The sequence below is a fragment of the Phaeodactylibacter xiamenensis genome (assembly GCF_000759025.1).
GTDB classification, from domain to species: Bacteria; Bacteroidota; Bacteroidia; order Chitinophagales; family Saprospiraceae; genus Phaeodactylibacter; species Phaeodactylibacter xiamenensis.
The window spans coordinates 57672-173014 of the sequence record NZ_JPOS01000075.1; the positions used below are offsets into that span (position 1 = coordinate 57672).

Annotated in this window: 75 protein-coding genes and 1 pseudogene (1 of these 76 only partly in view); 33 read left to right on the plus strand and 43 right to left on the minus strand. The window is 53.0% G+C overall.

Annotation, left to right across the window (positions count from 1 at the left end; genetic code table 11):
- Positions 1 to 178 carry the 3' portion of a C40 family peptidase gene (locus IX84_RS18700; protein WP_044224191.1) on the plus strand. 674 nt of this gene lie to the left of the window's left edge, so only the last 178 of its 852 coding nucleotides appear in the window; the start codon falls outside the window, past its left edge; it ends in the stop codon at positions 176 to 178.
- 46 nt (positions 179 to 224) lie between these two features.
- On the opposite strand, the gene IX84_RS18705 is transcribed toward IX84_RS18700, so the two are convergent.
- Positions 225 to 1583, minus strand: a complete 1359-nt coding sequence (locus IX84_RS18705) for a pyridoxal-phosphate dependent enzyme (protein WP_044224194.1) — start codon at positions 1581 to 1583, stop codon at positions 225 to 227.
- 34 nt (positions 1584 to 1617) lie between these two features.
- Positions 1618 to 2523: a lytic transglycosylase gene (locus IX84_RS18710; RefSeq protein ID WP_044224196.1), complete on the minus strand. Its 906-nt coding sequence runs from the start codon at positions 2521 to 2523 to the stop codon at positions 1618 to 1620.
- A 62-nt stretch (positions 2524 to 2585) separates the two neighbouring features.
- Here IX84_RS18710 and kdsB point away from each other — a divergent pair, with 62 nt between their 5' ends.
- From kdsB to IX84_RS18725, 3 genes are read left to right on the plus strand one after another with little or no spacing between them, the layout of a single operon-like run.
- Positions 2586 to 3335: a 3-deoxy-manno-octulosonate cytidylyltransferase gene (kdsB, locus tag IX84_RS18715; protein WP_044224198.1), complete on the plus strand. Its 750-nt coding sequence runs from the start codon at positions 2586 to 2588 to the stop codon at positions 3333 to 3335.
- A 1-nt stretch (position 3336) separates the two neighbouring features.
- The gene (locus tag IX84_RS18720; RefSeq protein WP_044224200.1) at positions 3337 to 3585 is read left to right on the plus strand and encodes a hypothetical protein; all 249 of its coding nucleotides are present in this window, start codon (positions 3337 to 3339) and stop codon (positions 3583 to 3585) included.
- Positions 3582 to 4145: an NUDIX hydrolase gene (locus IX84_RS18725; protein ID WP_044224202.1), complete on the plus strand. Its 564-nt coding sequence runs from the start codon at positions 3582 to 3584 to the stop codon at positions 4143 to 4145. Before IX84_RS18720 ends, IX84_RS18725 begins: the two co-directional genes overlap by 4 nt.
- Here IX84_RS18725 and IX84_RS18730 read toward each other — a convergent pair.
- A complete protein-coding gene (locus IX84_RS18730) occupies positions 4126 to 4608 on the minus strand; it encodes a cytidine deaminase (RefSeq protein WP_044224204.1) in 483 nt (160 codons plus the stop codon). The two genes, IX84_RS18725 and IX84_RS18730, sit on opposite strands and share 20 nt — an antisense overlap.
- A 110-nt stretch (positions 4609 to 4718) precedes the next feature.
- On the opposite strand from IX84_RS18730, the gene IX84_RS18735 reads away from it, so the two are divergent.
- Positions 4719 to 6056, plus strand: a complete 1338-nt coding sequence (locus IX84_RS18735) for a saccharopine dehydrogenase C-terminal domain-containing protein (protein ID WP_044224206.1) — start codon at positions 4719 to 4721, stop codon at positions 6054 to 6056.
- A 6-nt stretch (positions 6057 to 6062) separates the two neighbouring features.
- The gene (locus IX84_RS18740; RefSeq protein WP_081968840.1) at positions 6063 to 7367 is read left to right on the plus strand and encodes a lipopolysaccharide biosynthesis protein; all 1305 of its coding nucleotides are present in this window, start codon (positions 6063 to 6065) and stop codon (positions 7365 to 7367) included.
- On the opposite strand, the gene queD is transcribed toward IX84_RS18740, so the two are convergent.
- A complete protein-coding gene (gene queD / locus IX84_RS18745; RefSeq protein WP_044224210.1) occupies positions 7356 to 7724 on the minus strand; it encodes a 6-carboxytetrahydropterin synthase QueD in 369 nt (122 codons plus the stop codon). The genes IX84_RS18740 and queD overlap by 12 nt on opposite strands.
- Before the next feature lie 227 nt (positions 7725 to 7951).
- Here queD and dnaK point away from each other — a divergent pair.
- A pseudogene (gene dnaK, locus IX84_RS18750) lies at positions 7952 to 9892 on the plus strand (molecular chaperone DnaK); the annotation flags it as partial.
- Positions 9893 to 9965: 73 nt separating this feature from the next.
- On the opposite strand, the gene IX84_RS18755 reads toward dnaK, so the two are convergent.
- A complete protein-coding gene (locus IX84_RS18755) occupies positions 9966 to 11087 on the minus strand; it encodes a PDZ domain-containing protein (RefSeq protein WP_044224214.1) in 1122 nt (373 codons plus the stop codon).
- Between the two features lie 139 nt (positions 11088 to 11226).
- Between IX84_RS18755 and IX84_RS18760 the strand changes: the two genes are divergently transcribed.
- The 4 genes from IX84_RS18760 to IX84_RS18775 all read left to right on the plus strand — a co-directional run bounded on the left by IX84_RS18760 (position 11227) and on the right by IX84_RS18775 (position 13674).
- Positions 11227 to 11823 carry a hypothetical protein gene (locus IX84_RS18760; protein WP_044224216.1) on the plus strand — a complete coding sequence of 199 codons (597 nt, stop codon included), beginning with the start codon at positions 11227 to 11229 and terminating at the stop codon, positions 11821 to 11823.
- A 272-nt stretch (positions 11824 to 12095) separates the two neighbouring features.
- Entirely contained in the window at positions 12096 to 12755 is a 660-nt protein-coding gene (locus IX84_RS18765) for a GOLPH3/VPS74 family protein (protein ID WP_044224218.1), read from the plus strand.
- Between the two features lie 74 nt (positions 12756 to 12829).
- Positions 12830 to 13030 (plus strand): hypothetical protein, encoded by a 201-nt coding sequence (locus IX84_RS18770; RefSeq protein ID WP_044224220.1) that lies wholly within the window; start codon positions 12830 to 12832, stop codon positions 13028 to 13030.
- A gap of 47 nt (positions 13031 to 13077) precedes the next feature.
- Positions 13078 to 13674, plus strand: a complete 597-nt coding sequence (locus tag IX84_RS18775; RefSeq protein ID WP_044224222.1) for an acyl carrier protein phosphodiesterase — start codon at positions 13078 to 13080, stop codon at positions 13672 to 13674.
- Here the strand turns inward: IX84_RS18775 and IX84_RS18780 are convergent.
- Complete coding sequence (locus tag IX84_RS18780; RefSeq protein WP_152605138.1) at positions 13637 to 14209, minus strand: hypothetical protein; 573 nt, start codon at positions 14207 to 14209, stop codon at positions 13637 to 13639. The two genes, IX84_RS18775 and IX84_RS18780, sit on opposite strands and share 38 nt — an antisense overlap.
- A gap of 140 nt (positions 14210 to 14349) precedes the next feature.
- Between IX84_RS18780 and IX84_RS18785 the strand changes: the two genes are divergently transcribed.
- The 6 genes from IX84_RS18785 (at position 14350) to IX84_RS18810 (ending at position 33556) form a co-directional block, all read left to right on the plus strand.
- Positions 14350 to 15786: a nicotinate phosphoribosyltransferase gene (locus IX84_RS18785; protein ID WP_044224225.1), complete on the plus strand. Its 1437-nt coding sequence runs from the start codon at positions 14350 to 14352 to the stop codon at positions 15784 to 15786.
- A gap of 58 nt (positions 15787 to 15844) precedes the next feature.
- A complete protein-coding gene (locus tag IX84_RS18790; RefSeq protein WP_044224228.1) occupies positions 15845 to 16822 on the plus strand; it encodes a DUF368 domain-containing protein in 978 nt (325 codons plus the stop codon).
- Between the two features lie 11 nt (positions 16823 to 16833).
- Complete coding sequence (locus tag IX84_RS18795) at positions 16834 to 17616, plus strand: shikimate dehydrogenase family protein (RefSeq protein WP_044224230.1); 783 nt, start codon at positions 16834 to 16836, stop codon at positions 17614 to 17616.
- Positions 17617 to 17665: 49 nt separating this feature from the next.
- Positions 17666 to 18919, plus strand: a complete 1254-nt coding sequence (locus IX84_RS18800) for a proline dehydrogenase family protein (protein WP_052516205.1) — start codon at positions 17666 to 17668, stop codon at positions 18917 to 18919.
- Between the two features lie 384 nt (positions 18920 to 19303).
- On the plus strand, positions 19304 to 26218 hold the full coding sequence (locus IX84_RS18805; RefSeq protein ID WP_044224231.1) for a T9SS type B sorting domain-containing protein: 6915 nt from the start codon (positions 19304 to 19306) through the stop codon (positions 26216 to 26218).
- A gap of 282 nt (positions 26219 to 26500) precedes the next feature.
- A complete protein-coding gene (locus tag IX84_RS18810; RefSeq protein ID WP_081968841.1) occupies positions 26501 to 33556 on the plus strand; it encodes an Ig-like domain-containing protein in 7056 nt (2351 codons plus the stop codon).
- 8 nt (positions 33557 to 33564) lie between these two features.
- On the opposite strand, the gene IX84_RS18815 is transcribed toward IX84_RS18810, so the two are convergent.
- The gene (locus IX84_RS18815; RefSeq protein ID WP_044224236.1) at positions 33565 to 35013 is read right to left on the minus strand and encodes a hypothetical protein; all 1449 of its coding nucleotides are present in this window, start codon (positions 35011 to 35013) and stop codon (positions 33565 to 33567) included.
- 208 nt (positions 35014 to 35221) lie between these two features.
- On the opposite strand from IX84_RS18815, the gene IX84_RS18820 reads away from it, so the two are divergent.
- Both IX84_RS18820 and IX84_RS18825 read left to right on the plus strand, forming a co-directional pair.
- Entirely contained in the window at positions 35222 to 40924 is a 5703-nt protein-coding gene (locus IX84_RS18820) for a T9SS type A sorting domain-containing protein (protein WP_044224238.1), read from the plus strand.
- Positions 40925 to 41105: 181 nt separating this feature from the next.
- Complete coding sequence (locus tag IX84_RS18825; protein ID WP_044224240.1) at positions 41106 to 41879, plus strand: SDR family oxidoreductase; 774 nt, start codon at positions 41106 to 41108, stop codon at positions 41877 to 41879.
- Here the strand turns inward: IX84_RS18825 and IX84_RS18830 are convergent.
- Complete coding sequence (locus IX84_RS18830) at positions 41876 to 42292, minus strand: OsmC family protein (RefSeq protein ID WP_044224242.1); 417 nt, start codon at positions 42290 to 42292, stop codon at positions 41876 to 41878. The two genes, IX84_RS18825 and IX84_RS18830, sit on opposite strands and share 4 nt — an antisense overlap.
- A 95-nt stretch (positions 42293 to 42387) precedes the next feature.
- Between IX84_RS18830 and IX84_RS18835 the strand changes: the two genes are divergently transcribed.
- Entirely contained in the window at positions 42388 to 43017 is a 630-nt protein-coding gene (locus tag IX84_RS18835) for a copper homeostasis protein CutC (protein ID WP_052516206.1), read from the plus strand.
- Between the two features lie 87 nt (positions 43018 to 43104).
- On the opposite strand, the gene IX84_RS18840 is transcribed toward IX84_RS18835, so the two are convergent.
- Entirely contained in the window at positions 43105 to 44619 is a 1515-nt protein-coding gene (locus tag IX84_RS18840) for a SusD/RagB family nutrient-binding outer membrane lipoprotein (protein WP_044224245.1), read from the minus strand.
- A 36-nt stretch (positions 44620 to 44655) separates the two neighbouring features.
- Positions 44656 to 47730: a SusC/RagA family TonB-linked outer membrane protein gene (locus IX84_RS18845; RefSeq protein ID WP_044224247.1), complete on the minus strand. Its 3075-nt coding sequence runs from the start codon at positions 47728 to 47730 to the stop codon at positions 44656 to 44658.
- Positions 47731 to 48219: 489 nt separating this feature from the next.
- Between IX84_RS18845 and IX84_RS18850 the strand changes: the two genes are divergently transcribed.
- Positions 48220 to 50115 (plus strand): FAD-dependent oxidoreductase, encoded by a 1896-nt coding sequence (locus IX84_RS18850; protein WP_152605139.1) that lies wholly within the window; start codon positions 48220 to 48222, stop codon positions 50113 to 50115.
- Between the two features lie 30 nt (positions 50116 to 50145).
- On the opposite strand, the gene IX84_RS18855 is transcribed toward IX84_RS18850, so the two are convergent.
- The gene (locus IX84_RS18855; protein ID WP_063978286.1) at positions 50146 to 51264 is read right to left on the minus strand and encodes a glycoside hydrolase family 10 protein; all 1119 of its coding nucleotides are present in this window, start codon (positions 51262 to 51264) and stop codon (positions 50146 to 50148) included.
- Between the two features lie 354 nt (positions 51265 to 51618).
- Between IX84_RS18855 and IX84_RS18865 the strand changes: the two genes are divergently transcribed.
- On the plus strand, positions 51619 to 52290 hold the full coding sequence (locus IX84_RS18865) for a hypothetical protein (RefSeq protein ID WP_044224250.1): 672 nt from the start codon (positions 51619 to 51621) through the stop codon (positions 52288 to 52290).
- A 449-nt stretch (positions 52291 to 52739) separates the two neighbouring features.
- Here IX84_RS18865 and IX84_RS18870 read toward each other — a convergent pair whose 3' ends face one another.
- From IX84_RS18870 to IX84_RS18905, 8 genes are all read right to left on the minus strand, one after another.
- Complete coding sequence (locus IX84_RS18870; protein ID WP_044224252.1) at positions 52740 to 53270, minus strand: RNA methyltransferase; 531 nt, start codon at positions 53268 to 53270, stop codon at positions 52740 to 52742.
- A 26-nt stretch (positions 53271 to 53296) separates the two neighbouring features.
- On the minus strand, positions 53297 to 54814 hold the full coding sequence (locus IX84_RS18875) for a T9SS C-terminal target domain-containing protein (RefSeq protein WP_044224254.1): 1518 nt from the start codon (positions 54812 to 54814) through the stop codon (positions 53297 to 53299).
- A gap of 25 nt (positions 54815 to 54839) precedes the next feature.
- The gene (locus tag IX84_RS18880; protein WP_044224256.1) at positions 54840 to 56234 is read right to left on the minus strand and encodes a tetratricopeptide repeat protein; all 1395 of its coding nucleotides are present in this window, start codon (positions 56232 to 56234) and stop codon (positions 54840 to 54842) included.
- Positions 56231 to 57574: a hypothetical protein gene (locus IX84_RS18885; RefSeq protein ID WP_044224258.1), complete on the minus strand. Its 1344-nt coding sequence runs from the start codon at positions 57572 to 57574 to the stop codon at positions 56231 to 56233. Before IX84_RS18885 ends, IX84_RS18880 begins: the two co-directional genes overlap by 4 nt.
- Positions 57575 to 57613: 39 nt before the next feature.
- On the minus strand, positions 57614 to 59047 hold the full coding sequence (locus IX84_RS18890; RefSeq protein ID WP_044224260.1) for a hypothetical protein: 1434 nt from the start codon (positions 59045 to 59047) through the stop codon (positions 57614 to 57616).
- Complete coding sequence (locus tag IX84_RS18895) at positions 59048 to 60670, minus strand: CTP synthase (RefSeq protein ID WP_044224261.1); 1623 nt, start codon at positions 60668 to 60670, stop codon at positions 59048 to 59050.
- A 162-nt stretch (positions 60671 to 60832) separates the two neighbouring features.
- Positions 60833 to 62998 carry a S46 family peptidase gene (locus tag IX84_RS18900; RefSeq protein WP_044224263.1) on the minus strand — a complete coding sequence of 722 codons (2166 nt, stop codon included), beginning with the start codon at positions 62996 to 62998 and terminating at the stop codon, positions 60833 to 60835.
- 18 nt (positions 62999 to 63016) lie between these two features.
- Positions 63017 to 65044 carry a Na+/H+ antiporter NhaC family protein gene (locus IX84_RS18905; RefSeq protein WP_044224265.1) on the minus strand — a complete coding sequence of 676 codons (2028 nt, stop codon included), beginning with the start codon at positions 65042 to 65044 and terminating at the stop codon, positions 63017 to 63019.
- 138 nt (positions 65045 to 65182) lie between these two features.
- Here IX84_RS18905 and IX84_RS18910 point away from each other — a divergent pair, with 138 nt between their 5' ends.
- A complete protein-coding gene (locus tag IX84_RS18910; protein ID WP_044224267.1) occupies positions 65183 to 67405 on the plus strand; it encodes a T9SS type A sorting domain-containing protein in 2223 nt (740 codons plus the stop codon).
- 10 nt (positions 67406 to 67415) lie between these two features.
- On the opposite strand, the gene IX84_RS18915 is transcribed toward IX84_RS18910, so the two are convergent.
- Complete coding sequence (locus IX84_RS18915) at positions 67416 to 68195, minus strand: tRNA pseudouridine synthase A (protein ID WP_044224269.1); 780 nt, start codon at positions 68193 to 68195, stop codon at positions 67416 to 67418.
- Positions 68196 to 68269: 74 nt separating this feature from the next.
- On the opposite strand from IX84_RS18915, the gene IX84_RS18920 reads away from it, so the two are divergent.
- Positions 68270 to 69514: a DNA/RNA non-specific endonuclease gene (locus tag IX84_RS18920; protein WP_044224271.1), complete on the plus strand. Its 1245-nt coding sequence runs from the start codon at positions 68270 to 68272 to the stop codon at positions 69512 to 69514.
- 1 nt (position 69515) lies between these two features.
- Here the strand turns inward: IX84_RS18920 and IX84_RS18925 are convergent, their stop codons facing one another.
- The 3 genes from IX84_RS18925 to IX84_RS18935 all read right to left on the minus strand — a co-directional run bounded on the left by IX84_RS18925 (position 69516) and on the right by IX84_RS18935 (position 74463).
- Positions 69516 to 69929 (minus strand): response regulator, encoded by a 414-nt coding sequence (locus IX84_RS18925; protein WP_044224273.1) that lies wholly within the window; start codon positions 69927 to 69929, stop codon positions 69516 to 69518.
- Positions 69910 to 73086: a PAS domain-containing protein gene (locus tag IX84_RS31215; protein ID WP_052516207.1), complete on the minus strand. Its 3177-nt coding sequence runs from the start codon at positions 73084 to 73086 to the stop codon at positions 69910 to 69912. Before IX84_RS31215 ends, IX84_RS18925 begins: the two co-directional genes overlap by 20 nt.
- Before the next feature lie 132 nt (positions 73087 to 73218).
- Positions 73219 to 74463, minus strand: coding sequence for a DEAD/DEAH box helicase (locus tag IX84_RS18935; protein ID WP_044224275.1), 1245 nt, complete (start codon positions 74461 to 74463; stop codon positions 73219 to 73221).
- Between the two features lie 163 nt (positions 74464 to 74626).
- Here IX84_RS18935 and IX84_RS18940 point away from each other — a divergent pair, with 163 nt between their 5' ends.
- Positions 74627 to 77797, plus strand: a complete 3171-nt coding sequence (locus IX84_RS18940) for a WD40/YVTN/BNR-like repeat-containing protein (RefSeq protein WP_044224390.1) — start codon at positions 74627 to 74629, stop codon at positions 77795 to 77797.
- A 104-nt stretch (positions 77798 to 77901) separates the two neighbouring features.
- Here the strand turns inward: IX84_RS18940 and IX84_RS31895 are convergent, their stop codons facing one another.
- From IX84_RS31895 to IX84_RS18965, 5 genes are all read right to left on the minus strand, one after another.
- Entirely contained in the window at positions 77902 to 78606 is a 705-nt protein-coding gene (locus IX84_RS31895) for a helix-hairpin-helix domain-containing protein (RefSeq protein WP_044224277.1), read from the minus strand.
- 579 nt (positions 78607 to 79185) lie between these two features.
- Positions 79186 to 79836, minus strand: coding sequence for a transposase (locus IX84_RS18950; protein ID WP_202965271.1), 651 nt, complete (start codon positions 79834 to 79836; stop codon positions 79186 to 79188).
- A gap of 82 nt (positions 79837 to 79918) precedes the next feature.
- Entirely contained in the window at positions 79919 to 80440 is a 522-nt protein-coding gene (locus IX84_RS31225; RefSeq protein ID WP_052516199.1) for a helix-turn-helix domain-containing protein, read from the minus strand.
- Positions 80441 to 80848: 408 nt separating this feature from the next.
- Positions 80849 to 82036: a C1 family peptidase gene (locus IX84_RS18960; RefSeq protein ID WP_044224278.1), complete on the minus strand. Its 1188-nt coding sequence runs from the start codon at positions 82034 to 82036 to the stop codon at positions 80849 to 80851.
- 100 nt (positions 82037 to 82136) lie between these two features.
- Complete coding sequence (locus IX84_RS18965) at positions 82137 to 82952, minus strand: hypothetical protein (RefSeq protein WP_152605140.1); 816 nt, start codon at positions 82950 to 82952, stop codon at positions 82137 to 82139.
- A 225-nt stretch (positions 82953 to 83177) separates the two neighbouring features.
- On the opposite strand from IX84_RS18965, the gene IX84_RS18970 reads away from it, so the two are divergent.
- A complete protein-coding gene (locus IX84_RS18970) occupies positions 83178 to 84683 on the plus strand; it encodes a vWA domain-containing protein (protein ID WP_052516208.1) in 1506 nt (501 codons plus the stop codon).
- Here IX84_RS18970 and IX84_RS18975 read toward each other — a convergent pair.
- Entirely contained in the window at positions 84680 to 86584 is a 1905-nt protein-coding gene (locus IX84_RS18975; protein WP_160213827.1) for a sensor histidine kinase, read from the minus strand. The two genes, IX84_RS18970 and IX84_RS18975, sit on opposite strands and share 4 nt — an antisense overlap.
- A 281-nt stretch (positions 86585 to 86865) precedes the next feature.
- Between IX84_RS18975 and IX84_RS18980 the strand changes: the two genes are divergently transcribed.
- Both IX84_RS18980 and IX84_RS18985 read left to right on the plus strand, forming a co-directional pair.
- On the plus strand, positions 86866 to 87129 hold the full coding sequence (locus IX84_RS18980) for a thioredoxin family protein (RefSeq protein WP_044224282.1): 264 nt from the start codon (positions 86866 to 86868) through the stop codon (positions 87127 to 87129).
- 47 nt (positions 87130 to 87176) lie between these two features.
- Positions 87177 to 87533, plus strand: coding sequence for a response regulator (locus tag IX84_RS18985; protein WP_044224284.1), 357 nt, complete (start codon positions 87177 to 87179; stop codon positions 87531 to 87533).
- Here IX84_RS18985 and IX84_RS18990 read toward each other — a convergent pair.
- On the minus strand, positions 87530 to 88000 hold the full coding sequence (locus IX84_RS18990) for a pyrophosphohydrolase domain-containing protein (RefSeq protein WP_044224286.1): 471 nt from the start codon (positions 87998 to 88000) through the stop codon (positions 87530 to 87532). The two genes, IX84_RS18985 and IX84_RS18990, sit on opposite strands and share 4 nt — an antisense overlap.
- Before the next feature lie 175 nt (positions 88001 to 88175).
- Here IX84_RS18990 and IX84_RS18995 point away from each other — a divergent pair, with 175 nt between their 5' ends.
- Complete coding sequence (locus IX84_RS18995; protein WP_044224288.1) at positions 88176 to 89579, plus strand: type III PLP-dependent enzyme domain-containing protein; 1404 nt, start codon at positions 88176 to 88178, stop codon at positions 89577 to 89579.
- A gap of 3 nt (positions 89580 to 89582) precedes the next feature.
- On the opposite strand, the gene IX84_RS19000 is transcribed toward IX84_RS18995, so the two are convergent.
- The 8 genes from IX84_RS19000 to uxuA all read right to left on the minus strand — a co-directional run bounded on the left by IX84_RS19000 (position 89583) and on the right by uxuA (position 98419).
- A complete protein-coding gene (locus IX84_RS19000; RefSeq protein ID WP_044224290.1) occupies positions 89583 to 91235 on the minus strand; it encodes a UxaA family hydrolase in 1653 nt (550 codons plus the stop codon).
- A 10-nt stretch (positions 91236 to 91245) separates the two neighbouring features.
- Positions 91246 to 92532: a TRAP transporter large permease gene (locus tag IX84_RS19005; protein WP_044224292.1), complete on the minus strand. Its 1287-nt coding sequence runs from the start codon at positions 92530 to 92532 to the stop codon at positions 91246 to 91248.
- A gap of 9 nt (positions 92533 to 92541) precedes the next feature.
- Complete coding sequence (locus IX84_RS19010; RefSeq protein ID WP_044224294.1) at positions 92542 to 93009, minus strand: TRAP transporter small permease; 468 nt, start codon at positions 93007 to 93009, stop codon at positions 92542 to 92544.
- Positions 93009 to 93989: a TRAP transporter substrate-binding protein gene (locus IX84_RS19015; protein ID WP_044224296.1), complete on the minus strand. Its 981-nt coding sequence runs from the start codon at positions 93987 to 93989 to the stop codon at positions 93009 to 93011. Before IX84_RS19015 ends, IX84_RS19010 begins: the two co-directional genes overlap by 1 nt.
- The gene (locus IX84_RS19020) at positions 93986 to 94663 is read right to left on the minus strand and encodes a bifunctional 4-hydroxy-2-oxoglutarate aldolase/2-dehydro-3-deoxy-phosphogluconate aldolase (RefSeq protein WP_044224297.1); all 678 of its coding nucleotides are present in this window, start codon (positions 94661 to 94663) and stop codon (positions 93986 to 93988) included. The genes IX84_RS19015 and IX84_RS19020 overlap by 4 nt, the downstream gene beginning before the upstream one ends.
- 101 nt (positions 94664 to 94764) lie before the next feature.
- Positions 94765 to 95802, minus strand: coding sequence for a sugar kinase (locus IX84_RS19025; protein ID WP_044224300.1), 1038 nt, complete (start codon positions 95800 to 95802; stop codon positions 94765 to 94767).
- Between the two features lie 14 nt (positions 95803 to 95816).
- The gene (gene uxaC, locus IX84_RS19030) at positions 95817 to 97241 is read right to left on the minus strand and encodes a glucuronate isomerase (protein WP_044224302.1); all 1425 of its coding nucleotides are present in this window, start codon (positions 97239 to 97241) and stop codon (positions 95817 to 95819) included.
- A gap of 5 nt (positions 97242 to 97246) precedes the next feature.
- The gene (gene uxuA / locus IX84_RS19035) at positions 97247 to 98419 is read right to left on the minus strand and encodes a mannonate dehydratase (protein ID WP_044224304.1); all 1173 of its coding nucleotides are present in this window, start codon (positions 98417 to 98419) and stop codon (positions 97247 to 97249) included.
- 275 nt (positions 98420 to 98694) lie between these two features.
- On the opposite strand from uxuA, the gene IX84_RS31230 reads away from it, so the two are divergent.
- Positions 98695 to 100371 (plus strand): methyltransferase domain-containing protein, encoded by a 1677-nt coding sequence (locus tag IX84_RS31230; RefSeq protein WP_052516209.1) that lies wholly within the window; start codon positions 98695 to 98697, stop codon positions 100369 to 100371.
- A gap of 3 nt (positions 100372 to 100374) precedes the next feature.
- Positions 100375 to 101322, plus strand: a complete 948-nt coding sequence (locus IX84_RS19045; RefSeq protein WP_044224306.1) for a hydrogen peroxide-inducible genes activator — start codon at positions 100375 to 100377, stop codon at positions 101320 to 101322.
- Position 101323: 1 nt separating this feature from the next.
- Here the strand turns inward: IX84_RS19045 and speD are convergent, their stop codons facing one another.
- Genes speD through IX84_RS19060 form a run of 3 tightly spaced genes read right to left on the minus strand, consistent with a single transcriptional unit; the run spans position 101324 to position 103464 of the window.
- Positions 101324 to 101698: an adenosylmethionine decarboxylase gene (gene speD, locus IX84_RS19050; protein WP_044224308.1), complete on the minus strand. Its 375-nt coding sequence runs from the start codon at positions 101696 to 101698 to the stop codon at positions 101324 to 101326.
- Between the two features lie 28 nt (positions 101699 to 101726).
- Entirely contained in the window at positions 101727 to 102923 is a 1197-nt protein-coding gene (locus IX84_RS19055; protein WP_052516210.1) for a glutathionylspermidine synthase family protein, read from the minus strand.
- Positions 102916 to 103464 (minus strand): hypothetical protein, encoded by a 549-nt coding sequence (locus tag IX84_RS19060; RefSeq protein ID WP_044224309.1) that lies wholly within the window; start codon positions 103462 to 103464, stop codon positions 102916 to 102918. The genes IX84_RS19055 and IX84_RS19060 overlap by 8 nt, the downstream gene beginning before the upstream one ends.
- Before the next feature lie 101 nt (positions 103465 to 103565).
- On the opposite strand from IX84_RS19060, the gene IX84_RS19065 reads away from it, so the two are divergent.
- Together IX84_RS19065 and IX84_RS19070 are read left to right on the plus strand one after the other, a co-directional pair.
- Positions 103566 to 105125: a polyamine aminopropyltransferase gene (locus tag IX84_RS19065; RefSeq protein WP_044224311.1), complete on the plus strand. Its 1560-nt coding sequence runs from the start codon at positions 103566 to 103568 to the stop codon at positions 105123 to 105125.
- Between the two features lie 2251 nt (positions 105126 to 107376).
- Positions 107377 to 110325 (plus strand): M12 family metallo-peptidase, encoded by a 2949-nt coding sequence (locus tag IX84_RS19070; protein WP_044224313.1) that lies wholly within the window; start codon positions 107377 to 107379, stop codon positions 110323 to 110325.
- A 635-nt stretch (positions 110326 to 110960) separates the two neighbouring features.
- On the opposite strand, the gene IX84_RS19075 is transcribed toward IX84_RS19070, so the two are convergent.
- Both IX84_RS19075 and IX84_RS19090 read right to left on the minus strand, forming a co-directional pair.
- On the minus strand, positions 110961 to 112331 hold the full coding sequence (locus IX84_RS19075; RefSeq protein WP_044224315.1) for a Gfo/Idh/MocA family protein: 1371 nt from the start codon (positions 112329 to 112331) through the stop codon (positions 110961 to 110963).
- A gap of 1249 nt (positions 112332 to 113580) precedes the next feature.
- Complete coding sequence (locus IX84_RS19090; RefSeq protein WP_044224318.1) at positions 113581 to 114771, minus strand: ATP-binding protein; 1191 nt, start codon at positions 114769 to 114771, stop codon at positions 113581 to 113583.
- Between the last annotated feature and the right edge of the window lie 572 nt (positions 114772 to 115343).

The following is a 115343-nucleotide window of genomic DNA, read 5'->3' on the forward strand; positions in this document are numbered from 1 at the left end:
CGCTTTCGGCAGTGTGCGTATTGACAAGATTGACCACTACGGTATCTACGACCGGTCTGAAAAACGATACACGCACCGCCTGCGCGTCGTCCGCAGAATGCTGAAGACGGAGGCCACTCCCAAGCAGGTGAAACGCCGGGTGAGCGGGCATATCCCCAATCAGGTGGAGCTCTTTTAGACGATGTTGGAGGACGCGCTCTAAAAACGAATCCCCCAAAACAGCCTTACACCGCCCGGATAATATCGTACTGCGTCAGAATGTGCAGGGTCCCCGCCTTGTCCTTCGCAATAACAGCCGGAATAGTCCGGTCTACATACTTGCTCAGCTGAGAAAAAGGCAGATCTTCCTCTACCAGTGGGAACGGAGCGCCCATGATGGCCGCAACGGTTTGCTCAGCGTGGTTCATGGGATTTTCCAATAAGTAGGACAAGACAGCAGTTTCCGTGATCGAGCCGACCATTTCACCTTCCCGCATGACTGGCAACTGAGAAATATCGTGGTCCTTCATCATTTTGAAGGCAGCCTGAACGGTATCCGTTTCGCTAAGGGTGATGAAACGGTCGTCATGCTTCATATTCAGCAAGTCGCGCACACAAAGTTCGCGCTCCAGGAAGCCCCGTTCCCGCATCCATTCATCATTATAGATTTTACCGACGTAGCGGCTTCCGTGATCGTGGATAACCACCACCACCACATCTTCGGGCGTAAGTTCATCCTTAAGCTGCAACAGTCCGGCAACAGCAGAACCTGCAGAATAGCCCAGCAGCAGGCCTTCTTCGCGGGCCAGGCGCCGGGCCATGAGAGCACCGTCCTTATCGGTCACCTTTTCGAAGCGGTCAATTACTTTGAAGTCCACATTCTCGGGGATAATATCTTCGCCTATGCCTTCTGTGATATAAGGGTAGATTTCCTTTTCGTCAAACTCGCCCGTCTCGTGGTACTTCTTAAAAACGGAGCCATAAGTGTCAATGCCCCAGATTTTAACATCCGGGTTTTGCTCCTTGAGGTAGCGCCCGGTGCCGGAAATGGTGCCGCCGGTGCCTACACCCACTACCATGTGAGTGATTTTACCATCGGTCTGTTTCCAGATTTCAGGGCCGGTGCTTTCGTAGTGAGCGGTGCGGTTGGACAGATTGTCATACTGATTGCACCAGTAGCTGTTAGGGATTTCCGTGCTCAGGCGGCGGGCTACGCTGTAGTAAGAACGAGGGTCATCGGCCTCTACATTAGTAGGGCAAACAATGACTTCGCCACCCACTGCGCGGAGGAGGTCTATTTTTTCCTTCGACTGCTTATCGGTGGTGGTGAAAATACATTTGTAGCCTTTGACTGCTGCCGCGAGGGCCAGGCCCATGCCCGTATTGCCGGAAGTACATTCAATGATGGTCCCTCCGGGTTTGATGTCCCCCCGGGCTTCTGCATCTTGTAGCATCTTCATCGCCATCCGGTCTTTGATAGAGTGTCCCGGATTGAAGGTCTCCACTTTCATCAGTACCGTTGCCGGGATGTCTTTAACGACTTTATGGAGCTTGACAAGCGGTGTATTTCCAATGGTATGCAGGATATTTTCGTAGTATTCCATGGGTTTTACTTGGTTTGCCGCAAAGGTATAAAATTCATCGATGGTATTTCACCTTCACGAAGAATCGGGGGTCGATGGCGCCCAGCAACTTTGCCACGAGGGGAGAGACGACCACGATCACATCATCCTTGTAAACCGTGTCGGGTATCCGGCCTACCACTTTAGCGTAAACGGTACGGCGGCTCATCGGGTTGTAGATGGACACCACCGATCCAATCTCTGCCTTTCGGTGCATCGCCATGAGGTCTGTTTCATCCTTCATGTCTTTTGGCCAGAAGGCTACCCCCTGATGCTCCCGCTCCCGTTCGCCCGCCATGTCATATTGAAAAAGCTTACGGTAGGCAGCGTTGCGTTTGCCCAGCTCCCCACCTGCGTAGGCACGGAGGCTGTCCGGAATGCCGTTGAGGCTCAGCCAGCCTACATGCAGGATTTGGTTACTTTTCAGGGTATGATCCAGCAAGCCATTGCGCATCATAATTTCCTCCATGGGGATATCAAAGTAGGATTTGGATATTTTATAGAGGGTATCGCCCTTGCGTACCACATAGTACACCGGTGCGAACCGGCCGGGTATGATGTCCTTCTCCTGATACTGTTCAATGGCCTGTTTGGGGATAGGGATACGGACCGGCATGCCCACCCGCATCGTCTGAGGGCTAAGCCCCGGGTTATGAAAATAGAGCTCCTCAAGGGAAAGCCCGTAAAATTTTGCCAGCGAAAACAACGTCTGCTTTGGCTCCAGGTAGTGGTTGAAGTATTTTTCATTAAACTGGCCCACCGACAGAAATATGGTATCTTTGGGGGTAAGGTAACTGAGGCTGTCCCCGGTAGCTTTGGCCAGCAGCGGCAGGCTCAGGAAAGCGCACAGCACAGTGGCTTTAATTATGAATGGGGCAAGGCCAGTCCCTGCCAGTATAGTCGCACTAGTCGTTTTCCTCATAGTTTAGGTTCCTGTTTGGGGTTCATGTTTTGCTGAACCAGAAGAGCAATATAAACAAATATATGAAATCAATTGCGGTGATTCCAGCCCGTTATGCAAGTACGCGTTTTCCCGGCAAACCTCTGGCTTTGCTGGGAGGCAAACCTGTGATACAGCATGTCTACGAACGGGCGCAAAAGGCCCGCCAAATCGATGAGGTATGCATCGCCACTGATGACGAGCGTATCCTGGAAGCTGCTGCACGGTTTGGGGGCAAAGCCGTCCTGACCGATGCCAGCCACCTTAGCGGGACCGACCGTTGTGCGGAAGTGGCCCTGCAATACCCGGAAGGTAGCCTGATTGTCAATATACAGGGAGATGAGCCGTTTATCGACCCGGCGCAGATCGATCTAGTGGTGGCACCGCTGATGGGCAATGATCCGGCAGATATCAGTACCCTTGTCGTCCGGCTCAGAGATGCGGAGGCCCTGCACAACCCCAACGTCGTGAAGGCGGTAAAGTCCGCTACCGGGCAGGCCTTGTATTTCAGCCGTTCGCCCATCCCCTACCTGAGGGGCGTACCCGCTGAACAATGGATGGAACAGGGTGTTTTTTTCAAGCATTTGGGCATTTACGGGTTTCAACGGTCTGTTTTGCTAGAGGTTGCCCAACTGCCACCCGGGCATTACGAACAAATGGAGTCGCTGGAACAACTCCGCTGGCTGGAAGCTGGCTATCGCATTCACATTGGCACTACCCGGACCGAAACAGTGGGCATAGACACCCCCGAAGACCTGGAAGCTGCCGAACGCCTTTGGAACGAAAGCAATTAATATGGATAAACAAAAATACTATCGCCGCTGGCTGCTCCGCGCGCCCATCGGATTGGTGCTCATTGGTTTTGGTGCCTGCCTGATTGCCGAAGCCGCTATGGACAAATATGATGGCGCTTCTACCTGGCATTGGGTAGCCTATGGGACACTGGCCCTGGTGGTCTTCAACAGCGGACTGAGCATCTTTGGCGATGCTATATTGCAGCGGGTAAGGTACGAGCGAGCCCTGGAAAAAGAGATGGAAGCATGAATTATTGCAGCCACTGTGGGTCTGACAGGCTAAGGTTTACCATTCCAAACGGAGATAACCGCCCACGCTATGTATGCGGCAGCTGCGGCCGTATTCACTACTCCAATCCCAAAATTGTAGCGGGCTGCCTGCCCATTTGGGAAGACAAAGTGCTTCTGGCAAAGCGCTCTATTGAGCCCCGCCTTGGCTACTGGAATGTTCCCAGCGGCTACATGGAAAATGGCGAAACGGTGGAAGAAGGCGCGCTGCGGGAAGTACGCGAAGAAGCCAGGGCGCAGGTGAAAATTACCGGCATGCACACCATATATAGTATACCCCACATCAATCAGGTGTATATGCACTTTCTGGGCGAGCTGCAGGGGCCAGATGCCTTTGGAGTGGGAGAGGAGAGCCTGGAGGTACGCTTATTTACCGAAGCGGAAATCCCCTGGGATGAAATCGCATTCACTTCTTCAATATTTAGTTTGCAACGCTACTTCGCCGATCGCAAACGGGGGCACCATCAGTTGCACTTAGGCCAGCTGGACTACCCCGGCTCTGCTACAAAAAATCGCGATTGAAACCCACGGGCAAAAGAGCCTGCCCGCTTTCCACCTCGTAAACCGTGCTATCGTCACCCTGCATAAGAATACGGATGGGCTGCTGTTGCCGGTCTTCCATTTCAGAGATAGCCTGCCGGCAGGAGCCACATGGGGCAGCGGGTTCCGGCACCGCTTTATTTTCGTTGCGTACACGGATCGCAATGACTTCCAGTTTTTGCTCCGGGTAGTTGAGGGAGGCGTTGCCCAAAGCCACCCGCTCGGCACACAGGCACATGGGATAAGCCGCGTTTTCCTGATTGGCACCCTGTACGATGGTCCCGTTGGATAGTTGTGCAGCGGCACCAACTTTAAAGTTAGAATAAGGAGCATAAGCCAAATCCATGGCCTGGCCTGCCGATTGCAGCAATGTCTGATCTGCTGCTGATAACTCATCAACACTATCGTAGATACGGATATTGGTTTCCAGCTTTCGAAGTCGCATAGCGTTATATACAATTTGGAATTTAGCGGCAGGACCCGCTTTACAGTTTCAGGCAAAGTTTTATCTTGCGCGAATCGGCAAATTACCTCAATAAACAGAAAAAACCAACCATGACTAATATATTGATCATCGGAGCCGGACGCTCTTCCAGTGCCTGTATCAATTATGTGCTTGGACAGGCACTGGAAAAAAACTGGTTTGTGACCGTTGCAGATGCAGACCCGCAGCTGGCTGAGGCGCGGGTAAAAGGGCACCCCAACGGCCGCCCCGCCTGGCTTGATGTTACCAAAGTAAATGACCGCCGCGACCTGATCGGGCGTGCCGATTTGGTGGTCTCTCTCCTGCCTGCCCACCTGCACCTTGAGGTGGCTCACGATTGCATTAAGCTCAAAAAACACCTCATTACAGCTTCTTATGTCTCCCAGGAACTCTACCGCCTTGGGGATGAAGCCCGCGACCGGGAGCTCATCTTCATGGGGGAAATGGGGCTGGACCCTGGCATCGATCATATGTCGGCCATGCGGCAAATTAATGAGATTAAGGAAAAGGGCGGGAAAATCACGGCTTTCCGGTCTTATACAGGAGGACTGATTGCGCCCGAAAGCGACAATAACCCCTGGCACTATAAATTTACATGGAACCCACGCAACGTAGTCCTCGCCGGGCAGGGTACTGCACAGTACCTGGAAAACGGCAAGTACAAGTACATTCCCTACAACCGCCTATTTAAGGAATACCGGGTGGTTGATATTCCCGGTATGGGCGAGTTCGAAGTTTACGCCAACCGTGATTCCCTGCTCTACCGTGAGGTTTACGGGCTTTCAGATATTCCCAACATCCTTCGGGGCACCATCCGCTACCGGGGGTTCTGTGATGCATGGAATGCCCTGGTGAAGATTGGGCTGACCGATGGTTCTTATCCCATTCTGGAAAGTGAGCAGGTGAGCTACCACGAACTGATGGAAGGCTATCTCAGCCCTCAGAATAAGTCAGGATCCGTGCGCGACCGTATTGCTGATCTGCTGAAGCTGGACCCCGATGATGAGGTTATGCAGAAGCTGGACTGGCTGGGGCTTTTCCGCAAGAAGAAAGTAGGGCTGGCTAACGCGACGCCGGCGCTGATTCTGGAAAACCTGCTCATGGAAAAGTGGAAGCTCGAACCCAGGGATAAGGACATGATTATCATGCAGCACGAGTTTGAATACGAGCTGGAGGGTAAAAAGAAAGAACTGATCTCCACTTTGGTAATGAAGGGGACGAATTCCAACGATACCGCCATGGCCAAACTGGTAGGATTGCCCCTGGGCATATTCGTTAAGCTGGTCATGGAAGGCCGTATTGAGTCCAAAGGCGTGAATATCCCGGTTATCCCTGAAGTATACGAGCCCGTATTGGATGAGCTGGAACAGTTCGGGGTGGTATTTAAGGATGAGGTCCGGGACCTCTAAGCCCGGATGTTGAAGGCGCTGTTCCAAATTGATAACGTAAGGGCTATGCAGGGCAATGCTTTGTCCCGGCAGGGCAGCGCCATCCTAATCTCTATTCTACTGGCCAAAACAGCATTGCCCAAGGAAAGCATTGGCTGGTACGAGCAGTTATTGTACCTGGGCTATGTGCTCACCTCTTTTTGGGTAACGGGGTTCATGCAGGCCCTGCTGTCCCGCTTCAGCAAAGTGGAAACAGGACAGCGGGCAGTTTTCCTAACCAATGTAGCCCTGATTTTCGGGAGTATCGGTGCTGCCCTGACGCTTGGCTTCTGGTGGGGGCGGCATTGGCTGGTACCGCTGCTGACTGGTCAGGCGGACCTGCCCTTTCTGTTTCCTTTCCTGCTGTTTCTCTGGCTCAACCTGGCAACCTTCCTGCTGGAAAATTTTTACCTGCTCTGGGACCGCCCCGGTGAGCTACTTTGGTTTGCCGGGCTGACCTATGCTGCACAAATCGCCGCGGTGGTTTATCCGGCATGGATGGGGTGGGGGCTGGGCCCGGCCATCTGGGCGCTGGCAGGGCTGGGCGGGTTGCGTTTCCTCTGGTTGTTGATCCGCCTGAGCCATCTGGGGCAATGGGGCTGGCAGAGGGAAGCGGTGAGGAGATGGTTGCTGTCCGCCTGGCCATTGGTCCTTTACGCAGCTGTGGGCACAATGAGTTTGGCATTCGACCCCTGGCTGGTCAATTACCATTTTGATGGCGACCCGGACATCTTCGCCATTTTTCGGTATGGGGCAAGGGAGTTGCCGCTCGCTATGGCGCTGGCTGCTGCCTTTGGGACGGCCATGCTGCCTGCCGTCTCCGCTAATTTGCAGGAAGCACTGCCCGTAATGCGCCGGAAGTCGCTAAGGCTTTACCACTTGCTCTTTCCCCTTACCCTGGCATTGATGCTAAGCAGCCCATACTGGTTTACCTGGGTGTTCAGTGCTGCATTTGAAGACAGCATTCCGGTATTCAATGCCTTTCTGCTAATCCTGGTTAGCCGGATGCTTTTCCCACGCACTGTGCTCATAGCCCTGGACGCCAACCGTGCGGTCTTCTACTTTTCGCTGGTGGAGCTGTTGCTGAATGTGGTGCTGGGCTTTTTGCTGGTGGTACCCTTCGGCCTTTTGGGCGTAGCCTGGGCAACCGTAATTGCTTACACTATAGATAAATTATTGCTTTGCCTTTACCTGTACTACCGCTTCGGTATTGCTCCGGCAGCTTATACACCGGTAGGTTGGTGGGGAAGCTATACCTTATTGTTAATCATTGGCTATGTACTAACCTTTTGAGTGTTCCCCTTCGTAAATTACCCCCGCCGTAGGTGTTTCCCAAAGTTCGATTTTGGCCAGTTGGGGCAGCTCGGGTTTGAGCTTTCGCCAAATCCAGGGCGCAATATTTTCCACAGTAGGGTTTTCCAGCCCTGGCACATCATTTAAGTACTGATGGTCGAGCAGGGGTTCTACCTTCTTCCAGGCTTTTTTTACCTCTCCGAAGTCCACCACCCAGCCCATTTCCGGGTCTGCTTCGCCTTCCAGAAAAAGTTTAAGCCGGTAGGTATGGCCGTGCAGGTTGCGGCATTTGTGCTCCTGCGGCACCTTAGGCAGAAAGTGGGCAGCATCGAAAGTGAATTCCTTGAAGATCAGCATACAGGTCGGATTTTAAAAGTTGCGCAAAGATAGGGCGGTCTCCGTCCCCGGCAGATGAGAATCGTCACTGCCATTTCCTGCCGTTTTGTCATTCTGTCAGTCCCCGCCGGGGCATAGCGGGAATACTTGTCAGTAAAAAGCCCATGATTTCAGCGAAAGTGTCAGGCAGCCCGGCTTGGCATGTAGCTTGATGTTACAAAGCCTGAAAACTAAAAGAACAAAATTCAAAAGCACATAATATGGGTAAAATTATTGGGATCGACTTAGGTACGACCAACTCTTGTGTGGCTGTGATGGAGGGTAACGAGCCCGTTGTCATTCCTAATGACGAAGGCCGGCGCACGACCCCCTCCGTAGTCGCATTCATGGATAATGGTGAGCGCAAAATTGGTGACCCGGCTAAGCGCCAGGCGATTACTAACCCACAGCGCACCATCTCTTCCATCAAGCGTTTCATGGGGCAACGGTATAGCGAGGTGGCAGGTGAAGTAGACCGCTCCTCTTATAAGGTTGTCAAAGGAGATAACGATACCATTCGTGTAGATATTGACGGACGGATGTACACCGCGCAGGAGATTTCAGCGATGGTACTTCAGAAGATGAAGAAAGTAGCTGAAGACTTCCTGGGTAGCGAAGTGACAGAAGCAGTCGTGACTGTTCCTGCTTACTTTAATGACTCTCAGCGTCAGGCAACCAAAGAAGCAGGTGAAATCGCCGGTCTTAAGGTTAGCCGTATCATTAACGAGCCTACTGCGGCTGCACTGGCTTATGGCCTGGACAAGCGCGATCAGGATGCCACGATCGCTGTATATGACCTCGGTGGTGGTACTTTCGATATTTCCATCCTGGAACTGGGCGAAGGCGTTTTCGAAGTGAAGTCTACCAATGGTGATACCCACCTTGGTGGTGATGACTTCGACCGCGTGATTATTGATCACCTGGCAGCTTCTTTCAAGGAGCAGGAAAATATCGACTTGCGCAAAGACCCTATGGCCCTGCAGCGCTTGAAAGATGCAGCAGAGAAAGCAAAAATTGAGCTTTCTTCTTCTTCCGAAACAGAAATTAACCTGCCTTATATTACGGCTGTGGATGGTGTGCCTAAGCACCTGGTGCTGAAGCTGACCCGCTCTAAGTTTGAGCAACTGGCAGATGAGCTTGTACAGCGTACCCTTGAGCCTTGTAAGAAAGCTTTGGATGATGCAGGTCTCAACAAGAGTGAAATCGACGAGGTTATCCTGGTCGGCGGATCCACCCGTATCCCACGCATTCAGCAGGCGGTCGAGGAATTCTTCGGCAAGAAGCCTAACAAAGGGGTGAACCCGGATGAGGTAGTCGCCATCGGTGCTTCCATTCAGGGTGGTGTACTTAGCGGTGATGTACAGGATGTACTCCTGCTTGACGTAACGCCGCTTTCACTGGGTATTGAAACCATGGGTGGTGTGTACGATGTGGTAATCGAATCCAACTCGACTATCCCAACCAAGAAGTCGAAAATCTATTCCACTGCCGCAGACAATCAGCCAAGTGTGGAAATCCACGTGCTACAGGGCGAGCGCCCAATGGCAAAGGACAACCGTACAGTAGGCCGCTTTATCCTGGACGGTATTCCACCGGCACCACGCGGCGTACCTCAGATTGAAGTGACCTTTGATATGGACGCCAACGGTATTTTAACGGTGGCTTCCAAAGACAAGGGTACCGGCAAAGAACAGTCTATCCGCATCGAAGCTTCCACCGGTCTTTCCCAGGAAGAGATCGCACGTATGAAAGCTGAAGCGGAAGCCAATGCCGACGAGGACAAAAAGGCGAAGGAGCGCATCGAAAAAATGAATGCTGCCGACAACCTGGCTTTCCAGACCGAAAAGCAGCTGAAGGAATACGGTGACAAACTGCCAGCCGATAAGAAAGAGAAAATCGAGAAAGCAGTAGCCGACGTTCGTGAAGCCCACAAAGCTGAAGATTTGGACCGCCTCGACGCAGCAACTGAAGCGCTGAATGCCGCATGGCAGGAAGCCAGTCAGGACATCTACAACGCCACTCAGCAGGCAGGCGGTGCCGAAGGCGCTACTGCTGATCAGGCACAAGGCAATGCCGGTGCTGATGCAGGTGGTGCGGATGATGTCACTGATGTAGAATTTGAAGAAGTAGACGAAGACAAGAAAAGCTAAGCTGTGACAGTCAACGTCTGAATGATAAGCAGGCTCGCTCCGGTTTCGGGGCGAGCCTGTGTTATTTGTAGCCTTATTGCAAAACGACTTTGCGGGTAAGCGAGCGCGGGCCTTGCCGGATCTCCAGGAAGTAAATTCCGCGGACGCCGTTCGCAATATCGATACGGTCGCTGAAAGTCCCTGTAAACTCGCCCAGCGTATTAAAATAAACAGTTTGCCCTGCCGGATTGTAAATGTATACCGCTGTCTCGCCCCGCTGCGGCAGCTCAAACTGTATATCGAAGATACCGGTATTGGGATTTGGGAAGATATTCAGGGCTTCAATGGCCAAATTACGAACTACCGGCTCCTGAACCTCTGCCGCTGAGGCGACCGTCTGACTAATGCCGGAAGGGGCATTCACCACAGAGATGGGAAGAACGGTCGCCTCCTGCCGCGTAACAGGCTGAAGCTCAACCTGAGGAACAGGCGGCAAATCATCTTCCTGAGGCTGAATGATTTCAGGTCCGTTAGGTCTGCTGTGGTTGCCGTGGGTAGCGGCCTGAGATTTAATGGGGCGGTTGCGGGTAAATATTTCCCCGTTGTGGTAAACAGACACTTGTATGGGGTCTCCGACCTTCCGCATGTCGATCATCGGGCTAAGGTCGTGCCAGTCCGCTACCGGGTTGCCATCAATGGCAGTAATGATGTCGCCGCGTTTCAGCCCCATAGCCTGAGCGGTAGAGTTATGCACTACGCTGACCGGCACACCGGCTACGCCCTCTGGAAGTTCATCATGAACCTGGCTGATGCCGAGAAAGGGATCTTCTGAATTTGGTTGGTGCGGCATATCCAAATCTCCACGCCGGCTCAAAAATAAGGTCCGGCTTAGTGCTTCGCCTTTACGGTAGAAACCAATATCGACTTTGTCGCCCGGTACAAAATCTTCGAGCAGGTCACTCAGGCCCTTTTGCTTACTGACGGTTTGTCCGTTAACAGCATAAACATAGTCCAGGGGCTGAAGCCCAGCCACCTGTGCCGGCGTCCCCGGGTAGAGTCGGTCAACGCGGCTGCCATAGGGTAGGGGGTAACCCAGTTTTTTCGCTTTTCCTAAGCTGATTTCGCTAGACTGAAAGCCAATCACGGGATCGTCATCGTTGTGGGCTAAGAGCTGAACTGAAATTAGTAAAGCCAAAAGAAGGGTAAGGTTTTTCATGAATCTTGTATTATCGGGTGAAAAAATTACCAGACTTACGATTCGATTGGTCGATTGGATTTTCGGTTGTATCTAATTTTGCTCAATCCGGGTGAGCATTCTGTCGACTTTCCTTGTTCAATGATAAAACCAAACCGTTATGTCTACACTTAAGCAACGCATGCAAGACCGCCTCAAAGAATGGCAATCCGACCTGGAGCAACTGCAGGTACAGTTCAATCTGGGCAAAAAAGAAGCCGCCGAGGAATTTGAAAAGCAGAAAACCCGCCTTCAGCACTGGCTGGAAGAGCAGCAAGCCGAAGTGAAAGAAGAGTTCGGGGAAGCCCGGGCAGAGCTAAAGGAAGAATATGACGAACTATTGGCGAAGCTCAAAAAATCAAAGACAGCCGCTGCTGAAAACCTTGCAGAACAACAGGCTGCCTTCGGCTCCACTTTAGATAACCTTCAGGCTAAAGCCAAAAAAGCAGCAGAAGAAGGCGAAGCCGGTTCGGCAGAAGCCGCAAGTTCGCTACAAGATCGCCTGATGCGGTTCCGGGCTCAGATGGATGTGCTGGCCGCCAATGCCAAATCAGAAGCCTCAGAAGAGTACGAGGAAGCCCGGGAAGAAGCCCAAAAGCGCATTGCTGAACTCAAAAAGAAAACTAACGAATGGCAGAGTGAAGCCAAGGAGGAATGGAAGGAATTTCAGGAAGATTTTGAGAAAGCATTCGGAAAATGGAAGAGCTACTTTAAATAGGATTCATCTATAGTTCTCCAAGGCAGGATTTGTGCAAAGTTGACGCAGGTATTTTTTTCGCTCGCAAGGCGAAAAACGCAGGCATAGCCTACACGAAGCGTGGGGATAAGGGGCCCCACGATGAAGTCGGCGAGGCTTTTCAACGCAGCGAGCGGAAAAAAGAGCAAGTCAAAATGCATTAATCTCGCCTTGGAGAACTATAAACAGGGCACTGGTCGGTAGAGTTTTCTGGCATCATCTGGTAAAGAAGCTTATATTCCCTCAAAAAAGATATGGACCTTTACCTGCACGAAGCCATTACACTGATTAGCCTGGACGACGAAAAAGGTAACTTTACGCACGCCGGGGGCTATATCAACTACGCCTTCGGCGCTGCTTTTATGATCGACCTCCTGCTCGAAGAGCGCATTAAAATTGAGGACGGCCGCGTTCATCTGCTTACCAATGCCATTACCGACAGCCGGGCCCTCAATAACCTCATCGAACGCATCGCAAAGCGCAAAAAGCCGGACCGGATTTCCAACTGGATACATATCTGCGTACAGCGCCTGGGCAAACTCCGTCAACTGACGGTAGACAAACTGGTGCAGGAAGGCGTACTGGAGAAAACCGAAGGCAAAGTGCTCTGGGTTTTTTCCGTAGACCGGTATCCAACCAAAGATGCAGCGCCTGAAAATGAACTGCGGCAGCGCCTAAAGGCATTAATGCTGGACGAAGCCACCGAGCCTGATAAAAAGGAACGCATGCTGCTGGTCATTATCCTGAAGTGTGAGCTTTATGCAGAGATGATTAAAGACAAAGCTCAGCGCAAAGCAGCCAAAGCCCGGATCGAGCAACTCACGGATGGCGAAAAAATGCAGGAAGAAGTTGGCAAGGCCGTTCAGGAAATGCTGACTGCAGTCATGATAACCACCACTGTGGCAACGATGTAAGTGCTCTTAACATTTTAGTAAAAAATATATGCAGTCCGGGCTGCGTTATCTCACCGTACCAAAACCCAATGGCTATGTATTACCAAAGTAAATCTATCCGTAGTGCCCGCGCCATCCGTTCCAAGGCGTTGTTGTTTACCCTCCTGTTCCACATCGCTCTGATTGGATACCTGACCTATGGCGCTGACCTGGCTCTTACCGAGCTGCTGCCTGAGGCGATGCTTGATTTTCTGGGCATGAACGCGCCCGAGACTCCGGACGTGCCCGTACCTTAAGTAAGGATGAGTCTGCAACTCTCCGGGTTCAGCAGCGTTATTAATTCATGAATTTTCTCGCCCACTTTTTTCTCTCCGGTAAAGACGACCACCTTATGGTGGGCAACTTTTTGGGGGACTACCTCAATAATGCGCAGGTGAGTCAATTACCGCCGGCAGTGCAAAGAGGCGTAGCCCTGCACCGTGCCATTGATTCCTACACCGATCAGCACCCCGAAGTGCTGAAGGGCGTACGGCGGATGTACGACCGCCACTCCAAGTATGCACCCGTTATCATTGATGTGTTTTACGATTATTTCCTTGCCCTGAACTGGTCCACCTACTCAGAGCAGCCGCTGTCTGACTTTATTTTGGATACCTACGCCTGCCTGAAGCGCCATCACCACCTCATGCCCGAGCCTGTTCACACCTACGTCCCCAAAATGATTGCGGACAACTGGCTCGAGACCTACGCTACTCACAATGGCATTGCCTACACCTTCAGGCGGATGAGCCACCGGGTGAGCCGCCCTGAGCTGCTCGCCGGTGCCCTTGATACCATGGTTAGCCACTTTCAGGAATTAAATACAGAGTTCAATGCCTTCTTTCCGGACGCTATCCGGCACGCTAAGGCTTTTGTGGAGCAGGCTGCTCCGCCTCAATAAGGACGAAGCTCTCGAAAAAGCGGTCGGTTGACCGGTTGAGGCTTCGGGTGGCAACGGTCGCTGTTTGTACCGAATAAAAACGCCGGCCTGCCACCAATGCCCAAGTCTTCAGCACGGCATTCCCGTCCAGATAATCGATCCTCCAGTATTGCCCGTTTGCATCTCCGAGGTTGCGCTCAGAATGGTAGATGAGGTCGCCGTTGATGGAAAAAGCGCCGGACTCCCGGGTCGTCTCAAAAAATTCTGCGAGCAATTCTGTGCTGTCCGCATGCAAACTGCCCTCCGGATAGTCACAGTAACTGACCATATACATCAGGTTCTCTGCCGATTTTTCCTCGGCCGGCGGCTGGTAGTAATAGGTATAGTAGGTCAGTGCCCCAACCGGTGTTTCCATCGTATCCACCGCCAGCTGCATGGTGCCGGGAGCCAGGACCCGGAAACGCCCCTCAAAGGATTTGACCTCTTCCCAGGTATCCGATTGAGCGAAACCCAGAGCGGAGAGCAAAAGTAGGGGGACAACAAATAAATTATTCATAGACAGCTTTTCTCTTCCGCATAAAAACCCGGAAAAATACCGTTGGGTTGGCTGAGCAGGTGCAGAAAATAAAAATTTTACTTGCATGTCAACCTTAAAGGACTTAACTTAGTTTTAAAATTAAACTAACTATTACTGACATGCCGAATACGCACCTCCGTCAACTTTACCGCGGCCCCTTTGGTCTGATGACCGACCTGTATCAGTTGACTATGGCCTACGGGTATTGGAAATCAGGGCTGCATAACCGGCAGGCGAACTTTCATCTCTTTTACCGGAAGCCACCGTTTCAGAATGGCTTTGCCATAAGTGCGGGCCTGGAGCTCGCTGTTGACTTTTTGCAGCAGTTCCGGTTTTCCGTAGCGGACATTCAGTATTTGGGTGGTTTGAAGGGGTCGACCGGCGCTCCTCTGTTCAATGAAGCCTTTCTCAACCACCTGCAGCGCATGGAGCTTGAACTAACGGTGCACGCCATGCCGGAAGGTACAGCGGCTTTTCCCAATCAGCCGATGCTGAGGGTGGAGGGGCCTATCCTGCAGTGCCAGTTGGTGGAAACCGGCCTGCTCACGCTGATCAATTTCTCCACCCTGCTGGCGACCAAAGCTGCCCGGATTGTGGATGCGGCGCAGGGCGACAGCGTACTGGAGTTTGGGATGCGCCGTTCTCAGGGGCTGGACGGTGCGATGACGGCGGCCCGGGCCACTTACATCGGTGGCGTGCACGCCACAAGTAACGTGATGGCGGGGCGCATCTACGGCATTCCCGTCAAGGGTACGTACGCCCACAGCTGGGTGATGGCTTACGAAGATGAACTGCTGGCTTTTCAGCAGTACGCCCAGACCTTACCCGGCAACTGCATTTTCCTGGTCGATACCTACGATACAGAAGCCGGGGTGCGCAATGCCATACGGGTAGGGCAGTGGCTGCGCGAACAAGGGTACGAAATGAATGGCATTCGCCTCGACTCCGGCGACCTGACCGCTCTGAGCCAGAAAGCCCGCCAAATGCTGGACGAAGCCGGTTTCAAAAATGCAGCGATTGTGGCCAGCAATGACCTGGACGAGTACCGAATTGCGCAATTGAAAAAAGAAGGCGCCAAAATTACCGTTTGGGGAGTTGGCACCCGCCTGGCAACCGGGCACGGAGACCCGGCTCTGGGCGGCGTTTACAAACTGGCAGGCATACAAAATGAGCATGGAGAGTGGGAAGACCGGATCAAGCGGTCCGAGGAAGCTGTAAAATCTTCTCATCCCGGCATTTTGCAGGTCTGGCGGTCCGAAAAAGAGGGTCAATATCAGGGGGATGTCCTCTATGATATCCGGCATGGATTCGAGGGGGCGCAGCTATGGGAGGAAAGCCAAAACCGCTACCTGACATTGGAAGCCACAAACGGGCAGGACCTTTTAGTCCCTGTCCTCGACCGTGGGCAATTGGTATACGATTTTCCCCGCCTTTCAGACATACGCACCTACGCAGCAGAGCAATGGCAGCAGTTTTCAGGCAGGGCATCCTACCCCTACGGATTAAGCACTGGTGTGCAGGAAGCAAAATCTGCTATGATCGCCACAGCGGAATAAAGAAGGCGCTGACCAGAAAAGGCCGGTTTTTTCAGATTGAATATTTAGCTTTGCTGCCATGAAAAACTGGACAGCAACAATCGGACTGGCACTCAAGGGCATGGCAATGGGCATGGCAGAAGTCATACCGGGCGTATCCGGCGGTACCATCGCTTTCATCACTGGTATTTACGAGCGCCTGCTTGAGACCATCAAACACATCCTGGGCCCTGAAGTCTGGCGCACTCTAGGCAGGGAAGGTTTGGCAGGTGCATGGAGCAAAGCCAACGGAGCCTTTCTGCTAACTTTACTGGGCGGTATGGTTTTCGGGATTGTAGTAGGCGTGTTTGGCATTACCCATCTGCTGGAAAATTATCCGATACAGCTTTGGGCTTTCTTTTTTGGGCTCATCATCGCCTCCGCCATTTACATTGGGCGGCAGGTAGGCGTTTGGAAGGCTACTGAAGTGGTCGGCCTGGTAGTCGGAACACTTGTCGCCTACATTATCACCATTGCCAGCCCTTCGGAAGGCAGTACCCATTTGGGGCTGGTATTTGTATCGGGTATGATTGCCATTTCAGCACTCATCCTGCCGGGTATTTCCGGCAGTTTCATCCTCCTGCTGATGGGGATGTACACCATTATTATACCGACTATTAAGGATGCGCTCAAAACGCTGGCGCCGGAGAGTCTTGTTGTCCTTGGTGTTTTCGGCGCAGGTTGCCTGTTGGGCCTGGCGACTTTCTCCCGGGTCTTGTCCTGGACATTCAAACACTACCACAACCTGACCCTGGCCGTCCTGACTGGCTTTATGCTGGGCTCCCTTAACAAAATCTGGCCCTGGCGCAAAGCTGTGCTTGGCCTTACCGAGGAGGGTGAAATGGTAGAGCTGCAGCCAGGCATGATGGTGGACAAAGTCATCAAAGAAGTCAACCTGATGCCGGGGCAGTACGCCTCAGAGGTTGGGCCTTCCTTCCTGGCAGGCGCGCTCCTTTGCATGGTGGCCGGTTTGGCGATTGTCTTCGCACTGGACCGGTTAGATAAGCGCGGGCTGTAAAAAAGTTTTTGATGAAGCCATTGAATGAATATGAGCGGCTGTTTGGATTGATCGGATATCCGCTTTCGCACTCTTTTTCCAAACAATACTTCTCGGAGAAGTTTGCCAAAGCCGATATCACTGACGCCTGCTACGAGCTGTTTCCCATCCGTAAAATCGAAGCCCTGCCGGAACTGTTGCAACAACACCCCAACCTGGTCGGGCTAAATGTGACCATCCCCTACAAGCAGGCCGTTTTGCCGTATCTGGACAAACTGTCAGAAGGGGCGGCCGCCGTTGGCGCTGTGAATACAATCCGTCGTAGCGGAGATCAGCTGGAGGGCTTTAATACCGATGTGGTGGGCTTTGAAACCTCCCTTTGCAGTTGGCTGGAAGCCACCCGGGGAAGCTGGTCCGGCCTGAGGGCCTTGGTGTTGGGGACCGGTGGGGCAGCCAAAGCGGTAGCCTTTGTTTTAGGCCGGCTGGAGATTCCGTTCAAAATGGTATCGCGCACACCTGGAAATCACCGGCTGAGCTACGAGCAGGTCACGCCCGAAATGATAGCCGCTCACGAACTCCTCATCAACACCACGCCGCTGGGTATGTCTCCCCATACTGCAGGCAAGCCCGAATTACCCTATCATGCGCTGGGCAGCAGTCATTATTTATACGATTTGGTCTATAATCCCGCCTCCACCGCATTTATGGAATTGGGGCTGAAGCAGGGGGCAAAAGCTATGAATGGCCTGCAAATGCTGCATGGGCAAGCCGAAGCGGCGTGGGCAATTTGGACCGAACGAGATATTAAAAAATGATAAATATAGCTTACCTTGGGATAGCCCTTAACCGGACCAAATTACATTCATGGAAAAGATAGGTAAACCTGTGAAGGATATAGAAAGAATGAAGAAAGCCGTTGATGAAGTCATCAATAGCAAGGAAGAACCCATTGTTGATTTTTCCAATACCGAGGTAGCCTTTGCAGGCAAAACCGATGAAGAGCTGCGCAAGTCTGCCTGGATTTTTGGCATGATGAACCGGCATTGGCTCGTTGGCATCGGTTCAAAACTGGGGCTGGCGGCTATTAGGATGCACCTGCCCTTTGTGGAAGGGATTGTCAAAAATACCATTTATGAGCAATTTTGCGGGGGCACTACGCTTTTGAACAGTCAGCCTTCCATCAGTAAACTTGCTCAACAAGGATGCCTGACTATCCTGGACTACGGGGCAGAGGCCAAGGATTCTGAAGAGGAGTACAATCAGACGATGAACGAAACCATCCGCGCTATTGAATTTGCTGCCAAAGCAGATCATGTACCCGTGGTGAGCACCAAGGTGACTGGCATGGCCCGTTTTGGGCTGCTCAAGCAAATACAGGAGGGAGAAGCCTTTACCAAAGAGACACGATCGGAGTATAAAAACATCCTGAAGCGTATCGATGCGATCTGTCATATCGCTGCTCAAAAGGACGTCAGTGTATTTTTTGATGCGGAGGAGTCCTGGATACAGGATCCGATCGACCACTTTGTCAATATGATGATGCGCCGTTATAACCGGGAAAAGCCAGTGGTGTACAATACCTTCCAAATGTACCGGAAGGACCGCCTGCAATACCTGATTAGCTCCTACAATCAGGCCGAACGCAATGGCTATATTTTGGGCGCGAAGCTGGTACGGGGGGCTTACATGGAAAAGGAAAGAGCCCGGGCAAGGGAGCATGGCTATGAATCTCCCATCCACCCCACAAAAGCCGCAACCGATGATGCGTACAACACCGGAGTGAAATTCTGTATTGACAATTACGAGCGTATTGCCTCCTGCAATGCTTCTCACAATGCTGAGAGCAATTTACTGCAGGCTGAGTTGATTCACCGTAAGGGCATTTCGCGCGATCATCCCCACCTGATGTTTTGCCAGCTCTACGGCATGAGCGACAACCTCACCTTCAACCTCGCTGCTGCCGGTTTTAAAGTAGGGAAGTATCTGCCCTATGGCCCGGTACGGGAAGTCGTACCTTATCTGATCCGCAGAGCCGAGGAGAATTCCTCCGTGACCGGTGATATGACCCGGGAACACCGCCTTGTTCATGAAGAAATGAAGCGCCGGGGGTTGTCTTAGTTTCTGTAAAGCAAATGTTTACAGAAGCAGAATAAAATTATATTTTAGTTTTATAACGATCAGGCAGCAATTCACCGGGCTCAGGTGTCTTGTATCAAAGCAGGAAAAGAGAATTATTCGGGCTGTTTTCCCAAATGATGGGATTACTGTTTAACTTTTTTTATATTTGTATCGTGTTCACCCCCCCGAATTAGTTGTCTTTATCTACCAGATACCTGGGTACAGCTCCCAACACAGCGTACTAAACAGGAACACAACCGCTTTCAGATCGATAAACAAGACACTTGCCTATTAGCCCCGGAAGAGTTATAATCCCATGATGCATAGCATTTTATAATTGCTGGCATCCATTGCTGGCTATTGCCGGAATGAAAAACTATATTGATGCGGTGTTGTAATCTCAAAAGCCGTCTGATCCTAACCCTGACCGTGCTGCCCCTTTGGATGATCGCGCAGAACGTCTCCGATTGCAGTGGTGCGATAGTGGTTTGTGGCGACCGAAATATTGACGTTCCGGACTCTCCGGGCGAGCTCAACGATTTTCAAAACTCCGATAACTCTATTGGGTGCCATGAGACTGGCGAGTCTTCCAGCGTATGGCTCTATTTTCGCTTTCGCAATGACATGCCACCGGGCAGCGATCTCCTTTTTACCATTTCTCCTTACGAAGGCGGTGATGTCGACTACGACTTCGCATTATTTGCTGCCGACACCCGCTGTGACAGCCTTGGAGAGCCCGACCGCTGTTCTTATGCCTGGTCGGTGGAGGAAACCCAGACTTTTCAGTGTGGTTTTTGTCCGTTTACAGGATTAGGCAATGGGGAAACCGACCTTTCAGAAGGGATCTTCTTTGACGAAACCGGTGCTATGGCCAATGGATATGTAGCGCCCATGGTTGTAGAGCCCGGGCAGGGCTTTTATCTCTACATCAATGAATTCTACGGGGTAGGTGGGGAGCAGTCTGAGTCAGACGGCTTCAGCATCTCCTTTTCCGGCCAGGCGGCAGATTATTTCGATTGCACGGCCAATCCCAACTGTGAATTACAGGTGGTGGCCCTTGATCAGGACACGGCGCTTTGTTCTGGTAATGTGCCATTTACCCTTAACAGTGAGGTGACTTACGCTACGGGCTTCGAAACGTATACCTGGATGGGTACCCCGGAAGCCCTGAGTTACCTTGATGACCCCACAAGCCCGACACCACAGGCTGTTTTCCCGGATAACTTTTCCGGCACCGTCGAATACATCCTTGAAGTCAGCTCCGATGGCTGTACCAATTCCGATACGATGACCCTAAGCATTGAGCCTTCTCCAACCATCATGGTTGGCTTTGAAGCCTTTTTCTGTGAAGGCTCGGATTTGACGCTGGACGCCGGGCCTGACTTTGCTTCTTATGAATGGTCCACTTCGGTCACCGATCCGGCTATTGTGGTGGATGAGCCCGGAACCTACACCGTAACCGTCACTGCACCGGGTAGCGGTTGTACCATCATCCGGGAAGTGGCCGTTACCGAAATCCCTACTCCTGCGCCCATCATTGACGGTGGTCCCTATCTGTGTGAAGGCACAACCGATACCCTGATTGTTCAGGGCAGTTACGATACTTACAGCTGGGTGGGGCTTTCAGCAGACAGCTTTCTGGTGATAGATCAGCCCGGTAATTACCTGTTGCGAGTGACGGACCCATTCGGTTGTCAGGGCGATACGACGCTAACCATCGAAGAAGTACCGGCTCAACAGCCACAGATTGCTTCCCCTCCTGGTCTGTGCCCGGACGGAAATGCCACCCTGGCACTTTCTGAATCCTGGGCCGCCTATCAATGGTCTGATGGCAGTATAGACAGCTTGCTGGTAGTGGATTCTACAGGCAACTATGCCGTGACCGTCACAGACACCTTTGGCTGTTCTTATTCCGCCGATACCGAACTGTTGGCTATTGATGCCCCTCTGCCCGAGGTGGATGGCGATACCGTATTCTGTGATGGAGGCAGCAGCTTACTGCTGACGGTGCAAAACTACGAAGGCTACCTCTGGTCTACCGGTGACACCACTAATACCATCACCGTAGAGGAAGGCGGTACCTATCTGGTCACCGTTACGGCGGCCAATGGCTGTACCGGCGTAGATTCCCTGCAGGTCACAGAGTACGATCCGCTTACATTGGATGTTGCCATCGTTAATGCCGAAAGCCTTTGCGCGGGAGATACCGTCTTTGCCTTCGTGGGCCAGGTGTATTCGAATTATGTTTGGAGTAGCGGTGCAACTGGCCCGGCTGTTGCTATTGCAGAAGCTGGTTCCTATAGCGTTACCGTCACGGATGACCGGGGCTGTACTGCTATTGATTCCATACAAGTTGAGGCATTTTTACCGCCGGTGCCTGAAATTTTTGGCCCGGTGGGGCTTTGCCCGGATGCTACCGGGGTGTTGAGTGTGGACCCCTACGTTTCAGTAGATTGGGGGGGGACCAATCAGGACTTTACCCTTCCCATAACAGCACCGGGTACCTACAGTGTGACTGTGGTGGACGGAAATGGCTGCACTGGGGCAGATACGCTGGATGTCGTTGCTTTTGCCGAGCCGGAACCGCAAATCGGCGGGGATACCAGCCTTTGTGAGGGCGGTGCCGTTAGTTTGTTTGTGGAAGGGCTGTACTCAAGCCTGTTCTGGAATGGTGGCAGCACAGACAGTACGCTGGTGGTGAATGCTCCGGGGAACTATAGCGTTACCGTAACTTCTCAGGAAGGCTGTACCGGCACTACGGATGCCATAGTGGCGCAATTTCCCAACCCTCAGCTCACGCTGGATGAAGAAGCCGTCTTTTGCGCCAACAGCTCGGTAGAGATCAGTGCCAATGGTACTTACTCAACTTACCACTGGAGTAACGGAGCCACAACCGCCACAACGGTTGTGGACAGTGCAGGTACCTATCAGCTTGAGGTGACTAACGAATTTGGATGTACCGCCACCGACGATATCCTGGTGCAGGAGGAAGCAGTCCCGGTGAGCGGGCTGGCCGGGCCTTACACCTTTTGCGAAAATGAAGACACCGAAATACAAGCCAATACCGGTTATGCTGATTACCAGTGGTCGGTGCCCGGTAACGGGCCTTCGGTCACAGTAGATGCCGCCGGGACTTACTACGTGACCATTACCGGAGCGAACAACTGTGTGGCTGTCGATTCTGCCGTGGCAGAAACCCTGCCTTTGCCGGTGCCCGAGATCCTGGGTGGGCCGAGCCTGTGTGTAGGTAGCAGCCTGGAGTTGTCTGCCAGCGCTATTTATGCGACTTACAGCTGGGAGGGTGCGGTCAATGCCCCAACCCTTGATGTATCCACGCCAGGCACCTATGGGCTAACGGTAACAGATGCTAACGGTTGCACAGGCACAACCAATACGGAAATTACAGAGGTGCCATTGCCGGAAGCCAACCTGCCCGACAGCGCAGCATTCTGCACGAATGGCAGCGTGGACCTGGAAGCAGCCCCCGGTTTCACCCAATACAGCTGGTCAACCGGGGATACCTCGGCTGTAATTGAAGCGACTACTCCCGGGCTTTATTACCTGACTGTTACGGATGCGAACAGTTGTCAGGACAGCTTCGCCGTTGCGGTGGCAGAAAACCCGTTACCGGATATCAATTTGCAGGGGCCTGTAACATTCTGTGAGGGCGACAGCATAACCCTGTCTGTTGCCCCCGCTGAGTACCCCTTTGTGACCTGGTCAACGGGAAGTGAGGAAGCAGATGCAATTATTACGGCTCCCGGCCTGTATCAGGTATCTGTTTTGGATTTGAATGGGTGTATCCGCGACTCCATATTCACCGTTGAGGAATTGGCCCTGCCAGCTATTGAAATTACCGGGCCGGATTTCGTTTGCGCTACGGACAGCGCCACGTTGCAGGCAACGCCGGGGCTGATGGACTATATCTGGTCCTCTGGTGCTGGGGGTTCCGAAATTATAGCAGATAGTACCGCCACCTATCTGGTCACTGCTACAGGGGATAATGGCTGTTCAAATACCGCTACTTTTGACTTTGAGGTTATTGATTTGCCAGAGGTGGCATTGCCTGATTCAGCCTGGTACTGCGAGGATGGCGCTGTGGTTATCGGGGTGCCTGCAGGGCCTGGTTTAGCCTACGAGTGGGCTACCGGAGAGACGGCATCAGAAATTGAAGTGGATGTGCCTGGCAGTTACATTTTAACAGCGACCACCCCTGAAGGCTGTACCACCCAATCCGCTATTATTGTTGAAGAAATACCCGAACCGGAGGCAGTCATTACAGGTGACCTCAGTGTATGCCCCGGAGAAGCGAACGCGCTGAGCGTAGCGGATAATGATTATACCTTTTTGTGGTCTACCGGGGATACGACCAGTCAGATTATGGTGACGGACCCACAGGCCTATATGGTTACAGTGACGGATGCTTTCGGATGCGTAAGTTCCGCAAATGCTATTGTCATTGCCTCTGTTGCTCCTGATGTGGAGATCACCGGTGCTGCACCGTTTTGCGAGCGCGATTCCATTTTCCTAAATGCGGGCGACCATACCAGCTATCAGTGGTCAGGAGGGGAGACGACATCGAGTATACCTGTCACCCAAAGCGGTAATTTTGCTGTGACGGTTACAAATACAGCAGGCTGCACAGCTGCTGATACCATACAAATCACAGCCTTTCCATTACCTGACCCCGAATTGCCTGTTTACCAGGCTGGCTGTGACGGGGAAAGCTTCCAGATTGAAGCTCAGGCAGGCTTTGAGTCTTACCTGTGGAGCAACGGAGAAGAAGACCTGAGTATTAATGTGCAATCTCCCGGCATTTACACCCTTGCGGTAACGGATGAGAATGGTTGTACTGCAATTGATACTGCTGAAGTTTTCATTCAGCCTACGCCCGATCTGGAATTGACGCCGGCACAAAACATCTGTCTGGGTAGTTCCACCACCATCTCTGTGGAAGGGGAGTGGGCAGCTGTACAATGGTCAAATGGGGCCACCACCAATGAAATTACAGTTAGTGAGCAGGGCGGCTATGGTGTGGTGGTTACGGACAGCCTCGGGTGCACCGCGAATGCAGTAACGGCGGTTTTTGTCTTTGTGGTCGACGCTCCAGAGATAGAGGGGGATACCGGGTTTTGCCCCGCGGGAGCAGCTGTGTTTGCTGCTGAAGAAGGTTATGCTTCCTATCAGTGGAGCAATGGGATGACGAGCCGGGAAATTTCGGTGACTGAGGAAGGAGTCTATGCTGTGACTGTACAGGATACTGTAGGGTGCATGAACTCCGCAGAATGGGAAATCAAGCCCTACGCCAATCCTGAAGTAGATATCTCCGGGCAAAGCGTACTGTGCGAGGGCACCTCCAATGAATTAAGCGTCACCACAGACGGTACTTTTCTGGATTGGTCTACAGGGGAAACTACGACGACCATTCAGGTGTCAGCGGAAGGGTTCTACACGGCCCGTGCCCAAAGTGATAATGAATGCATTGCCATAGATACTTTTGAAGTGGACCTGACCACTTTGCCCCTTGCCGATGCAGGAGAAAACGAAGCCATGGACTGTGATACGAGATCCGTCTTTATTGGGCCGGAAGTGGCTCCGCCTGATTTCCTGAGCTTCATGTGGACCGGTCCCGGTATAAATTCCGGCAACCAAAACAATCCTAATCCGGAGGTTTCCGAAATTGGTATGTATGGCCTGGTGGTCACCGATTTGCAAACCGGCTGTGTGTCTGAGCTCAGTGCGGTAGAAGTGACCGACAACAGCTACACACCCGCTGTGGCAGTAAGCGTGGAAGACACGCTCGACTGTAACACCCCTACGGTAACCCTGACGGGTTCAGGTTCTCAAAATGGGCCCACCACCGTTTATCAATGGCTGGACACCAATGGGGAGCCTGTTTCCGGTGCTACCAATCTGGTGTACGAAGCCAGCGCCGTCGGGGACTTCAGTTTGATGGTTACGGACACTGCAACCGGTTGTTTTGCCGTGGAAGCAGTCTCTGTACAGGGGGATTATGATATCCCAACAGTGGTCATCAACCCCAATGCGCCCGATTTGGACTGCAATACCACTTCTTCTTTGATACAAGCATCGGTGCATGCCGTTTACGGAGAGCCGATGCTGCAATGGTCCGAAGCGGTCCTTGGAGATATTCCCGGAGCAGATTTGCCTAATTATACCACAGTGGAGCCCGGGCACTTCTTTCTGACTGTTACGGATCCTGTTAACGGATGTTCTGCTACAGACTCTATCCAAATTACTATTGATACCCTGCCTCCTGTGGCGCTGATTGTGGCCCCTGAAGCCATTGATTGTATCAACGAAACGGTTATGCTGGACGGTTCTGGTTCCTCTGCGGGAGATCAGCTGACCTACAGCTGGTCCGGTCCGGAAAGCGGGCTCGCGAACGGGGTGTTGCAGCAAACCGTGGCTACGCCCGGAAACTATCAGTTGATCGTGCAAAACGCAGTAAACGGTTGTGCTGATACCGCTCAGGTCTGGGTTGCCGAAAACCCCAACACCCTTGCAGGGGCAGAAGTATCAGCTGTCAATCCCATCTGTTACGAAGACGAAAACGGGCAAATACAGGTCCTTTCCGTAACCGGAGGGGCCGGCCCTTATCTTTACAGCCTGAACGGGGGGGCGCTGTCGATGGAGCCCCGATACTCCGGTTTGGGCAGTGGTGCCTACGAATTGCTCATTCAGGATGTGGAGGGTTGTGAATATGAAACGACCATTCTATTGGAAGAAGGCAGCCTGCCACAGCTTCAATTGGGAGAAGATCAGGAAATCCGGCTCGGCGACGAGGTTTTCCTGAATGCATTAACCAACCTCCGGGATGGAGAATGGACATCCATCCTGTGGGAGCCACAGGATTCGGCTGCCTGCGACCAATGCCTTTCCTGGATAGACCAGCCAGAGAGTACCATCCGTTATTTTGCTACCATAACCGACACCGCTGGCTGTACAGCTACCGACAACCTGCTCGTTCGGGTGATCCGCGATTATCAGGTGTATATCCCAAATGCTTTTACCCCAAACGGAGATGGCAGTAATGATTTCTTCCTGATTTATGCAGGCAGCGATGTGGTTGAGGTGGAAAACTTTGAGATTTACAGCCGCTGGGGGGAAAAAGTTTTCCAAATGCAGGAGTTCCCGCCCAATGACCCGCAATATGGCTGGAATGGCGTCTTCAGGGGGCAGCCTATGAATATTGGCCATTTTACCTACTTTGCCCAAATACGTTTCGTAGATGGGGAGGTCCGCCTGTTTAAGGGAGGGGTTAACCTCGTACGTTAATCCTGGCACTTGCCAAAGGTTGCCTGAACGTAGAATGCCGTAAGTAGATGGGCCTGTTCCCACTCAGGTTGGGTTCTCTTTCTGCCTGATTCCGGTGCCCAGTCAGCCCCGTAATTGGTGACCGCCTTATGCAGCTTGCTCAAAAAATTGTACATTAGCCTGTCATTATTTGGCGCCTATTACCTATGCCCAATACGATCAATACCTACCCCGGGATATGCCAAATGAGTTATTGCAAAGCCTTGAGTAACCAACACTCCGGGCATTAACAGAACCCAATCTATGCTGAACAACTACTCGACTACTGCAGTTTGTCTAATTGCTATGCTTCTATCCGGTGCATGCCTCCTGTTGCCTGTTACCCCGGCTGTAGCTCAGTGCACAGACCCGAGCATAAGCCTGCCTGACGAAAATCAACCGGTAGCCAATCCATCGGTGTCCTACTGCGTCAACATTCCAATTAACCCTGCTATTACCGGTAACCCGATAGGCTTTTCTATGGAACTGGAACATACCTTTATCGGCGACTTGTCGATACGGGTAAATGCCTGCGGAGAAACTCTCATGCTGGTAACCCGCCCCGGTGGCGGCTCCTGCAATGCAGGTGCGCCCTTCGGGTCTTCAGCCAGTGTGAATGGGTACTTCACCTTTTCAGAAGGGGGCGGCCCTAACCCGGACAATGGGCTAGCGTTTGGGGGAGGAAACTATGGGCTCTCTACGGACCCTTGTAATGTCAATACGGTAAATACCTTTGCTCAACTGGCTGCTGCCTGTGGCAGTGGTCCGTATACAATTGAATTATGTATTACGGACCATGCCAACGTTGATGTGGGTTTTGCCGGTAGCATTGCTCCGATTTTTCCGGGGGTGCCCCCTACAGTTTGTGGTTGTACAGACCCGCTGGCCACCAATTATGACCCCACTGCCAATTTTGACGATGGCACCTGTATTTACCCTCCCGGCTGCGGCGATTTTTTCTATGATTCGGGTGGCCCGGGCGGTCAGTATTCCAATCAGGAAAATACAGTAACGACCATTTGTCCGGATATTCCCGGTGATCTGGTGGAGGTGACCTTTAATGTTTTTGACCTTGAAGGCCCTTTCGACGACCTGACCATCTATGATGGGCCCAACACCAGTTCTCCGATTATTGGAACTTTTAGCAACAACAGCCCAGGCACAGTGACCTCCAGCCACACCTCCGGATGCCTGACCTTCGTTTTTGACAGTGACTTTAGCGGTACCGGTAACGGATGGGCAGCATTTGTGGATTGTGTGCAGCCTTGTATCCCGCCACCCCCTCCAATAGTAACTCCGGTACAGGTGTGTCAGGGAGAGAGTGCTATGCTTTCGGCAGCAGCTTGCCCCGGAGGTACGATCCGCTGGTATACAAGCCCCACCGGTGGCAGCCCGATTGCTAGCGGGCCAGTCTATAATACCCCCGTACTCAATAACAATACTACCTATTATGTAGCCTGTGATATTGGGGATTGTGCTTCAGACCGTGCCGCCGTTCCTGTTACTGTGGTTCCTCCGGTTACGCCCTCCCTTATACCCATTGGCCCATTTTGCCAGGGTGCTCCCCCGCTGTTGTTGTCGAATGTGCAGGATGGCGTTCTGGGTACCTGGAGCGGGACCGGTGTCAATGCCGGGACTTTCACACCTTCCATAAACGGGATTTTTGCGCTGACTTTCACTCCTTCACCGGGGGAATGTGCCCTGCCTGCCGTACTGGTGGTGGAAGTACTTCAGAACCCCGTTCCCAATATAACAGGCCCGGATGCGATCTGTGATGGCAACCCTGAATTCCTGAGTGTGTCCGGCAACTTTGCCAGTTACCTCTGGAATACCAACGATGTCACTCAGACCATTCCAATATTCAGCCCGGGCACCTATTCCGTGACCGTCACGACTCAGCCTGGCAACTGTATTGGCGAATCTTCCTTCACGGTAGGCGAAAGCCCTGCTCCTGCGCCGACGATTAGCGGTGATCTTCAAATCTGTCCCGGTGAAAGCACCACACTAACAGCCAATGGCGGGTTTAGTAGTTATGAATGGTCCGACGGGACCACCGGCAACACTTTGAGTGTCAATACACCCGGGGGTGTGGAAGTGACGGTAACGGACGCTAATGGCTGTGAAGGCATAGCCGTTGCAACGGTATCTGAAATCAGTCTGCCTGACCCGCAGATATCCGGCCCCTCGATCTTGTGCCCCAATGTTGAAGGCGTTTTGGCCATTGCTAATGCCGCCGCTTATGATAGCTTTACCTGGTCGACCAATGACAATACCGGGCAAATTACCATTCCTGGCCCGGGTACCTACAGCGTTACGGTAGCCAATCAGGGATGCAGCACCACCTCGACTTTTACGGTTGCTGAAGATGCTGCCATCCCGCCTTCCATAACAGGCCCCCTCAGTTTCTGTGATGATGGCTCAACAACACTTTCAGTGAGCCCGGCTTACGATAGCTACAGCTGGTCTACCGGCGGCAGTGCCCAAACAGAGGAAGTTATCAGTGGAGGCAATGTGGGCGTTACGGTTACGGATGCCAACGGCTGTGTTGCCGAGACCAGCGCAACCGTGGTCGAAAACCCACTGCCGAACGTGCAAATCACCGGGGACGATGTTATTTGTGAGGAGGCGTTCGGAGTGCTGAATGTCGTTAATGGTTCTGCCTACACAGATATCATTTGGAGTAATACGGAAACAGACCCCACAATAGCTATTAGCAGTGCCGGAACCTACAGCGTTACCGCCACTGATCTGAATGGATGTACGGGTACTGCTACCTTTGAAGTCGAAGAGGTGGCCTTGCCGGATGCTTCCATTTCCGGTGTGACAAGCTATTGTACCGGTACCAGTACGACACTTACGGCAAGCCCGGCGGGCCTTTCGTATGAATGGTCCAATGGCGCCACTACTCAAACTGCTGAAATCACCACCCCCGGCACCGTTTTCGTGACGGTCACCAACGCCTCGGGCTGCCAGAGCGTGGCCTCGATTGGCGTTACGGAGGTTACAGAACTGTCTCCGGAAATTATCGGCCCCACCGAGTTTTGCGAAGGGGCGTCCATCTTTCTGGTCGGGCAGGGAGGCTTCGCAGCTTATGAGTGGTCTGATAATACACCCACTCAGGAATTGGAAGTAACAGCAGGGGGCACCTACACGCTCACGGTCACTGACGCAAACGGATGTACAGGGACGGCTTCCTATGTCGTTACTGAAAACCCATTGCCAGAGGTTCCCATCACAGGAGAACTGTCTTTCTGCGAAGGTACATCCACGAGCCTGAGCGGGCCGGCAGGCATGGCCGATTACGAATGGACCGGAAATGAATCCGGGCAAAGTTTAGATGTCACGGCTCCCGGCACATACAGCCTCATGGTCACGGACAACAACGGCTGCCAGAATACCGCTTCCGTGACGGTAACTGAAAATCCTCTGCCTGCGCCTGAAATCATCGGCGAACTGGCTTTCTGTGCAGACACATCAAGCGTGCTCGCCCTCTCAGAGGCTTACGAAAGTTACGAATGGTCAACCGGTAGTACGGCCCCTCTTGTTACAGTAGCGGACTCCGATGTGGTCTCCGTAACGGTTACCGATGCCAACGGTTGTGAAAACAGTACTTCGCAAACGGTCACTGCGCAGCCTTTACCAGAATTCAATATTACCGGAACCCTTACCTTCTGTGATGGGGAAGCCGTAGTGCTTGGGGTGGATAGCACCTTCGAGTCTTATCAGTGGAGTACCGGAGCCACAACAGATAGTACAACCGTATCTGAGCCCGGGGAAGTCAGCCTTACCGTTACTGATGCTAATGGTTGCAGCAGTACGAATGCTGTTAGCCTTACCGAAAACGCACTGCCCGAGCCCGAAATAACCGGTGAGAGCTTTTTCTGTGCAGGCGATAGTATTGCGCTCCAGGCCACTGCTGGCTTTGAGAGCTACTCTTGGAACGATGGGTCTGACAATAATTCTTTGATCGTATCCACACAAGGTCCGTCCACCGTTACCGTCACTGATGCCAACGGTTGTCAGGGTGAGGCTTCCTTTTTTGTGGATGAGATCAGCCTGCCTGTTCCCCAAATTAACGGAGTGCCTGCTTTTTGCCCGGGCGAATCCACCACGCTATCGGCTTCCTCAATATTCGCTTCCTATGCCTGGAGCACTGGGGATACGACCGGTACAACCGCAGTGGCTAACCCAGGCAATGTGACCCTGACCGTAACGAATGCTCAGGGGTGTGTGGGGACGACTACGATAGAAACCAGTGAATACGCCACCTCTATTCCTCAGATTGACGGAGCGCCCAACTTCTGCCCCGGCACTTCGACGACACTGACCGCAGAAGCAGGCTTCGAAAATTACCAGTGGAGCAATAATACCGGCACGCCCGAAGTGGAAGTTACAGCACCCGGTACGATTGAAGTCACCGTCACTGATGCCAACGGATGTATAACCTCCAATAGCATTGAGGTAGGGGTGTATTCGGTTTTGGCACCGGATATTCAGGGGCCAGCGGGTTTCTGCACCGATACAACGGCTACTTTGTCCGCAGGAGCAGGATATGCGGCGTATGCCTGGTCTACCGGCAGCAGCGCAGAAAGCATCACTATTGACAGCGGAGGCGTTTACCGGGTAACGGTAACCGATGTGAACGGCTGTATTAGCCAGGATAACTACCAGCTTTTGGAATACAATTTGCCCGCTGTAGCCATCGGAGGCTCTGCCTCTTTTTGCCCGGGCGGTTTTGCTACCCTGAATGCCGGAGCCGATTATGCCGCCTACGAATGGTCGACAGGCAGTAGTGCTTCCTCCATTGAAGTGGACCAGGAAGGACTGTATACCCTGACCGTTACCGATGACAACGGCTGCACCAATACCGCCAGCCTTCAGGTGTCGCAGCAGGAAGAATTAAGCCCGGTGATCTCGGGGCCATTGCAGTTTTGCCCGGGCACTGAGACTCAGCTTAGTGCCGGAGCCGGTTATACGGTCTACGAATGGCAGGACGGAGCGCAGACTTCGGGGATTACGGTTACGGAGCCTGGCTCTTATTCCGTTTACGTAGAAGATGCCTCAGGCTGCTCCGGTACCGCCAGTGTGGATGTCAGCCTCTTCCCGGAACCGGTGGTCAGTATTGATGCGCCCCAGGGCTTTTGCGTGGATGCGTCCACCACCCTTACCGCGAACGGAGCCAGCCTGTCTTCCTTTGAGTGGGAAGACGGGAGTTTTGACCCCGAGCGGACCGTCACCGAAGCCGGCACCTACACTGTATTTGCCACAGACGTTAATGGCTGTATGGATACGGCTTCCTATGACATCATTACCTTCCCCCTGCCCGATTTTGAGGTGGAAGGGACGCCTTACTTCTGCGCCGGATCAAGCACCGTGCTGCAAGCTTCGGAGCCTTTTGCCGCTTACGAATGGAATGGTAGTGCCGGAGATTCCACCCTGACCGTCAGCACTGCCGGCCTGTTTGTGCTGGAAGTGGTTGATACCAATGGCTGTCAGAACCAAGCCAGTTTGCAGGTGGAGGCTATCCCGCTACCCGTTGCTGATCCCGGTATGCCGGATACCCTGACCTGCACGGTCGAGTCCGTGGCCATAGGTGGCAACGGAACCAGTACGGGGCCGGCTTTTGTGTACGAGTGGACAGGGCCCGGCATCAATGCTCAAACCGCAGTAGTACCTTCTCCAACCGTCAGCACTGCTGGTACCTATGAATTAATTGTGACCGATACCATCCATGGGTGCGTATCTGAGCCCGGTCTGGCTGAGGTGCCGCTTTCCAATGACGTGCCCGTGGTCAGCCTGGCCGTAAATGATACGCTCGATTGTGCCACTACCAGTCTGGTCATTGACGGAAGTGCATCATCTTCCTGGCCGGCGCTGATCTATCAGTGGGAGGACCTGAGCGGCACCGTGCTGGCTACGAATACGGATCAGCTTCCTACCGAAGATCCGGGGTTCTACGTCCTGCTGCTGGAGGATTTGGAAACGGGCTGTGCGGAAAGAGACACAATACAGGTCATTCAGGATATCGAAACGCCAACATCGGAAGCTGGCCTCACTCAGCGGCTGGACTGCGCCATCACTAGTGTTTCGCTTAGTGCTGCCGGGTCAACGCAGGGCGAGGAGATTCAGTACACCTGGCAGAACGAAAACGGGTTTACTGTAGCCACTTCTGACTCCGTAATGGTCAATACACCGGGTACCTACACCCTGGTTGTTCTCAATACCCGCAACAGTTGCCAGAGTGAGGATGAGGTAGTCATTACCCAGGATATTGAAGCACCGGTAGCAGATGCCGGGCAGCCGCAGCAAATCGACTGCCTTAATCCCACCGCCACCCTGAACGGCACCGGGTCACAAACCGGGCCGGATATCACATATCAGTGGGCATTTGGTCAGCAAAGCAACTTAATCGGTGGCGATCTGAGCCTCTCAGTAGATACTGCTGGCCTGTACTTCCTGATCGTAACAAACGAAGACAATAATTGCCAAAGCGTAGCCACAGTAGAGGTTTCTGAAATCGCTGCTGCGCCCACCGCTCTGCTGACCACCGCTAATGGGCCTACCTGCTTCGGGCAGGGCAATGGCAGCATTCTCGTCAGTGGCGTGGAAGGTGGCACAAGCCCATACCTTTACAGCTTCAACGGGGAAGCCTTCGATCAGCAGGCTACATTTACCAATTTGGACGGAGGGGTTTACACCCTTATCGTTCAGGATGCGATTGGGTGTGAGTACGAGACGGAAGTAGTGCTGGAAGAAGGCAATGACCTCGATGTGGAAATCATTGAGCAGGATATCAACGGGCAAATCCAGGTTGGCCTTGGCGAGGAAGTGCGGCTTACGGCGGATGTCAATATCCCGGAGGACGAAATCACCCGTTACCTGTGGCAAGGGGCCGACAGCCTTTCCTGCTATGACTGCCCGGTAACCTTTGTTACTCCTTCAGCTTCCGGCTTGTACCAGGTGCAAATCACTGACCTGAATGGCTGCACCGCGACTGACCAGATACAGCTCATCCTGAATAAGCAGCGGCGGGTATACCTGCCCAACGTCTTTTCGCCCAACGGCGATGGCGCCAATGACATCTTCTTTGTGCAGACCGGACCGGAAGTGGTTAAGATTGAAGCCTTCGAAGTGTACAGCCGCTGGGGAGAGCCTGTCTTCACCGTTTTCAATGCTCCGCCGAACAATCCGGTCTACGGATGGGACGGACAATACCGGGGCGAGTTGCTGAACGGAGCGGTCTTCACCTGGTTTGCCAAGGTGGAGTATGTCGATGGCGTGGTGGAGCTGTTCCAGGGTGATGTGGTCCTGATGCGGTAATACGGTTTTCAGGGCTCCAGTTCAGCTATTTTTTGCTGCAGCCACGCCTTGTTGAAGACCGCCCCCGCCTCCCGGGTATCTTTCTGCAGGCGCTGCCATTCCTTGTGGTAGCGCCTGTTGTTGTAATAACCTTTATTTTCACGAAGGACCGCTGCCCGCCGCGTCAGTTTGAAGAGGTTGTAATACCCCTGCCGCCGCCCGTCTGCCATCAGCTTGTTGCGGACGAGGTATTGGCGGAAGGAGTCCACGAGTGCGTACAGCGCGCTGTATTCTTCAAGGTCGTAATAAGTCCGCAGCAGCAGAGCCTTAGCGCCAAGGCTGTACCTTAGGTCGCTGTATTCCACCCGGGTGAGTAATGCGAGGACCTTGTCGTACTCCTTTGCTGCATAATGATAGGAGGCCAGGTTAAACCGGTAGGCATTGTCCCGGGCACCTTCAGGCAGCAATTCGCGGTAGTCCTCGATAAAATGGTACACCCAATCCAGAGCGTTGAGGCGCAGAGCGGTGGTGACGATGTTTTTGTAATGCCATTCCGACAACTGCCCGTCCTCCAGCAAGAGCCCCCTGTCCAACTGCACCTGGTACAACTGGAAAATTTCCTGCAAAAACTTAGCCTCTCCAGTATTGATTTTTTGAATACAGTAATTCTGAAGGTAATTGTAAATATTTTTCAGCTCTTCGTCCGGGAGGTCTTCCTGTTGGCAGCTCAGGTGGTGTAGCACGCCGTAGTAGTAGTCCTCTCCGGCTTTGGTAATCATTTGATAAAGCTGGTAGTAAATATTGATGGCTGGTATGGACTGATATCTTTCCGGATCTTCTTCTACTTGTTGCAGCGCCACCGCAACCATAGCGTCCTGATAGGCGACCTTGAGTATCCGTTCCCGTACCGCCATTTCGCAGGCATCCCTCAGCTTTACCGACAAAAAATAGTGATTCAGGTAGAATTGCTTGTCCTGCAGGCTGCTGTCCCGGCGGCGTTCTGCAACGGTCGTGAAGAAGTAATCTGACTCTGTTGCCAGCTGAAACCGATGATAGTACCAGTCTGCATCGCGCTCCCGCTGTTGTGCGGCATTGGCTTCCGATTTGGAAAGGGCTTTCTCAAACCATCGAAGTTGCTGCCGTTGCCGGAGCTGCCCCAGCAAAAACGGGGTGCGGGCTTCAGGTTTTTCGAGGAAGCCCTCAATTTCCAGGAATAGTTCCAGCAGCCGTACGGTGTAGGTGAAAATAACTGCTAACTTAGGCTGATCGTGAGGCGTGCCCGGGAAGAGGGCCTGGAAAAGCTTTTCGCGCTCACATCGTTCCTCCGTGAAGTCAGGATAAGCCGCGCTGAGGTACTGTACGAGCAGGCGTACCCCATCGTGCTTATTATGGTAGGGTGATTCCGCAAATTCCCGGAAACGGGTCATCTCCCGCCGGGACAGGCTTTGGAGCAGCTGAATGAGTTTATGTTTATGCATGCACTAAAGATAAAAAATCCAAAAATGCATGGCTTTATTTTTGGGTTAATTGTTTGTTTTAAAAGGCTTTAGGGGTTGGATAAGTGAAATTTTGCAGATTAAAAAATCCAAAAAAAGACCAAAAATGTACTTGTTGCCCGGCAGGAGGTTTGTCATTTTTGTATTGTGATCGAATCCAATCAACGGACCTCAGCGAAACTCATTTAAGATGAACCGAATCCTTCAATCCATGAACGCAAAGTACTTTTACCTGCTACCGCTGCTGTTTAGCGCACTCAGCCTGCCTGCACAGCAGGCTTGTCTAGATTTTGAAGATTTCCCCGCAGGCCCTGCCTTTGGCCCGGTTTTAAACAATACGCCCGGCGATACACTCTTTGAACAAGACGGGCTGATCGCCATTGCCCGCAAAATTGAGTACCTCAATGGCAACACCGGCTTCGGCAATGCCGCCATTGAAGGGGCAAACGTGAACTGGCTGGACGGGAATTTCCTGTTCATGGGCAATAATGCCCTGGAGTTGCAATACCCGAACGGCGTGCAGCAAGTTTGCTTCGATTTCTTTGATGGGGGAGGAGAAGAGAATTTTTCTGTCAACGGCAGCGATGTGGCCGTGCTCACAGGCTTCCCGGATATTGCCGGTATGGACTTTCCGGGGGTAGAGGTCACCGTTACCCTCGACAGTAGCAGCAACAATACCTTCCTTTCTGCGGGGACCGTTTGTATTACCGGCGAGGTCTTTAGCCTGCTCGTGGGAGGGCAGGAATTTGGGGTGGACAATGTCTGCGCCACTCCTTTTGATAACCCGAATACCGGTGATTGCCTGGCGTTCGAAATGATGGATACCATGGGCTATGGTGCTCAGGCGGGGACGCCGCCCGGCACGATATTTTATACTGAATCTGATGTGGCAATGCGTCTCGCTCCTGTTCAAACCCTGTTCTGGAGCAGCGTGTACGGCGATTTGCGGGTCCGTCAGGCTGCTGACTTTCCGGATTTCACCCAAGCCTCCGGGCAGTTCCTCGAATTTGCCAGTATTAACTCCATCTACGATTTTACCGCCTACTCTGAGCTGGTGGAGCAGGTTACAGTCGATTACTACTATGCTCCCGATGGCGATGGGACCATCAATTTTGCGGCTAACGGTGCGGCCCTGCTGATTCAGTTTGTTCTGGAGCCCGGGTTTTATCCACTGGCTCCCGGCGTGACGCTGGAAGTGGTGCCTGACAACAACATCAACAGTTCCGGGCAACTGATTTTCGAGGGCAATGTCCAAAGCCTGCTCATTGGTGGCGTTTCCGGGCTGCATATTGATAATGTCTGCATTAATCCACCGCCGCCCTGCGCCCTTCAGGAGCTGATTGTTCAAGCCGGTGATTGTAATCCCAACGGTGTTTTTGAAGTCACCATTGATATTGAATACGATGGGCTGCCCACGGATACCCTTCAGTTGTTTACCAATGGCAACTACCAGCTGTATGCCGCAGGTGATTTTCCAATAACGCTAAGCCCGTTCATAGCCCCAACTGATGAAATCGAGTTCAAGGTCTCGGCTTTTGGTCAGCCTGATTGTTTTCTGACGAAGGTGCTGCCTGCACAAGATTGCGGCGCGGATTGCACGCTGGAAGGCATTGTGATGGAGGGCGGCGTTCAGTGTTTCCCCGGCGAAGATATTTACACGATCATCCTGGTTGTCGAAGGGGCGCAGGAGGGGGATACCCTGACCGTTTCAGCTCAGGAAACCAACTACCTGGAAACCCTGATCTACAATGGCCAGCAGTTGGTGCTTGATCTGCCAGTGCCCGCTGAGCAGTTTGAAGTCCTAAACATCTGTGATTTTAACGGAAACGCTGATTGCTGCAAGGAAATCAGCTACGATGTAGGCTGCGCAGACTGTGTTTTTGACCACCTCAGCATCGGCTTTCTACCCTGCGATGGGGACTCCCTCTTTTACTTCGAGCTCGGCTTTGACGCTCTTGGCAACCTCCCAAGTGAATCCTTTAAAGTAGAAACCTCCAACGGGTTCCTGGAAACCTATGCCTATGCCGACCTGCCCGTAACGGTAGGCCCGGTGCTGGGGTACGGTGAGCCCGTAACAGTTTGGGTGTACGACACCGAAGGTGACTGCGGGGCTTCCCAAACGATCATCACGCCGGACTGTGCAGATGGCTGTGTGCTGGAGGGATTCAATTTACTGGTCCCGGCTGCCGGGTGCAACAACGATGGCACCTACAACATCCCGATGACCATTGATAATGCTCAAAACGGTGATGTACTGCAAGTGACTTCCCTGGCGACCGGCTATTCAGAAACATTGACTTATGGTGAGCCCTCACCATTCACCTTACAGCTATCAGGCTGGCCCTCCCCCGGGTCTGGAACAGATAGCTTGTCGATTTGCTTTGCCAATCAGCCGGACTGCTGCGCCTATGTTGACTTTGAAGTGCCTTGTGACCCGGTAGACTGCGGTTTGGAAGCGGTAGTAGAGGTGATTGATTGTCAGCCCAATGGAGTGCTTACTTTTTCCGTGACCACTTCGAATGCCAACCCTAACGGCGGGCCATTCGTGATGATCAGAATCGGAAATACTTTCTCGTATGGCCTGGTGGGCGTCAACACTACTGTAGAGGTAGGGCCGTTCATTAATCCTGGTACCGATGAGATTATGGTTTTGGTCGAGCAATGGGCTAATCAGTCGCCCAATAGTGTTTTCTGTGAAGTCGAAGTGCCGGTAGACGTGAGCGGTTGCAACCCCGACTGTGATATTCCTGCTTTCAATGTCTTCGCGGAAGGCTGTACCGGCATTTTTGGCAGCTATTCAGCATTTATAGGCCTGGACGAAGCCGCGCTTGATGGAGCCCCTATAGATATTTATGTGAACGGAGACCTTCGCTGGAGCGAATACACCGGAGGAGACCTCAACCTTGATATTTGGGCCATCAACCCGGGAGACGTGCAGGATGTGATCTCCATTTGTTATACTGAAAACCCGGAGTGCTGTATTTCCAAAGGAGTGGATGCTATTCCCTGCTACTGCTCAGATATCCTGAATATTGTGGCAGAAGCTACGCCTTGTGACGGGGACAGCTACTATGTGGAGCTTGATTTAGTCGCCTCTGACTTTGGAGATATTTTTATTCTTGAAGTAGACGGTGCGTTTTACGGATCCTATACTTTTTCAGAATTGCCACTGACTATAGGGCCATTTGAAGGGAATGGAGCACCCCTGAACCTATTTGCTTATCCGGATGGGGATTGTGAGCCTGCGGAAACAATTATAGAAACCCCATTTTGCAATCCGGGATGCGACATCCAAGCCGTATTTGCCGATGCAACAGACTGTAATGACGACGGGGAATACAACCTTGTCCTCGACCTGGAATACAGCGGGGTGCCTACCAGTTTCGAAGTATCCATACCCGGGCTGGGCTACAGCGAGGTATACGGGCTCAACGACTTCCCGGTGACCATCCCGGGGCTGCCCGGCGATGGAGCAACCTATCAGGTGAATATCGGGGCGACGGACTGCAACGCCTTCACAGAAAAGCTTTTCGATGCGCCGGCCTGCAATGTAGGCTGCATCTTCAACAACGTCATCGCCGAGCCTCATCCCTGCGAGGACGGCACCTTCCTCGTTGACATCGAAGTGCAGGTCAATGATCCCGGTGACCTGGGCTACTTCATATTCGCGGACGGGGAAATTTTTGGTCCATTTGACTACAGCGAGCCTTTCGTGACCCTCGGTCCCTTTGCCGGAGACGGGGTGACGGTCTACGATTTCCTCATCCTCGATTTTGCCAATCCCACCTGCTTTGGTTATGTGGAGGTCGGGCCAAAATCCTGTGATAACGGTGGCGATTGCCAAATCCTTGAGCTTGCCGCAACGCCCCAGGATTGCAATGGGGATGGCACTTATGATTTACTGGTAGATATTGCGGTCGAAGAACCGCAGAACGATTTACTGTTTTGGTTCTACCTCAATGGCGACTATATCGGGCAAAGCACGCTTGCCGCCCTGCCGGGAGAGCTGATTAACCTGGAGCTGGTCAATACAGAAGAAGTCACTTTCAAAGCCTGCATTTTTGATCAGCCGGATTGCTGCAAGGAAGTCGTTTATACCCAGCCAAACTGCCAGGGCGACGCCTGTCTGATCGGGGATGTAACGGCTGATTTTGCCTTCTGCGATGAAGAAGGCTTTTATATGGAGCTCGATTTCGTGTCGGGCAATCAACCGGAGAACGGGCTCTACAAGATCTTCGGTAATGGCGAAATCTATGATACCCTCAGCTACGGCGATGAGCGCCCGGTAGTGGTGGGCCCGTTTGACCCGTTCACGGACAATATTTATGAATTGATTGTGGAAGACCTGAGCGGAGGAGACTGCAGTGGTTTTACCGAGTTTGTCGCTTTTGACTGCCCGCCGGATACCTCTTCGTGCTTAGACTTCGAACCCTTCGCAGGTTTCCAGAGCCCGCCCGGTGACGGGACCGGTGAGCTGCAGGAGGTGGGCACACAGGGTGGGGTATTCTTTGGCTATTCCCTGGGTGATTTCTGCCTGTGTTCCATGGAGGTTGTCGATTCAGAAGACTTGAACTTCTTCGATCCGGCAGAGGGGCAGGTCGTCGAGTTCACGGATGCGGAGCTGTACTTCGAATTCCCGGAACCCGCAGGTGAGGTCTCCTTTGACTATTCCACACAGGAAACGGAGGTTTACCTGACGGAGGACGACTTCAATGTGCTGACCTTGCTCGATACCCTTACGGCCAATACCCTCGTTACCCTGCCGAATGGCAATACCATTAAGCGCATACCGTACGCCAATACCAATAACTTTTCGGAGGCTTCCCGGATCGTGATTACTGGCGAAGTGACGGTCATGAGAATTCTGGGCACCGGCTTCCTGGATAACCTCTGCTGGTCTCCGGCTATAGAAGAAGTCTGGCCCGGCGATGCCAATGCCGACAACCTGGCCCACCATATTGACCTGCTTTCGATCGGGTTAGGCTATGGCGTATCTGGCCCGGCGAGAGTGGATCAGGATAACTCCTGGAGCCCCACCGTATCCATGAATTGGGACAGCACTTTTGCTGATGGCACCAACTACAAGCATGCGGATTGCAACGGCGATGGGATCATTGATGAGGCCGACCGTATGGTCCTGATGGATAACTATGGCTTATCGCACGGTGTGCCCGAGCCGGTTACGGAGCTGCCAGGCACTGACCTGGACCCACCGGCATTCATTAATTTCCCGGCGGACCAGCCCAGTGGTGCGACCTTCCAGGCCCCCATCCTCATTGGTTCAGCCAATACGCCTGTGCAGAATGCTTACGGTGTAGCCTTTACCGTGCAGTTTGACCCCGAGGTCATCAACCCCGATGAGATCGAAGTGGTGTACCCCACAAGCTGGTTTGGCGAGCCCGGGGTCAACACCCTCACCGTTGATAAAGTCTACCCGGATGGGCGTATTGAGATTGCCATGACCCGGATTGACCAGAACAACGTCTCCGGGCACGGGCAGGTCGCCTACATCATTGGAATAATCGATGATATTGCCGGGCTTACGGAATCGGAAGTATCTGTAGAGAAAACCTTCTGTATCGACCTGGAAGAGAACCGCCTGCCAATTCAGGGGCAGGAAACCATCTTTAAGGTTGTTTCCAATGAAGAGGCAGACTCCGGAAGTGGCGTATTCACCCTCTTCCCGAACCCGGCAACCGATTGGGTCAACATCGTCAGCCCCCACGGGTTTGAAGCCGATCAGATACAACTGCTCAATATGAACGGGCAGGAGCTGCCGGTGCAGGTGGAAGACAACCGGCGCCTGTCGCTGGCGAATCTGCCATCGGGCGTTTACCTGGTCCGGATCACTACCGGGCGGAGTATTGTCCACAAGCGGGTCGTCAAGGAATAGAGGCAGCCGGGGTTAGGCACCGGGTGCAGGCATTGTGCCCGGTGCTTAATTCAACCTTACCCTTCAACCGAGTTTATCAAAAGTGGCCGTTCCTTACAGCAGGGAGCGGCTTTTTTGATGGGCAACAAACTACTTCGGGCTTTTGCTGTTCTCAAAACGGACGCAAATACCAACCAAGAACATGAAGCATTGGACACTCAAAGGGAAAACCGCAATCGTTACCGGAGCCAGCAAGGGCATTGGGAAAGCCACTACAGAAGAGTTCCTCGCCCTGGGCGCGGAGGTGCTGTTCCTGGCCCGCTCCGAAGACCTGATCCGCGAAGCTGAAGAAGAATACCAGCAGAAAGGCTACAAAGCATTCGGTATGGTAGCGGATATAGGCGAAGAAAAAGAGCGTATAGCCATCGTGGAGCGCGCCGCTTCGCTCTGGGGCAAACTGGATATTCTGGTTAATAACGTGGGCACCAACGTCCGCAAGCCCACCCTGGAAGCCACCTTTGATGACCTGCAGCATGTAATGGACATCAACGTGGGCACCGCCTTTGATCTCAGTGTCCGGCTGCACCCGCTTCTGTTGAAGGGAGAGGGGCCCAGTATCGTAAACGTAGCCTCTATTGCCGGCAAAACCGGTGTAATGTGGACCACAGGCATCTACGCGATGTCAAAAGCTGCGATGGACCGGATGACCAAGTACCTGGCCGTGGACTGGGGCAAGGATGGTATTCGGGTGAATTCAGTAGACCCCTGGTTTATTGCCACAGCACGGGTGGACCGGGTGTTGAAAATCCCGGAGAAAGTCCAGCGCATTAATGACGCCACGCCATTGGGCAGGGTAGGGGAGCCGGAGGAAGTCGCGCGGACCATCGCCTTTTTGGCTATGCCTGCCTCTTCTTACCTGACGGGGTTGAATGTGCGTATTGATGGTGGTTTTTCGCAAGTTGGGATTCAAGGTTAATCCGCTTTTTCCCAACTCCAGGTGATCTCAGCGGCTTTTTCCAGCATGATTTTGACAGAGCAAAGTTTCTCCATAGACATGCTCACCGCCCGCTCAGCTTTATTATCGGCAATATTTCCGTAAAGCGTATAGTGCACATGGATGGCTGTGAAGGGAGATGGTGTTTTAGTGGTATCCCGCTCACCAGTCACCGTTACCTTAATGTCACGCAATTCCTGCCGCTGTTTACGCAGTAAATGGATGACATCGATGGCGCTGCAGCTGCCCAGGGATGCCAATAGCATCTGCATAGGCCGAAGCGCCTTGTTGTGCCCGCCGATGGAGGGAGAGCCATCGGTTTCGACGGTTAGGCCATCTTCATTGGCGGCTTTCAGGTGGAAGTCATCGTCCAGACGGGTCAGTTCTACTTTCATAGTGAGGTCAGTTTTCCAAATAAAGGCTGCAAGATGCGGATTGGTTGGCAAAAGGGGAAGGGATTTTCGTTCTTTGCAGAATAAAATGACGAAACATGGAAGGAATCATCCGGGAAGCCTGCGTGGAAACCCTGGAACAGTGCCGCCGGGCTGAGTCGCTTGGTGCTGATCGCTTAGAACTGTGTGCCCGGCTGGACCTGGGCGGGACCACGCCCGACTGGCAGCTGGTAAAGGAGGTATTGAAGCAGGTGCAAATACCCGTAAAAGTCATGATCCGCCCCCGGGGCGGCAACTTCATCTATACCGAAGTTGAAGTGGCACAAATGAGAGCCAGCATTGCCCGCTTCCTCGATTTGGGCGTACCAGGGTTCGTTATTGGCACCCTTACGCCTCAGCATCAGATAGACCTCCCCCTGCTCACCACCCTGTGCGAAGCTATGGAGGGCCGGCCCGTCACCTTCCACAAAGCCATTGATGAGGTACCCGACATGGAAGCCGCTGTCGGGCAGCTCAAAGCCATTCCTAATTTGAAGTACCTTCTGACCTCAGGCGGTGCCCCCACGGCACAGACAGGTCTGGGTCAGCTCCGCAAGCTGTTGAAGTGTGCTGCGCCAGAAATAACAGTCATCGCGGCAGGCAGCGTTACGAATACCAATCTTCAGCAATTCCACCAAGCCTTAGGCGGCAGCGAATACCACGGGCGGAAGATTGTAGGTGAGCTGTAATCAAAAAGCCCTGCCGCTCATTCGAACGGCAGGGCCCTCGTTCAGCCTGAAGACAGGCTGGTATAACTCCTTAATTCATCATCAAATTTACTTGTCCCACCAAACCGGTACGGTGAAGTGATCAGGGAAGTTGGTTCCCAGACTTTGCCGGTTCAGTGCCTCCTGCATATTAGGATTAACGCCCAGCTCACCCTGAGGCAGTACAAGACGTACCGGTATAGTACCCCCTGTAACGTTGTTCGGGTAGTCAACCGGAGTCAGTTCAGGATACCCTGTACGACGCCAGTTAGAGAAGGTCTCATACTCATTCAGGAAGGTAGCGGCCCAGTACTGCTCACCGATTTGCTGCATGGCATTAGCTTCATCAAATGGGTTGTCAGCAAGGTACTGATCGATTACAGCATCCTCTACTACGATAGAAGCATCGAAGCGCTCCCAGTTCTTCATAGCAGCGCGGATACCATTTTCGTAATGCTGTTGTGCACTACCAGAGTGCCAGCCACGTACAGCCGCTTCTGCCAGCAGCAGTTCAGACTCAGCAACAGTGAGGAACATCATAGGCGAAGAAACCTTTACGATAGCCTGATTGACTGTACTGAAATCATCTGCAGAAGTTCCGGTTGGGTTGTCCAACAGCGTCTCGGTGTCCAGTCCGTTAGGCATACCATTGTGCTCGGTACCATTTACAGGCAGAGTACCAATGATATCCAGACGAGGGTCGTTGTGGTCTTTCATCCAGTTGACGAAAGTTGCGCTCAGGCGTGGGCAACCCTCACCGGCAGAACCGTTAGTCAGGTCAAGGACTTCACCGATACCGTTGCGGTTAATACCTTCCGGTCCGTTGGTGTGCTCAATGAAAGCATCTTCACCAGCTTGCAGGGTACCGCCCTGAATGGCTTTCTCTACCCACTTCTGTGCTTCCGCAGGGTCAACTTCAGACATCCGCATGCCGAGGCGGAGCATCATAGAGTAGCCGAAGCGGCGCCACTTGGCAGGATCACCACCATAAAGGAAGTCTGCAGAGCCAAAACCACCTTCGTCGCTGATCTGAGCAATGCCTTCTTCCAGTTCCTTGAGCATATCCTTGTAGATAAACTCCTGTGTATCAAAAACCGGGAAGTCAATACCCTCAATGAAGCCTTTTCCAGCTTCAGAGTAAGGGATGTCACCGTAAATATCCGTAAGGCGGTGGAAAATCACCGTACGCCAGATGCGAGCCATGCCCAGCATCGTCTGATCCCCGGCAGTACCGGATTCAAGCGTAGCAATGAGATCCTGAATATCCTTAACCGCTTGTGTGTACTGACGGTCAAAAAGAGAAGAGGAATACCCGGCGTTGTAGAAATACTTATCACCAGACCAGTAGCCACAAGTCGTAGCCAAGTGCTGCATCATGGTAGAGGAGTAAATCAGAACGGCACGCCAGTTTTCATAGCGTTCACCTGAAGTACGCAGTTGAATCCAGGAAAACTGGAAATTCGGATTAATCTCGATGGCCGCGTTGGGGTTGGTGTTCAACTCCGCAAAGCCGTCATCACAGGCCGTGGTGGTCAGCATTAAAGCCACCGCCACAAGGGTTATATTTCTAAAAAGTTGTTTCATTTTAAAAAGTTTTGTCAGTGAACAGAGGATTAATGCTTAGAAACGGACGCCCAGGTTGAACTGAATGGAGCGCGTTGCCGGCACACCAAACATTTCAAGTCCTTGCGCATTGCCTACGTTGTAAGTAGATTCCGGATCAATATTGTCTGCAGCACTGTACAGAAGACCTACGTTACGTGCACCGATACCAACGTTCAGGCCGCTGATTGGCAGGTTGGCAATAACACTTGATGGCAGGTTGTAGGTAAACTGAACCTGACGAAGCTTGATGTAATCAGCGTCGTAAACAAACTGCTCTGTGATGCTGTAAATCCGACCATAGTAATCCTCCACGTCCTCTGCGGGAATGGAGCCAATACCTGTTTCACGTCCTTCCAGCGTTTCTTTATGCAGACCACGCAGGTAGGCAAAAGCGTTGGTAGCAGAATAGATTTTACCGCCCCAACGGGAGTCAATCAGGAAGTTAAGGCTAAAGTTCTTGTAGCGGAATGTGCTACCAAAACCAACCATGGTTGGTGCCACGCCTGTACCGAAGTGGGTGAATTCACCCTGCTGAGGAAGACCATTGTCGTCAAGAACGATTTCACCTGCCTCGTCGCGAACGTATGCAAAACCAGCTACCTGGCTGTACGGCAAACCTTCAACGTGCTCGATGTAAGCAGAACGCGTCCGGCTTTCATCACCACGGATAGTTTCTTCGTCATTTTCCGGATCAAGCAGGCTAACCACTACGTTGTCGTTGTAAGCATAGTTCAGGTTGATATCCCAGGTAAAGTCCTGTGTTTTGATAGGCGTACCCGTCAGCAAGAGCTCAATACCTTTGTTGCTCATTTCCCCAAGGTTTACAATCTTGGAGCCGAAGCCAGAAGTAGAAGACACTGCGGCGCTGATGATGTCGTTCTCTGTAGTTCGGTCGTAGTAAGTCAGGTCAATGCCCAAACGACCGGTAAACAGGCGCATATCCAAACCGAATTCCAATTCCTTAGTTAGGAGCGGGATCAGGTTAGCGTTAGGAATCGAGCCGTTGGTAATACCACCGAGCGCTTGTCCCAGGTGGCCCTGTCCGAAGATTCCATAGGTCAGGTTCAACTGATAAGGAGAAGCCGCCACACCAGGACCGGATCCTGTTGCATAAGACGCACGAAGCTTCAGGAAGTCAATAGTTCTGGGCATTACAAGCAAGTCAGAAAGTACAGCACTCACACCTGCAGAATAGTAGCCCTGATTGTTATCGCCTCCTGCACCCTCGATTGGTGAAGTCAATGTAGAAAACCAGTCGTTGCGGTAGGTACCGTTTACATAAAATGCCCGCATCAGACCAACCTCAGCAGAGCCAAACAGGGAGTTCACCTGCCATTCGCTGAAACCATAGTTTACAGACTGGTTTTGCAGGTTTCCAATCGCATGGAGGAACGGAATATTGAAGTTGTTTCCAGATCCGCCCAAAGACTCAGAGAAGTTACGCTGCTGGTTGCCACCTGCAAAAACGCTAATCGAGATGTTATCCGTTAAATCCTGATCATAACCAAGCAGAAGCTCCGTGTTCAATTCCTGTACCTCCCGCTGCCCTTCAGAAAGCTGGCCACGTGGGCTGTAAGCAGTTCCGTATGGCGTCAGGTTACGGGTACGGTTGGTGAAACGGTCTAAACCAATACGGCCACGGGCGTACAAGCCACCAACGATGTCGTACTGTAGCTGCACCTTACCCATCAGGCGGTCTTTCTTGCTGTCGTTATCGAATTGATGCGCAGCCCAATAAGGGTTAGTTACGAATACGTTGTCGTTGAACTGCAGCTCTGTGCCATCTTCTCCGGCACCCAGCTTATTAGGGTCCCCCTGAAGTGTTTCCACATCTATAGTAGCCGGCAGTGACCACGCTGTGTAGTTCGCATTACCTGGAGAGTCGGACAGACGAGGGCGGTTGTCTGCTTGCTCATGTACATACATTGCGGAAACCGAGGCACTGAAACGCTCGCTCAGCTGTGCGTTGGTACGCAGAGTGAAGTTGCGGCGTGTCAGGCCAGAGTTTGGCATGATGTCGCTGTTGTCCAGGTTTGAAGCGGAGAAACGAAAGTTTACCTTGTCAGAACCGCCAGTCAAAGTCAGCGTGTTGATAAATGTCAGACCTGTTTCATAGAATCGGTCGATGTTATCACCTGCATCCCCATATGGACGCTCCACACCATCGAATTGCATGACGTTGCGGTTGGCATCAAGTGGCTCGCCCCATGCATAAAGTTGCTCTTCCAGCGCCTGGTCTACAGTCGTAGGAGCCGTACCGTTACGGCCATGGCCATATTCCCGCTGGAAGTCATAAGTGTTGATGAGAGACTCCGTCCGTACGCTGGAGTTGAACTCCACACCGATGCCTTTGCGCTTCCGGCCGCTCTTGGTGGTAATCAAAATTACACCGTTTGCAGAACGATAACCATAAAGTGCAGCAGCGGAGGCACCTTTAAGTACAGAAATGGTCTCGATATCCTCAGGGTTGATAGACGAGATACCGTCACCTCCGTCAGAACCACCCCACATACCCGCAGAGCCAAGGTTGGTGTTGTCGATAGGAATACCATCCACAACGTACAACGGCTGGTTGGTACCGGAAAGCGAGTTGTTGCCACGGATGACTACCCGTGAAGAACCCGCAGCACCTGTGGAAGTAGTGGAGACGTTTACACCCGCTACTTTTCCGGAAAGGGAATTAACCACGTTCATCTCACGTGCTTCGGCAAACCCGGCAGGGTCTACTTCGGAAACGGAGTAGGTCAGTGCCTTCTTTTCCTTTTGAATTCCAAGTGCCGTAACGACTACCTCATCAAGGTTAACACCCGCAGATAGTTCTACATCAATCTTGGTTTGACTGCCCACCGCCACTTCCTGTGTCTCGTAGCCGGTGTAGCTGAACACCAAAGTGGCATCTTCTCCAACTTTAATGGAGTAGTTGCCGTCCAAATCGGTTAGCACCCCGTTTGAGGTTCCTTTCTCGATGATGTTCACCCCGATCAGGGACTCACCATCAGAGGTGACCGTACCCGTGACGGTCTGCTGTGCCACCAACGGGAACGCCAGCAGCATGGCAAAGCATAGGGTCGTTAGTAGTTTTTTACTCATTGTTTTGAATTTTGTTGATCACAATCATGAAAATTGGTTACAAGGCTTAGTTGATGATATAGTCGCGTTTTCATGACTTTGGGGATACTAAAATAGCAAACCTACCGGTCATGCCAGACAGGTAATGTTCGATGGGAAGGCAGGAAAACTAAAGGCTAAGTCAATTAACCGCCGTTTTTTGCCTGTTTCAGATTTGCGGTTTACAGATAGGTCAAAAAGCTGGAATTTCCTTTTGGCAATTTTGCTTCCTGCCCCATTTTATCGCTTTCCGGGGACTAATTTATGCATAATTGTTAGATTCGCACAATAAATTTGAGAAAATTGTGTGCGCACACAATTTTCAATATGCAGTAAAGTAACTGCCGGTTATTGCCGGAATCTGCCTGTTTGTGCCTGCTTATGCGGGAAATACAGTAAACCGGGCTTTGTCAGGCTCCCGTTTGAGCCAAAACCGCTGCATTCCTTTTATCAAAAAAACAATTAAATAAAATGAAAAAAAACTTAGCCTGTTACCTCATCGCCTGTTTTGTTTCCCTGCTGATGGGATGTTCCAACCCTGATGCTCCGGTATCTGACCCGGTGTACGATGTGCTTGTTGTCGGCGAAGGCACAGGAGGCACTGCCGCCGCCATTCAAGCTGCGCGGTCCGGTGCGCAGACAGCTTTGGTCAATCCGCTGCCTTGGTATGGCGGGATGCTGACTTCAGCTGGAGTGAGCGCCATCGATGGGAACCACGAAATGCCGGCAGGGCTTTGGGGAGCATTCCGGTCTGCCCTCTACGACTACTACGGCGGTCCGGAAGCGGTATTCACGGGCTGGGTGAGCAATACGCAGTTCGAGCCGCATGTGGGGGCTGCTATACTGGACTCCATGATACAAAAGGAAGCCTTGCTGACGCCTTTCCCATCTGTAAGGTGGGATTCGGTCTGGCGCTCCGGTGACCTGTGGGCCGTCCGTACCGTATCCGAATCCGGAAGCACACAAATTTTAAAAGGCAAGGTCCTGGTGGACGGCACTGACCTGGGAGATGTGGCGGCAGCTGCCGGTGCGGGCTTTTGGGTGGGTATGGACAGCCGGTCCGAAACCGGGGAAAGCATGGCGCCGGAACAAGCCAATACTATTGTGCAGGACCTGACCTATGTAGCCATTCTTAAAGATTATGGAGAAGGCAAGGCTCCGCTGCTGGAAGCGCCTGAAGGGTACGACCCGGAGGAGTTCTTCTGCCTTTGCCGCAAGCGTTGTGATGACCCGGAGCGTATTGAGTGCGATAAAATGCTGGACTACGGCAAGCTGCCTAATAACAAGTACATGATCAACTGGCCGATTATCGGCAATGATTATTATGTGAACGTGATGGCAATGACCGAAGAAGAACGGGCGGCGGCTTATGAACAGGCGAAAAATCAAACCCGGCAGTTTGTATATTACCTGCAGAACGAGCTGGGCTATACCAACCTGGGCCTTGCAGACGATGAATTCCCCACTCAGGACCGTATGGCACTAATGCCCTATCACCGTGAAGGCCGGCGTATCAAAGGGTTGGTGCTCACGACTATCAATCATATCAAAAGCCCTTACGATAACGATCCGCCCCTATACCGGACGGGTATTGCTGTGGGGGATTACCCGGTCGACCACCATCATGAGAAAAATCCGGAAGCTCCGGAGATTGACTTTCCCAAGGTACCTTCCTTCAATATCCCGGCGGGCAGTTTAGTCGTTCAGGGAGTACCCAATCTGCTGATGGCCGACAAAGCCATTTCGGTAACCAATATCGCCAATGGCTCCACCCGCTTGCAGCCGGTGATCCTTCAGGTAGGGCAGGCGGCTGGCCTGATGGCGGCAATGGCTGCTCAGCGAGGGCAGCGTGTGTCAGATTTGCCCGTGCGCGAAGTGCAGCAGGGCGTGCTGGAGGCCGGTGGTTACCTGATGCCTTACTACGATGTAAAACCCGGCGATCCCCACTTCGAAGCCATTCAACGGATCGGTGCTACCGGTTTGCTGGCAGGCACAGGCGAGCCTTACAAGTGGGCCAACCGCACCTGGTTCTACCCGGATTCTATCCTGACAGACACTGCTCTGGCACAGGGCCTAATCCGGCTGGGCGTGGAATGGAACGAAAAGACCGACGGGGCTCCCGTTACCTTAGCTCAAGCCAAAAACGCACTGGTCCAACTGGCAGGGGCACTTTCGCTGGAGGTTGCCTGGCGGGGCAAACCTGATGCATTTGAAGCGGCTGTGGCAGAAGTGGATAAGGCTGCCGGGCTCAACCTGCCTGAAGCAGAAGCCCCAATCACCCGACGGCAATGGTCCGTGTTAGCGGATGAGCTGGTACGCCCCTTTCAACAGCTACCGGTTACGTTTGAAGGGGGACTGAATAAATAATTTGATTAGCCTCAGCCTGTCAGGTTGGGGCTAATACAGTTCTTCAAAAAAGGACTCCTGCCTTTTCAGCCCTTCATAAAAGAAGAAGACTTCGCCCTCCAATCCGAGCGAGCGGTTGTGTTCCACCATTTGGCGGAGCAGGGTGTCGGAGGCAATATAGTCCCCGACTTTGAGCAGGATACCGGGGGCGAGCAGATGATGGTGCTCTGGCGCGACCTGTTCATTAACGATGGCATTGAGTGCTAAGCGGTAGGCTTCAATATCGTAGCGGTAGACCTGCGGGCAGATTTCATCCACCCAGCCATTTTTTACCCATGTCGGCCAGTCCTGCAGGTATTCGAATTTACTCCACGGATAGATGCTGGGGGAGAAGGACAGGGTCAGCGTGCTGTCCAGGGCCCGAAGTTCCCGGCTCATCCGTCCCATGAAGTCGTTGAGACGGTTGGCGCGCCAGTCCACCCAGGCTGTATCCTTGTAATTCATCGGCGGGCGCTGCCCATCGTGTTCTGTTTGGTAAGCGGCTACCGTGAGGCTATCGTACCCGGCCAGCGAAGGCAGAGCGGGCAGTCGGTCGTCGCCCTGAATGCCATCTACATCGTACTTTTCCACTACCTCTTTTACCAGGCTAAGCACGAAGTCCTGCACTTCCGGATCAAAAGCGTTCATCCATTGAAACCCATTTTTGGAGACGATCTGCCCGCCGAAGTCCCGGGCGGCCCAATGTGGCTTTTGCCGTAGCAGGTAGCCCCCCTCCGCTTCTTTATAAGAGCTGGCGAATCCAAACTCAAACCAGGCAACCACACGGATATTTTTAGCATGAGCGAGGTCAATCAGCTCCTGCAGCGGGTCGCGCCCTTCGAGCTTGGGGTCAATGCGTACGCCAAAGGTTTTTTCCATAACTGCACTGGGGTAGAGGGTGTAGCCCCGGTTCCAGGTGACGGTATAAATGGTGTTGAAGCCCAGGCGGGCGCAGTGCTCCACTGCGGCTTCCAGCCCGGCTTTGGAAAAGAGGGCGTCACTGTCTACGTTGGTCAGCCATACGCCGCGGGTAGGGTGGGGAGTGGGCTCCGCTGCCTCCTGAGTTTTGGAGTTGGAACAAGCGGTCAGCGCCAATAAGGTGAGAAGGATTGGCAAGAGGGTCTTTGTCATCCGTTTTTTGACAAAGCTACTAAAGGTTTTTCGAACACCGGGGGCACGCTCTGACTGCTATAGTCCTGACGGAGGCGGTACCTTCCCCCGGTGTTCTCGGTTGGTCTTGTTAGGACGCCCGGCGAAGGGACCGGCTTCGTTGTTCTCAGCAAGGACGCCCGGCGAAAGGAGAGCGCCGGGCGTCACCACCGGGGGCACGCTCTGACTGCTATAGTCCTGACGGAGGCGGTACCTTCCCCCGGTGTTCTCGGTTGGTCTTGTTAGGACGCCCGGCGAAAGGAGAGCGCCGGGCGTCACCATTACTTGCATTTTTACCGATGATAAAGTATTTTTATGTATCTAAATCTCTCTGTTATGGAATTCTACAATGACCAACTTTTCCATATTTACAACCAAGGCAACAACAAAGAGCGTGTGTTTTTTGATAGGGAAGACTATCTCTTCTTTATCTGGAAAATGAGAGCTTATCTTCCAGAGTTTGGAGATCTGATATCCTGGTGTTTAATGCCCAATCACTTTCACTGGCTGTTTTATGTGAAGAAGACTGAAGTAGACCGGATGCAATTTTTTGCAAGAGCGGGAAATGTTGAATGGAACCGTCGAGTTCATAAGTATGGCAAAAAGGCGAGGAAGGTAGAACGGAACTACTCCAGAAAAGACGGTGCCTCGCCTCTGATAACCCTCAATGAAGCAATCGGTATACTCCAAATGTCCTATGCAAAGGCCTTCAACCCAAGACGTAATCGTACGGGTAGTTTATTTAGGCAGGACTGCAAGGCAAAAGATGGGTGGATCGATGAGTTTATTACGGTGACTAATACAAAAGGGCAGCTTGATTCCCGCTTTTTACCGGGGAGTGGCTACGCTTTTCATTGTTTTCAGTATATCCATGAGAACCCTGTAGCTGGAAAGCTAGTGAAATCATCTACTGTTTGGGAGTATTCTTCTGCTAAAGATTACGCTGGGCTCCGGCGGGGGAGTTTATGCAATTTAGACTTTGGGAAGTACTTAATTGAGAATTGTTGAGCGCGCGGGGCGTCACCACCGGGGGCACTCCCTTCCCCCTGTGTTCTCGTTTCCTGTCAAGGACGCCCGGCGAAGGGAGAGCGCCGGGCGTCATCACCGGGGGCACTCCCTTCCCCCGGTGTTCTCGTTTCCTGTCAAGGACGCCCGGCGAAGGGACCGACTTCGTTGTTCTCAAACTACGTCGGACGGTGAGAGCGCCGGGCGTCCACACCGGGGGCACTACTTTCCCCGGTGTTCTCGGTTGGCCTTAGGAAGGACGCCCGGCGAAGGGAGAGCGCCGGGCGTCTACACCGGGGGCACTGCCTTCCCCCGGTGTTCTCGGTTGGTCTCAGCAAGGACGCCCGGCGAAGGGAGAGCGCCGGGCGTCTACACCGGGGGCACTGCCTTCCCCCGGTGTTCTCGGTTGGTCTCAGCAAGGACGCCCGGCGAAGGGAGAGCGCCGGGCCTCCTCAAAACCGCCACTGCCTGGTGACCTCCCAGCAAACGACTCCTACGCAGACCGCAATATTCAGGGAATGCTTGGTGCCATACTGCGGTACTTCCAGGCACCCATCAACCTGTTCCATTGCGGCATCACTGACGCCTTCTACTTCATTGCCGAAGACCAACGCAACTTTCTGATCCTCCTGCCAGCGGAACTCCTGCAACCAGGTCCGCTCATCTGCCTGCTCTACGGCCAGCACAGTATAGCCCTGTCCCTGTAGCTGTTTAAGGGCAGCAACGGTGTCTTCATGGTAGCTCCAGCTGACCGATTCGGTAGCTCCGATGGCCGTCTTCAGAATTTCCCGGTGCGGCGGGCGGGCGGTGATGCCGCAAAGGTGGATGTGTTCCAGCGCAAAAGCATCAGCAGTCCGAAAGGCAGCCCCGACATTCAGGCCGGAGCGGATATTGTCCAGCACAAGTACCACAGGGGCTTTGGGCTGTGCTTTGAAGGTGTCGATATCAGGCCGGTTGAGTTCCTGAAGTTTGAGTTTGCGCATGAGGACTGTTTTTTGTTTTGAATTTTTTATCGAAGGAGCTGCACGCTTCCCCTCCAGATGCGGTTGGTCCCATCCTTCAGGGCAAGTACAGCCTGGTAAACGTAAAGCCCGTTATTACATGGCACTCCTGCCCGTTGGCCATTCCAGGTATCATTGGGCACGCGGGAACGAAAGACCAGGCCGCCCCACCGGTCAAAAACTTCCAGTTGGAGGACCTCCTGCACGCAAGGTCCGAAGAAAATCTCAAAGGTATCATTCCGGCCGTCGCCGTTGGGGGAGAAACCCGTAGGAGCATAGATATCCTCACAGGGCGGTATGATGACCCGCTGTTCAAGCGTATCGGTACAGCCGGTGAGGCTGTCGCGTACTGTAGCCAGGAAATTGGTGGTTTCGAACAGGGTCGCTGTTGGCTCGGGGCAATCACTGCAATCCAAAACATTATCGGGCTGCCAGGACCAAATCAGAGGCCCAACCCCGCCGCCACTCCCTTGCAACTGAACGGATTGCCCGGCGATAATGGTATCTTGTGAAGCCTGCACACTGGCCTCAAAATCAACGGTAGATAACAGCAATTGCACCACGCTGTCGCACCCCAGGCTGCTCAGTAGCGTATCGGTGTAAAAACCAGGCTTATCGTACCATCGGTCACCAACAGCAAAGGCCTGCCCGGGGCACAGGAAAGTATCCAGCAACACCTCGTCTCCAATGCCATCAATGATTTCAGTGATCAAAATGCTGTCGTTGCAAAATGGGGCACCTGGCAGAGTATCCCTGTAGATGCCGGGCTCTGGAAATTCCCGCCCGTCAATAATCAGAGGGGTACTGGTACACAGGGTAGCCGTCTGTTCCCGCACCGGATTACAAATGCGCAGGCTGATATCGTCTATAGCGAAATCATTGCCGCAGTCGCCAGGCGCAAAATTAACAATACTGAGCCGAACAGCATCCTGGTCTTCCGGCAGGGTGAATACAATGCCAAACCGGTTCCAGCTCAGGATAGGAGTGGTCGGTAAGTTTCCGGTCGAGAGGCTCTCCAGCAGCTCGTCATCTTCCGGGTCACGGAGCTCAAAGCGGATACTGGGCTCCGTGCTTTCCCCTCCGCATGCTGAGGGCGTAACCACATTGGTTATGTAGGCACTGAATTCATACCGGGTGCCGGGGCAAAGCTCGTCAATAAGAAGGCTGAAAAACTCACCCGGAGTATCAGCAGCATCAAAAAGGAGCATATACCCGAACCCGTCATCCGGGGTATTGTCCAGTCCATCGTGCCAGTTCGCACCATTGAGCTGAGTGCGGTTCGTGACCATGTAGGTGCCGGCCTGGGGGCTCCCGTCGTTGTAGCTGTAACTGGTTATGCCGGATGGCAGCGGTGGCCCGAAGTTGGGGCCCTGCCCAAAACCTTCGGACAGGGCGGCGGCACCGGGCTCGCCTTCGCATAATTGTGCTGCTGCCCGAAAAGGAAGTATCAAAAGGAGGAAAAAGACCCAAATTCTCATAATGGATTTATCATTTGCTTTCTCTCCGTAGCTTAGTACTATTGCCATGCTGCCACCAGGCTTACGCCTAAATTTAGTGTTGATCTTTGAGCTTTTCGGCAAGTTCTTTGTAATTGGGTTGCCCGGTACGTTGGTAGAGGTGTTGTGCCAGGGGTAGTGCCTTTTCCAGAAAGGGCACAGCTTCTTCTGCGTTTTTCGCCCTTTTTATAAAACCCAAATACGTCGTTAGCAAGTCATCTGCGAGCTCGATTGACTCCGGGTTTTGAGCTTGAATGGCCTGCGCAATTTCTAGATCTTTTAGGTAGTATTGGCGAGCTTCTTCTACATGCCCTTTAGTTTTTAGCTGCCCCAATTTATAGTACGCCACACTGAGGTCCCTTTGCAGTTGTTCGGACTGAGGGTTTTTTTTGGCGAGGGTTCTGGCGATGTCAGTACGCTCGTGGTACAGTTCTGCGGCGTCGTTGGTTTTGCCGGTCCGCATGAGGAGGTCAGCGAGTTTTTCAATAGCGACGCCGAGGTCCCTTTGCAGTTGTTCGGACTGAGGGTTTTGTTTGGTCAACCTATGGCTTAAGGAGAGGTCTAATTCGTAATATTGCAGCGCTTCTGCATAGTTTCCAACATCCCGGTGTATATCTCCAAGGTCGCTCAATAATGCGGATTGAAGGGTGCTCCCTTCTGGTGCATGATTCAGGGCTTTTTTTAGGTATTGAATAGCGCGTTCATATTTTCCAGCAACCCAATAGATATTCCCAACGGCCCGGAGTTTATCCTGCGGCCAGGCTTCATCAGTTGGGGGATATTGTTCTAATAATTCTACGGCTTTTCTTTGCCCATCAAATTCCGCATAGGCCTCGGCCAAGGGCAAGGCAAAGTCAATGGCAAGACGTTGGGCGGGCAGTCCGGCTTCTTCAGCTTCTCGCAATTGCCTTTTTTTTAGTTCTACTTGCAGTTCCAGCGCACGGTAGGCTTCCTGGCTGCGGTACTCCTCCTGAAAACGAGACTGCAGGAAGTCGTCAGGTAGCTCTATCTCGGCGGTTTCGTCGAAGTAAACCACCACCATACGCCTTTGAGAGAAAAGGTCGGTGGCCAGGTTGCTGATGCGGCGCAGCGTGGGCTCATCTACCCAAAAGAGGATGGGGCGCCCCAACTGCACTATGCCCTCCCTGGCGTAATTGAGGGATTGTACCTTGCCTTCCTCTGCCAGGTAGTGGGGGAGCCCCTGTACGATTAACCCCCCGGTTTCGCCCATCGCCGATTGGAGCTGAGACAGTATAGGGGAGGCTTGCTCTAATTGGCAAACGTTTGGTTGGGTGTGGTATTTATTTTTAGCGGCTTCAATAATGGCTTTCGTAGCCGCTGGCAGCAGGCGCTCATCCTGAATGCAGGCAAAGGCATACCCTTGCTCGTCTTCCCGGCTCAGGAAGCGGGCAAGTTGGTTGATCCGGCTGAAATAGGGGCGCTGTGTCATGCCAATAAGTTACGGTCGCGCAGCAAGGCTTTGACAATGGGATGCACATCGGTCCAGTCGCTGCCATTGTTGTAGGCTAATATACATAAATTGGAGCGTAGGTGCATGACTTCTTCGGTGTTGAGCACCAGCTTTTCTTCACTTTGAGCCAGATGAGTGAGTATTTCGAGGTAGGTCTCGGCTTCGTATAGCTTATCGCCGTCCCGGAAGTCGGCGATGTTGCTGTTGTAGTCGCGCTTCAGGCTGTTGAAAGCGGCTTGCCAGTCTTCCTCTTCAATGGTATCCCGGCCGAAATCGAGCGCGTTGTCAGCGGCTTCCTGTATCATCAGGAACAGATCGCGCAGTACGCCACCAGAATACCGGATCATTTTGTTTAGTAATTCGGGATTAGCAAACAACCGGTCGGCGTCCATACGGGCCTTAATGACTTCCTGCATCAGTCGTAAGCCTTCTTCAGAGACTTTCCCGTTTCGTTCAACCACCTTAATCATGGGCAGTTCGTAGACCTGGGTGAAGTGGGAACGGATTTGATTGTAACGGGTATTGCTGTAAAAAAGCGCAGCCGGGAAGGTGTAAATGACGTTGGTGCGGATTTGGGTAAGTTGACTGACGTAATTGTAAAACAGATCGTAAGAGCGGTCGGCCGGTATCTTGTCCAAATCTTCAAGAATAATGAGTAAATCCCGCTTGCCTGATTTTTTAGCCAATTGGATTTGAATTTCGGCTACCAAATCATTGCAGTGCCGGATCAGGTCAGACAAGCGGGGTTCAATCTCGGTTTTGAGCACCTGCTTAAACTGTTTACTGGTTTTCGCCGTTAGGCGAAACTTCCCAAAAAACTTGGCAAGCATAGAAGTACTTAGCTCCCCACCCATGTCCAATCCACCGCTGAGATTGTACTTTTCGCTTACCCGGTTAATTTCAGTGGAGGTCGCCCAGAGCTGTACAGACTTCAGGTACTCAGTACTAATCTTTAGCTTATCTTCCACCGCCGCCACAAAAAGGCGTTCCATCATGATAATAAAGAGCTCAATATATTCCAGGTTAACGGGGTCAAGCTCATCGTGTATAGAAATATTCAGCACTAAAAATTCATCGGTAAGTTCCTTATCCAGATAATTCAGCTCCGTACTTTTTCCACAGCCTTTGTATCCGGCAAAAAGGATATGTTCGTTGCGGTCAGGGTTGTTTCTCAGCAAACGCGCCATCCTGCTTTTGGGGTTTTTGCCCCGCACGGTGGATGCCTCCTTGTAAAACGCATCAAGGTCTTCCTTGGCAACCGGGTGGTTATTGAATGCACCGTAGATGTGCTCCAAATCCCCGGCGTATTTGAGTGGCATAAGTCTTTTTGTTTTGCTGAATCGTAAATATAGGTATTCTTAGGGTTTTCGGTACAACTGAACTTTTACACCTCCACTTCGCAGCTCTTTCTGTAATGTCCACTCTTCCCGCAACCGTTCCAACTCCCCATCCGAAAAATCATTCATCACATTGGAGTAAAGGATGTAGCGCTGTTTGGATAAATCCTTTGGCGCAAAGCCAGATGCCCTGCCGGATAAATCCTTGTAATACTGTGGCCCGGTTTCCGGGAAAGCGGTCCCTACCGTTTCCAGTGGAATGCCCTGTTCATCCAGGTACCCAATCATCTGTTCTTTCAGGCGGTAGTAAGGGAGGTGGGCGAGGGTCGTATCCCAGCTTTGGGCAATGTGGTCAGGGTATACCCAGAAGTGCCCGGTAAGCAACCCGGTGAACAACAACGCAAACAGGCGGTCCTTCCAGATACGGTTCCACGAGCTTTGGGCAATAGCCGTGAAGGCGAGGAGCAATGCTGCAAGCAATAAAGGTAGCAAATACCGGTGCTGCTGCAGCCCGCTGTACAACAGAAAGGTGGGCGTGAGCAAAACCAGGCAGATACCGGCCAGCCAGAGTGTACTTTGGACTTTTGGATGGCGGAAGGTCGTTGGCTTTCGCCAAATCACCAGCCCCAGGGCCACCCAGCTGAACACCATGCCATAATCGGCCAGCCGCCAGCCCAGGACCAGCCCGTTTTTGAGGAGCCCGCCGAGGCCCACCCGTGCAAAACTCGGTGCCCATTCGGAACCAGCATGGTAGCCAATCCAGCCTTTTTCCAGATAATGGTAAAGCAGGAAAGCCAGGGCCAGCAGCCCGGATGGCAGGTAGGGCGGGAGCGTTTTCAGAACACTATACAGGTATGTCATCGGCTTGTTTGCGGCTCGATTGAGCATTGAAAAGCGCAGATACAGCTCAAACAAAAACAAAATCACGACCGTCATCATCCCCCGGGTACTGACAGCAGCGAGCAGAAGCGCACCAAGAGCCAATGCCCAGTCTTTTTGGTAAAGCACACCAAATAAACCCAGCAGAAAGCCAAACGCCAGCACCACATCCGGGCTGACCAGCACCATTTGTGCCGACAAAGGCGGAAGTGCCAAAGCCAAAAGCGGAAAAACCCAACCCCAGTCCCCGGCAAAGTGCCGCCCTACCGGGAACAACAGCCCCACAATGCCTAGTACAAAAGGCAGCATTGCCCAGTGGCTCACCGCCAGCGATTTTCCAAACAGCATCCACGCAACCGCCAGGTACATCCCGAAAAACGGCGGGTGCCCGCTGTCAATGTCATCGGGCAGCAAGAGCTGAGCAAAGCCGGTATGGTAATAATGGTGCGCATGCTTGGAACCGAGTTGTATCGTATCCCAGAAAAATGGAAAAGGGCTGCTGTAGGCAATCCCCAAAACGGCTGCAGCCAGCAGTGCCGGCCGCAGCCACTTTTCGGTCCGGGTGGGCCGTACCAATTACTGCTCCGGATTGTATTTCCGGTCCAGGGCCGCTTTCACGAAGGCTACAAAGAGGGGCTGAGGCACTTCCACAGTACTTTTGAGCTCCGGGTGGAACTGCACGCCAACGAACCAGGGGTGGTCTTTGATTTCCACAATTTCCACCAGGTCCGCGTCCGGATTAATACCGGAAGCGATCATACCTGCCTTTTCCATGGCCTCCCGGTATTGGTTGTTGAACTCGTAGCGGTGGCGGTGGCGCTCGCTGACTTTCAGGCTGCCATAGGCTGCACTGGCTTTGCTGCGGCGGCGGACCTCACAGGGGTAGGCGCCCAGGCGCATGGTGCCACCTTTTTTGGTGATCTTTTTCTGGTCGGGCATCAGGTCAATAACGGGGTGGGGCGTACCGGGATCGACTTCGGTGGAAGAAGCACCCTCCAGCTGCATGACGTTGCGGGCAAATTCCACAACGGCGCACTGCATGCCCAGGCAAATGCCAAAGAACGGTACCTGCTGTTCCCGCACATATTTGATGGCATTGATCTTTCCTTCAATACCGCGCTCACCAAAGCCAGGGGCCACCAACACGCCGTCAAACTCCCGCAGCCGCTCAGCTACTTCCTCGGGCGTGCCTTCCAGCTGTTCGGAGTGAATAGGGTGGACTTTTACCTTACACTCATTTACAGCGCCGGCGTGAACGAAAGATTCGTGTATGGATTTGTAGGCATCCTGCAGCTCGTTGTACTTGCCCACCAGGCCGATGTTGATGGCGTAGGTAGGGTTTTTGAGTTTTCCCAGAAAGTTTTTCCATGCATTGAGCTGTGGCTCCTGCCGGTCCTTTAAGCGCAAACGGGTGATAGCTACTGTATCGAGCTTTTCGCGCAGCATCAGCAGAGGCACATCGTAGATACTCTCCGCATCGATTGCTTCAATAACGGAGCCCACATCCACATTACAGAACAGGGCCAGCTTACGGCGGATTTCCATGCCAATGGGGTGCTCCGTGCGGCATACCAGAATATCGGGTTGAATACCGGTGTTGAGTAGTTCCTTTACAGAGTGCTGTGTCGGCTTGGTCTTCAGCTCCTTAGCCGCATTCAGGTAGGGGATAAGGGTCAGGTGAATGACCAGGCAGTTGTCGGTGCCGAGCTCCCACCGCAATTGCCGCAGTGCTTCCAGATAGGGCAGGGACTCGATGTCGCCCACCGTACCGCCCAGCTCGGTAATCACAATATCGTATTCATTGGTCGCGCCCAGGAGTTGCACCCGCCGCTTGATCTCATCGGTAATATGGGGAATGACCTGCACGGTTTTGCCCAGGTAGTCGCCTGCCCGCTCCTTCTCAATCACCGTCTGATAAATCCGGCCGGTGGTCACGTTATTGGCCTGGGAAGTAGGCGTGTTCAGGAAGCGCTCGTAGTGCCCCAGATCGAGGTCCGTTTCCGCCCCGTCATCGGTCACATAGCACTCCCCGTGCTCATAGGGATTGAGCGTGCCCGGGTCTACATTGATGTAAGGGTCGAATTTTTGAATGGTCACGGAGAAGCCCCGCGCCTGCAGCAGTTTAGCCAGTGAAGCTGCAATAATACCTTTACCGAGGGAAGAGGTGACCCCGCCCGTAACAAAGATGTACTTGGTCATTTGAAATTACTTTGGTAGATGCTGGTTGCCCAACAGGTTGTTTTGTTACGGGGTACAAAGGTAGGGAAAAGGGGCGTAGGATGGGAAGATTCCGGGCAGTAAGTGAAACGGGATGTGCACACCAGGCACACATCCCGCTCCAACGGTCAATAAATCAATTGATTATCCTTTCTTGGGGTGGACCAAAGTCATCTCCTCGACCAAATGGCCGGCACCGGCAAATTTGTCGATGACGAATAAAATGTAGCGTGCATCCACCATAATATTACGGCAGATGGAGGCATCGTAGTTCAGGTCGCTCATCGTACCCTCCCAGGCGCGGTCGAAGTTGAGGCCGATGAGATTGCCGTAGGCATCAATAGCCGGGCTGCCGGAGTTGCCGCCCGTAGTGTGGTTGGTACCGATAAAGCAGACCGGCATTTTGCCATCCTCTCCGTAATCGCCGTAGTCTTTCTTTTGGTAAAGCTTCCGCAGGCGCTGTGGCACGTCAAATTCGTAGTCGCCGGGCACGTACTTTTCCATGACCCCATCGAGGTAGGTGACGGGCTCGTAGCGCACGGCATCTCGGGGCTGATAACCGTCGACTTTGCCGTAGGTAACGCGCAGGGTGCCGTTGGCGTCCGGGTAGAAGCGGCGCTCAGTGAAAACGTCAATTTGCGCGCGCATGTACTGCTGCTGAAGGTCATCAATTTCGGCTTTGATGTCCCGGTATTTGCCCGCCACATTATCATCGTTATAATCAGAAATAGCACGGGCCAGCGCATAGGCCACATCATTTTTGATGAGCTTAATCAGCGCCTCCGGGCCCTCTTCCATAGCCAGTTCCAATACGCCCGGGCGGGCCAGCTTGCTTTTCAGATAGATCATGGAGGCCAGCTTATCAGCATCCTTGCCGGCTTCCACATAGCGCTCTACGGCAAATGGCGCCTGATGCTCATCGGAGATTTCTGTAAAGTAGTAATCCATGAGCGTGGCGAAAACGCCCTGATCCACCGAAGGCTCATAGTCTTTATAAAAATCCTCTACAAAATCTTCAAGGCGGCCCATTCGGCTTTCCACCATTGGTGCTCCGCTGGATTCATACATTTTGACAACGCTATGCAGGGTGTTGGCCAGTCGGAACAGCTCAATATTGCGCCCGGCGATTTCCCCCACTGCGGTATTGGTCGCGGCGTAAGGCTCAAGGTCGCCGTACAAGCGCTCGAAGCTGCTCAGCAGGCTGCCGTACTTTTCACGCCATTCAGGATTGCCCATTACGCGTTCCCTGAACTCTGCTTCGTAGGCTTTTTTGCGGCCTACGCCGTCCGTTGCCTTGATACCCTGATTCTCACCGATCCACTTTTTCCAGTAGTTGGCGATGCGGGACTGTTTGGAGGCGTACTTGATACGTACTCCCGGGTCAGCCTGCATAGCGGTATTAACGACATTCAGGGCACGGTCGCGGATGCCGATCCGAATGGGGTTGACCACATCCACCCGCTGCTCAATAGCAGCAGCCGGCAGGTATTCTTCGGTACGCCCGGGGAAGCCAAAAACCAATGTGAAGTCGTCTTCTTCCACGCCATCCAGAGAAATCGGCAGGTGGTGGCGGGGCTTGAAGGGCACGTTCTCCTCACTGTACTCTGCCGGCTTGTTATCCGGGCTGGCGTAAATGCGGAAAAGGGAAAAGTCGCCGGTGTGCCGTGGCCAGACCCAGTTGTCAGTATCCGCACCAAACTTACCAATTGATGAAGGTGGCGCTCCCACCAGGCGGATATCCCGGTAAGTCTCCGTGACGAACATGTAGTATTTAGTGCCCTCAAAGAAGTCGCGCACCATGGCTTCCTGATAGTCTTCCATTTTAGCGGCAGCGGTCACTTCCTTCGTGTTTTTGTCTACCCATGATTGCCGCATTTTGGCGTCCATATCTTCTGTGACGTTGTTCAGGACCAAATCCGTCACATCCTCAATACGGACGATAAAGGTGACGAACAGTCCGGGATTGGGGATTTCCTGTTTCCGGTTCATGGCCCAGAAGCCGTCCTCCAGGTAGTTGTTTTCCAGGGTGGAGTGGCTCTGAATCTGTCCGTAGCCGCAGTGGTGGTTGGTCAGCACCAGGCCCTGATCGGATATGACCTCCCCGGTGCAAAAGCCGCCAAAGTGGACGATGGCATCCTTCAGGCTGCCTTTATTGACGCTGTAGATGTCCTCGGCAGTCATTTTCATGCCCATGCTCTGCATTTCCTGCTCATTGAGCTGAGCGAGCAGCAGGGGCAGCCACATGCCTTCCGTGGCTTTTACGTAAGTGCTGAGGCTGATGGCCAGCAGCAGAATCCAAACATTCTTCATGGTTTTACTTTGGTTATGTTAGTCAACTAATTTCCCGAAAGTGCGCACTATGCCAAACAAGACCGCAAGCCCAATGACCAGCAACAGCAGGCAAATACCCCAGCCGCCACCTAAAAAGGTAGACAGCCCGCCTGCAACTAATGCCACCGCCCCTACCGTCAAAGCATAAGGCAGCTGTGTGCGCACATGGTCAATATGGTTGCAGTCTGATGCCAGCGAGCTGAGAATGGTGGTGTCTGAAATCGGCGAGCAGTGGTCGCCCAGCACCGAAGCGGCCAGCGTTGTAGAGATCACATTGAATAAAAGCTCCATAGCGGCCTCTGTTTCCACCCCCTGCGCAATACAAATCGCCCAGGTGGTAGGAATGGCAATAGGGTAGAGGATAGCCATTGTACTCCAGCTGGAGCCGGTGGAAAAACTAATCACTGCCGCCAAAACGAAAATAATGACCGGCATGACAAACGGGTTGATACTGTCCTGCAGGGCTGAGGTGAGGAAAGTGGCCGTGTGCAATTCCTCCGTGGTGGCCGCCAGAGACCAGGCCATTGTGAGGATGAGAATGGCCGGCAGCATAGCTTTAAAACCGGTGATCATGGTGGAAATGGCGTCTGCCAGCCCCATGATACGACCGCCTACAGTAAGAAGGATGGCGGCGATCACGCCCGAAAGGGAAGCCCACAGCAGAGCGACATAGGAATCGGAATTTCCGATCAGCTTGCCCACCTTCATCAAAAAGGAATCGCCCACATCCGGCAGGGCGCTGATGCTGCCCCACACTGCCCCCCAGCTTTGGGATGCCGGTGCCAGCCCCGCATCAAGCAGTTCGCCGTAAGTGCTTGCCAGCCCGGTATCAATGAGCCCGTAGAGGGTAATCAGAATGACCAGCGCAACGGGGATAACAGCATTGTACCACTTTAGCGGTGCCCCGTCAATGGGGTCCAGGTTTTCCATATCCTCCTCAGCTGCGGCGCTTCGCTTGGTGAACAGCTCGCCCGTTTCCCGCGCCCGTTTCTCCGCAGCGTACATGCCGCCGAAGTCCCGTTTGGTGTAAACCAGCATGAGGATGAAAGCCAGGGTCATCACCGGGTAAAAGGAGTATTTCAGAGAACTGATGAAGACCCCGTAAGGCGTCAGCCCCAGGTCCGTACCCGTTTTTTCGGCAATCTGTAGCAGTCCGTCATCGATATAGCCTAATTCAGCTCCAATCCAGGTGGTAATAAAAGCCACAGCCGCTACCGGTGCCGCCGTACTGTCTACGATGTAGGCCAGTTTTTCCCGTGAGACCCTGAATTTATCCGTCACCGAACGCATGGTGTTGCCTACGATGAGCGTATTCGCATAATCATCAAAAAAGATGGCCACGCCCAGCAGCCAGGTAATGAACTGTGCGCTGCGGGGGGAGCGGGCATAGCGCGAAAAAGCCAGGACCACCCCTGCCATGCCCCCATTGCGGGAGATAATGGCCACCATGCCGCCTATTAGTGAGGAAAAGACAATAATAGCCAGGTGCCCGCTGTCGGCCAGGGCCTGAATGACATAGCGCTCTACGACATCAAAAAGGCTCAGCAGGGTATAGTAAAGGGATTCAATGCGCATACCTCCGGCAATAAAGGCACCCACCCAAACCCCAACGAACAAAGAGACTATGACCTCCTTGAATATCAGGGCCAGCAGGATGGCGATAAGCGGGGGCACCACCGACAGCCACATCGGGATACGGCGCAGGCGGGGGGTGCCATCGTTGCGGGCAGACAAGTGATAAAGGCGGTAACCTTTGCCAGCATGCTGAATCAGCAGCAGTGCTCCGCGCTGGGACAGCTCAACCGGCAGTTTGGCTTCTCCCTGTATAAGCGGCAGAGTATGTTTGGTGCTGTTGATTTCGAGGGCGAGGGAATCCCCGCTCTGGGCCGAAGCGAAAACCAGGTGGTCCCGACCGGCACGCAGCTGGTAGTCTTTGCCGAGTGAGGGAGCCGTGCTTTGCCCAAAGGCAAATATGGTAAGCGCACTGCAAAAGAGTAGAAAAAGGTACCGGTAAGCGTTTTTCATGCTTGCTTTTTAATAAATTCAGCCGCCGTAAAGCAGGGGCAAAGCCATAACTCCTGCGCTGTATAACTGTTCTTAGGAAATAGAATTCTGAAAGGCACACAATTAACGAAGATTTCAATAAACGACCAATTCCGAATTATGAAAAGATTGGCACTACTGCTCGCGACCGTACTGTTACACGCCCTCTCGTCGGATGCACAACCCTATCCGGCCATTTCCTTCCCGGTAACAGTGGATGGGGAAGCAAAAGACCTGCCCTTCGCCGGCGGGCTCAACAATCCACAGCCCAACGAAGTGGACCTGAATCAGGATGGGCTCACAGACCTGGTGATTTTCGACCGCACCGGCAACGTCCTGCTGCCTTTCCTGAATACCGGAGGGGCCTTTGCTTACGCACCGGGCTATGCCCGCTACTTTCCGGAACTGCTGGGCGACTGGATCATTATGCGGGATTTCAACGATGACGGCATAATGGATATTTTCGGGCAGTCCCAGCGTACGGAATTCGTGCAGGGCGTTCTGGTTTACACCGGCTATTACGAGGACGGGCACATCGCCTTTGAGCGCCTGCCTCTGAAGCACCCCAATAACATCATCCCCTTTGTACTGTCCAATGGGACGACCACGCAGCTTTACGTAAGTAACGTGGATTATCCGGCAATTGATGATCTGGACTGCGATGGAGACCTTGACATCCTGACCTTCAATCCGGCCGGTGGTTACATAGAATTGTACGCCAATCAGTCTATTGAAGAGGGGTACGGGCGCGACAGCCTCATTTTTGAACTGGTGGAAAACTGCTGGGGCGGTATTTTTGAAAACAGCATTGAGCAGGAGGTTGGCCTGGCAGAGAACCCCGGAGGCTGCTTTAGCTTACAGGGCGGGCTGACGGAGCGCCACCCGGGAAGTACCCTGCTCACTTACGATGCTGACGCGGATGGCGATAAAGATATGTTACTGGGCGATGTCACCTACTCTACGCTTAATTTACTCCGCAACGGTGGCAGTTGCGAGCAAGCCTGGATTACAGATCAGGAACTCGGCTTCCCTGTGAATGGAGTGACGGTGGATGTGCCGCAATTTCCGGTAGCCTTCCGGGCCGATATCGACTTTGACGGGCTTAAGGACCTGCTGGTTGCCCCTAATTCTGTCAATATTTCGGAAGACCGCAACGTGCTTTGGGCTTACCCGAATGCGGGGACCGCCGATATGCCGGATTTCCAATACCAACAGCGGGATCTTTTCGTGGAAGATATGCTCGACTTTGGTACCGGTGCCAGCCCCACCTTTGTGGATTATAATGCAGACGGGCTTTTGGACCTGGTGGTGGGTACGGTTGGCGCTTTTGAGCCCTTTGGCGAACGGGACACTCGTCTTTATCTCTTTGAAAATACCGGTACTGCCCAATCTCCTGCCTTCGAGCTGGTTGATGAGGACTACCTGGGGCTTTCCGTTTTCAACTCTTACACCAATTTTGCTCCCACTTTCGGCGATTTGGATGGTGATGGTGATGAAGACATACTGGTGGGAGAGGTGCTGGGCCGCCTTTTTTATGCTGAGAATATCGCAGGTGCCGGCAATCCGATGGTTTTCGGCCCCTGGCAGTACGAGTACATGGATATAGATGTGGGCAGCCTCTCCGTGCCCCAAATCATTGACCTGGACCGGGATGGGCTGCCCGATCTGGTTATCGGTGAGCGGACCGGCAATATCAATTTCTTCAAGAATATTGGAACGGCTGGCGAGCCCTTGTTTGATGCTGACCCGGACGCCGCCCCGAATATCCTTGCGCTGGGCAATATCAACACGGCCATCCCTGGCAGCATTTCAGGCTACTCTGCGCCGCAGATTATTGATCAGCAGGGGACCTATGTTTTGGTGACAGGCACAGAAGCCGGGCAGCTTGAAGTCTACAACAATATCGAGGGCAACCTGTCCGGCACCTTTGACCTGGATTCCGAGCGCATGGGCGATGTCCGCGTTGGGATTCGTACCCGTCCTGCCATAGCTGATATTGACAAAGATGGTAAGCTGGAAATGATCGTGGGCAACGAGCGTGGCGGTTTAAACGCCTTCCAAACCAACCTTTGGTTGGACAGTACCTCTCCGGTGGCAGAACCGGGCTGGGCAAGTCGGGTACAGGTATTCCCCAACCCGGCACGGCACGTACTTCATGTGCAGCTGGGGCAGGAGATTCAGGCTTCACTGGAGCTCATCAGTGCGGCCGGGCAGGTGGTTGCAACCGTGCAAAGCCAGGAAGCTACGGCACTATTGCCCCTGCAGGCTATTCCGGCCGGCATCTACTTTTTGCAGATAACAGCTGAAGGGCAGCGCGCTGTTCGGAAAGTAGTAGTCTGGTAACGCGCCCCGGCTACGCTTCAAAATTCAATTGAACCCTGGGCGGCTTATCAATGTAGGGGTAGGTTACTTTGGAAAGGTACAAACCCTCCGGATAAGCAGAACGCAAGGGGCGGGGCGGGTTGTGGTCACGCAGAGGCTGCAGGAAGTCATCCAGTGTAATCTGCTCCCAGCCTACCTCAAGCAGTCGGTGCACCAGAATGCGGATCATGCCTCTCAGAAAGCGGTTGGCAGTAAACTGCAGGCGTATCCGGGTCTGGTCTGGATTAGCAAAAATACGGACATCGCGCAGGTGGCAAATCGTGGTATTGTGCCGGTCGGGCGTCAGACAGTACGCATGGAAGTCCTTAAATTGTAAAAGTTGTGCTGCTGCGGCCTGCATACGGCCTACATCCGGTGGTTTCCGCAGGTACAGGGCGCTAAGCTCGCCCAGGAAGGCCTGCTTGCGGGTATTCAAAAGATAGTCGTACTGCCGGTCGGTGGCATCATAGCGGGCGTGGGCTCTGGGATGTACCGGTATGATATCAAAAATGGAAATCGTGGCCGGTAAATTCTTATTGAGGATGAACTTGAAATCGGTTCGCAGTTCCTCCGGTGTATCGAAATGAGCAAAATACTGGCTGGCATGTACCTGCGCGTCAGTGCGTCCACAGCCTATGAGTGAAATTTCATGCTTCAGGATACGTTGGAGAACCCCCTCCATTACCCCCTGCACGGTACGCACTTCACCCGGCTGCTGCTGCCAGCCCCGGAAATTATAACCCTGATATGCAAAGTGCAGAAAGTACCGCATGGAAATGGACGTTTTCCGCAAATGTAGCCAAACTGAAATGGTAAAGAATTGTAACTTTGGTAAAAAATGAGACTATGTTCCGCTCCCTACTCTTCCTGATCTTACTTTTCCCGGCTTTGCTGCAGGCTCAAAACCTGGACGAACAACTCCGCGCTGTAGAGGCTGAACTGGCTGCCCTGGAGGCTCAAAAGAAAGTCCTCAACGAGCGGCGGGAAGGCATTAAGCTGGAGCGCATTCAGCATGACCTTCAAGCTATCGGGCTACCCTCCGAAGATTACATTATGCATTCAGCCATGGCATTGGAGTATGCCGAGGCGCACGAACAGGCCGCCTGGGTAGCGCATATTATCCTGCCGGACGTCACTTCCGGCAACGTAGGCCGAACGAATGATTTCCGGCCTGACCCCAAAGTGGCAACCGGTACAGCGGTGGAGGAAGATTATTTCCTTAAATATCTGCAAGCAGACAGTACCTATGAGTACGATGGGTTTGGGTATGACCGGGGCCACCTGGCACCCTCTGCTGATTTCCGGTGGTCCGAAAAGGCCCTTTCCGAGAGTTATTACTACTCCAATATGTCGCCTCAGGTTGCGGAATTCAACCGGGAGGCCTGGGCAGAGCTCGAAGCCCTGTTGCGGGGCTACCTGTATGAAAACCCGGGCGTGCAGTTGTATGTCGTTACAGGCCCGGTACTGGAGCCGGATTTGCCGGTGATCGAGCGTTCTGTCAACAAGGTATCCATTCCGGAGCGGTACTTCAAAGTAGCGCTTGATTTGAAAAACGGGCGCGGGATTGGCTTCATTATGCCCAATGAAAAGATTAGCTATCCGCTGGAGAGCTTTGCTGTCTCTATAGATCAGGTGGAGGCCGTGACGGGGTTGGATTTTTTCAATAAGTTGCCTGAAGTCCAGGAAAATGCCCTGGAGCAAATCCTTGATAAAAGCGCATGGATCCCGGAACTGGCTGGTGGAGACGTGGAGCCTTTATTTCCACCCGACTTGCCACCCAATCATTTTAATACGGTACAAAGCCGGCAGTATATGGGCAAGGGAATGGAGATTAATGTATGCGGCACAGTTGTAAGCACCCGTTACAGCCGCAGCGGCAATCTTTGGCTGAATATCGATAAGCGCTTCCCCAACCAGATTTTTTCCGTTTTTATCCGCAAAAAGGACCTGCCCAATTTTTCATTCGATCCACAGATCGTTCTGGCCAACAAGAAAGTCTGTTTTCGTGGGGAGGTGGAGAATTTCAGTGGTACGCCCACGATGAACATCCACCTGGAGGAAGCCATACAGATTGGGGTGCCGGGGCAATAGCTTATTCGAAGCGGTCGGGGAAGTGCTCCCGAAGCACCCGGAGCAAATCCTCTTCGGTCAGTGGCTTATTAAGAAAACCGGAAAAATTGGGCAGGCGCTCTGCGCGTTCCCGGTCTTTGCTGAAAACGGAGGTGGTTAGCATCACAATGACTACTGCTTTTTGCGCCTCATCGGGCAATTGCTTGTAGGCTTCGAGAAACTCCCATCCATTCATGCGGGGCATGTTGATGTCGAGAAAGATGAGGTCAGGCGGCAGCTTGCCGGCTTCGCCCAGGAGGTATTCTATAGCGGCCTTGCCATCGGGCTGGTCTACAATGGTTTCTGCGACTTGTGCTTCGGAGATAATGAGTTTGTGCAGGTAATTGTCGGCCTCATTATCATCAACCAGCAGTATCTTATTCAGCTTTTGAGTCATATCCTCCTTTTTTAAGGTTGAAAAAGAATATAGTACCCTGTCCTTCTGTCGATTCCAACCAGATTTGCCCATGGTGCATCTCTACGATCTTCTTGCATTGAGCCAGTCCGATGCCTGTTCCCTCGTAGTCGTTCGACCCGTGGAGACGCTGAAAAATAGTAAAAATTTTACTTTGATACTTTGGGTCAATACCGATACCGTTGTCCTTTACCGAAAACTGCCAGTAATTCTGTTTTTCAGTTGCATGAATTTCTATCACAGGCTCCTCACCGGGTTTGTGGAATTTGATGGCATTGCTGATCAGATTTTGGAAGAGCTGCCGTAATTCCACCTTATAGCCCTGAAGGGTAGGCAGGTGGTTTACCTTGATCTTTGCCTGGTTTTTGCTGATGCTGGAGTTCAGGTCCTGCAGTATCTCCTGCAGCAGCACATTGCAATCAACCGTGCTGACGCGGCGGTCGCTTCCAATCTGACTGTATTCCAGCAGTCCTTTAATGAGGTTGCTCATGCGCAGGGAAGCATCGCCAATGAAGTTGAGAAACTGCTGGCCATCCGCTCCCAGCTGATCGTTAAACCGTTGGTTGAGCAGGCCGGAATAGCTCCGTATAGTACGCAGCGGCTCCTGTAAGTCATGGGAAGCCACATAGGCGAACTGTTCCATCTCCTTGTTCTTCACTTTTAGCTCCTGGGCAAACTTTTGAATTTCCTCAAGTTTTCGCTGTTCCGTGATGTTCTGAAAAATACCATGCCAAACCACCTTTCCATCGGGCTTTTGCTCCGGTTGGGAAATAGCCCGGTTCCAGTGCACTTCATCATTGGGATGAATAGTACGGTAATCAGCGAAGTATGGAGTCAGGTTTTTCCTGGATTGTTCGATCTTTTCAAGAAGGCCGGGCAGGTCCTCCGGATGAATGACCGAAAACCCTAATTCAGGTTGGGCTTTCAACAAGGCAGGGGTCAGGTTTTCGTGCAAGTCGTGAATGCCTTCGCTCATAAACGGGAAAGTAATTTTCCCTTCCGCATCCATTTCCATCTGGAAGATTGCACCTGGCACGCTCGCGGTTAGCTTAGCAAGTTGTTCCTGACTGGAGCGCAGTTTTTGGTCGTTTTTGGCCCGGGTAAGGGTATTCACCAGGACTTCGCTGAAAAGCTTAAGCAGCTTGAGTTCTTCTTCCGAGTAGTCGTGGACTTGTTTTACAGAATCAAAGCCCACACAGCCCAGGCATTCATTTTCCCGCATCATGGGCACTGTCAGCAGGCTTTTGATCTGCTGCCGCTGAAGGTCAGTCTTAGCGGTGCTTTCCTCCATCCTTGAGATATCGGGGATGATAAAGTTTTTACCCTCTACGTGGAGATTTATCAATACTCTATATTCCTCTATCGGGATATCCTGCAGGCTGTCTTTTACGGGCTCAATGGAATCGGCACACCACTCATGGGTATTGGAGGCTGTATTTTTCTCGAAGTCGTACTGTATCACATAAACCCGGTCCGCATTGACGAATTGCCCAATCTCTTTGAGGGAAGCCTGAATACGGTCGTCCATTTCCTCAATAGGGAAGTTGATGTATTCCGTGGCAATATTCATGAGCTTTTCCTGCATCTTTACCTGTTCCTCCAGTTCGGCAGCAGCGTGTTTAATGGTGGTAATATCCTGAAAAATACCTTGTATTTTTACGACTTTATCTCCTCGGATTATGGGCATTCCTGTTGCCCGAACCCATTTGCGGTTACCCTTGGCAGATCTGAATTTAAAGGTATGGTCAAACTTCGTTCGCTGTTTCAGTACCCGGTAAAATTCAGATTTAAGCTTTTTCTGATCGTCGGGATGGATAAACTGAATTTTTGTATCTTGATTTTTTAAAAAGTCATAAGATACTTCATGAATCCTGTAAACCTCGTCTGTCCAATAAGTCGATCCCGTTTTTAAGTCATGTACCCAGCCACCTACTTTGGCAATCTGTTGGGTTTCGTTGAGGATGGAGGTGGTAGCTTCTAACTCGAGTTCAGCATTTTTTCGCTCCGAAATATTCCGGATGAGAAAGGTTAACCGGTTACTGTCAGGGTTAAAGCTGTATTTGGTTTCTACCCAGCAGATTTCACCTTCCCTGTAAAGGAGCCGGTGCTCCAGGGAGCCCTTTACCTGAGTTTCGGTAAGGGCATTTTTCAGAAAATTTTTGAATTGTTCCTGATCATCGGGTGCGCAAAAGGAGGAAATGAATTGTCCTTCTGACTCCTGCAGGTGGTGCCCAAAGTTGGTTTCCCAGCTTTTTGAAGCATATAAAATACGACCATTGAAATCAGTACTTAGGACCACATCTCCTGATTGCTCAATCAGGAGTTTGTACTCGTTCTGGATTTTTTTTTGATCGGAGATGTCATAACCAATGCAAAGGATACTATCCGGTTGCCCATCCACGGTGGTTTGAAGGGAAAAATTCCATTTATTGGTTCGAAAGCTTCCGTCTTTTTGAGGTTTCCGAAGTTCTACCTCGAAGGTTTTCCCAGGATTCTGTATGCATCGACTGACGGTATTAATGCACTTCTGATGGTCTGCTGAGTGAATAGAAAGTAATGAATCTTCACCAATTGAAATATGCGGGAGCCAGTCAATGTCGTTTTTGTATGTATCATTAAAATACGTGTACCTTCCTGATAAATCCGTTATTACAAGGTAAAGTCCGGAATTGCCAAGAATAGCATCTAGCCGATTGTTTTCCTGCGAAAGCCGGATTTCAGTTTCCTTGAGTTTGGTGATATTGTTGTGCGCCCCCAGCATTCTGGTAGGGTGCCCGTTCTTGTCCCGTATGGCCATGCCCCGGCATCTCACCCAAACGGTGTACCCTTTTTTGTGCCGGTAACGGACTTTCTGATCATAGGGATGGGAGGGATCTGCCAGGTGGGCGGCCAGGTTTTGTTTGGCCAGTTCAAGGTCATCCGGGTGGATGAGGCTTTGCCACGCACTGACCTTGTGAGGCATCTCCCCGGGGCCGTAGCCCAGCGTTGTCCAGAACTTTGGGCTCATCCACTCCTCTTCGGGATTGCTGAGGTCCCAATACCATATTCCATCCAGGGAAGCTTCCTGCAGAAACTCGAATACATTTGGGTCGGACTGAATGAGGTTATATAACTCTTGTTTGAGGTAGTGGTCTTCCATGGCCTTTATAATCAAGAAACTTACTGGTAAAGGGGGGCACCAGTACTGGAGGTTCTGTGCAAATACTGATTAAATATAGGTAGGTTTCTTCATTAGTTGAGTCGAACAGCAATGATTTTGCTACAAGGCAGGTTACTTTTTTTTCTTTTTCCGCTTTTGCCCTGCCTCCAGGTCTTCTATTTCGGAAAGGATGTCTTCCAAACTCAGCCCGGCATCTTCCGAAAGCAGGCGGGTATTTTCGTATTCTCCCCGCTCCACATCCAGAATCTTTATGGCTTTGCCAATATAGCCTTCAATGGCTTCCAGGAGCTCCGTTTCATTGGGGCTGCAAAAACTAAGCGCCTGCCCGCGGGCCTTCCCCCGGCCCGTCCGCCCCACGCGGTGCACATAGTTTTCCGCCTGCTCCGGCAAATCGTAATTGATAACGTATGTGACATCAGGAATGTCAATACCCCGGGCACTTACATCAGTGGCAATCAGCACGCGAATCGCTCCTTCCCGGAATTGCTGCAAAACGGCGGAACGGTCTTGCTGATCCTTATCACTGTGAATAGTCAGGGCCTTAATACCTACCCGCTCCATGGCTTTGGAGACCCGCTCGGCGCGGACTTTGGTGCGGACGAAGACCAGAATTTTACTGTCCGGGTTTTCTTTGATGATCCGCTCCAGGAAAAAGCGCTTGTCATCCATTTCTATCGCCGCCACATAGTGGTCCACATTTTTGGAAACCGGGTCCTTCGGCGAAATCTGAATGCGGATCGCCTGCTGATTGATTAGCGCATAGGCCATTTTTTTGATGTGCAGGTTGATCGTGGCCGAGAAGAAGAGGGTCTGCCGTTTAACGGGCAGTTTGCGGTGCAGGTCGCTAATGTCCTGCAAAAAGCCCAGGTCCAGCATGTGGTCGGCTTCATCAAGCACCAGAATTTGAATGCGTTCGGGCCGCAGGTGCCCCTGACTGATCAGGTCGAAAAACCGTCCGGGAGTGGCCACGAGCACGTCCACGCCTTTTTTAAGGGCCTCAATCTGAGGTTCCTGGTCCACGCCCCCAATGAGCGCCATGGTTTTAACGAGCGTATGGGCGCCCAGGTCCTGAAAAACCTTGGCTACCTGAAGGGCCAGCTCGTGGGTGGGGGTCATGACCAGACAGCGCATCCCATCATCTCTGCGAGCCTGCTGTTTTTGTACATGCAGTTTGTGCAGGATAGGTATGGCAAAGGCGGCGGTCTTCCCTGTCCCGGTCTGAGCAACGGCCAGCACGTCCTCTCCTTTGAGAATCCCGGGGATGGACTTGTACTGAATATCGGTGGGCCGTTTAAGCCCGGCTTTTTCAATCCCTTTTTGTAGCTGTGGATGTAGGTTGTAGTCCTTAAACTTCATGTACTGCCTGTTTGACTTCGAAGGTACAATAAAAACTATTGGATTTCATGCCCCGGCTGTCCTGTAGTGTATGTCATGCCGCCGTCAGCTCTGATCCTGTGATTGTGGAAAACCCCGAAGAAGGCCTATTTTACCTTTCTAAACGAAAAAGCACCTTATGCAAATGATTCAAAAGTTAAGCTGGCTGTTGGTTTTCAGCCTCAGCGTTTTATCCTTTCCATTAGTTGGTCAGAATATCGACCTGGACCACTTTGAAGCCCTCGCCCCCCGCAGTATCGGCCCGGCAGGCATGAGCGGGCGGGTCACTACGATTGATGTAGTTAATGCTCAGCCCAACCGCATCTACATCGGCACCGCATCGGGCGGTGTCTGGTACTCCGGCAGCGGCGGTATCAAATGGGAGCCTGTATTCGAAGACGCACCTCTGCAGTCCATCGGCGCCCTGGCCATCAACCAAAATAACCCCGATGAAATTTGGGTGGGCACCGGGGAAGGCAACCCCCGGAACTCCCACAACAGCGGTGCGGGCATTTTCAAATCCATCGATGGAGGTAAGAACTGGAAGCGGATGGGGCTGGAGCACACCCGCACCATCCACCGTATCATCATCCACCGCGACAACCCGGAGGTGGTGTACGCCGCTGCACTGGGCTCCGCCTGGGGCCCGAACCCGGAGCGGGGTGTTTTCCGGACCGAAGACGGAGGGGAAACCTGGGAAAAAGTCTTGTTTGTCAATGACTACACGGGCTGCGCTGATCTGGTAGTGGATCCCTCCAACCCCAACAAGCTGATTGCTGCCATGTGGGAATTTGGGCGTAAACCCTGGTTTTTTAATTCCGGCGGCGAAGGCTCCGGTCTCTACGTATCTTTTGACGGTGGAGACAGCTGGGAAGAACGGACCTCAGAGGATGGCCTGCCAAAAGGAGACCTCGGGCGCATGGGGCTGGCGATTGCCCCTTCCAAGCCCAGTATCGTCTATGCGTTGATTGAAGCGAAGAAGAATGGGTTCTATAAATCCACCGATGGCGGTTTCAAGTGGAAGCTGGTCTCCACCGAAGATATTGGCAACCGCCCCTTCTACTACGCTGATATCTTTGCTGACCCTCAGAATGAGAACCGGATATTCAACCTCTGGTCTTATCTGTCCAAGTCAGAAGACGGCGGCAAGACTTTTGAGCTGTTCGGCCGGGGCACCCACCCTGACCACCACGCCTTCTGGGTTCACCCCGACAACCCTGCGTACATGATCGAAGGCAATGACGGCGGGCTGAATATCAGCCACGACGGCGGTGACACCTGGCGCTTTGTGCAAACCCTGCCCCTGGCGCAGTTTTACCACATTAGCGTGGATATGGACATCCCCTACAACATTGCCGGGGGCATGCAGGACAACGGTTCCTGGGTGGGGCCCAGCTCAGTTTGGGAGTACGGCGGCATTCAGAATACCGATTGGCAGGAGGTTTACTTTGGTGATGGCTTTGATGTGGTCTTCCGGCCCGATAACAACCGTTACGTATACGCTATGTCACAGGGCGGCAATGTGTCCTACATCGACCGGGAGACAGGCAAAAGCCGTTTCGTCAAGCCGGTACATCCGGAAGGGGAGGAGTTGCGCTTCAACTGGAATGCGGCGATCGCACAAAACCCCTTTCACGATTGCGGCATCTACTTCGGCAGTCAGTATGTGCACAAAAGCATGGACTGCGGCCTGACCTGGGCAATCATCTCTCCCGACCTCACCACCAACGATTCCACCAGGCAGCGGCAGTTTGAAAGCGGCGGGCTGACCATTGATGACACCCGGGCGGAGAACTTTACCACTATTCTGGCTATCGCTCCCAGTCCGGTGGACGAAGACGTGATCTGGGTGGGCACAGATGACGGTCACCTGCAGCTCACCCGCGACGGCGGCAAGAGCTGGACAGAGCTGAGCAGCCGTCTGCCCGGTGCCCGCCCCGGCAGCTGGATTCCCTACATCGAAGTTTCACAAAGCAATGCCGGTGAAGCCTTTGTCATCGTCAACGATTACCGCCGCAACGACTGGCGACCGATGGCTTATCATACGACCGACTTTGGGGCAACCTTTGAGCGAATTGCAGATGAAGATCAGGTGGAAGGGCACGCGCTGTCTATCGTGCAGGACCCCGACGCGCCCAATCTGCTGTGGCTGGGCACAGATTACGGATTATACTTCAGCCTGAACGGCGGAGGAGACTGGCAGCAGTGGGATCAGGGCTTTCCGGCCACACCGGTACGTGACCTCAAAATCCATCCCAGGGACAAAGATTTGATTATCGGTACTTTCGGGCGTTCGGCCTGGGTACTGGACGACACCCGCCCGATGCAGGAGGTGGCCAGTACAGAAGGCGGCGTTCTACAGGATACGTTCCGCACCTTCCCGGTCCCCGATGCTTATCTGGCTAATTACAAAAGCTACGAAGGCTCTCATTTTCCGGCAGATGGGGAGTTCAGTGGGAAAAACCGCTCGCCTTACGCCCGGATTACCGTTTGGCAAAAGCCAGCTGAAGAAGAAGCTGAAGAGGAGAAAGAAAAAACAGATAAGCAGGAGGCTGAAGCGGACACTCAGGAGCAGGGCCGGAAGCTTGGCAAGAAAGCCCAAATCGTCGTGCTGAATATGGCAGGGGACACCATTCGCCGGTTTTCAGAAAAGCTTAAGCCCGGTATGAACCGCTTTACCTGGGACCTGCGCACCGAAGGTGTGCGATTCCCCTCCCGGCGGGCTGCCAAGCCCGACAGCGATCCACCACGCGGGCATCAGGTGCTCCCCGGTGAATACAAGCTGGTCATCAGCAGTGGAGACTTTGCCGATTCCACAAAGGTAGAGGTACATGCTGATCCGAGACTGGACGTTGATTTGGCGGATTTGGGGGCAGAGCACGCGGCTTATGAAGTGTTTTATGAGATGGTGGAAGAAGCCGAAGAAGCTTTTACTCGTCTTCAGGAAGCTCAAAAAACCATCAAAAGGGTAAACGAAGCGCTGGTCCATGCACCAGACAGTACGCTTAAGGCAATAAAAGAGCAAGGCAAGGTCTTACGGGACAGCATCACGCAGCTGGAAGAGTTGTATATGTTACCGGAGGACTTCAAAGGTATCCGGCGGTCCACTGGCCTGCTCAACAGCACTTTATACGGCGTATATTCCTACCTGGAAGGCGTACAGGGAGCCTTATCGCCTATGGGCAGGATGAAGCTGGACCAGGCAAAAGCACAGGTCAGGGAAGTAACCGGTAGGATAGACAGATTTTTTGTCAGCGACTTCGCTGCTTACCGCAAAACGGTGGAAGCCGTGCCCTTCTCGCTCTTCAAAGAGTAGTGTTGAAGGCTTGAGCCAGAAAAGGAGAAGCCCGTCGGTGACCACTTCGTATTGCGTATATCAGACCGGCGGGGCTTCTTTTCGTTCAGGAATACTGCGGGAAGTTACTTTTTGGTGCGCTTTCCGCCTTTGAGCTCCTTTTGAAGCAGCTCCAGTTTTTCCCATTCTCCAGCGTTCGCCAGTTTGGCCTGCTCCATCCAGGTTGCCGGATCGTGCATTTTGTAGCGAGGGCCAGCTGTGTTCAGTACTTCCTGGACTTTTGTCTTTTTTGCAGTGGCGAGGTCATTGAATGTCTTGATGCCTGCTTCGGCCAGCAGGGTAGCGATTTTAGGGCCAATGCCTTCAATTTTTTTGAGGTCATCGGTTGCTGTCTTCTTTGCTGCAGTTTTCTTAGGCGCCGCTTTTTTGGCAGGTGCTGCCTTCTTGGCTGCCACTTTTACCGGTGCCGCTTTTTTGGCAGGCGCCGCTTTTTCAGCTTTGGCAGGAGCCGCCTTAGGCTGTTCTTCCAGCACTACTACAGAGTTTTCGATGCCAAAGTAAGGAGAAGGGATGTACCCGTCAGCCTGATGGTCATTTTCCCAGTACGCTTCGTCAATCAGGTAGCGGAACTGGTACTGACGGCCGGTTTCCAGCTCGAGTACGGCTTTGTACTCGTCCTTCGCGGCTTTCATTTTTGTAGCAGACTCCGGGCTCCAGTTGTTGAAGTCACCGAGAAGTTTTACTTCCTTAGCGCCGTTTACGGCGTGGGCAGGCAGGCTGAAGGTTACCTTGCAGGCTGGCTTAGTTTTCAGATACTGTTTCTTAAGCATGGTTATAAGTTTTTTGATAGTGTTTGGTTTACACTAAGGTGCAAAGCTATTACAAAAATAGCTTTAATTCAATGCCTGTACAAAGATAATTGCCTGATTATCAATAGCCGCTTGTCTGAGCTGGACAACAAAGGCATGGTCAGTAGAGGCAGGCTCGGAACAAAAAGTGCAGATTCTTAGCTTACTCCGTTTTCTTTTTTTAGGCGACCGCTCCTTTCCGAATTTACTACGGTTTTAAAAAAGTGGATTTAGCCCGGGCATTTCGGCCAAAAAATATTTTCTTATTTGGATTTTTTTTATTTAACTTTACGGTTGTCTTAACGACCCAAACGATAGTACACTACACAAAAACTCACCGGCTTCAAAGCCATTCCCTTTACCTACGACACTTAAAGGCTATTCATTTAGCCTCCTGTAATAGACTATACACCCTTGATTTTGCGGGAAAAGCGCCTAAAACCCAACACAATAGCGCTTACAGCCTGAGATGTAATTCCCCTGTGCCAATTGACGGGCTGTTGTTTTACGCAAATTATAATCCACCTGCTACTAGTGCCTCCGGCACTAGAAAAGCGTATTTTATTTCTTTCGGTCAAAGCCTTGGAATTTCCACTTCAGAGGCTTTGCCAGATAGGAATTGTAATATTCGGTAAAGTTTTCGATTCTGGCTATCAAGCTTTCAATAGAATCGAAGCTTTGATGATTAAGTGCTTTTCGCTGAAGGTGCCCAAACCAGTTTTCGATGGGATTGAGCCATGAACAGTGCTTAGGCGTGAAAAGAAATCGAATGGCATGATGGTCAACTTCGAGGAAAGCTTTACGAGTGCTCTTTGATTTGAGTACCCCACTTTTGCCTTTAACGCCCAAGTCTCCCACATAACCAATTTGAGAAGCCACCCACTCGACCAAAGATGCTGACATATGGGTGTTGAGCTGGTCAACAAGAAAGACGGCCTGTTGGCCTTCCTGCAACACAGCAGTAGTACGCTGAATAAAGCATAGAAAGTCCAGTTCGGTACGAGTAGGATGAATGCGGTAACTGATTAGTTGTCCGGTAGCGACATCCTGAGCCGCCATCAGCGTGGTAGTGCCATGGCGTTTGTATTCATACTCTACACGCCGGTCTCTGCCTGGCCTAAGAGGCTGGCTCTTACGCTCTAATGCCTGGATGCCTGTTTTCTCGTCTACACTGAACAGGCGTATGTCCTTGTTCAGCCCTGAGATGACCAATAGGATTAGCTTGCAGATCGTTCGTACCCGTTGGGCGAAGGCCTCCCAATCGTCGATGTGGGGGAAGAGCCAATAACGGTTCTTATGCGGACGTACCTCCCGATTTTTTTAAAATGTTCCTCACATGACTGGGGGAAATCTTATCTACTATTTTTTGTTCCATGGCCATTTGGGCGAGCGTGTCTCTAGTCCAGGCCCCTTGAGGAAGCCCATAATCAGAGGGCTTTTTACACGCCAGAGCGACAATTTGTTCCTTTTGCGCTTGAGTGATGCGTGGCTTCACCCCGCTACGTGCACGGTCAGAAAGGACTAAATCCATTTGTTTGCCTAGTTCATGGTCGCTGATTGGTTTTCCAGCGCAATCCACTTCCAGGGCTTCGAGCCGCCCCTGATTGTCTGCCCATCGAGTATACCAGCGTATGCCTACATCCGCACGCAGCCCTAGGTCCTTAGCTGAGCTAAAGGCACTTTTGCCCTCTAGCATACCGTGGAGGAGAGCATAGCGTTGATGCAGCCGATGGCTAAGATGACCTTGCTTTAGGCGTTTGCTTACCAACGAACGCTGTCTTGGACTTGCTTCTAAGGGTGGGAGTGCTTTTGCCATACTTGAATTATCTTTATGATTGAGCATAAAGATAATTCAAATACTATAATCTAGTGCCGGAGGCACTAGTTAAAACTGAAGCTGTAGCTGTTGTGCTGTAGCTAAAGTGCCCGCGCATGCGTGCCATGCCGGTAAAAGTCAGTCCTGCCTACGGGTCAGGGGCTGCACTAAGAAGTATTCTGCCTGCTTAGCGGCGAGGCCAACAACGATCTGGAGCTGAACAATACTACTTAAACCTAAGAACTCCAGCAGACACTATGAAATAATTTTAGCCGCTAATTCACGGATGCCTGTCTTGCGCAGTGCATCCGTTTTTTAGTCCAACCCACTGTAAAAGCTATGCCCCCGCATCCTCTTTGAAGTAAGGTGCAGGGGCATATTATCCGTTACCGGTAACCCGTATGGCGCTTACATGCTAAGCTTTTTGCGCAGGCTTGCCGGTATACCTTCCTTATGGAGCAGGAACGACAGGGTCTTGTAGCGCACGTAGTTTTTGCTCACGTACAGATAACCTTCGTAATCATTGCCCGTGCCCCAGGAGTTCTTCACGAGGTACCACTCCTTGCCGTTTTGATCTTTGGAGATGCCCACAATCTGCATGCCGTGGTCATCCGTGGTGGTATAGTTGTCGTAAGCTTCCTGACGCATTTCCACTGTGATTGCAGCTTCCGGCTTAGGGCCATTGAAGAGTTGTTCCCGCTCTTCGGCAGCCATATCGGCGTAATCCTGCTCGGGCACAAACGCAATACCATTCTTCCAGGAGAAGTACTTCTCGCTTACATCTGCTGCCCAGGAAATGGAGTACCCATTCTTCAGGGCGTGGTCAATAATCGTGATCATGTCTTCCATAGCCACGTTGTACGACTCCCCGTAGGTCCAGTTGTCCGGTACCAGTATGACACACTTTTCGTATAGAGGGTGGTGAGACCAGCTTGTGACCTGCACATAGTCCCCGGCCTCTACGCCCACAACTTCCTCTGCAAAGGACTTCGGGGTGTAGGTCTTGCCCATATACTCAAACGATTCCGGGTGTTCGCCCAGGTAAACATCCAGGACCTTATTGTAGGCTTCTTTCCAGACCGGAGAAAGTCGTTTGTTCTTATTCGCAATGACGGCATCAAGCATCCCCTTGAGAATGGCTTCCATTTCGCCGTGGCGGTTGTAATCGTAACCGTAGTTCAGGCCGGCGTAGGCAGACTGAGGCACAGCGCCGTACTTGCCGTACATATCGATCACATCCGGCAAGGCACCGCCCTGCCCGAAGTTCAGGTTGCCATGCAGGCGCACATAGCGGTCTGCTTTTTCTTCGTAGGTATTGCGCACGGTGAACATCTCCGCCAGGTCTACCGGTTCTTTGCCCATGCGGATCATTTCGGACTCCAGAAAGGAGTTAGAGCTGTAGCTCCAACAGGTGCCGGATGCGCCCTGATTTTTCACAGAGGTGCGCTCCAGGTCCACCACCGGTGTCCACTGGAAGCCGGCTTTGGCATTTTCACTTTGATTATCTTTTACCTTGTTGATGAGGTCTACCTGAGCGCCCGCAGGCAGAGCCAGCAGAAAGGCGAACAGGATAATCAGGATTGGATTGAGCTTCATGATTTATCTTTTGATGTTTCGGCGAAAAATAAGGAAATCTGCCGAAAAGACCTATGCATTTGCTTACCCCGCCCGCCTGTAAGCATCCGCTGCGGCTTACTTATGCTACTGCTTCCATCTCTTCTGACAAGGGGACTTTCGATTCCAAATCACATTCTTCATGCATGACAATGGTTGCGGCTACAGCTGCAATGAGCGGGGCGACCACCGGGCCCAGTACCGGCACCCAGAAAAGCAACCGGACAACGATGCCGATTGCGAGGTTGATGCCCAGGTTCTCTTTGGCTTGTTTAAAGCTTTCATTTATGCTCAGGCCGTACTGTTCCTGATAATTGTCCACCACCGAAAAGCCAAGGAAGAAGGCTTCAATCACAAAAAGAAATCCCGGTTTCAGGAAGTCCAGGAATTCAAAAACCCCGAAGAAAACCTTGACCGGTATGGCCACGAGCAGTGTCATCAGCCAGGCAAATCCACTGACGATCAGCATACGGATCTGCGCATTTAGAAAATCGCCAAATGCGGCCTTGCTGTCCCTGCCTGCAATAAGCCGGAGGGTCTGACGGGAGGCATGGAAAATGATGACCTCCAGCAGGACGAGCATGAGGAAGCGGCTACCGCTGTCCGTCAGAAAGCCGATACTGTTGTCGTAAAGATTTTGGGCAAAAGAGGTCACTCCGGAAAAAGACAGCGCTATGGCATTCTCGTTGAAGCCTTCGAAGAATTCCAGAGCATCGCCAATCATATTGAGCCCCACAAGGATAGCCACAAAAGTAAGGATACGGGAAAACCAGCCATAAGTCCAGAATCCTTCCCACACACGCTCTTTGAGAATAAACCGCACGGCAGCCGGAAAACTCACTACCGTATACCGGAATTGCTCTGCCTCTTCTTTATAGTCGATGTCTTTCCACTTCATGGTGCCGGGTTTGAAAGAAGTGTAAATTACAGAACAATCGGTCAACAAAAAAAGGTTTTCGCTGAAAGTGGCACGCTTTTGGACCAACAACCCAACCCTTTTGGGCCGGGCATACGACTCACACCATATACCTGTTACGGATGGCCTACCTTAAGTATCGTAAGGGGCGTTTCAGGCCATAGGCTGCGAGGCAATTCATCAACAGTAAACTAAACCGAAACCATTATGCATAAGTATCTTGTATTATTTCTGGCTACTGCCCTGCTTTGGGGATGTTCTTTAGACGAAAGCGATGAGCCCGGGCGGTACAGCGACAGTACCCTTATAAACGGTGTTAACGGAGCAGGAGGGCCTTACATTAACTATGATGTTACCGGTGAGCAGTACGCCGAAATCATCGAAAACCCCTTCATCGCCACTGCCGAAGAACCCACTTCCACCTTCTCCATTGATGCGGACGGCGCTTCCTACAGCAATGCCCGCCGTTTTCTGACCGATGGCATTATGCCGCCCCCGGATGCTTTGCGTACCGAGGAGCTCATCAATTACTTCGACTACGACTACCCCCAGCCTGAGGGCCCAGACCCGATCGGGCTAAACGGAGAAGTCAGCCGTTGTCCCTGGGCGCCGGCCCATATACTGGTCCGTATTGGCATAAAGGGTCAAACCATTGAGGAGGAGGATATCCCGCCTTCCAACCTGGTTTTTTTAATTGACGTTTCCGGTTCCATGGCGAGTGCAAGGAAACTGCCGCTTTTGCAGGAAGCCTTCAAACTACTGGCACAGGAGCTTACTGCCGAAGACCGTGTCGCTATCGTCACCTATGCCGGACAGGCGGGTGTGGCTTTGCCTTCCACGGCAGGGGATCAGACCGAGACGATTATCAACGCCATCGAAGGGCTGACCTCCGGTGGCAGCACTGCGGGCGCTGATGGCATCAACACGGCTTACGAAATTGCCCTGGATAACTACATTGAAGAAGGCAATAACCGGGTAATACTGGCTACCGATGGCGATTTCAATGTGGGGCCATCGAGTACAGAGGAATTGGTACAACTCATTGAAGAGAAGCGGGAGCAGGGCGTCTTCCTGACCGTCCTGGGCTTCGGTACCGGCAATTTAAACGATCAGCTCATGGAGCAAATCGCCAACAACGGGAATGGCACTTACGAATACATTGACAATCAGCAACAAGCGGAGAAAGTCCTGGTGGCGGAGCTCGGCAAGCTATATACTGTAGCCAAAGACGTAAAAGTCCAGGTCACCTTCAACACGAATTTGGTAGAAGCCTATCGTTTGATCGGCTACGAAAACCGTTTACTGGACAACGAAGACTTTGAGGACGATGAAGCAGACGGAGGTGAGATCGGTTCCGGGCAGGCCATTACAGCACTTTACGAAATCAAGCCAGCCGGTGGTGGTGGGAGCAGCTTTGGCGTGCCTACATTTACCATCGAATTCCGGTACAAAGACCCCACTTCGGATGTTAGCCAGCTGATCTTTTTAGACATCCCTGATCAAAGCGCAACCTTTGATCAGGCATCTGAGCATATGCGGTTTGCGGCTGGGGTAGCCAGTTTTGGGCTGCTAATGCGGGATTCAGAATACAAAGGGCAAACCAGTTATGATGAGATTTATAACTGGTGCTCCGGTGCAATGACTTACGACCCGGGCGGGTACCGGCAGGAATTGTTAGAACTCATTGAAAAAGCGAATGAACTTAGTGACTAATCGCCTACGGGCACTTCAAAGAAAAAAGTAGTGCCCTTGCCTTCTACGCTTTCAAAACCGATGCTGCCACCCAGCAGCTCCAGGTAGCGGTGCACGATATTCAGGCCCAGCCCGGTGCCTTGGATATTGACGGCATTATCGGCCCGGAAGAAGCGGCTGAACAAGTGTTTTTGGTCGCTCTCCGGGATGCCGATGCCCTCGTCCCGCACCTTAACTTTGAGCGTGCCTTGCTCAAGCCGGGCCGTCAGCCATACAGTCGAGCCGGGATCGGAATATTTGATGGCATTCGACAGCAGGTTGAGCATGATGTTTTTGAGGATTTTTTTATCGATCATCACCTCCTCGCCCAGGCCCTCGAAGTCCCGGACCACGCTTTGTTCTTTTTTCAAAAGGACATGCACATCATCAACGGACTCTTCGAGCAATTCCGGCAGGCTGACCGGAGATGGCACATTGCTGATTTTACCCTCTTCCAGTTTGCTCAGGGAGAGGAAATCGCCCAGGATGCCGGTCAGGTTGGTTACGGCAGACTGAATGCGGCGCAGGTGTTTTTCGCGTTTGGGCTGTTGGGTAGTATCCGTGTATAGCTTGACCAGTTCAGAGGAAGAAGCAATGGTCGTAAGGGGGGTACGGAATTCGTGTGAAGCCATAGAGACGAAGCGCGATTTGAGTTCGCTCAGTTCTTTTTCCCGTTCGAGTGCTTGTCGCAGTTCCTCCTCGTTTTGCCTGAGGGCTTCCTCTGCGGCCCGCCTTTCCTTGATTTGCTCTTCCAGTTTGAGGTTGGACTGAAGGAGTTTGTTGACCACCTCGGTCAGCTTTTCCGTTCGTTCTTCGACCTTTTGCTCCAGCTCCCGGTTAAGATTGATGATCTCTTCTTTAGCCTTATGTTCTTCGGTCAGGTCGTGGATCACACCGGTGAACAGCAGCCCAACCTCTGTTTCAATGCGGCTGACCCCAAGCCGGAAAGGGAATAGTTCGCCGTTTTTGCGTTTTCCCTGTACTTCCCGGCCCACGCCAATAATTTGCCCTTCGCCAGTAGCCATATAGTTTTGGAGGTAGCCATCGTGGGCACTGCGGTGGGGCTCCGGCATGAGCATGCTTATGTTTTGCCCAAGCATTTCCTCAGCCTGGTATCCAAATAGCTGGCTTGTGGCTTCATTAGTCATTTGAATCTGGCCCCGGTGGTCAATAATGATGATACCGTCCACAGCATTGCCAATTATTGCTTCCAGGGTGTTGCGGCTCTCCTTTAAGGCGCGGGCATTTACATTTTGCTGGGTGATATCCTGCAAGAGGACTAAAATAATGCTTCCATCTAAAGTGGGGATGAGACTGGTGGTCGCTTTGAGGCAGACCGGTTGGCCATCCGGAGTAGTCAGGTGTACCTGAAAGGATTGTTCCTGGTCCCATCGGATGCCGGAGAGCTGGGTTTTAAGCTTTTGGCTCAAGACGCTGTCCGGATGGAGTACTTCCGCTTCTGTAGGCACATTTATCAGGTCGAGCAGCCGCTGATTACAGGTGAGCGGCATTTGCTGATCGAGGTTATAAATCACGAGGCCAGTAGGGATCCACTCAAACATATGACGGTAGAGCTCCAGCCCTTTGGTTATAGAGTCACGGAGGTGGAGGACTAAAAAATAAAGGCTCTGCTCCTGTTCCCATCCCCCCCTGAGGGTATAGGCTACGGTATGGGCATATTCTTCGTGCTCAATGGTCGTTAGGCCATGCTGTTCTTGCGCAGAGAACGCCTCGGGTATCTCAAGGACAGGTATGAAATCACGGATATTTTTGCCTTTCACGGATTGGGCATCTACACCAAGGATACGGGCAGCAGAGGCATCTACGCCAAGTATAAGCCCATCCGGGCGGACGGTAGCCAAACCGCTTATTTGCTGGCTCATAAAGCGCTCAAAGAGAAGCGGCGTTCGATGTGATGGTTGACTATGGTTGGGTGTATCTGACATTTCTGCTTAAACGTTACCGGAGCGTAAATATAAACGCCTGTGGGTAAAAAGCCAATACCGGAGCACTTTATATCAGAAACTGTTATTAATGGCAGTGTCCGGAATCAAGCTTGCCGAAGGGGGCAGGCTGATATAATTCAAATACCTACCTGACTTATGTCAGAAGTACCGTACGGCCTTTTTGTGCACCTTGCTGCCAGATTAAAAACCGAAGGAGCATGAATAAGATATTAGTACTAGGCTTGGGCAATAGTCGCCACCGGCAGCTTTTCCGGCAGCTGGAAGACGTTGTCCGGGAGCTGGACCTGACTGCTCCGATAGAACAGGTGATGGACGTAGAGACGATCCTGGCCTCAGGCGTCAGTTCCATACCTGCCATTATTGTGAACGGCAAGGTCTTTTTTGACGGCAAAACCAATCCAACACGAGCAGAACTTCGACGCCTTTTTTTAAGCGTTTTAGCCAGCCCCAGTGAGCATTAGCTACGGGGGGGCACTTCCATTTTTCAACTTGGCCATAAAGGAGTTCAATGAAGAAAATATTGCTGGTGGAAGACACGCCTACGATCCGGGAAAACCTTACCGAGTACCTGGAACTAAGCGGTCATGATGTAGTAGTGGCAACCAACGGGCAGGAGGGCTGGGCTTTCCTGCAGGCGGAACAGCCGGACCTCGTCATCTGCGATGTGAAAATGCCGTTACTGAACGGATTCGAAATTAAAGAACGCGCCAATCAGGACAGCGCGCTTAAAGACATTCCCTTTATCTTCCTGTCTGCAGCGGCTCAGAAAGTGGATGTCGCCAGAGGGCAAACCCTCGGGGCAGTCGCTTACCTGACTAAGCCTTTTGATATGAAGGACCTGCTGAGCTGGGTAGACAAAGTTTAAGGTTTTAGTATCGCTTGCAGGTCGGCAGGAGAGTAGGCAACGGACTTCAGGGTCTTGTTGTCTTCCTTCCGGTAGACCAGAAAGCGCCCGTCCTCCTCCACGACATAGCTGTCGAAGCCACGCTCGGTTTTATAGTAGGCCATCGTCTGCTCTGCTTCCTCCCGGGTACTGCAGGCCTTGCTCATGTTGGAACGCTGCACCTCCTCAAACAGGGCTTTGAACTTATCCGCCAGCCCAAATTCCAGGATGGCTCCCGAAAGCACGTACTGAATGTCACAAAGCGCATCGGCGATTTCCGTAAGATCGCGGTCGGCAATAGCCTGTTCCAGCTCCCTGACTTCTTCTGCCAGCAGACTGACCCGGAGCTTGCAGCGGGTTTCATCCGGAATGGTGGGCTCCGGCTCAATGGGGTGCTTAAAAGTACGGTGGAAGGCAGCAACCTGCCGAAGTGCATCTGGGTGGTCCATATCGTCTGATTTTGCCCAAAAGTATTATTTTTCGGGCAACTTTCCGGAGCGCCCTGCCCAATCTCCGAATATTAGTTTGGCTTTGAAAACAATTAATAGGCTTTCGCGCTTCCATATTGGCGTAAGTCGACTAATTTTGCGCTGTTTTTGTCCAATTATCATTAAACCAGAAGCATTGGCTGCAACCAACCGATACTTTGACCTCATCGATCAGACCTTCTACTTCCCGCAGGAGGGCTTTGATCTGGAAGATGGCAACCTGTTGTTCAACGGGGTCCCGCTTCGTTACCTCATTCAGAAATACGGCACTCCCCTTAAGCTGACGTATTTGCCCAAAATTGGTTCGCAGATCAAAAAAGCCCGGAATATGTTTACCCGGGCTATGAAGGCAATGGGCTACCGTGGCAAGTACCACTATTGCTACTGCACCAAAAGCAGCCACTTCAGCCATGTGCTCAATGAGGTGTTGCGGCATGGCGTGGAGATAGAAACCTCCTCGGCATTCGATATTGACCTCATCCGCCGCCTGCACAAGCGGGGCCGGCTGCAGAAGGAAACCATTATCGTTTGCAACGGCTTTAAAACCCGGGGCTATCTCGAGCGCATCGCTGCCCTTATCAACGATGGCTTTGAGAATGTCATTCCGGTCTGCGATAATATGGCGGAGCTGGACTTCTACGAGCAGCACGTGAAAGGAGTCTGCAAAATTGGCTTGCGCGTGGCTACAGAAGAGGAGCCCAACTTTGAGTTTTATACCTCCCGCCTCGGCATCCGGCACGCGGATGTCCTGCGCTTTTTTGAGGAGCGTGTTAAGAACAACGATAAGTTCCAGCTCAAAATGCTCCACTTTTTTGTGGACACGGGTATCAAGGACTCCCTCTACTACTGGGGCGAACTGAAGAAAGCCATCAAATTGTACTGCGAGCTGAAGCGCAACAGTCAGGACCTCAAAGCTATCAATATCGGTGGGGGAATGCCCATCCGCAATTCTCTGGGCTTTGAGTTCGATTACAAATACATGGTCAAGGAAATCGTAGGCCTCATTTCACAGGCCTGCGAGGAAGAGGAAATCCCGGAGCCGGATATCTTCACCGAATTTGGGAAGTATACGGTAGGGGAAAGCGGCGCGACCATCTTCTCTGTCCTCGGTCAAAAGCTACAGAACGATTCCGAGATGTGGTACATGATCGACAACTCTCTCATGACTACGCTGCCCGACACCTGGGGCATCAGCGAGCGGTTCATCCTCCTGCCCATCAACAAATGGTATAACGACTACCGACGGGTAAACATCGGAGGGCTGAGCTGCGACAATTCCGACTACTACAACTCTGAGGTGCACGAAAGCCAGGTTTACCTGCCGGCCTTCCCTTCCACCGATGAGGAGCCGCTTTACCTGGGCTTCTTCCACACCGGAGCCTATCAGGATTCGATCAGCGGGTACGGGGGCATCAAGCATTGCCTGATCCCTTCGCCCAAGCATATTTTGGTGTACAAGGACGATCAGGGGAATCTCGTGGACGAGCTCTATCAGGCGGAGCAAAGCCCGGAAGCCATGCTGAAAATCCTGGGCTATTAAGTCTTAAAGTGAAACGCCCCGCTTCCAGGGGATGAAGTCATCCTGCTGCAGCTGCATGGCCTTTGGGTCTGTTTCCCCGTTGGCTACCTCGATGATGAGCTCCAGCAGGGCTTCGCCTTTTGACACCAGGTTGTCTTCACCGGTGATGATGGTGCCCGCATCGATATCGATCAGGTCAGGCATACGCCTGGCTAGTGCCGTATTCGTGGACATTTTGAGGGTGGGCGCTACAGGGTTGCCGGTGGGGGTGCCCAGCCCGGTGGTAAATACAATGATATTCGCTCCGGAGCCCGCCAGCCCGGTCGTGCTTTCCACGTCATTGCCCGGTGTGCACAGCAGGTTGAGCCCGGGCGTGACCGCCTGCTCCGTATAGTCGAGCACCGCCGTAACCGGTGAGGAGCCTCCTTTCTTCGCTGCCCCTGCGGACTTGATCGCGTCTGTGATCAACCCATCCCGGATATTGCCCGGTGAGGGGTTCATATCAAAACCGGACCCCACCTCTGCTGCCCGGCGGGCGTAGGTTTGCATAAGGTCGTAAAACTTTTGTGCGGTCTGCTCATCCCGGCAGCGGTTCAGCAGCTCCTGTTCCACACCGTTCAGTTCCGGAAATTCAGACAGAATAGCGGTACCGCCCAGGGCTACCAGTATATCTGAGGCATGCCCAAGCGCCGGATTGGCAGAAATACCGGAGAAGCCGTCCGAGCCGCCGCACTCCAGCCCAAGGGTGAGTTTACTCAACGGTGCAGGTTGTCGCCGGGCTCTGTTAGCCTGAATCAGGCCCACGAAAGTTTGCTTAACGGCTTCGGCTATGAAGTGCCGTTCGGACTGACTTTGCTGTTGCTCAAGGATAAAAAGCGGGCGGCTGTAATGAGGCGCCATACGTTGCAGGGCTTCCCGGAGGTGCGCGGGCTGTGCGTGCTGACAACCCAGGCTCAACACCGTTGCACCGGCTACATTGGGGTGGGCGATGTAGCCAGCCAGCAGCTGACAGAGCGCTGTTGCATCCTCTCTTGTGCCCCCACATCCCGCCTGATGCGTCAGAAACTTAATGCCATCCACCTGAGGAAACACCCGATCTTCCTTCAGAGCAGCGCCCTCACGGATGATCTCCTCCTGCAAGAGGGCGGCTTCATTGGCCCCCGACCGGTAGGCTTCCACGAGGCGGCGGGTGTCTACGGCAAACTGACGCTCCGTTACGTAGCCCAGTTCTGCCGTCATAGCTTCCCGTATGACCTGTATGTTTCGGTTTTCACAAAAAACCAGCGGAATGACCAGCCAGAAATTACGGGTGCCGACCCGCCCGTCTTCCCGGTGGAATCCCCGGAAGGTCCGCCCTTCAAAGCGGGAAATGTCCGGTTTTTTCCATTCGGTGGAACGTTCTGCCAGGGTAAAATCTTCAGCAGCGTGTATGAGGTTTTCCGTGGTAATCTTTCCACCCGCAGGAATATCCCGGGTGGTCTTGCCCACAAGTACACCGTACATATATACTGCTTCGCCGGCTGATAGTGGCTGCAGGGTGAATTTGTGCTTGGCGGCAATGGGTTCTGCCAGCATAACCGGCCCTGTGGGGGTATCCAGTTGTTGGGCTTCAGCGAGGTCACGCAGCGCGACGCCCACATTATCTTTCGGATGGATGATCAAAAACGGGTCGTGCATTTTAGTTTTTTTAGTAGCCAAATACTTCGGGCAGCCACAGGGAAAGCCCCGGTACATAGGTGACAATGAGCAGCGCAACAATCATGGCAATAAACAGCGGCAGCAGCGGTTTGACGACTTTCTGAATGCTTGTGCCGGCTACACCGACGCCCACAAACAATACCGATCCCACCGGAGGCGTGCACAGCCCAATGGAAAGGTTCAGTACCATGATGATCCCGAAGTGGACCGGGTCCATACCCATTTCCTGCACCACCGGCAGAAAAATGGGCGTGAAGATGAGCACCGCCGGCGTCATGTCCATAAATACGCCCACAAACAGCAGGATCAAATTGATAATCAGGAGGATCACCACCGGGCTGTCGCTCACCGATAGCAGCAGTGCGGTAATCTGCTGGGGGATATTCTCAAATGCCATAATCCAGGACATGCTCATGGACGTACCAATGAGCAGCATCACAATCGCTGTGGTACTGACCGCGTGCAGCAGGATGTCCGGCATGTCAGTTGCCTTAAACTCCTGGTACCAGAAGCCCAGGACAAGGCAGTACAGGACTGCCACGGCAGAAGCCTCAGTTGCTGTAAAAATACCCACCACAATCCCCCCGATCACGATAACCAGCAACAGCAGGCTGGGCAGGGCATCCAGAAAAGTCCGGGCAACTTCCCGCAGCTGACTCCGTTCGCCCACGGGGTAGCCTTTCCGTTTGGCCCAGACCCCAGCGACAATCATGAGGAACAGGCCGGTAAGGATTCCCGGCAGGTACCCGGCCAGGAAAAGTGCCGCAATCGAAGCCCCACCACTGGCCAGGGAATAAACAATCAGGATATTACTGGGAGGAATCGTCATGCCGGTGGTCGCGGAAGTGATATTCACAGCTGCACCAAAGGATTTGTCATAGCCTTCGTCTTCCATACGCTTCCCCATAAATCCACCAATCGCGGAAGCGGCTGCTACTGCCGAACCAGAGATGGCCCCAAAAAGCATGGCAGCGATGATATTCACATGTGCCAGCCCACCGGGCAGGGCGCCCACCAGCGTTTTGGCGAAATCAATCAGCCTGCGGGCAATCCCACCCCGGTTCATCAATTGCCCGGCCAGGATGAAAAACGGAATAGCCAGCAGGGCAAAGCTGTCGAGCCCTGTGGCCATACGCTGAGCCACAGTAGTGAAAGCCGGCATAGCCGGTATGCTGACCAGCATGGTAAACAGGCTGGAAATGCCAATACTCCAGGCAATGGGGACCCCAATGCCCAGCAAAATCAGAAAGGATAAGACCAGAATAAGGACTTCCATAGGGTGTCTTTAGGCCTGAGCTTCGGCTGGGGCACCGCGCTCAGCGAGTTTGTAATAGATGATGAGTAGCCCGCTCACGGGGACAATACTGTAGACCACAGAAAGCGGCACCTGCAAGGCAGCGGAATATTGCCCAAGCTTGTAGGTGATGTAGACCAGGCGGGCACCACCAGCCACCAAAACCGTGGCGGCAAAGCCTGCCACCAGCAGGCGGATGGCCCACTGCAACCGCTGTTTAGCTGCGCCTTCCAGTCGTTCCGGCAGGATGTCGATAGCCAGGTGCTGATTTTGACCGGCTACATAAGCTGCACCCAGCAAACCAATCCAAATCAGCAGAAAACGGGCCAGCTCCTCTGTCCAGGGGCTTTGCGAGCCCACAATATAGCGGGTGAAGACCCCCCAAAGCACATCCACGGTCATGACAGCCATGAGCAAGGCCAGGAAATAGCCTACATACTTATTGATGTTGTTTCGCATTACTGTACGGCTTGAATTTGCTGAATCAGTTCGTAAATTTCGGGGTCATCCTTGTAGCGCTCGTAGATGTCTTCCACGCGTGCTGCAAAGGGAGACTTATCGGGGTAGTTGATTTGCACACCCGCGGCTTTGACCGCATCAAGGGCTTCCTGCTCTGAGGCGGCCCAGACTTTCCGCTGGTATTCTACGGAAGCATCCGCTGCTTCCTGCAGCCAGGTTTGTTCCTGTGCGGTCAGGCGCTCCCAGGTATTGGTGCCGATCAGCATCACATCGGGTACGGTGCTGTGCTCATCAATGGAGTAGTACTTGCAAACCTCATAGTGGCGGGAAGTATAAAAGCTGGGTGGGTTATTCTCCGCTCCGTCCACTACGCCCTGCTGCAGTGCAGTGTACAATTCACCAAAGGAAATTGGGGTAGGGGCGCCGCCCAGTGCCTTGACCATTTGCATGGCGGTCTGACTGTTCATCACGCGGACCTTCAGCCCATCGAGGTCATCCGGCGAATTAATAGGACGGTCTTTGGTATAGAAACTCCGGCTGCCGGCGTCGTAAAAACAAACACCCCGGAGCCAGTAGTTCTGGGCTTCCAGCAGAAGGCCTTTGCCGATAGGGCCGTTTAAGACCGCCCAGGCATGTTCGTCGTCCCGGAACAGATAAGGCAGGCCGAGCACCTTCATCCGGGGCGCAAAATTCTCCAAAACCGCAGCCGATACTTTTGTCATGCCCAGGCTGCCAATCTGTAGCAACTCCAGGCACTGCCGCTCGGAGCCCAGTTGGCCACTGGGGTAAATGTCAATGCGCATCTGCCCGTTGGACCGCTCTGCAACCTGCTCAGCAAAATAGACCATGCCCTTGTGGACGGGGTGGGAAATGTCCAGCCCGTGCGCCAGTTTGATGGCGGTCACGGAGTCCTGCTGACTACAGCCACTAATGAAGATCAACGCCACAGGAAGTAGCACTAATTGTAGAAATAGCTTCATGTCTGCTTCGGCTTTACTTCCTGAATGGTGTCGAGGGTGGCCCTGACATCGGCGGTCAGTTGGTCAAAGTCCCCACTTTTGAGCACCGACTTGGTGATCAGTTTGGAGCCCATGCCTACGCAGGTCACCCCGGCATCAAACCAGGACTTTAGGTTGTCCGGATCGGGCGAAACGCCGCCGGTAGGCATGATGCTGGTCCAGGGGCAGGGGCCTTTGATGGCTTTCACAAATCCTGGTCCGAGCGTGCTGCCCGGGAAGACTTTCACAATCTCCGCTCCCAGTTCTTCCGCCCTTGCAATCTCCGTAAGGCTGCCACAGCCGGGCGACCAGAGGACCTTCCGCCGGTTGCAAACGATAGCAATATCTTCCCGTAGTACCGGGGTGACGACAAAGTTCGCGCCCAGTTGCAGGTACAAACTGGCGGTACCGGCGTCCGTCACCGAGCCTACGCCCAGCATCATGCCCGGCAATTCCTTCAGGGCATATTTATTCAACTCCTGAAAGACCTCATGGGCGAAGTCGCCCCGGTTGGTAAATTCCAGTATGCGGGCACCCCCATCGTAGCAGGCCTTGAGGACCTTTTTGCACAATTCGATGTCATTATGATAAAACAGCGGGACCAGGCCGGTTTCCGCCATCGTCACCGCTACCTCTATTCTTGAATATCTGGCCATGAAAGGTTTGTTTTTTCTCTGTTGCTTACAAAAGTGTTTGGTCGCGCACGGGGCGCAACCAAACAACCAAAGTAGTGTATGAAACATAATTCTTTTTCCGGTTAGCGGCTCACCCGTCCGGAAGCATCTCCCTGCATCAGTTTCCTGACCTCGGCAACCGTAACCAAATTGGCGTCTCCATAAATGGTATGTTTGAGGCAGGAAGCGGCTACCGCGAAGTCGAGCGCCCGCTGATCATCATCCGGATACGTCAGCAGCCCGTAAATCAGGCCGCCCATAAAGCTGTCGCCACCACCTACGCGGTCCACGATATCCGTAATTTGATAGGTTGGCGCTTCGAAGAGGGTTTTTCCATCGTACAGCACCCCAGACCAGGTGTTGTGAGAAGCACTAATGGAGCCCCGCAGGGTAATGATTGCTTTTTTGCACCGAGGGAAACGCTCCATCAGCTGCTGGCAAACCGAGATATAAGCTTGTGCATCAATGGTGTCCCCTTTAGTGACATCCACGCCTTCGGGCTCAATTCCAAAGTGCTTTTCGGCATCTTCCTCGTTGCCCAGGATGACGTCACAGCCCGCCACGAGTTCAGGCATAACCTCATCGGGTTTTTTTCCGTATTTCCATAGGTTTTTCCGATAATTGAGGTCAGTGGAGACGGTAATGCCCATACGATTAGCTGTTTGTACCGCTTCCAGGCAGGCGTCGGCCGCGCCCTGAGAAATGGCCGGGGTGATGCCGGTCCAGTGGAACCACTGCGCATCCTGAAAGACTGTTTCCCAGTCAATCATGCCTTTTTCGATAGTAGCCATGCCGGAGTGAGCCCGGTCATAGACCACCTTGCTGCCGCGGGCCACCGCACCAATTTCCAGAAAGTAAATGCCCAGCCGTTCACCACCACGGGCAATATGTTGCGTGCCCACATTGCGCTTACGCATTTCCATCAGGGCGCACTCCCCAATATCATTGTCCGGCAGTCGGGTGACAAACTCAGTCGGGAGCCCGTAGTTGGCCAGAGATACGGCCACATTCGACTCTCCACCACCGTAGATCACGTCGAAGGAGCTGGCCTGAGACAAGCGCCGGTAGCCAGGAGGCGTCAGGCGCAACATAATTTCACCAAAGGTGACGATCTTTTTCATTTGATTTAGCAACTTTAGAAGTTAAAGTAATTTTTCGCATTGTGGTAGCAGATGTCCGCTACGATTTTGCCCAGCCACTCGACGTCATTGGGCAATTGTCCGTTGTGGACATCCCTGCCAATCAGGTTGCAAAGGATGCGCCGGAAGTATTCGTGGCGTGGGAAGGACAAGAAGCTGCGGCTATCTGTGAGCATGCCGATGAAGCAGCTGAGCAGACCAAGGTTGGACAGGGCATTCATCTGCTTTTCCATACCGTCTTTCTGATCAAGGAACCACCAGCCGGAGCCAAACTGCATCTTTCCGCGCACGCTGCCGTCGTTGAAATTCCCCGCCATGGTGGCGAAGATTTCATTGTCCGCCGGGTTGAGGTTGTAGAGAATGGTCCTGGGCAATTGATCGCTGCGGTCGAGGGTGTCGAACAGCCGGGATAGCCCCTGTGCCTGCTTCCAGTCGCCCATGCTGTCGAAGCCGGTATCCGGCCCCAGTTGTTGCATCATGCGGGAGCTATTGTTGCGCAGGGCGCCCAGGTGCAGTTGCCACACCCATCCTTTCTGATGATAGAGTTTACCTAGCTCGGTCAGCACAGCCGTGCGGTATTTGGCGCAAGCCTCCGGAGACAATTCCATACCGGAACGCTTGTCTGCAAAGGCCTGCCGGGCTTCTGCCATCGTCCACTCCACTGCATCCACGCACTCCAGCCCATGATCGGCCAGCCGGCAGCCCCGGTCATGGAAATACTGAATGCGTGATTCGAGCACCGACAGCAACTGATCCAGGGTCTGAATATCTGCACCCGCTAACGCTTCCAGTTTGTTGATATAGTCGTTAAAGGTTGCTTTTTCAATCAGGATGGCTTTATCGGGGCGGAAGGCCGGCAGCATGCGCAAATCACCGTCAGCGTCTGCCATTTGCTCGTGGTGAGCCAGGTCGTCCACGGGGTCATCTGTAGTGCAGACCAGCTCTACGTTCTGCTGCCTGAGCAATCCACGGGCGCTGTGGGAAGCTTGCTGCAACTGTTCAGTAGTGATATCGTAGACTTCATCCGCCACATCCGGATGGAGCAGGTCGGTCACCCCGAAGTATCGCTGCAGCTCCAGGTGGGTCCAGTGGTAGAGCGGGTTGCGCATGGTATAGGGCACAGTTTTGGCCCAGGCGCGGAACTTCTCCCGGTCCGGCGCATCACCGGTGATAAAGCGCTCATCCACGCCGAGGGTCCGCATGGCCCGCCATTTGTAGTGGTCTCCGTCCAGCCAAACCTTGGTGATATTGGCAAACTGTGCATCTTTGGCGATGGCGTCCGGTGGCAGGTGGTTATGGTAATCGATGATGGGTTGCACTTTGGCGTAATCGTGGTAAAGTGCACAGGCGACTTGATTTTCCAGCAGGAAATCTTCGTTCAGAAAAGGCTTGATCCGCTGTTGCGTAATAGTTGATGACATTGGCGCTAATAATTTAGAGTTTGCAATAATCCGTACTCCAGCCCTCGCAGTTCGGCCAGCCCTCTGAGCCGACCGATGGCAGAATAACCGGGATTGACTTTTTTGCCGAGGTCGTCCAGCATCTGATGCCCATGGTCCGGGCGCATCGGAATGGAGCGCTCCCGGCTTTGCTGCAGCCGGACAATTTTTTTCATTACTTCGTACATATTTGTGCTTCCCGCAAGATGGTCATCTTCGTAGAAACTGCCGTCCTGCTCTCTCCGCACATTCCGGAGGTGGAAAAAGTGGATGCGTTGGCCAAACTGCTCAATCATAGCCGGGAGGTCATTATCTGCCCGGGCACCATAGGAACCGGTGCAGAAGCAAAGCCCATTGTTGGGGTGGTCTACACCTGCCAGAATCGCCGCTGCATCCTCCGCTGTGCTCACAATACGGGGCAGGCCGAGGATAGGAAAGGGCGGGTCATCAGGATGGATGGCCAGAAAAACGCCCGCCTCAGCCGCTGTTGGTGTAATGGCGCTCAGGAAGTCAATCAGGTTTTGCCGGTATTCCTGTGGCTTAATATCCTGATACAGGGCGACCTTACGGCGCAGGGCTGCGAGATCATAGCCTTCATCTGTGCCCGGGAGCCCGGCAATGAGGGTACTGATCAACTCCTCTTTTTCGGAAGCTTTCATTTGCCCGAAGTAGCCTCTGGCCCGCTGCAGCTGTTTGCTGTCGTAATTTTGTACCGCTTTGGGCCGCTCGAGGATGAAAAGATCAAAAGCCGCCAGCGCAGTTGCATCGTAGCGCAGGGCACGGGATCCGTCCGCTACTTTGTAATGCAAATCGGTACGGGTCCAGTCGAGGACCGGCATAAAGTTGTAAGTCACCACCGGAATACCACAAGCCCCCAGGTTGCGCAGGGTTTGCTGGTAGTTTTCGGTATAGCGTTTCCAGTCGCCGGTTTTGCGCTTGACCTCATCGTGCACGGGCACGCTTTCCACGACCGACCAGGTCAGCCCGGCGGCCTCAATCTTTGCCTGATGGGCCCGAATGGCTTCCACCGGCCACACTTCACCAATCGGGATGTGGTGCAGGGCACTTACAATACCGGTTGCTCCGGCCTGCCTGATATCCGAAAGGCTTACCGGGTCCTGATCACCAAACCATCGCCAGGTTTGTTCCAACTGCTTCATGGGTGCATTTTAGGAATGTGATATTTGTTACTTTCTTAGGGGTCCGTCCTATCTTTACCTGTAACCTTACGGATAAAGATAAAGACTCTAAATTTACAGCTTAGCAGCTTTTGCCTTGATAATGCCCAAAACCCGCCCGATGGTTGGTTTTGTTCCTCATCAAAGCAAAATCCAATTGAAAAACTTATTTTTCGAGAAGCCCTTACCAGACGAAGCTTAAACTTTGAAAGGGATTTCCTATTAGTTAGGTAAATAAATGATCAAAAAGCAGTTTAATGTCAGCAGTGCGATTTAGAGTAGGCGGCGTACCGGAACATTTCAATTACCCGTGGTATATGGCGGGAGATGATCATCCAAAATTTGAATGGGTGGTACAGCCCGGCGGCACCGGTGCGATGTGCGAAGGGCTGCGGAGTGGTGCATTGGATATTGCCCTTCTGTTGACGGAAGGGGCGGTGGCTGACCTGCACAAGGGCAACCCCAGCCAAATTATAGGGACCTACGTGTCCAGCCCACTCACCTGGGGCATACATGTTGCGGCTGGCAGCCCTTATCAGTCGGTGGAAGACCTGGAGGGCAAAGTCTTTGGCATCAGCCGGTACACTTCCGGTTCTCACCTGATGGCTTACGTCAACGCCCGGCAGCTGGACTGGGATACGAGCGCGCTGCAGTTTGAGGTGGTCGGTAATTTCGAAGGGGCCCGCCAAGCCATGCAGGAGGGCCGCATTGATGCCTTCATGTGGGAAAAATACACCACCAAGCCTACTGTGGACAGCGGAGAATGGCGCCGCCCGGGCGTATGCGTGACGCCCTGGCCCTGCTTTGTACTCGTGGCCCGGGAGGAGATTGTTGAACAGTATCAGCCCGAATTGCTGGAGCTTATGCATGATATCCGGCAGCGACTAGATCATACGGACCGGACGGAAAAACTGAGGTTCATCAGTGATCATTTTAAATTGCAGCCCGAAGACGTAGCCGATTGGTATAGTCAGACCACCTGGAGCTGCGCCCCGGCGATTGCAGCCTCGGAGCTGGAAAAAGTACAGCACGACCTGCAAGCCCTGGGCATTATTGATGCGCCGGTCCCGCCCCGTCAGCTTTGCGCGCCCTTCGTAACCTTTGCCGAAGAAAACCTTTCCTCCGTAATGTACAACTGGCGGGTAGAAAGTGTCTACAAAAAACTGGAGGAGGAAGGCCTGGCGGAAGGCCGGCTGCAATTAAGCGACCTGCTCGGGCTCGGGCACCTGGACCAATACCACTACCTTGGAGCTGAAGCTTGTTATGAAGTGGCGGAAGCATTGAGTTTGGAAGACAGCGACTATGTCTACGATGTCGGCAGCGGGGTAGGGGGTACCGCCAGGGTACTGGCCGATTGCAGCGGCTGCCGCGTCCTTGGCGTGGAATTACAACCAGAGCTGTGCCGTTTGTCCACGGAGCTGACCCGGAGGGCAGGGCTTTCAGACCGGGTGGAATTCCGGGCAGGCGATCTGCTGAATTACGATTGGGAAGGAACATTCGACCACTTCATTTCCCTCCTGGTCTTCCTGCATGTACCAGACCGGGCCAAAGTGCTGGCACATTGCCATAAAGCTCTGAAACCCGGCGGGCGGTTTTTTATTGAGGACTTTGTGGTCCGTAATCCACTGAGTACCAAGGAAGCCCGACAGCTAAAGGAAACCGTGAGCGCTCAGTCTGTCAGTAACACTGAAGTGTACCTTCAGGCATTGGAGCAGGCGGGCTTCACAGACTTAAAAGTCGTAGAAATGGACACCCTTTGGCGGGAATGGACCCGTAAACGGTTTGATGAATTCAAAGGCAATCAGGCAGCCCACCGTTCATTCTACGGGGAGGCTCTTTTTGAGAACCGCCTGTCTTTTTATCAAACGATTGCCGATCTATTCGCCGGGGGCAATCTCGGAGGCGTCCGGATTACCGGGCGGAAGAAATCCTAAACGATGACACTGACCCAACTAGAGTACATCATTGCGGTAGACAATGAAAAGAGCTTTGCAAAAGCGGCCAAATCCTGCCGGGTGACGCAGCCAACCCTGAGCATGCAGGTGAAGAAACTGGAGGAAGACCTCGGTGTACTGCTTTTCGACCGCTCCAAGAAGCCCATTTTGACTACGGACATCGGGCAGCGCATCGTCAGTCAGGCCCGGACCATCATCCGGGAAACGAGCCGCATACCGGAACTAATCCGGGAGGAACAGGAAATGGTGAAAGGCGAGCTTAGGGTGGGCGTTATCCCGACCCTTGGCCCTTATCTGCTGCCGATGTTCCTGCCCCACTTTATGCAGGCCTATCCAGATGTTCAACTACATATTCAGGAGTTGCTGTCGCACGAAATCATGGACCGCCTCAGAGCCGATCAACTTGATGTGGGCTTGCTGGTCACGCCCATTCGCTCCGATGGCTTCACGGAAATTCCGCTGTTTTACGAGACCTTTGTGGTGTATATGTCCACCTCCCATCCGCTAACCGACAAGGACCGGATCGATTTTGAGGACCTCAACATAGAGGATATGTGGTTGCTGCAGGAAGGCCACTGTTTCCGCTCTCAGGTCGTCAACATCTGCAGTGAGCAGCAGGAACAGCATACGCAGCGGGGGTTACGCTTCGAAAGTGGCAGCCTGGAAACCCTCCGCCGCATTGTGGAACGGCAGTATGGCTACACCCTGCTGCCGGAACTGGCCACCCTGGAGCTTTCCGAAGAACTGTACAACAAGCACGTCCGTACCTTCCGCAATCCCCAACCGGTACGGGAAGTCAGTATTGTCCTGAGGCGCAGTTTTATGAAGCGCCGGCTGGTTGACCTCCTGCAAAAAGCCATTTTGGAGGCCGTACCGGATATTCTGAAGAATAGCAAGCGTGGAAGGAAGGTAGAGTGGGAGGGGTATTGATTTACAACCCTTTCCCCCGCTCATACAGCTTCCAGTCCGCCGTTTCCGCCCGGAAAGCCTGAATAAGGTATTCAATACCCGCCTCCAGGTCAATCTCCCCGCAGGTAAAAATATCAACCGCAGCGTACCGGTGCTCCGGCCAGGTATGCAGCGTCAGGTGGCTCTCCTGAATAATGACGACCCCGGAAATACCGTAGGGCGAGAATTGATGAAAATTGGAAGTCACCACCGTTGCTCCCATAAGTTCTGCAGCGGCTTTCAGGAACTCTTCCAGCTCCCCTTCCGCCTTGAGGGGCTCCGCCGGGCATTGGTAGAGCTCGAGCAGTACGTGTCTGCCCAGAGCTTGAGTAACGGGAAGTTGGATAGGCCGGGTCATAAGGCTTGGTGGTTTTTTTCGGATGAAGTCAGGTCGAAATATAATGGCCGACAAATTCAGCGTCGTCATCAACGATGAGGCCATCCTGCCGCCGGAAACAAAGCGCACAGGCTTCTCCGCCCGCGATGTAAACGCTGGGCTGATAGCGGTCGCCATCACTGTCTACATTAAACGGAGCAAGTTGCTGATAAATGCGTGGCAGGTCGCCATAATCGCCATCGTTTTCCGCAATGGACTGCGGGCTGCCATCAAACAGGCGCACGTTGTCACCAGTCCGGCCGTAGATGGGCTTTTCCGCATAGCGGTGGTCCGGGAAATCCGCTGCGCTCCGGCTCGCCTTTAGCATAGCCGGGTGCAATCCGCCTAATTCTTCCAGCAGTGGCAGCAAGGCTTTGGACTGCAGCAGCATGCTGTACGCCGGATTGAGAATGACACACAGATCCCGCTTAATGATTTGCGTAAGCAGGCTCATCAGCTCCGGCTCCTCGTAGGCAATGAATTCCCAGGGCGCCATTTTGAATACAAAATCGTAGCGGAGGTATTCATCGGGCTCGACTTCCAGGAAGATGCCCTCTTCTTCTGAGAAAATAACTTCCTCCATCGGGGCGCGGTGGACCTCTTCGAATCCCGCCTGTTTCGCTGCCATTTCGATGACATCCAGGTTGAGCCAGTCTTCTTCGTGCCCCAGCCCGATAAGCAGCAGGTTGGCGGGCCGGTTAGGATAGCGCTGCAGGATTTTTTGCAGCCCCTTCACCAGTCCGGTACGCAGGTGGTTCCACTGCCGTGCATTTTTGCGTTCGCGCCTCGGGAGCAACTCCAGCATCATCGGCTGCACGCTGAGGGTTTCGGGCATAAGTGAGAGGGTATCCCCGTTGAATTCCAGCATTTTCAGAGGCACATCGTCCAGTCCGCCCGCGAAGTCAAAGCGGCCGACCAGGTGATTGCCCCATTCCCGTCGCAGGGAGTAGTCGACGGCCTCGACTGCATTGGGTGGTATGCCCGCTGCTTCCCAGAGTTCCTGCTCGCCAACTTTCCGGATGGCGAGCAACAGGCGTTCGTACAGCTCACCGGCCGGCTGGCTGAAGGCAGCGATCTCGTTATCAGCTAACCGGAGCAGCTCCGGGGCGAAGTAGTCGTGGTTGTCCCCTTCGATAAACCACTCCAGGCCTCGTTTGCGGAGCTGCTTCGGGCTGAGCCGCCCTGTTTCAGTCAGGCGCCTATCCACCGGACGAACGGGTTGAGCGGGAACCTCCGTAGCCAGACTTCCCTTTGGAAGGGCGGGAAGAAGTGGTGCGGGAAGTCGCATTGCGGAAGCGGGTGCCAGTGGTGCTGCTCACCCGCTGATAAGTAGACTGGTTGACATACGCACTGGGGCGCGGGCGGAAACTGCTCCGGCTCCGGCCCAGCATATAGCCCATCATACCGTAGGAGACGATGCTGAACATGGAACTATGCCGCCGGTAATGATGGTGACGGTGGTGTGTGGTATCCTGTGCCGCCTGCGCCAAGGTACTGTCGTTCATCATTTGCTGCATTTCACTCAGCGGAATGGTGTCTGTGGTATTATCGGCATATTTGGCGATGATGGCGCTGGCGCTTTTGCTTTCCACCATTTGTTCGTCCTCGATCTTGAATTCGCCTTCGCTGACCTCCCGCACGGTGGTCACAATACCGGCATCCTGATCAACGCGCTGAGCGCCGCCGCATCCGGAAAGGATAAGCGCTAACATCAGGGCACTGGCAAAGGCAGTAGTATGTTTTCTCATATTTTCAGGTATAGGGTTACAAAATAGGGCATTGCTTTTATACAGAGCCTGTATCTTAGCACGCTGTAAATGATTGTATCGTTAAAAGTAGAGAAAAGTCCATGCCCTTCCAAAAAAATCGCGCTGAGAAAACCGTCCTGGGGATTGCCATTTTCATTGCCGGGCTGTGCTCTATCATTTACGAACTGTTGATCAGCACCACTTCTTCCTATTTTTTGGGCGACAGTATCACGCAGTTTTCGCTCACCATCGGGTTTTATATGGCTGCCATGGGATTGGGTTCTTACCTGAGCCAATGGTTTCCGGAAGAGCGCCTGGCCGCCTGGTTTATCGGCGTGGAGGGCCTGCTGGGGCTGGTAGGCGGGGCGAGCGTGCCGCTGCTGTATTTTTTCTTTACCCGGGTTTCACCGGAGGCCTATCAGGGGCTGGTGTTGGGATTAACTGTAGTCATCGGGGTGCTCACCGGCTTTGAAATTCCCCTGCTGGCGCGCATTATGAAAAAGTACTACCCGCTGCGGGAGAACCTGGCCAATGTGATGTCGCTGGATTACTTTGGGGCCTTGCTGGCGACGCTGCTGTTTCCGTTTTTGCTCTTGCCGTTTTTTGGGCTATTCCGGAGCTCGGTGTTTTTTGGGCTGGTCAATATAAGTCTGGGGGTTTTCATCCTGCTCTATTTTGCGGGCCGCTTGCCCCGGTCGCTGGTCCGTGGGATGTTTGGCGTCACCTTAGGCATCAGCCTGGTTTTCGGCATCCTGCTTTACCAGGCACAACCCCTGCTGGAAGACTGGGACAGCCGTTCCTACCCGCACCGTATCGTGTACAGCGAGCGCACGCCTTACCAACAGTTGACGGTGACTAAAAACCGGTCGGACGTCCGCCTGTACATCAACCGGGTCATCCAATTTTCTTCCGTCGATGAGTACCGCTATCACGAGGCCCTGGGCATCATCCCTCTGGAAGCCGCCCCTTATCAGGAGCAGGTCCTTATTTTAGGTGGGGGAGAAGGGCTGCTGGCGCGGGAGGTGCTCAAGCATCCCGGCGTAAAACAGGTGACCATCGTTGATCTGGACCCGGCTGTCTTCCGCCTCGGTCGGGAGCAGCCCTACATTCGCGAGCTGAACGAAGGCGTGCTGGACCATCCAAAGGTGCAGACCATAGCCCAGGACGCCAGTCAGTTCCTGGCAGAAACCGAAAACTACTACGATCTTATCCTGGTAGATTTGCCTGACCCCTCCAATGAAGCCGTGGCCCGTCTTTACAGTACCTGGTTTTTCGGTATGGCCAGGAACCGCCTTACGGCAAATGGGGTGTTAGCCACGCAGGCCACCAGCCCCTTTCACACCCGCGATGCCTTCTGGTGCATTGTGGAGACCTTGCAGGCGACCGGCTTCCGGCACGTACTGCCCTATCATACCTACGTCCCCTCCTTTGGCGACTGGGGCTTTGTGCTGGCCGGAGCGCAGCCGCTTGCCATTACGTCCTTCCGCACTAACCTGCCCGTGCGCTATCTGGACGGGGAGGTCGTGGAGGCCATGCTTCATTTCCCCGACGATTCCGCCCGCCCTTCCGGCCTGGAGCCCAACCGTCTGGACCAGCCTGCTTTGCTGGATTACTACCTGGAGGATTGGGAGAAGTGGAGCCGGGAGGTGGTGGTGGAGTGAGCAAGGCCTTGCTGCGCTTCGGAACTGTAAAACGCTTAATGTAAAATGCAAAAGTGGCGAGCGTTGCCGTGGGGTCAATCCTGGGTTGAGCTGGGCTTTGGCGGTCGGTGGGTGTTATGGTTTTATGGTGTTATGGTCCCTCCTTCGCCTTGAGGCTCTGGCGGGTGCTTTGGTATTTTGGTTTTATGGTGTTTTGGTTTAATCTGTGCGTGGGTGCTTCCCCTTTCTCTGAGCGCAGAAGCTGATGCGAAGGCGTTAGGGGACTGAGGGGCAGCGTGGGTAATGGGGTGTTTTGGTTTTATGGTGTTGTGGTCTTTCCTTTGCTTTGAGGCTTCGGCGGTCGGTGGGTTTTATGGTTGGGCAGGTTGAATGAGGGCTGGGCGGTTAGGGTATACTTTAAGCGTAGGCTTGGCCTGGGCATATGCCCTAACTTTTGGGTGTGGGATGTGCGACGCTCTACGAGGTCGGAAACCTGGAAGGAGTTTGGGGTGAGTAATATTCGACGCTCTGCGAGGTCGGTTGGGCGGTTAGGGTATACTTTGAGCGTAGGCTTGCCCTGGTAGTATGCCCTAACTTGCGGGTGGGGTATTTGTTAAAACCAAGGAAAAGTGCGACGCTCTACGAGGTCGGAAAACGCGATGAGGTTTGGAGTGACTAATCTTCGACGCTCTACGAGGTCGATTGGGTTACGGGGGTTCATGTCTTCGGCGGTCAGAGGGTATTGTGGTTACCTGGTGTTGTGGTCCCTCCTTCGCTTTGAGGCTCTGGCGGGTGCTTTGGTATTTTGGTTTTATGGTGTTTTGGTTTAATCTGTGCGTGGGTTCTTCCCCTTTAGGGGATTGAGGGGCAGCGTGGGTAATGGGGTTTTATGGTCCCTCCTTCGCCTGAGGGCTACGGCGGGCGGTGAGGCTGGGCGGTTAGGGTATACTTTAAGCGTTGGCTTGGCTTGGGCGTATGCCCTAACTTTTGGGTGTGGGATGTGCGACACTCTACGAGGTCGGTAAGCGGGAAGCGGTTTGGGGTGACTAATATTCGACGCTATGCGAGGTCGGTGGTTGGGCTGCTGGGGTACACTTTGAGCGTTGGCTGCTTTGGGAGTGTGCTCCAGCTTGTGGGTAGGAAAAATGGTTAAAGGGAAAAGGATAAAGGTTAAATGGGCGAGCGTTGCCGTGTGTGCAGTCCTGAGTTGAGCTGGGCTTTGGCGCCATCCATTTAAAAAGGGAAAGGGAGAACTTCCACCCCCGACCCCCGCCAGGACAGGAATGGTTTTGTATTAGTTGATGTTATGTAGCGGGGGGCTGCCTTCGCTCTTGCTTCAGCAAACGGAGCACGAGCGTTGCCGTGGGTTCAGTCCTGGGCTACCAGCCTTCGCCTAGGGCTTCGGCTGGCGGGGAGCGCAGTGCTGGTCAGTCGGTCTGACTGGAGGCGGTCGCATTTCGGCCGTTGCTCCGGGTGGGAGACGGTATGGCGCCTGACCTCAACCTCAACTTCTTTGGGGACTGCCCAGGATCAAACTCAGCCTCGGCTGGGTATTGGAAAGGCTGGGGCTGACCACTTGCTTCATTACCCCACCTGTTGCGTTTTTAAAGCACTATTTCGTATACCAGAAATCAGGTATTTTTGGTTTTTTAAAGCATAATGAGCAACATTGTTTTGGAGTTGTCGTAAATTAGAAATGATAAAACGGTGAAACAGAGAGCTATGCCATTTTTGTGCTTAGCCCTTTTACTTCGACCGATAATTCCCAAAAACACCGGTTACCATGAAACCCATTATTTTTTACCTTCCTGCAAATATCCATCTTGTTTACCTGTGCATCCTTCAAATCAGGTAAAGGGAAGGAAAACCCTTTGATTTTTAATCTGCCTTTTCCTTAATACTCCTGATTTTTCTGTTTGATAGCATCTTTGCCCCTAAAGCATAGGTCCGGAAGTGAAAACGCACCGTGCGGTCAGGGCAACCGAAAGCGAAAACACCCTCCATTTATTACTGAGTATTAAGACCGTCTCATTTCCAGCATAACAGTCTCTGCCTTACTGTTCGTTAGCGCAGTTGGGCTCTACTCCTTTGTGCATATTCCCCCCTATGCCCGGTGCAGCGTATTTACAAGTGCCCTTTAATATACGGGTGAGCCTTGTACTTAGGCTGTTACAGGGGAGCAGTATCATGTAAATTATGAATGCAAGCACGGCTGGCCTGAGGTAAGCCGTTGCCTGTAATATTATTACTTAAACCATCGAAACCCATTTTTATGAGACCGATTTTTCTATTGCTGTTATTCGGATTCTGTACCATGCCGGCTTTTGGACAGGAGCAAAAGCCCACCTTCGACTTATTTGGTGACGCCAAACCCGAACCGGCTGAGAAAACGTACAAACAAGTTACGGACGGGACGCTGCTCACCATTGATCTGGAGGAACTGAAAGCCCTGCATGAGGCTGCCCCAAGCCATTTTAGCATAGACCTGCCGCAAGCCGATGGCAGCAGCCTGGTACTGCACCTGGGGAAAGTCAATATTTTTGCTAAAGACTTCAAAGTGGAGACCAGTTTAGGCAACCGAATAGAAGATGTTGACCTTGGAGTCCATTATAAAGGTGTGGTTGCTGGGCATGCGTCTTCCTCACTGGTGACCGTCAGTGTCTATGAGCAGCAACTCGTAGCCTTGTTCAGTGATGGCCGGAATAACTATGAACTCGCCAAGCTAAAAAGCGAAGCGGACCGCTACATCCTTTTCAGGACTGCTGACCTGGAGGAGCGGTTGAAAGAACAGTTGCTTCAGTTCGAATGCCATATCGAAACAGAGGGCAGAGACCTGCCGGAGTATACCGAAGACCAACTCTTTGGCGTCAGCGACTCCAGAGGTGGCTGCCAGGTCATACAAGTCTACCTGGTGGCTGACTTTTCCTACTACACCGTTTGTGGCTCAGATCTTACGGAGACAACCAACCGGCTGACTGCTGTTTTTGCGCAGACCATGAATATTTACACTGCGGAGAACATCAATATGGTCATGTCCGGAATTTTTGTCTGGCAAACCGAGGATAATGCCTTTGAAGAAGATTCAAGTGCGGCATTTCAGCGCAATCAGTTCAGGGATTATTACAACACAACTGGTGCCGGCTGGCCGGGTGACCTGGCACAGCTGATTTCCGGCACTACCGTTTCGGCTACCGGAGGTGGGGGTATTGCCTTTTTTGATGGGCTCTGCACCTCTGATTCCTACGCACTGACCAGAGCGGGCGGCAGTTCTCCAATACTGGATTGGACCATGTATTCCCGCTTTGTAAAAGTGCTGACGCATGAGATCGGGCATAACCTGAATTCCCGCCACACCCATGCCTGCGTTTGGAATGGCGATAATACGACCATAGACGACTATGGGAATGTAAGCCCTGGTGGTAATCCGTATGAAGATGCGGAAGGAGGGGCCTGCCTGGAGGAGCCCTACAAGCTTAATGTCTTCCCCACTATTATGAGCTACTTCGATAGCCGTAACCACGGTACATTCAACATGACCAACGGTATGGGGACACAGCCCGGCAATGTGATGCGCGATTATGTGATGAATGCCGGTTGCCTGGATGATGGCAGCAATGTCCCACCCGTAGCCCGGTGCCAGGATGTAACGGTACAGCTTGATGTGAATGGCAATGGCTCCACCACGGCAGCAGCAGTCGATGATGGTTCCTACGATGCCTGTGGAGGCCTGCAGCCCCTGGTCCTCAGCCAAACCAGCTTTACCTGTGCCGAAGTTGGCGAGAATACAGAGTTCCTGACGATTACCGATCTTGATGGGAATATCAGCTACTGTTTCCTGACGGTCACCGTTGAAGATAATATTCCACCCTCTGCCCAATGCCAAAATGTAACGGTGCAACTCGACGCAAACGGCAATGGCTCTACTACTGCAGCTGCTGTAAACAACGGTTCCAGCGATGCCTGTGGTATTCAGTCTGTTTCCCTCAGCCAGACCAGTTTTGGCTGCGCAGAGGTGGGCAGTAACCTGGAAACCCTTACTGTGGTCGATGTCAATGGTAATCTAAGCACCTGCAATACGACAGTGACGGTGGAAGACAACATCAAGCCAGTTCCGGTCTGCTTTGACCCCACAGTAGAACTGCAGCCCAATGGCCTGTACACGTTGCTGCAAAGCGACATTTACGATGCCATCAACAGCAGCGACAACTGCAGTATCGCTTCCGTAGATTTTCCAGGTGTCACCTATACCTGTGATGACGCTTACCAGACCTTCCCTGTAGTGGTAACGATTGAGGACCCCAGCGGCAATACCGGCCAATGTACCGCCATGGTTACCGTGGAAATCGGTACCGCCCTGCCCCCGGAATGGACCGCCAACGACATCGGTGATCAGGGTGATGGCAGCTTTTATGAATATGACCCATGTATCAATGACAACCCTGATCTTGGCGACTTCACCATTGGCACTGGAGGCTATAACCTCATTCCTCAGGATTCCGATAACCTGGCTTTTGCCAGCGTACCTCTTTGCGGCGATGGTGGTATTCAGGCCCGCATCCGGGACGTTGTTGGCGGCTACGCCGGGCTGATGATCCGGGAAAGCAGCGACCCGGGTTCCAAGATGTATGCGGTCTATTCCAATCTGACGAATCTGCTGCGGAGGGAAATCCGTTACACTCAAAACGGGCCAAGGAGCAGCAATACTTCCTATGCCTCCTTTCCTGAGTGGTTGCGCCTGACCCGTCAGGGTGATCTCATCCGGGCGTTTTACCGCAACAGCAGCGGTGGCAGTTGGGTGCTCTTTCGTCAGGCCTACCTGCCCATGTCGAACTGTGTGGAAATGGGGCTGGCGGTCTTCTCTACCGACCCGTTTGGCAATGCAACCGCCGTTATTGGCGAAGTGCGCTACCTGAGTCAGGGCGGCAGCCTTGTGATGCCCAACACGATGGAGTGGACAGCGGAATCAGCTCCGGTTACCAAAGCCGGCATTCTGCCTAATCCGGTCCGGGATGCGTTTACCCTGCAATTTAGCCGGCCCCTTGCTGCGGAAGGTCAGGCGACACTCCTCAACGAGTTTGGGCAGCGGATTACCCAGCAGCCTATAATGGAGGGGGAGACGGAGCTGGACTGGAATGCTGCGTCACTGCCCGCCGGGCTTTATTTCCTGGAGGTCTTCACGGAGGATGGTTACCGGGAGGTGCTGAAGGTGGTGCGGCAGTAGGTTAGATTTTGTTTTTTAGGTTGGAACTGCAGTTCGGGCTTGACCTGGGCTGCAGTTTTTTTTGTGCCTGGGGCAAAGGGGATGTGCGACACTCTCCGAGGTCGAAAGAACGAGAGGAGGTTGGGGTGACTAATATTCGACGCTCTACGAGGTCGGTGGTTGGGCTGCTGGGGTACACTTTGAGCGTAGGCTGCTCTGGGGAGTGTGCTCCAGCTTGTGGGTGGGGAGGGGGTTTTGGTATTGTGGTCCCTCCTTCGCCTTGAGGCTCTGGCGGGTGCTTTGGTATTTTGGTTTTATGGTGTTTTGGTGTTGAGCGTTGCCGGGTTGGAAATGTAAAATTGACAAGCGTTGCCGGTCGGGGTGACTTGGGTTTTTACATTTCGTACCTACGGCACGAGGCAAAGGTTGGTCTTTAGAAGTTACCTACATTTTGCCCCTATGGGGCATGGGCTGTTGCAGGGCTGCCGGGTGGGGGGCGCAAATCGGATGTTGCGGCTCCTCCGCAGGGAGCGGCAATGAATTGTCGCCGCATGGAAGACCGCGCTTAGTCCTCAACCTGAACCTTGACGTGGCCTTGCCCGGGACGAATCTTAACCTCGCCTGGGCTTGGGCTACCCTGCCAAGGAGGCACCCCATCAACCCACCTGCCCAAACCGGTTCTCCCATACCATCCACCGGCCCCGGGTGAAGTCGGGCACCGGCTGCGGCTGACTACCGGAGGCCACGGACTGCTCCGAAAGGGGAGTGATGGCCAGCCAGGTGGCGGCATCGTACACATCGATAGGTGGTGGGGTGTTATTTCGGGCGCTGAGGACGAAATCATTGACCAGGAACCAGTCCATGCCGCCATGGCCGGCGCCTTCGGCATCATCGGCGTGCTTTTGCCAGAGCGGATGGTCGTACTTTTTCAGGTAGCTTGCTGCCGGTTCCCACTGATGGCCGGGGCTGCTGCCCTCCAGGTGGATGGAATCATTGACATCCATCCATAAGCCTTTGGTGCCCTGTACCCGGAAGCCCAGAGAGTAGGGGCGGGGCAGATTGGTATCGTGGCTGATGATGATGCTTTCGCCCTTGGCGGTTTTGACAACGGTGGTGATGATATCGCCCAATTCAAACCGGACTTGTGCATTCGGGTGATCGGGCCCGCCTTTGGGGTGGTTGACGATGTACTCGTGCAGCCCCCGTGACTTGGTGGACGTGGAAGTCAGGTACAACAGCCGGTTGCCCCGGTTGATGTTGATGTACTGGGCGACCGGGCCAATGCCGTGAGTAGGGTAGAGGTCGCCATTGCGGTGGACGGAGTGGCGGGTGCGCCAGCGGGCTTCACTGAAGGCTTTTTCTCCAAATTCCACGCCGCTGTTGTAGGCGGTCTCTCCGTCGTTGAACTTCACTCCGCGCAGGTCATGCTGATAGCCGCACTCCAGGTGTACGAGTTCTCCGAAGAGGTCCTGGCGCACCATATTCAGCACCGCCATCACATCGCGGCGGTAGCAGACGTTTTCCAGAAAAAAGAGGGGCGTACCGGTTGCTTCGTGCGTATTGACCAGTTGCCAGCATTCGTCGATGGAGAAGGCACCGCTGACTTCCATTCCTACGTACTTTCCGGCCTGCATGGCGGCAACGGCCTGTGGGGTATGCCAGCGCCATGGAGTGGCGATGAGGACGGCATCTACGGTATCATCTTCGAGCAGTTCGAGGTAAGCCTGTTCTCCCTTGTACACCTTTGGAGCTTTGATGTCGTGCTTTTTGAAGAGGTCGAGGGTACGCTTTATCATCCGGTCGTCGATATCGCAGATGGCGGTTACGGTGCTGTCGCTGCGGCGCAGGAGGAGGTCGATATGGGATTGCCCGCGCAGCCCGCTGCCGATGATGCCGACGCGCAGGAGGTCACGCTCTTTTTTGGGAAGGGGCGCAAAGCCGGGTGCGGAGAGGGGTAATCCGGCCAGGCCGGCGCTGGCGAGGGTGGACTTTTGGAGGAAGTCGCGGCGGTTGAGTTTGTCGCTCATGGCTATGTGGGTTGGTTTTTGGCAAGGTAGGGAATTTTTGGTGTTGTGGGGTTTGGGTTGTTAGGTTTTATGGGGTTTGAAGTGCTGGCCTTGGTTTTTTGCGGTGGTTGGGGGAAATGTACCCATACGGGCTTTGCTACGCTTAGAAACAGCAAAATTCTTAATGTAACCCATACGGGCCTTCGGAAATGCTCTGCCCGCTGAAGTAGATATGAAGGAGGGTAAAAGTGGCGAGTGTTGCCGTGGATTCAGTCCTGGGCTACCAGCCTTCGCTTAGGGCTTCGGCTAGCGGGGCGCGGAGTGCCGTTAGGGTATACTTTGAGGGTTGGCGGTTCCGGGGAGTATGCCCTAACTTGCGGGTGGGGGAGGTGCGACGCTCTACGAGGTCGAAAAATCTGGATGAGGTTTGGGGTGAGTAATGTTCGACGCTCTGCGAGGTCGGTTGGCTTGGCTGCTGAGGTACACTTTGAGCGTTGGCTGGGGCGGTGCCGGGCTTTTCCTGGGGGAGGTTGAGGTTGGTCTGTGGCGGGGTCTCTGCGAGGTTGAGGTTGAGAGCCGGGCGATGGCTTCCTGGACCGACCGTAGACGGTCTCCTGCCTGGGGGCGAGGGTTGGTCTTCGGGGGCGTGCCGTTAGGGTATACTTTGAGCGTTGGCGGCTCGGGGGAGTATGCCCTAACTTGCGGGTGGGGGAGGTGCGACGCTCTACGAGGTCGTAAAATCTGGAAGAGGTTTGGGGTGACTAATATTCGACGCTCTACGAGGTCGGTTGGCTTGGGCGTTAGGGTATACTTTGAGCCCTGGCTGCTCCGGGGAGTATGCCCTAACTTTTGGATGAGCCTCGCTTGGCTGTCTCTTTGCAAGGTTGAGGTTGGTCTTTGGCGGGGTCTTTGTGAGGTTGAGGGCCAGGCGGGGTCTTCTTGGGTTGGTCTGCCGGGGTGGTGGCTTGGGGGCGAGCAGTGCCGGTCGGTGTGCCGTCAGGAGGCGGTCGCAAAGCGGCCGTGCCCCTGGGTGACGCCGCCTGGTGCTCAACCTTAACCTTAGCCTCAACCTTAGCTGGGGCGGTACCGGGCTTTTCCTGGGGGAGGTTGAGGGCCGGGGTATGGCTGCCTGGGCCGACCGTTTGCGGTCTCCTGCCGGGGGGCAAGCGTTGCTGGTCGGAGTGGCTGGGGAATCAGAAGGCTGGGGGAAGGGACCTTCTTCGTCGGGACTTCGTCGGTTGCGGAATCTTAGGTTTCGAGTGAAAGCGTTCTAATAAAGAAAGCCAAAAAGCCACAATGGGATTCGGTTCTGGTAGCCAAATTCTATGTTGTCTAATGCAAGGAAACCCGAAGCGTCGGGCAGTTGTCGGCCGGGTTTGCCGGGGCCACCAATTTCGAAGAGGTGTTGCCCGTCCACGAGGAAGTCACCTGTTTTGGGGTAACTAAGCTTGTGCTGGTAGGCGAGCTGATTGGCAAAGTAGGTTTCCCGGATGGTACCGGTATCGGGCTGGGAAGGGCGCAAGGTGTAGGCGAGGTTGGTATTGTCAAGGTAGACTTTATCGGGCTTTTGCAGGCGGCTGATGCCTTTGCCTTCCCGGTACAAATGGCGGGTAAGCCCGCATTCTGACAGGTGGTGCAGATAGGCGAGCAGGGTTTCCCTGTTGATGCCAATCTTGTTGCTTAGGGCGCTGATGTTGGGCTTGAATGGGGCGGATTCTGCGATGATAAGGAGTAATTGCCGGAGCTTGTGAATCCATGCGACGTCCACTCTTCTAAGCTGGGGCAATTCAATTTCCAAAATAAGGTTGACTACCTCGGTCAGGCGTTGAGGGTATAATGTTGGTACTTCTTTGAAAAAGGGGTAATAACCTGTCTTTAGGTAGTCCTTAAAGTAAGCCAGGGGCCGGATCTTTTGAACGATCTCACTGGCAATCGTTTCGTGCCCGCTCAAAAGATCCTGAAGGGTTAATCTGGGGAAGGGCTGGCTCTGTGAGAAGTGCAGGTATTCCCGGAAGGACAGCCCCTGCATTTCATAGACTACCGCCCGTCTGCTTAGATCAGCTCTTGCGTTTAGAATTTCGAGGAGGGAGGAGCCGGTGAAGATGACATACAATTCAGGATAATCATCATAGATGTTTTTTATTTCCCGGGACCAGTCCGGGTATTTATGCACTTCGTCAATAAAGAGGTAACGGCCGCCCTCTTTAGCGAACTGATCGGCAAGTGCGGTTAGGCGGTGGTCTGCAAACCATAGGTCGTCCATACTCACATAAAGGGCCTTGTGGTTGTGGTCAAGCAGGGTTTTTATCCGTTGTAGCAGCAGGGTAGTTTTCCCTGCTCCGCGTGCGCCTTTTATTCCAATAAGGCGAGTTTCCCAAGTGATGTCCTGCATCAGGCTTCGCTGAAAATCCATGGGCAGGTGCAGGAGCTTTTTCCGGAATTTCTCGGTTAAGTATTGCATGATTGATGGTTGTACCATGCAATATAAATTTTTTCTGCTGGATTCGACCAGTAAAATTGATTTTTGATCACTTTTGAAAGGAAGGAATGCACAACCTTTCCGTGGGGAACGAGGATAAGGTTGGTCTTGGCGAGGATGAGGATACCGACTCTGCACAAGGCTGCGTCAGCCGGAGAAGGGTTGGGGAGTTTAGGGTTTAGGGGGGCGAGTGGCGCCGTGGGGTTGGTTTTGGGTTTTGTGGTGTTTTCCCGCCGTCGCCTGTGGCTTTGGCGGGCGGTGGGTTTTATGGTGTTGCAGCCTCGCCCGGCGCACTTCTTTCGCCGGGCGTGCTTGTTGGGTTGTCTTGGGTTTCGAGCGTTGCCGGTCGGTGTGACGCTGCTTTCACATGCTGTACCTACGGCACAGGGCGTTGGGTTGGCTTGGAGGTTACTGACATTTTGCCCCTAACGGGGCAGTGCCGGTCGCTGGGTCTGCGGGAGGCGGTCGCAAAGCGACCGTTGCTTTTGGAGGGAGCTGGCGGGTGCTTCTCTGTCTGTGGGAGCTTAAGCAGGGGCGGAAACCTTAACCTTGGC

Bases quoted from the DNA above. Each gene is read 5' to 3' on its own strand.
- kdsB (WP_044224198.1), top strand. From the start codon at position 2,586: ATGAAATCAATTGCGGTGATTCCAGCCCGTTATGCAAGTACGCGTTTT.
- IX84_RS19025 (WP_044224300.1), bottom strand. From the start codon at position 95,802: ATGAAAAAGATCGTCACCTTTGGTGAAATTATGTTGCGCCTGACGCCT.
- IX84_RS18785 (WP_044224225.1), top strand. From the start codon at position 14,350: ATGCCGAATACGCACCTCCGTCAACTTTACCGCGGCCCCTTTGGTCTG.
- IX84_RS18905 (WP_044224265.1), bottom strand. From the start codon at position 65,044: ATGAAAAACGCTTACCGGTACCTTTTTCTACTCTTTTGCAGTGCGCTT.
- IX84_RS18900 (WP_044224263.1), bottom strand. From the start codon at position 62,998: ATGAAGAATGTTTGGATTCTGCTGCTGGCCATCAGCCTCAGCACTTAC.
- IX84_RS18855 (WP_063978286.1), bottom strand. From the start codon at position 51,264: ATGACAAAGACCCTCTTGCCAATCCTTCTCACCTTATTGGCGCTGACC.
- IX84_RS18705 (WP_044224194.1), bottom strand. From the start codon at position 1,583: ATGGAATACTACGAAAATATCCTGCATACCATTGGAAATACACCGCTT.
- IX84_RS18865 (WP_044224250.1), top strand. From the start codon at position 51,619: ATGGAATTCTACAATGACCAACTTTTCCATATTTACAACCAAGGCAAC.
- IX84_RS18940 (WP_044224390.1), top strand. From the start codon at position 74,627: ATGATTCAAAAGTTAAGCTGGCTGTTGGTTTTCAGCCTCAGCGTTTTA.
- IX84_RS19075 (WP_044224315.1), bottom strand. From the start codon at position 112,331: ATGAGCGACAAACTCAACCGCCGCGACTTCCTCCAAAAGTCCACCCTC.
- IX84_RS18820 (WP_044224238.1), top strand. From the start codon at position 35,222: ATGAACCGAATCCTTCAATCCATGAACGCAAAGTACTTTTACCTGCTA.
- IX84_RS19015 (WP_044224296.1), bottom strand. From the start codon at position 93,989: ATGAAGCTATTTCTACAATTAGTGCTACTTCCTGTGGCGTTGATCTTC.
- IX84_RS18790 (WP_044224228.1), top strand. From the start codon at position 15,845: ATGAAAAACTGGACAGCAACAATCGGACTGGCACTCAAGGGCATGGCA.
- IX84_RS18810 (WP_081968841.1), top strand. From the start codon at position 26,501: ATGCTGAACAACTACTCGACTACTGCAGTTTGTCTAATTGCTATGCTT.
- IX84_RS19020 (WP_044224297.1), bottom strand. From the start codon at position 94,663: ATGGCCAGATATTCAAGAATAGAGGTAGCGGTGACGATGGCGGAAACC.
- IX84_RS18935 (WP_044224275.1), bottom strand. From the start codon at position 74,463: ATGAAGTTTAAGGACTACAACCTACATCCACAGCTACAAAAAGGGATT.
- queD (WP_044224210.1), bottom strand. From the start codon at position 7,724: ATGCTGATCTTCAAGGAATTCACTTTCGATGCTGCCCACTTTCTGCCT.
- IX84_RS18830 (WP_044224242.1), bottom strand. From the start codon at position 42,292: ATGAAAGTAGAACTGACCCGTCTGGACGATGACTTCCACCTGAAAGCC.
- IX84_RS18795 (WP_044224230.1), top strand. From the start codon at position 16,834: ATGAAGCCATTGAATGAATATGAGCGGCTGTTTGGATTGATCGGATAT.
- IX84_RS18880 (WP_044224256.1), bottom strand. From the start codon at position 56,234: ATGACACAGCGCCCCTATTTCAGCCGGATCAACCAACTTGCCCGCTTC.
- IX84_RS31225 (WP_052516199.1), bottom strand. From the start codon at position 80,440: ATGGCAAAAGCACTCCCACCCTTAGAAGCAAGTCCAAGACAGCGTTCG.
- IX84_RS18910 (WP_044224267.1), top strand. From the start codon at position 65,183: ATGAAAAGATTGGCACTACTGCTCGCGACCGTACTGTTACACGCCCTC.
- IX84_RS18960 (WP_044224278.1), bottom strand. From the start codon at position 82,036: ATGAAGCTCAATCCAATCCTGATTATCCTGTTCGCCTTTCTGCTGGCT.
- IX84_RS19060 (WP_044224309.1), bottom strand. From the start codon at position 103,464: ATGAGAAAACATACTACTGCCTTTGCCAGTGCCCTGATGTTAGCGCTT.
- IX84_RS18885 (WP_044224258.1), bottom strand. From the start codon at position 57,574: ATGCCACTCAAATACGCCGGGGATTTGGAGCACATCTACGGTGCATTC.
- IX84_RS18895 (WP_044224261.1), bottom strand. From the start codon at position 60,670: ATGACCAAGTACATCTTTGTTACGGGCGGGGTCACCTCTTCCCTCGGT.
- IX84_RS18850 (WP_152605139.1), top strand. From the start codon at position 48,220: ATGAAAAAAAACTTAGCCTGTTACCTCATCGCCTGTTTTGTTTCCCTG.
- IX84_RS18730 (WP_044224204.1), bottom strand. From the start codon at position 4,608: ATGCGACTTCGAAAGCTGGAAACCAATATCCGTATCTACGATAGTGTT.
- IX84_RS18720 (WP_044224200.1), top strand. From the start codon at position 3,337: ATGGATAAACAAAAATACTATCGCCGCTGGCTGCTCCGCGCGCCCATC.
- uxaC (WP_044224302.1), bottom strand. From the start codon at position 97,241: ATGTCATCAACTATTACGCAACAGCGGATCAAGCCTTTTCTGAACGAA.
- IX84_RS18970 (WP_052516208.1), top strand. From the start codon at position 83,178: ATGCATAAGTATCTTGTATTATTTCTGGCTACTGCCCTGCTTTGGGGA.
- IX84_RS19045 (WP_044224306.1), top strand. From the start codon at position 100,375: ATGACACTGACCCAACTAGAGTACATCATTGCGGTAGACAATGAAAAG.
- IX84_RS18925 (WP_044224273.1), bottom strand. From the start codon at position 69,929: ATGACTCAAAAGCTGAATAAGATACTGCTGGTTGATGATAATGAGGCC.
- IX84_RS18870 (WP_044224252.1), bottom strand. From the start codon at position 53,270: ATGCGCAAACTCAAACTTCAGGAACTCAACCGGCCTGATATCGACACC.
- IX84_RS18965 (WP_152605140.1), bottom strand. From the start codon at position 82,952: ATGAAGTGGAAAGACATCGACTATAAAGAAGAGGCAGAGCAATTCCGG.
- IX84_RS18840 (WP_044224245.1), bottom strand. From the start codon at position 44,619: ATGAAACAACTTTTTAGAAATATAACCCTTGTGGCGGTGGCTTTAATG.
- IX84_RS18735 (WP_044224206.1), top strand. From the start codon at position 4,719: ATGACTAATATATTGATCATCGGAGCCGGACGCTCTTCCAGTGCCTGT.
- IX84_RS19090 (WP_044224318.1), bottom strand. From the start codon at position 114,771: ATGCAATACTTAACCGAGAAATTCCGGAAAAAGCTCCTGCACCTGCCC.
- IX84_RS18765 (WP_044224218.1), top strand. From the start codon at position 12,096: ATGGACCTTTACCTGCACGAAGCCATTACACTGATTAGCCTGGACGAC.
- IX84_RS18835 (WP_052516206.1), top strand. From the start codon at position 42,388: ATGGAAGGAATCATCCGGGAAGCCTGCGTGGAAACCCTGGAACAGTGC.
- IX84_RS18805 (WP_044224231.1), top strand. From the start codon at position 19,304: ATGCGGTGTTGTAATCTCAAAAGCCGTCTGATCCTAACCCTGACCGTG.
- IX84_RS18770 (WP_044224220.1), top strand. From the start codon at position 12,830: ATGTATTACCAAAGTAAATCTATCCGTAGTGCCCGCGCCATCCGTTCC.
- IX84_RS18875 (WP_044224254.1), bottom strand. From the start codon at position 54,814: ATGGCAATAGTACTAAGCTACGGAGAGAAAGCAAATGATAAATCCATT.
- IX84_RS19010 (WP_044224294.1), bottom strand. From the start codon at position 93,009: ATGCGAAACAACATCAATAAGTATGTAGGCTATTTCCTGGCCTTGCTC.
- IX84_RS18845 (WP_044224247.1), bottom strand. From the start codon at position 47,730: ATGAGTAAAAAACTACTAACGACCCTATGCTTTGCCATGCTGCTGGCG.
- IX84_RS18990 (WP_044224286.1), bottom strand. From the start codon at position 88,000: ATGGACCACCCAGATGCACTTCGGCAGGTTGCTGCCTTCCACCGTACT.
- IX84_RS31895 (WP_044224277.1), bottom strand. From the start codon at position 78,606: ATGCTTAAGAAACAGTATCTGAAAACTAAGCCAGCCTGCAAGGTAACC.
- IX84_RS19070 (WP_044224313.1), top strand. From the start codon at position 107,377: ATGAGACCGATTTTTCTATTGCTGTTATTCGGATTCTGTACCATGCCG.
- IX84_RS19065 (WP_044224311.1), top strand. From the start codon at position 103,566: ATGCCCTTCCAAAAAAATCGCGCTGAGAAAACCGTCCTGGGGATTGCC.
- IX84_RS18815 (WP_044224236.1), bottom strand. From the start codon at position 35,013: ATGCATAAACATAAACTCATTCAGCTGCTCCAAAGCCTGTCCCGGCGG.
- IX84_RS18740 (WP_081968840.1), top strand. From the start codon at position 6,063: ATGTTGAAGGCGCTGTTCCAAATTGATAACGTAAGGGCTATGCAGGGC.
- uxuA (WP_044224304.1), bottom strand. From the start codon at position 98,419: ATGAAGCAGTTGGAACAAACCTGGCGATGGTTTGGTGATCAGGACCCG.
- IX84_RS18915 (WP_044224269.1), bottom strand. From the start codon at position 68,195: ATGCGGTACTTTCTGCACTTTGCATATCAGGGTTATAATTTCCGGGGC.
- IX84_RS18775 (WP_044224222.1), top strand. From the start codon at position 13,078: ATGAATTTTCTCGCCCACTTTTTTCTCTCCGGTAAAGACGACCACCTT.
- IX84_RS18710 (WP_044224196.1), bottom strand. From the start codon at position 2,523: ATGAGGAAAACGACTAGTGCGACTATACTGGCAGGGACTGGCCTTGCC.
- IX84_RS18920 (WP_044224271.1), top strand. From the start codon at position 68,270: ATGTTCCGCTCCCTACTCTTCCTGATCTTACTTTTCCCGGCTTTGCTG.
- IX84_RS19000 (WP_044224290.1), bottom strand. From the start codon at position 91,235: ATGCACGACCCGTTTTTGATCATCCATCCGAAAGATAATGTGGGCGTC.
- IX84_RS18825 (WP_044224240.1), top strand. From the start codon at position 41,106: ATGAAGCATTGGACACTCAAAGGGAAAACCGCAATCGTTACCGGAGCC.
- IX84_RS18985 (WP_044224284.1), top strand. From the start codon at position 87,177: ATGAAGAAAATATTGCTGGTGGAAGACACGCCTACGATCCGGGAAAAC.
- IX84_RS18800 (WP_052516205.1), top strand. From the start codon at position 17,666: ATGGAAAAGATAGGTAAACCTGTGAAGGATATAGAAAGAATGAAGAAA.
- IX84_RS31230 (WP_052516209.1), top strand. From the start codon at position 98,695: ATGTCAGCAGTGCGATTTAGAGTAGGCGGCGTACCGGAACATTTCAAT.
- IX84_RS19005 (WP_044224292.1), bottom strand. From the start codon at position 92,532: ATGGAAGTCCTTATTCTGGTCTTATCCTTTCTGATTTTGCTGGGCATT.
- speD (WP_044224308.1), bottom strand. From the start codon at position 101,698: ATGACCCGGCCTATCCAACTTCCCGTTACTCAAGCTCTGGGCAGACAC.
- IX84_RS18975 (WP_160213827.1), bottom strand. From the start codon at position 86,584: ATGAGCCAGCAAATAAGCGGTTTGGCTACCGTCCGCCCGGATGGGCTT.
- IX84_RS18755 (WP_044224214.1), bottom strand. From the start codon at position 11,087: ATGAAAAACCTTACCCTTCTTTTGGCTTTACTAATTTCAGTTCAGCTC.
- IX84_RS18980 (WP_044224282.1), top strand. From the start codon at position 86,866: ATGAATAAGATATTAGTACTAGGCTTGGGCAATAGTCGCCACCGGCAG.
- IX84_RS18760 (WP_044224216.1), top strand. From the start codon at position 11,227: ATGTCTACACTTAAGCAACGCATGCAAGACCGCCTCAAAGAATGGCAA.
- IX84_RS31215 (WP_052516207.1), bottom strand. From the start codon at position 73,086: ATGGAAGACCACTACCTCAAACAAGAGTTATATAACCTCATTCAGTCC.
- IX84_RS18725 (WP_044224202.1), top strand. From the start codon at position 3,582: ATGAATTATTGCAGCCACTGTGGGTCTGACAGGCTAAGGTTTACCATT.
- IX84_RS18780 (WP_152605138.1), bottom strand. From the start codon at position 14,209: ATGAATAATTTATTTGTTGTCCCCCTACTTTTGCTCTCCGCTCTGGGT.